Origin of the sequence: Pseudarthrobacter defluvii (assembly GCF_030323865.1) — a bacterium.
In the GTDB taxonomy this organism is placed as follows: domain Bacteria; phylum Actinomycetota; class Actinomycetes; order Actinomycetales; family Micrococcaceae; genus Arthrobacter; species Arthrobacter sedimenti.
In genome coordinates this window covers 1473032-1585967 of sequence record NZ_CP066362.1, presented here as the reverse complement: position 1 = coordinate 1585967, position 112936 = coordinate 1473032, and the positions used below count along the sequence as shown (strand labels likewise).

105 protein-coding genes and 3 rRNA genes (2 of these 108 cut by a window edge) are annotated in these 112936 nt (G+C 66.5%); 20 read left to right on the top strand and 88 right to left on the bottom strand.

Features of this window, described 5'->3' with window-relative positions; translation table 11 throughout:
- The 10 genes from JCQ34_RS07305 to JCQ34_RS07260 all read right to left on the bottom strand — a co-directional run.
- Positions 1 to 268, bottom strand: the start of a protein-coding gene (locus tag JCQ34_RS07305; RefSeq protein ID WP_286403264.1) for a TlyA family RNA methyltransferase. 548 nt of this gene lie to the left of the window's left edge; the window shows 268 of its 816 coding nt (coding positions 1–268); it begins with the start codon at positions 266 to 268; its stop codon lies off the left edge, out of view.
- Positions 268 to 531 carry a hypothetical protein gene (locus JCQ34_RS07300; RefSeq protein WP_286403262.1) on the bottom strand — a complete coding sequence of 88 codons (264 nt, stop codon included), beginning with the start codon at positions 529 to 531 and terminating at the stop codon, positions 268 to 270. The genes JCQ34_RS07305 and JCQ34_RS07300 overlap by 1 nt, the downstream gene beginning before the upstream one ends.
- A 9-nt stretch (positions 532 to 540) precedes the next feature.
- On the bottom strand, positions 541 to 1530 hold the full coding sequence (locus JCQ34_RS07295) for an HAD-IIA family hydrolase (RefSeq protein ID WP_286403261.1): 990 nt from the start codon (positions 1528 to 1530) through the stop codon (positions 541 to 543).
- A gap of 6 nt (positions 1531 to 1536) precedes the next feature.
- On the bottom strand, positions 1537 to 3468 hold the full coding sequence (locus JCQ34_RS07290) for a hypothetical protein (protein WP_286403259.1): 1932 nt from the start codon (positions 3466 to 3468) through the stop codon (positions 1537 to 1539).
- 487 nt (positions 3469 to 3955) lie between these two features.
- A 5S ribosomal RNA gene (rrf, locus tag JCQ34_RS07285) occupies positions 3956 to 4072 on the bottom strand.
- A 184-nt stretch (positions 4073 to 4256) separates the two neighbouring features.
- A 23S ribosomal RNA gene (locus JCQ34_RS07280) occupies positions 4257 to 7383 on the bottom strand.
- 509 nt (positions 7384 to 7892) lie between these two features.
- Positions 7893 to 9417 (bottom strand): 16S ribosomal RNA (locus JCQ34_RS07275).
- The 16S, 23S and 5S rRNA genes sit together here, the layout of an rRNA operon.
- Before the next feature lie 496 nt (positions 9418 to 9913).
- The gene (gene tyrS / locus JCQ34_RS07270; protein ID WP_286403258.1) at positions 9914 to 11227 is read right to left on the bottom strand and encodes a tyrosine--tRNA ligase; all 1314 of its coding nucleotides are present in this window, start codon (positions 11225 to 11227) and stop codon (positions 9914 to 9916) included.
- A 34-nt stretch (positions 11228 to 11261) separates the two neighbouring features.
- The gene (locus tag JCQ34_RS07265; RefSeq protein WP_286403256.1) at positions 11262 to 13490 is read right to left on the bottom strand and encodes a HelD family protein; all 2229 of its coding nucleotides are present in this window, start codon (positions 13488 to 13490) and stop codon (positions 11262 to 11264) included.
- A 51-nt stretch (positions 13491 to 13541) separates the two neighbouring features.
- Entirely contained in the window at positions 13542 to 14231 is a 690-nt protein-coding gene (locus tag JCQ34_RS07260; protein ID WP_286403254.1) for a DNA-3-methyladenine glycosylase, read from the bottom strand.
- Between the two features lie 128 nt (positions 14232 to 14359).
- Between JCQ34_RS07260 and JCQ34_RS07255 the strand changes: the two genes are divergently transcribed.
- The gene (locus JCQ34_RS07255) at positions 14360 to 15853 is read left to right on the top strand and encodes an AlkA N-terminal domain-containing protein (RefSeq protein ID WP_286403253.1); all 1494 of its coding nucleotides are present in this window, start codon (positions 14360 to 14362) and stop codon (positions 15851 to 15853) included.
- The gene (locus JCQ34_RS07250) at positions 15850 to 16344 is read left to right on the top strand and encodes a methylated-DNA--[protein]-cysteine S-methyltransferase (protein WP_286403251.1); all 495 of its coding nucleotides are present in this window, start codon (positions 15850 to 15852) and stop codon (positions 16342 to 16344) included. The genes JCQ34_RS07255 and JCQ34_RS07250 overlap by 4 nt, the downstream gene beginning before the upstream one ends.
- Positions 16345 to 16422: 78 nt before the next feature.
- Here the strand turns inward: JCQ34_RS07250 and JCQ34_RS07245 are convergent, their stop codons facing one another.
- The 10 genes from JCQ34_RS07245 to argC all read right to left on the bottom strand — a co-directional run bounded on the left by JCQ34_RS07245 (position 16423) and on the right by argC (position 26629).
- Complete coding sequence (locus tag JCQ34_RS07245) at positions 16423 to 17160, bottom strand: maleylpyruvate isomerase family mycothiol-dependent enzyme (protein ID WP_286403250.1); 738 nt, start codon at positions 17158 to 17160, stop codon at positions 16423 to 16425.
- 21 nt (positions 17161 to 17181) lie between these two features.
- On the bottom strand, positions 17182 to 17730 hold the full coding sequence (locus JCQ34_RS07240) for a pyridoxine/pyridoxamine 5'-phosphate oxidase (protein WP_286403249.1): 549 nt from the start codon (positions 17728 to 17730) through the stop codon (positions 17182 to 17184).
- Between the two features lie 173 nt (positions 17731 to 17903).
- Positions 17904 to 19394 (bottom strand): argininosuccinate lyase, encoded by a 1491-nt coding sequence (argH, locus tag JCQ34_RS07235; RefSeq protein ID WP_434738938.1) that lies wholly within the window; start codon positions 19392 to 19394, stop codon positions 17904 to 17906.
- Positions 19391 to 20596 (bottom strand): argininosuccinate synthase, encoded by a 1206-nt coding sequence (locus JCQ34_RS07230; protein ID WP_018763590.1) that lies wholly within the window; start codon positions 20594 to 20596, stop codon positions 19391 to 19393. The genes argH and JCQ34_RS07230 overlap by 4 nt, the downstream gene beginning before the upstream one ends.
- Positions 20597 to 20641: 45 nt before the next feature.
- The gene (locus JCQ34_RS07225; protein WP_286403245.1) at positions 20642 to 21172 is read right to left on the bottom strand and encodes an arginine repressor; all 531 of its coding nucleotides are present in this window, start codon (positions 21170 to 21172) and stop codon (positions 20642 to 20644) included.
- The gene (gene argF / locus JCQ34_RS07220) at positions 21172 to 22173 is read right to left on the bottom strand and encodes an ornithine carbamoyltransferase (RefSeq protein WP_286403243.1); all 1002 of its coding nucleotides are present in this window, start codon (positions 22171 to 22173) and stop codon (positions 21172 to 21174) included. Before argF ends, JCQ34_RS07225 begins: the two co-directional genes overlap by 1 nt.
- Positions 22170 to 23423 carry an acetylornithine transaminase gene (locus JCQ34_RS07215; RefSeq protein WP_286403241.1) on the bottom strand — a complete coding sequence of 418 codons (1254 nt, stop codon included), beginning with the start codon at positions 23421 to 23423 and terminating at the stop codon, positions 22170 to 22172. The genes argF and JCQ34_RS07215 overlap by 4 nt, the downstream gene beginning before the upstream one ends.
- Positions 23420 to 24379 carry an acetylglutamate kinase gene (gene argB, locus JCQ34_RS07210; protein ID WP_286403240.1) on the bottom strand — a complete coding sequence of 320 codons (960 nt, stop codon included), beginning with the start codon at positions 24377 to 24379 and terminating at the stop codon, positions 23420 to 23422. The genes JCQ34_RS07215 and argB overlap by 4 nt, the downstream gene beginning before the upstream one ends.
- A gap of 55 nt (positions 24380 to 24434) precedes the next feature.
- Positions 24435 to 25601, bottom strand: a complete 1167-nt coding sequence (gene argJ, locus JCQ34_RS07205) for a bifunctional glutamate N-acetyltransferase/amino-acid acetyltransferase ArgJ (protein ID WP_286403239.1) — start codon at positions 25599 to 25601, stop codon at positions 24435 to 24437.
- On the bottom strand, positions 25598 to 26629 hold the full coding sequence (gene argC, locus JCQ34_RS07200) for an N-acetyl-gamma-glutamyl-phosphate reductase (RefSeq protein WP_286403238.1): 1032 nt from the start codon (positions 26627 to 26629) through the stop codon (positions 25598 to 25600). The genes argJ and argC overlap by 4 nt, the downstream gene beginning before the upstream one ends.
- 158 nt (positions 26630 to 26787) lie before the next feature.
- Between argC and JCQ34_RS07195 the strand changes: the two genes are divergently transcribed.
- Positions 26788 to 27753: a quinone oxidoreductase family protein gene (locus JCQ34_RS07195; RefSeq protein ID WP_286403237.1), complete on the top strand. Its 966-nt coding sequence runs from the start codon at positions 26788 to 26790 to the stop codon at positions 27751 to 27753.
- 90 nt (positions 27754 to 27843) lie between these two features.
- Here JCQ34_RS07195 and pheT read toward each other — a convergent pair whose 3' ends face one another.
- Together pheT and pheS are read right to left on the bottom strand one after the other, a co-directional pair.
- Complete coding sequence (pheT, locus tag JCQ34_RS07190) at positions 27844 to 30387, bottom strand: phenylalanine--tRNA ligase subunit beta (RefSeq protein ID WP_286403236.1); 2544 nt, start codon at positions 30385 to 30387, stop codon at positions 27844 to 27846.
- Between the two features lie 2 nt (positions 30388 to 30389).
- Positions 30390 to 31451, bottom strand: coding sequence for a phenylalanine--tRNA ligase subunit alpha (pheS, locus tag JCQ34_RS07185; protein ID WP_286403234.1), 1062 nt, complete (start codon positions 31449 to 31451; stop codon positions 30390 to 30392).
- 199 nt (positions 31452 to 31650) lie between these two features.
- Here pheS and JCQ34_RS07180 point away from each other — a divergent pair, with 199 nt between their 5' ends.
- The 3 genes from JCQ34_RS07180 (at position 31651) to JCQ34_RS07170 (ending at position 33953) form a co-directional block, all read left to right on the top strand.
- Positions 31651 to 32100 (top strand): hypothetical protein, encoded by a 450-nt coding sequence (locus JCQ34_RS07180; RefSeq protein ID WP_286403232.1) that lies wholly within the window; start codon positions 31651 to 31653, stop codon positions 32098 to 32100.
- The gene (locus JCQ34_RS07175) at positions 32100 to 32756 is read left to right on the top strand and encodes an SIMPL domain-containing protein (RefSeq protein WP_286403231.1); all 657 of its coding nucleotides are present in this window, start codon (positions 32100 to 32102) and stop codon (positions 32754 to 32756) included. The genes JCQ34_RS07180 and JCQ34_RS07175 overlap by 1 nt, the downstream gene beginning before the upstream one ends.
- A gap of 78 nt (positions 32757 to 32834) precedes the next feature.
- Positions 32835 to 33953, top strand: a complete 1119-nt coding sequence (locus tag JCQ34_RS07170) for an Rv2578c family radical SAM protein (protein ID WP_286403229.1) — start codon at positions 32835 to 32837, stop codon at positions 33951 to 33953.
- Positions 33954 to 33987: 34 nt separating this feature from the next.
- Here JCQ34_RS07170 and JCQ34_RS07165 read toward each other — a convergent pair whose 3' ends face one another.
- Positions 33988 to 34443, bottom strand: a complete 456-nt coding sequence (locus JCQ34_RS07165; protein ID WP_286403228.1) for a (deoxy)nucleoside triphosphate pyrophosphohydrolase — start codon at positions 34441 to 34443, stop codon at positions 33988 to 33990.
- 168 nt (positions 34444 to 34611) lie between these two features.
- Between JCQ34_RS07165 and JCQ34_RS07160 the strand changes: the two genes are divergently transcribed.
- Together JCQ34_RS07160 and JCQ34_RS07155 are read left to right on the top strand one after the other, a co-directional pair.
- On the top strand, positions 34612 to 35820 hold the full coding sequence (locus tag JCQ34_RS07160) for an MFS transporter (protein WP_286403227.1): 1209 nt from the start codon (positions 34612 to 34614) through the stop codon (positions 35818 to 35820).
- Between the two features lie 151 nt (positions 35821 to 35971).
- The gene (locus JCQ34_RS07155; protein ID WP_159632311.1) at positions 35972 to 36247 is read left to right on the top strand and encodes a GlsB/YeaQ/YmgE family stress response membrane protein; all 276 of its coding nucleotides are present in this window, start codon (positions 35972 to 35974) and stop codon (positions 36245 to 36247) included.
- A 126-nt stretch (positions 36248 to 36373) separates the two neighbouring features.
- Here JCQ34_RS07155 and JCQ34_RS07150 read toward each other — a convergent pair whose 3' ends face one another.
- The 4 genes from JCQ34_RS07150 to infC form a co-directional block, all read right to left on the bottom strand.
- Positions 36374 to 37300 (bottom strand): TrmH family RNA methyltransferase, encoded by a 927-nt coding sequence (locus JCQ34_RS07150; protein WP_286403224.1) that lies wholly within the window; start codon positions 37298 to 37300, stop codon positions 36374 to 36376.
- Between the two features lie 69 nt (positions 37301 to 37369).
- Positions 37370 to 37759, bottom strand: a complete 390-nt coding sequence (gene rplT / locus JCQ34_RS07145; protein WP_018763610.1) for a 50S ribosomal protein L20 — start codon at positions 37757 to 37759, stop codon at positions 37370 to 37372.
- Between the two features lie 122 nt (positions 37760 to 37881).
- The gene (gene rpmI / locus JCQ34_RS07140; protein ID WP_009358635.1) at positions 37882 to 38076 is read right to left on the bottom strand and encodes a 50S ribosomal protein L35; all 195 of its coding nucleotides are present in this window, start codon (positions 38074 to 38076) and stop codon (positions 37882 to 37884) included.
- Positions 38077 to 38194: 118 nt separating this feature from the next.
- The gene (gene infC, locus JCQ34_RS07135; RefSeq protein ID WP_434738937.1) at positions 38195 to 39190 is read right to left on the bottom strand and encodes a translation initiation factor IF-3; all 996 of its coding nucleotides are present in this window, start codon (positions 39188 to 39190) and stop codon (positions 38195 to 38197) included.
- Positions 39191 to 39590: 400 nt separating this feature from the next.
- On the opposite strand from infC, the gene JCQ34_RS07130 reads away from it, so the two are divergent.
- Entirely contained in the window at positions 39591 to 39977 is a 387-nt protein-coding gene (locus tag JCQ34_RS07130; RefSeq protein ID WP_286403221.1) for a DUF1844 domain-containing protein, read from the top strand.
- 147 nt (positions 39978 to 40124) lie between these two features.
- Here the strand turns inward: JCQ34_RS07130 and JCQ34_RS07125 are convergent, their stop codons facing one another.
- From JCQ34_RS07125 to JCQ34_RS07090, 8 genes are all read right to left on the bottom strand, one after another.
- Positions 40125 to 41420 (bottom strand): MFS transporter, encoded by a 1296-nt coding sequence (locus JCQ34_RS07125; protein WP_286403219.1) that lies wholly within the window; start codon positions 41418 to 41420, stop codon positions 40125 to 40127.
- A gap of 58 nt (positions 41421 to 41478) precedes the next feature.
- On the bottom strand, positions 41479 to 42363 hold the full coding sequence (locus JCQ34_RS07120) for an SseB family protein (RefSeq protein ID WP_286403218.1): 885 nt from the start codon (positions 42361 to 42363) through the stop codon (positions 41479 to 41481).
- Positions 42364 to 42382: 19 nt separating this feature from the next.
- Positions 42383 to 43129, bottom strand: coding sequence for a bifunctional 1-(5-phosphoribosyl)-5-((5-phosphoribosylamino)methylideneamino)imidazole-4-carboxamide isomerase/phosphoribosylanthranilate isomerase PriA (priA, locus tag JCQ34_RS07115; RefSeq protein WP_286403216.1), 747 nt, complete (start codon positions 43127 to 43129; stop codon positions 42383 to 42385).
- Between the two features lie 127 nt (positions 43130 to 43256).
- Complete coding sequence (locus tag JCQ34_RS07110; protein ID WP_286403214.1) at positions 43257 to 43415, bottom strand: hypothetical protein; 159 nt, start codon at positions 43413 to 43415, stop codon at positions 43257 to 43259.
- Complete coding sequence (gene hisH, locus JCQ34_RS07105) at positions 43416 to 44180, bottom strand: imidazole glycerol phosphate synthase subunit HisH (RefSeq protein ID WP_286403212.1); 765 nt, start codon at positions 44178 to 44180, stop codon at positions 43416 to 43418. It lies immediately after the preceding gene.
- The gene (hisB, locus tag JCQ34_RS07100) at positions 44177 to 44803 is read right to left on the bottom strand and encodes an imidazoleglycerol-phosphate dehydratase HisB (protein ID WP_286403210.1); all 627 of its coding nucleotides are present in this window, start codon (positions 44801 to 44803) and stop codon (positions 44177 to 44179) included. The genes hisH and hisB overlap by 4 nt, the downstream gene beginning before the upstream one ends.
- Positions 44804 to 44864: 61 nt before the next feature.
- Complete coding sequence (locus tag JCQ34_RS07095; RefSeq protein ID WP_286403208.1) at positions 44865 to 45983, bottom strand: histidinol-phosphate transaminase; 1119 nt, start codon at positions 45981 to 45983, stop codon at positions 44865 to 44867.
- Positions 45984 to 46084: 101 nt separating this feature from the next.
- Positions 46085 to 46435 carry a LysM peptidoglycan-binding domain-containing protein gene (locus tag JCQ34_RS07090; protein ID WP_286403206.1) on the bottom strand — a complete coding sequence of 117 codons (351 nt, stop codon included), beginning with the start codon at positions 46433 to 46435 and terminating at the stop codon, positions 46085 to 46087.
- Positions 46436 to 46794: 359 nt separating this feature from the next.
- Between JCQ34_RS07090 and lexA the strand changes: the two genes are divergently transcribed.
- On the top strand, positions 46795 to 47532 hold the full coding sequence (lexA, locus tag JCQ34_RS07085; RefSeq protein WP_286403204.1) for a transcriptional repressor LexA: 738 nt from the start codon (positions 46795 to 46797) through the stop codon (positions 47530 to 47532).
- Between the two features lie 111 nt (positions 47533 to 47643).
- Here the strand turns inward: lexA and JCQ34_RS07080 are convergent, their stop codons facing one another.
- Together JCQ34_RS07080 and hflX are read right to left on the bottom strand one after the other, a co-directional pair.
- Positions 47644 to 49704, bottom strand: coding sequence for an ATP-dependent DNA helicase (locus tag JCQ34_RS07080; RefSeq protein WP_286403202.1), 2061 nt, complete (start codon positions 49702 to 49704; stop codon positions 47644 to 47646).
- On the bottom strand, positions 49697 to 51277 hold the full coding sequence (hflX, locus tag JCQ34_RS07075; RefSeq protein ID WP_286403200.1) for a GTPase HflX: 1581 nt from the start codon (positions 51275 to 51277) through the stop codon (positions 49697 to 49699). Before hflX ends, JCQ34_RS07080 begins: the two co-directional genes overlap by 8 nt.
- A 430-nt stretch (positions 51278 to 51707) precedes the next feature.
- On the opposite strand from hflX, the gene JCQ34_RS07070 reads away from it, so the two are divergent.
- Positions 51708 to 52331: a class I SAM-dependent methyltransferase gene (locus tag JCQ34_RS07070; protein ID WP_286403198.1), complete on the top strand. Its 624-nt coding sequence runs from the start codon at positions 51708 to 51710 to the stop codon at positions 52329 to 52331.
- Here the strand turns inward: JCQ34_RS07070 and dapF are convergent.
- From dapF to JCQ34_RS07040, 6 genes are all read right to left on the bottom strand, one after another.
- Positions 52303 to 53247 carry a diaminopimelate epimerase gene (gene dapF, locus JCQ34_RS07065; protein ID WP_286403196.1) on the bottom strand — a complete coding sequence of 315 codons (945 nt, stop codon included), beginning with the start codon at positions 53245 to 53247 and terminating at the stop codon, positions 52303 to 52305. The two genes, JCQ34_RS07070 and dapF, sit on opposite strands and share 29 nt — an antisense overlap.
- Before the next feature lie 99 nt (positions 53248 to 53346).
- A complete protein-coding gene (gene miaA, locus JCQ34_RS07060; RefSeq protein ID WP_286403195.1) occupies positions 53347 to 54243 on the bottom strand; it encodes a tRNA (adenosine(37)-N6)-dimethylallyltransferase MiaA in 897 nt (298 codons plus the stop codon).
- Between the two features lie 3 nt (positions 54244 to 54246).
- Positions 54247 to 55806 (bottom strand): tRNA (N6-isopentenyl adenosine(37)-C2)-methylthiotransferase MiaB, encoded by a 1560-nt coding sequence (gene miaB, locus JCQ34_RS07055; protein WP_434738936.1) that lies wholly within the window; start codon positions 55804 to 55806, stop codon positions 54247 to 54249.
- A 3-nt stretch (positions 55807 to 55809) separates the two neighbouring features.
- Positions 55810 to 56310: a regulatory protein RecX gene (locus JCQ34_RS07050; RefSeq protein WP_286404357.1), complete on the bottom strand. Its 501-nt coding sequence runs from the start codon at positions 56308 to 56310 to the stop codon at positions 55810 to 55812.
- Between the two features lie 120 nt (positions 56311 to 56430).
- Complete coding sequence (gene recA / locus JCQ34_RS07045; protein WP_142135479.1) at positions 56431 to 57486, bottom strand: recombinase RecA; 1056 nt, start codon at positions 57484 to 57486, stop codon at positions 56431 to 56433.
- A 198-nt stretch (positions 57487 to 57684) separates the two neighbouring features.
- A complete protein-coding gene (locus JCQ34_RS07040) occupies positions 57685 to 57909 on the bottom strand; it encodes a DUF3046 domain-containing protein (protein WP_286403191.1) in 225 nt (74 codons plus the stop codon).
- A 41-nt stretch (positions 57910 to 57950) separates the two neighbouring features.
- Here JCQ34_RS07040 and JCQ34_RS07035 point away from each other — a divergent pair, with 41 nt between their 5' ends.
- Positions 57951 to 58481, top strand: coding sequence for a MarR family winged helix-turn-helix transcriptional regulator (locus tag JCQ34_RS07035; RefSeq protein ID WP_286403189.1), 531 nt, complete (start codon positions 57951 to 57953; stop codon positions 58479 to 58481).
- Positions 58482 to 58592: 111 nt separating this feature from the next.
- On the opposite strand, the gene JCQ34_RS07030 is transcribed toward JCQ34_RS07035, so the two are convergent.
- From JCQ34_RS07030 to JCQ34_RS07000, 7 genes are all read right to left on the bottom strand, one after another.
- Positions 58593 to 59033 (bottom strand): helix-turn-helix domain-containing protein, encoded by a 441-nt coding sequence (locus JCQ34_RS07030; protein ID WP_142134528.1) that lies wholly within the window; start codon positions 59031 to 59033, stop codon positions 58593 to 58595.
- Between the two features lie 167 nt (positions 59034 to 59200).
- The gene (locus JCQ34_RS07025) at positions 59201 to 59680 is read right to left on the bottom strand and encodes a CinA family protein (protein ID WP_286403187.1); all 480 of its coding nucleotides are present in this window, start codon (positions 59678 to 59680) and stop codon (positions 59201 to 59203) included.
- Positions 59677 to 60321, bottom strand: a complete 645-nt coding sequence (pgsA, locus tag JCQ34_RS07020; protein WP_286403185.1) for a CDP-diacylglycerol--glycerol-3-phosphate 3-phosphatidyltransferase — start codon at positions 60319 to 60321, stop codon at positions 59677 to 59679. Before pgsA ends, JCQ34_RS07025 begins: the two co-directional genes overlap by 4 nt.
- A 17-nt stretch (positions 60322 to 60338) precedes the next feature.
- Positions 60339 to 63215 (bottom strand): FtsK/SpoIIIE family DNA translocase, encoded by a 2877-nt coding sequence (locus tag JCQ34_RS07015; protein WP_286403184.1) that lies wholly within the window; start codon positions 63213 to 63215, stop codon positions 60339 to 60341.
- Positions 63216 to 63355: 140 nt separating this feature from the next.
- Positions 63356 to 65047, bottom strand: coding sequence for a ribonuclease J (locus tag JCQ34_RS07010; RefSeq protein WP_286403183.1), 1692 nt, complete (start codon positions 65045 to 65047; stop codon positions 63356 to 63358).
- Between the two features lie 40 nt (positions 65048 to 65087).
- Positions 65088 to 65996, bottom strand: a complete 909-nt coding sequence (gene dapA, locus JCQ34_RS07005; protein WP_286403182.1) for a 4-hydroxy-tetrahydrodipicolinate synthase — start codon at positions 65994 to 65996, stop codon at positions 65088 to 65090.
- A gap of 58 nt (positions 65997 to 66054) precedes the next feature.
- On the bottom strand, positions 66055 to 66348 hold the full coding sequence (locus JCQ34_RS07000) for a hypothetical protein (RefSeq protein WP_286403180.1): 294 nt from the start codon (positions 66346 to 66348) through the stop codon (positions 66055 to 66057).
- Positions 66349 to 66645: 297 nt separating this feature from the next.
- Here JCQ34_RS07000 and JCQ34_RS06995 point away from each other — a divergent pair, with 297 nt between their 5' ends.
- Positions 66646 to 67881, top strand: a complete 1236-nt coding sequence (locus JCQ34_RS06995) for a heparan-alpha-glucosaminide N-acetyltransferase domain-containing protein (protein WP_286403178.1) — start codon at positions 66646 to 66648, stop codon at positions 67879 to 67881.
- Between the two features lie 162 nt (positions 67882 to 68043).
- On the opposite strand, the gene JCQ34_RS06990 is transcribed toward JCQ34_RS06995, so the two are convergent.
- The 8 genes from JCQ34_RS06990 to JCQ34_RS06955 all read right to left on the bottom strand — a co-directional run bounded on the left by JCQ34_RS06990 (position 68044) and on the right by JCQ34_RS06955 (position 74898).
- Positions 68044 to 69012: a TM2 domain-containing protein gene (locus JCQ34_RS06990; protein ID WP_286403176.1), complete on the bottom strand. Its 969-nt coding sequence runs from the start codon at positions 69010 to 69012 to the stop codon at positions 68044 to 68046.
- Between the two features lie 298 nt (positions 69013 to 69310).
- A complete protein-coding gene (locus tag JCQ34_RS06985) occupies positions 69311 to 69784 on the bottom strand; it encodes a hypothetical protein (protein ID WP_142134541.1) in 474 nt (157 codons plus the stop codon).
- A gap of 3 nt (positions 69785 to 69787) precedes the next feature.
- Complete coding sequence (gene dapB / locus JCQ34_RS06980; protein WP_286403172.1) at positions 69788 to 70558, bottom strand: 4-hydroxy-tetrahydrodipicolinate reductase; 771 nt, start codon at positions 70556 to 70558, stop codon at positions 69788 to 69790.
- An 82-nt stretch (positions 70559 to 70640) separates the two neighbouring features.
- Entirely contained in the window at positions 70641 to 71105 is a 465-nt protein-coding gene (locus tag JCQ34_RS06975) for a molybdenum cofactor biosynthesis protein MoaE (protein ID WP_286403170.1), read from the bottom strand.
- Positions 71095 to 71619: a MogA/MoaB family molybdenum cofactor biosynthesis protein gene (locus tag JCQ34_RS06970; protein WP_286403168.1), complete on the bottom strand. Its 525-nt coding sequence runs from the start codon at positions 71617 to 71619 to the stop codon at positions 71095 to 71097. Before JCQ34_RS06970 ends, JCQ34_RS06975 begins: the two co-directional genes overlap by 11 nt.
- Positions 71616 to 72107, bottom strand: a complete 492-nt coding sequence (gene moaC / locus JCQ34_RS06965; RefSeq protein WP_286403166.1) for a cyclic pyranopterin monophosphate synthase MoaC — start codon at positions 72105 to 72107, stop codon at positions 71616 to 71618. The genes JCQ34_RS06970 and moaC overlap by 4 nt, the downstream gene beginning before the upstream one ends.
- Complete coding sequence (locus JCQ34_RS06960) at positions 72095 to 73354, bottom strand: molybdopterin molybdotransferase MoeA (RefSeq protein ID WP_286403164.1); 1260 nt, start codon at positions 73352 to 73354, stop codon at positions 72095 to 72097. The genes moaC and JCQ34_RS06960 overlap by 13 nt, the downstream gene beginning before the upstream one ends.
- A 23-nt stretch (positions 73355 to 73377) precedes the next feature.
- Positions 73378 to 74898, bottom strand: a complete 1521-nt coding sequence (locus JCQ34_RS06955; RefSeq protein ID WP_286404355.1) for a molybdopterin-dependent oxidoreductase — start codon at positions 74896 to 74898, stop codon at positions 73378 to 73380.
- A 227-nt stretch (positions 74899 to 75125) separates the two neighbouring features.
- On the opposite strand from JCQ34_RS06955, the gene moaA reads away from it, so the two are divergent.
- Together moaA and JCQ34_RS06945 are read left to right on the top strand one after the other, a co-directional pair.
- Positions 75126 to 76244 (top strand): GTP 3',8-cyclase MoaA, encoded by a 1119-nt coding sequence (moaA, locus tag JCQ34_RS06950; RefSeq protein WP_286403162.1) that lies wholly within the window; start codon positions 75126 to 75128, stop codon positions 76242 to 76244.
- A 5-nt stretch (positions 76245 to 76249) separates the two neighbouring features.
- The gene (locus JCQ34_RS06945; RefSeq protein WP_286403161.1) at positions 76250 to 76516 is read left to right on the top strand and encodes a MoaD/ThiS family protein; all 267 of its coding nucleotides are present in this window, start codon (positions 76250 to 76252) and stop codon (positions 76514 to 76516) included.
- 30 nt (positions 76517 to 76546) lie between these two features.
- Here the strand turns inward: JCQ34_RS06945 and JCQ34_RS06940 are convergent, their stop codons facing one another.
- The 18 genes from JCQ34_RS06940 to truB all read right to left on the bottom strand — a co-directional run bounded on the left by JCQ34_RS06940 (position 76547) and on the right by truB (position 94803).
- Complete coding sequence (locus JCQ34_RS06940) at positions 76547 to 77452, bottom strand: alpha/beta hydrolase (RefSeq protein ID WP_286403159.1); 906 nt, start codon at positions 77450 to 77452, stop codon at positions 76547 to 76549.
- Positions 77449 to 78108: a TetR/AcrR family transcriptional regulator gene (locus tag JCQ34_RS06935; protein WP_286403157.1), complete on the bottom strand. Its 660-nt coding sequence runs from the start codon at positions 78106 to 78108 to the stop codon at positions 77449 to 77451. Before JCQ34_RS06935 ends, JCQ34_RS06940 begins: the two co-directional genes overlap by 4 nt.
- A complete protein-coding gene (locus JCQ34_RS06930) occupies positions 78105 to 79718 on the bottom strand; it encodes a class I adenylate-forming enzyme family protein (RefSeq protein WP_286403155.1) in 1614 nt (537 codons plus the stop codon). Before JCQ34_RS06930 ends, JCQ34_RS06935 begins: the two co-directional genes overlap by 4 nt.
- Positions 79715 to 80944, bottom strand: a complete 1230-nt coding sequence (locus tag JCQ34_RS06925) for a branched-chain amino acid ABC transporter permease (RefSeq protein ID WP_286403153.1) — start codon at positions 80942 to 80944, stop codon at positions 79715 to 79717. Before JCQ34_RS06925 ends, JCQ34_RS06930 begins: the two co-directional genes overlap by 4 nt.
- On the bottom strand, positions 80941 to 81816 hold the full coding sequence (locus JCQ34_RS06920; RefSeq protein WP_286403152.1) for a branched-chain amino acid ABC transporter permease: 876 nt from the start codon (positions 81814 to 81816) through the stop codon (positions 80941 to 80943). Before JCQ34_RS06920 ends, JCQ34_RS06925 begins: the two co-directional genes overlap by 4 nt.
- On the bottom strand, positions 81813 to 82586 hold the full coding sequence (locus tag JCQ34_RS06915) for an ABC transporter ATP-binding protein (RefSeq protein ID WP_286403150.1): 774 nt from the start codon (positions 82584 to 82586) through the stop codon (positions 81813 to 81815). Before JCQ34_RS06915 ends, JCQ34_RS06920 begins: the two co-directional genes overlap by 4 nt.
- A complete protein-coding gene (locus JCQ34_RS06910) occupies positions 82583 to 83347 on the bottom strand; it encodes an ABC transporter ATP-binding protein (protein WP_286403148.1) in 765 nt (254 codons plus the stop codon). The genes JCQ34_RS06915 and JCQ34_RS06910 overlap by 4 nt, the downstream gene beginning before the upstream one ends.
- Positions 83348 to 83354: 7 nt before the next feature.
- Positions 83355 to 84548, bottom strand: coding sequence for a substrate-binding domain-containing protein (locus JCQ34_RS06905; protein ID WP_286403146.1), 1194 nt, complete (start codon positions 84546 to 84548; stop codon positions 83355 to 83357).
- Positions 84549 to 84733: 185 nt separating this feature from the next.
- The gene (locus tag JCQ34_RS06900) at positions 84734 to 85216 is read right to left on the bottom strand and encodes a DUF1579 domain-containing protein (protein WP_286403144.1); all 483 of its coding nucleotides are present in this window, start codon (positions 85214 to 85216) and stop codon (positions 84734 to 84736) included.
- 128 nt (positions 85217 to 85344) lie between these two features.
- A complete protein-coding gene (locus tag JCQ34_RS06895; protein ID WP_286403142.1) occupies positions 85345 to 86688 on the bottom strand; it encodes a M16 family metallopeptidase in 1344 nt (447 codons plus the stop codon).
- Positions 86689 to 86800: 112 nt separating this feature from the next.
- Entirely contained in the window at positions 86801 to 89059 is a 2259-nt protein-coding gene (locus JCQ34_RS06890; RefSeq protein ID WP_286404351.1) for a polyribonucleotide nucleotidyltransferase, read from the bottom strand.
- A 243-nt stretch (positions 89060 to 89302) separates the two neighbouring features.
- Positions 89303 to 89572 carry a 30S ribosomal protein S15 gene (gene rpsO, locus JCQ34_RS06885; RefSeq protein ID WP_043452786.1) on the bottom strand — a complete coding sequence of 90 codons (270 nt, stop codon included), beginning with the start codon at positions 89570 to 89572 and terminating at the stop codon, positions 89303 to 89305.
- Positions 89573 to 89786: 214 nt separating this feature from the next.
- Positions 89787 to 91046: a kynureninase gene (locus JCQ34_RS06880; protein ID WP_286403138.1), complete on the bottom strand. Its 1260-nt coding sequence runs from the start codon at positions 91044 to 91046 to the stop codon at positions 89787 to 89789.
- Positions 91043 to 91897, bottom strand: coding sequence for a tryptophan 2,3-dioxygenase (kynA, locus tag JCQ34_RS06875; RefSeq protein ID WP_286403137.1), 855 nt, complete (start codon positions 91895 to 91897; stop codon positions 91043 to 91045). Before kynA ends, JCQ34_RS06880 begins: the two co-directional genes overlap by 4 nt.
- Before the next feature lie 44 nt (positions 91898 to 91941).
- Positions 91942 to 92925, bottom strand: a complete 984-nt coding sequence (locus tag JCQ34_RS06870; protein WP_286403135.1) for a bifunctional riboflavin kinase/FAD synthetase — start codon at positions 92923 to 92925, stop codon at positions 91942 to 91944.
- A gap of 99 nt (positions 92926 to 93024) precedes the next feature.
- Complete coding sequence (locus JCQ34_RS06865; RefSeq protein ID WP_286403133.1) at positions 93025 to 93492, bottom strand: hypothetical protein; 468 nt, start codon at positions 93490 to 93492, stop codon at positions 93025 to 93027.
- A gap of 19 nt (positions 93493 to 93511) precedes the next feature.
- A complete protein-coding gene (locus JCQ34_RS06860) occupies positions 93512 to 93865 on the bottom strand; it encodes a hypothetical protein (RefSeq protein WP_286403131.1) in 354 nt (117 codons plus the stop codon).
- Between the two features lie 2 nt (positions 93866 to 93867).
- Positions 93868 to 94803 carry a tRNA pseudouridine(55) synthase TruB gene (gene truB, locus JCQ34_RS06855; protein WP_286403130.1) on the bottom strand — a complete coding sequence of 312 codons (936 nt, stop codon included), beginning with the start codon at positions 94801 to 94803 and terminating at the stop codon, positions 93868 to 93870.
- Between the two features lie 67 nt (positions 94804 to 94870).
- Between truB and JCQ34_RS06850 the strand changes: the two genes are divergently transcribed.
- The gene (locus JCQ34_RS06850; RefSeq protein ID WP_286403129.1) at positions 94871 to 96028 is read left to right on the top strand and encodes a pyridoxal phosphate-dependent aminotransferase; all 1158 of its coding nucleotides are present in this window, start codon (positions 94871 to 94873) and stop codon (positions 96026 to 96028) included.
- Positions 96029 to 96067: 39 nt separating this feature from the next.
- Here the strand turns inward: JCQ34_RS06850 and trxA are convergent, their stop codons facing one another.
- Together trxA and JCQ34_RS06840 are read right to left on the bottom strand one after the other, a co-directional pair.
- Positions 96068 to 96505, bottom strand: coding sequence for a thioredoxin (trxA, locus tag JCQ34_RS06845; protein WP_286403127.1), 438 nt, complete (start codon positions 96503 to 96505; stop codon positions 96068 to 96070).
- A 2-nt stretch (positions 96506 to 96507) separates the two neighbouring features.
- The gene (locus JCQ34_RS06840) at positions 96508 to 97029 is read right to left on the bottom strand and encodes a nucleoside deaminase (protein WP_286403125.1); all 522 of its coding nucleotides are present in this window, start codon (positions 97027 to 97029) and stop codon (positions 96508 to 96510) included.
- 175 nt (positions 97030 to 97204) lie between these two features.
- Between JCQ34_RS06840 and JCQ34_RS06835 the strand changes: the two genes are divergently transcribed.
- Positions 97205 to 98332: a ScyD/ScyE family protein gene (locus JCQ34_RS06835; protein WP_286403123.1), complete on the top strand. Its 1128-nt coding sequence runs from the start codon at positions 97205 to 97207 to the stop codon at positions 98330 to 98332.
- Positions 98333 to 98417: 85 nt separating this feature from the next.
- Here JCQ34_RS06835 and rbfA read toward each other — a convergent pair whose 3' ends face one another.
- The 5 genes from rbfA to rimP form a co-directional block, all read right to left on the bottom strand.
- The gene (gene rbfA / locus JCQ34_RS06830; protein ID WP_286403121.1) at positions 98418 to 98927 is read right to left on the bottom strand and encodes a 30S ribosome-binding factor RbfA; all 510 of its coding nucleotides are present in this window, start codon (positions 98925 to 98927) and stop codon (positions 98418 to 98420) included.
- 299 nt (positions 98928 to 99226) lie between these two features.
- Positions 99227 to 102148, bottom strand: coding sequence for a translation initiation factor IF-2 (infB, locus tag JCQ34_RS06825; RefSeq protein WP_286403119.1), 2922 nt, complete (start codon positions 102146 to 102148; stop codon positions 99227 to 99229).
- Positions 102149 to 102300: 152 nt separating this feature from the next.
- The gene (locus tag JCQ34_RS06820; RefSeq protein WP_286403117.1) at positions 102301 to 102648 is read right to left on the bottom strand and encodes a YlxR family protein; all 348 of its coding nucleotides are present in this window, start codon (positions 102646 to 102648) and stop codon (positions 102301 to 102303) included.
- 180 nt (positions 102649 to 102828) lie between these two features.
- Positions 102829 to 103809, bottom strand: coding sequence for a transcription termination factor NusA (gene nusA, locus JCQ34_RS06815; RefSeq protein WP_142134579.1), 981 nt, complete (start codon positions 103807 to 103809; stop codon positions 102829 to 102831).
- The gene (gene rimP, locus JCQ34_RS06810; protein WP_286403114.1) at positions 103809 to 104420 is read right to left on the bottom strand and encodes a ribosome maturation factor RimP; all 612 of its coding nucleotides are present in this window, start codon (positions 104418 to 104420) and stop codon (positions 103809 to 103811) included. Before rimP ends, nusA begins: the two co-directional genes overlap by 1 nt.
- A gap of 139 nt (positions 104421 to 104559) precedes the next feature.
- On the opposite strand from rimP, the gene JCQ34_RS06805 reads away from it, so the two are divergent.
- From JCQ34_RS06805 to JCQ34_RS06795, 3 genes are all read left to right on the top strand, one after another.
- A complete protein-coding gene (locus JCQ34_RS06805; RefSeq protein WP_286403112.1) occupies positions 104560 to 105642 on the top strand; it encodes a DUF4439 domain-containing protein in 1083 nt (360 codons plus the stop codon).
- 87 nt (positions 105643 to 105729) lie between these two features.
- Positions 105730 to 106497 (top strand): VIT1/CCC1 transporter family protein, encoded by a 768-nt coding sequence (locus tag JCQ34_RS06800; protein ID WP_286403110.1) that lies wholly within the window; start codon positions 105730 to 105732, stop codon positions 106495 to 106497.
- Between the two features lie 37 nt (positions 106498 to 106534).
- Positions 106535 to 107527 carry an aminoglycoside phosphotransferase family protein gene (locus JCQ34_RS06795; RefSeq protein ID WP_286404349.1) on the top strand — a complete coding sequence of 331 codons (993 nt, stop codon included), beginning with the start codon at positions 106535 to 106537 and terminating at the stop codon, positions 107525 to 107527.
- Positions 107528 to 107554: 27 nt separating this feature from the next.
- Here the strand turns inward: JCQ34_RS06795 and JCQ34_RS06790 are convergent, their stop codons facing one another.
- The 5 genes from JCQ34_RS06790 to JCQ34_RS06770 form a co-directional block, all read right to left on the bottom strand.
- Positions 107555 to 108946 (bottom strand): pyridoxal phosphate-dependent decarboxylase family protein, encoded by a 1392-nt coding sequence (locus JCQ34_RS06790; protein ID WP_286403108.1) that lies wholly within the window; start codon positions 108944 to 108946, stop codon positions 107555 to 107557.
- Between the two features lie 55 nt (positions 108947 to 109001).
- On the bottom strand, positions 109002 to 109796 hold the full coding sequence (locus JCQ34_RS06785) for a sulfite exporter TauE/SafE family protein (protein ID WP_286403107.1): 795 nt from the start codon (positions 109794 to 109796) through the stop codon (positions 109002 to 109004).
- Positions 109793 to 111604 carry a proline--tRNA ligase gene (locus JCQ34_RS06780; RefSeq protein WP_286403105.1) on the bottom strand — a complete coding sequence of 604 codons (1812 nt, stop codon included), beginning with the start codon at positions 111602 to 111604 and terminating at the stop codon, positions 109793 to 109795. The genes JCQ34_RS06785 and JCQ34_RS06780 overlap by 4 nt, the downstream gene beginning before the upstream one ends.
- Positions 111605 to 112019: 415 nt before the next feature.
- On the bottom strand, positions 112020 to 112763 hold the full coding sequence (locus JCQ34_RS06775; protein ID WP_286403103.1) for a hypothetical protein: 744 nt from the start codon (positions 112761 to 112763) through the stop codon (positions 112020 to 112022).
- Between the two features lie 59 nt (positions 112764 to 112822).
- Positions 112823 to 112936, bottom strand: partial view of a GNAT family N-acetyltransferase gene (locus JCQ34_RS06770; protein ID WP_286404347.1) — the 3' end only. The gene runs 777 nt beyond the window's last position; the window shows 114 of its 891 coding nt (coding positions 778–891); its start codon lies off the right edge, out of view — the gene reads right to left on this strand; the stop codon is at positions 112823 to 112825.

Here is a 112936-nt window from a genome sequence, read left to right as displayed (position 1 = left end):
CACCCGCGTCGAGGCACCTTTTGCCCTGCGGCAACACCTCGGGGAAGGCATCGAGGGCACCGGCCAGCTTGTGGGCGGCCCGGCTGGCGTAGGTGTCCTGGTCATCAAGTTCAACGGCGAGGTCCCGGCTTTCGTCAACCTGCAGGGAGGCTTTGACGAGGACCTGGCCTCCCGAGCTGACCTTGCCTTCGGCGATCAGAGAGGCTGCATGCGTTCGCGACCTCGCCAGGCCGCGGGCCACCAGGGCCTGGTCGAGGCGGACCGGCATCAGGCTGCCCCGCCGGCACGGTCGGCCGCCGCCCTGACCTGGTCGATGGGATCGCTGTTCAGGGCCGCCAGCAGTTCGTCGTGGAGTCCGTTGTATACAGCTTCGTGATCTGCCGCAGGGAGGCCGGGTATGTCGGAAAGCCTGGCCACGGCCCGCGCCACCTGCGGATCGCTGATCTCCTGCCCGCTGTCCCGGGAGGCCGCCTGCGGCCACTCCGGGGTGGGCTGGGCTGTCGAGTCGTCCGGTTCGGTCAGCTCAGTCATTGAACCAGTCTAGTGATTGAGCCACACCAGCTTGGGTGCCTGCGGGGTTGCGGCGTCCGGCGTCTCCGCCCACCAGGCGGCGCACGCCGCCCGCCAGGAGTTCAAGTCGTCCTGGCTGCCGATGATGCCCACCGCTCCGTTGGCCACCCGTGCCGTCGCGTCCCCGCACGCGTACGTGCCGTCGTCGTGCGTCACGTCCGGGTAGGGGCGGTGCAGGTCCGCCAGGTTCCCGATGACGTAGTTGGGCCGTTCAGCGGAACGGGCCGCAAGGATCGTCTCTCGCGTGTCGACGCCGGTCAGCACCGCCACGGTGGCGAAGCCGGCGTTGTTGCCGCCCAGGATGTCCGTGTCCAGCCGGTCCCCCACCACCAGGGGGCGCTCGGCCCCAAGGCGTTTGGCAGCGGAGTGGAACAGCGGAGCCTCCGGTTTACCCGCGACTCTGGGCTGCTGCGCGGTAGCGGCGGCAACGGCTGCAACCAGCGTGCCGTTCCCCGGGGCGATCCCGCGCGCCTGCGGAATCGTCATGTCCGTGTTGGTGGCCACCCAGAGGGCGCCGGCGTTCACCACATAGGTGGCTTCCGCCAGCTCCTTCCAGCCAATGCCGGGGCTGAAGCCCTGCACCACCGCCACCGGTTCCTCGTCCTGGCTGCCCACCGGCACCAGACCGGCCAGCTCGATTTCCCGGGCCAGCGCCGGGCTGCCCGTGATGAGGATCCGTGACCCGGGTGCCAGCAGCGAAGCAAGCAGGTCCGCCGCTGCCTGTGAGGAGCTGACCACCTGGTTGTCCTCGGCGGGTGCACCGAGTTCACGCAGGTGGGCTGCCACCTCTGCCGGCGAACGGGAGGCGTTGTTCGTCACATAGCCCAAACCGATGCCCAGCCCGGCGAGCTGCTTCAGCGATTCCACTGCGCCGGGGATGGCGTGCGGCCCTGCGTACACCACGCCATCCAGGTCGGCCAGCAGGGCATCGAAGCGGGAAACCAGGGAAACGTCAGCCATGGGTGGTCAGTCCCGCCGTTCTTCATTCGCAAAGGTGTCGGCGCTGTCATGGTGTTCCACGGGGCCTTCGTCTTCCGCGGCGTCCTCGTTGCCGGGCTCGTCCGCGGATGCGGAGTCGAGCTCAATCTCGTCGTGTTCCACCGAGTCCTGATCAGACTCGGCGTCGTCAGAGACGAAGTAGTCAGCGTCCTGGTCGTCGATGCTGCTGTCCTGGACAGCCTTCGCTTCGGAGGCGCGGCTGCTCTCCGGGGTGGAGGAGTCCGGGCCCGTCGCCGAAGCCTCGGGAGCAGCCCCGGTGCCTGCGGCCTGCGACGCGCGCTCCAGCATCCTGCGGCGCTCAGCCTCCTGGCGGGCTTCTTCTTCCTCATCCCAGCCGAGGTCGATGATCTCGGGCTCCTCATCCATACCTTGGCCCAGGGCATTTTCCGCCACCACGGCCTGCCGGCTCCACTTATGCGACTCTTCATCGCGCCCGACCGCGGCAAGTGCGTCGGCGTAGGCGCGGAAGAGACGCGGGCTGTAGGAGAACGCACGGTTGATGTCCAGCTGCGGAATCTCAAGTTCCGCCACTGCGGCATCCAGTTGACCGAGGTCGGTGCGGGCGCCGGCGGCAACAATGGCCAGTTCAACCTTGCCCGGGGCGTCCAGATCCTGGGCTTCCTCGGAACGGGCAACGTCAAGGGCCCGGTCCGGCCGGCCCAGGCCACGCTCGCAGTCGGCCATCACGGGCAGGTGCACGTTGGAGCCGCTGATGCGCCGGAAGGTGCGGAACTCACGCAGTGCTTCGCCGTAGTGGCCTGCGGCGTAGGCAGTCAGCCCGACGGCTTCACGGACGGCCGCGAGCCTTCCGCCGCGGCGGCTGGCGGCAAGGGCGTGCTGGAAGGCCAGCTCGGGCTCGTCGTCAATCAGGCGGCCGGCCATGACCAGGTGGCGGGCCACCCATTCCGCGCTCTTGGACTCGAGCGTCTTGATCTGGTGCTGCGTGGCGCGGTCGAGCTCCTTGCCCGTGACGTCCTCGTCGATTTCGGGTGAGCGTTCCCGGTCCGGCCGGTTGGCGCTGCGAAGATCGGCAGCGTTGGGTACGCGTGCCGGGCGCTCTTCCTGGCGGTCGCGGCCGAAGCCGCGGGGGCCGGAGCCGCGGCCGGACTCAGCACGGGCGTCGCCGCGGTCAAAGCTGCGGGGCGCACGATCCGGCCGGTCGCCAAACGGCTTGCGGTTTTCGCCGCCGAAACCGCGGCGCTCACCCTCACCATCACGACGCGGCCGGTCACCGAACGGCTTACGGTCACGGTAGGGCTTACGATCGCGATCACCGGTCCCGCCGCCGAAACCACGCCGGTCACCTTCACCATCGCGACGCGGCCGGTCACCAAACGGCTTACGGTCACGGTCACCGTAGGGCTTACGATCGCGATCACCGGTCCCGCCGCCGAAACCACGCCGGTCACCTTCACCATCGCGACGCGGCCGGTCACCAAACGGCTTACGGTCACGGTCACCGAACTGACGGCGCTCACCCTCACCATCACGACGGGGACGATCACCAAACGGCTTACGGTCACGATCACCGGCACCACCGCCGAAACCACGCCGGTCACCCTCGCCATCACGACGCGGCCGATCACCAAACGGCTTACGGTCACGGTCACCAAACTGACGGCGCTCACCCTCACCATCACGACGGGGACGATCACCAAACGGCTTACGGTCACGATCACCGGCACCACCGCCGAAACCACGCCGGTCACCTTCACCATCCCGACGCGGCCGATCACCGTAGGACTTACGCTCCCCGCCACCGGTAGCTCCACCGCGGGAGAAGTTGTTGCCGTCACGGTCGGACCGCGACCTGAAGCCGCGGGGCTCACCGCCGGAGTTGTTGTTGCCGCGGAACGCGCCGCGGTCGTTGCCGCGGTTGCCACCGTTGTGCTCGGCCATATGGATTCCTCCTGTTGTGAGCCGACCACTGGCGCAACTGCAGCCGCTCGTTTCGTTTCCTACGCAACCCGAAATCAAGCGCTTCGAAGTCCGTACATCTTCATCAATTCTAGTGGAGCCGCAAAATTCCCCGGAACGGTAGGAGCCCTGGCAGCGGTATCGTGGCCATCTTCACACAACGAGGGATGCCCGCTCACGTCTGGCAGCCTCTCCCTCAACGCCCGCTCACGTCTGGCAGCTCCTCCCCGAACGCGCGCTCACACGGGATCGGGGCGGCCCATGTGCCTGTCCTCGGTGCGGAGCGGGGGTTCCTGTCCTGGGTGTCAGAGGTGAGCTGGGGTTGCTCGTTTACCTGTCAAAACTGAGCGGGGGTTCCTGTCCTGGGTGTCAGAGGTGAGCGGGGGTTTTCGGGGTGGGCCAGGTGGTTTGTTTGTTTAAATGTGGGAGGCCCCGAACCGTGTGGTTCGGGGCCTCGACCTAATAGTTGTTCCGGCGGTGACCTACTCTCCCACACCCTCCCGGGTGCAGTACCATCGGCGCTGTGGGTCTTAGCTTCCGGGTTCGGAATGGGACCGGGCGTTTCCCCCACGCTATGACCGCCGTAACCCTTTCACCCGCTCCCCCGCGGTAACGCTGCGGGGGTGGGAAGATTAGTGGTTACAACATCCCTGCCCGTGAGGGCAGGTAGTGGTGTTATTCAATTGTTGGTTCCGCCAATAAGCCCGGTGTTTGGGGGTTGTTGGTTGGGAACCACATAGTGGACGCAAGCAGAATATGTATGTTTCTGTGTGGTGTAAGTTGTTGGCCTATTAGTACCGGTCAGCTTCACGAGTCGTTAGTCCTCGCTTCCACATCCGGCCTATCAACCCAGTGGTCTGGCTGGGGGCCTCTCACACATAAATGTGTATGGAAATCTCATCTTGAAGCGAGCTTCCCGCTTAGATGCTTTCAGCGGTTATCCCATCCGAACGTAGCTAATCAGCGGTGCACTTGGCAGTACAACTGACACACCAGAGGTTCGTCCGTCCCGGTCCTCTCGTACTAAGGACAGCCCTTCTCAAATTTCCTGCGCGCGCAGCGGATAGGGACCGAACTGTCTCACGACGTTCTAAACCCAGCTCGCGTACCGCTTTAATGGGCGAACAGCCCAACCCTTGGGACCTACTCCAGCCCCAGGATGCGACGAGCCGACATCGAGGTGCCAAACCATGCCGTCGATATGGACTCTTGGGCAAGATCAGCCTGTTATCCCCGAGGTACCTTTTATCCGTTGAGCGACGGCCATTCCACAATGTACCGCCGGATCACTAGTCCCGACTTTCGTCCCTGCTCGAGATGTCTCTCTCACAGTCAAGCTCCCTTGTGCACTTACACTCGACACCTGATTGCCAACCAGGCTGAGGGAACCTTTGGGCGCCTCCGTTACTTTTTAGGAGGCAACCGCCCCAGTTAAACTACCCATCAGGCACTGTCCCTGACCCGGATTACGGGCCGAAGTTAGATGTCCAAAGTGACCAGAGTGGTATTTCAACGATGACTCCACCCGAACTGGCGTCCGGGCTTCAACGTCTCCCACCTATCCTACACAAGCCACTCCGAACACCAATACCAAACTATAGTAAAGGTCTCGGGGTCTTTCCGTCCTGCTGCGCGTAACGAGCATCTTTACTCGTACTGCAATTTCGCCGAGTTTATGGTTGAGACAGCGGGGAAGTCGTTACTCCATTCGTGCAGGTCGGAACTTACCCGACAAGGAATTTCGCTACCTTAGGATGGTTATAGTTACCACCGCCGTTTACTGGGGCTTAAATTCTCAGCTTCGCCTTGCGGCTAACCGGTCCTCTTAACCTTCCAGCACCGGGCAGGAGTCAGTCCGTATACATCGTCTTGCGACTTCGCACGGACCTGTGTTTTTAGTAAACAGTCGCTTCCCCCTGGTCTCTGCGGCCCCGATCCCCTCCCACCAGCAAGTGGTGTTCAAGGTTGGGGCCCCCCTTCTCCCGAAGTTACGGGGGCATTTTGCCGAGTTCCTTAACCATAATTCTCTCGATCGCCTTGGTATTCTCTACCTGATCACCTGTGTCGGTTTGGGGTACGGGCGGCTAAAACCTCGCGTCGATGCTTTTCTCGGCAGCATAGGATCACCAAATCCCCCCATACGGGGGTCCCATCAGATCTCAGGCACATGAACGGCGGATTTGCCTACCATTCGCCCTACATCCTTAGACCGGGACAACCATCGCCCGGCTCGGCTACCTTCCTGCGTCACACCTGTTAATACGCTTGCCTCCCGGGATCAGGTCCTGCGCTCCACCAAAACCCTCACACCACAAGGGTGATCGGGCAGGTTTCGGGCAGTTAGTATCCCCCGCTCAGCATGGGCGGTTTTTCGCCGGTACGGGAATATCAACCCGTTGTCCATCGACTACGCCTGTCGGCCTCGCCTTAGGTCCCGACTTACCCAGGGCAGATTAGCTTGACCCTGGAACCCTTGATCATTCGGCGGACGGGTTTCTCACCCGTCTTTCGCTACTCATGCCTGCATTCTCACTCGTGTAGGCTCCACCACTGGTTTACACCGCAGCTTCACCGCCCACACGACGCTCCCCTACCCATCCACACTCCTGAACCACGAAGGCTAGGACAATATGTGAATGCCACAACTTCGGCGGTGTACTTGAGCCCCGCTACATTGTCGGCGCGGAATCACTTGACCAGTGAGCTATTACGCACTCTTTTAAGGGTGGCTGCTTCTAAGCCAACCTCCTGGTTGTCTGGGCAACTCCACATCCTTTCCCACTTAGCACACGCTTAGGGGCCTTAGTTGGTGGTCTGGGCTGTTTCCCTCTCGACTATGAAGCTTATCCCCCACAGTCTCACTGCTGCGCTCTCACTTACCGGCATTCGGAGTTTGGCTGACGTCAGTAACCTTGTAGGGCCCATTAGCCATCCAGTAGCTCTACCTCCAGCAAGAAACACGCAACGCTGCACCTAAATGCATTTCGGGGAGAACCAGCTATCACGAAGTTTGATTGGCCTTTCACCCCTACCCACAGCTCATCCCCTCCATTTTCAACTGAAGTGGGTTCGGTCCTCCACGACGTCTTACCGTCGCTTCAACCTGGCCATGGGTAGATCACTTCGCTTCGGGTCTAGATCACGCCACTCACACGCCCTATTCAGACTCGCTTTCGCTACGGCTGCCCCACACGGGTTAACCTCGCGACGTAACACTAACTCGCAGGCTCATTCTTCAAAAGGCACGCCGTCACAACTACAAGGCTGCTCCGACGGATTGTAAGCACACGGTTTCAGGTACTGTTTCACTCCCCTCCCGGGGTACTTTTCACCTTTCCCTCACGGTACTGGTCCGCTATCGGTCATTAGGGAGTATTTAGGCTTATCAGGTGGTCCTGACAGATTCGCACGGGATTTCTCGGGCCCCGTACTACTTGGGATACTCTCACAGGCGGTACAAACACATTACGGTTACGGGACTAACACCCTCTCTGGCCGGCCTTTCAAAACCGTTCACCTATGCGCGCACATCACACCCCACCAGCCCGGCAGAACTGGTATGGAAAGTCCCACAACCCCGACCATGCAACGCCCGCCGGCTATCACACATGGAACGGTTTAGCCTGATCCGCGTTCGCTCGCCACTACTAACGGAATCACTATTGTTTTCTCTTCCTGCGGGTACTGAGATGTTTCACTTCCCCGCGTTCCCCCCACGCACCCTATGTGTTCAGGTACGGGTCACCAAGTCACTCGCGCGCTTGGCGGGGTTTCCCCATTCGGACACCCTGGGATCACAGTCCGGTTATCGACTCCCCCAGGCTTATCGCAGATTCCTACGTCCTTCTTCGGCTCCTAATGCCAAGGCATCCACCGTGTGCTCTTAAAAACTTGACCACAAAGATCAAAAACAAGCTCACTCGAGAGAACCACAGAAACTGTCCCGCGCACCCAAAAGCACACGAACCAGATCCAGGTTCTAATATCTTGGAAATTGCTTCTTATACAAGATGCTCGCGTCCACTATGTAGTTCTCAAACAACAACCCCACACCACACACCCCACACACAAACACGTGCGCGGAACGTCATGGCAGGGAAACCAGAAACAAACAAACCCACCCAGCAACCCCCACAAAGGAGAGCCACCACATGGTCCTGTTGTCTCAGGACCCAACAGTGTGCCAAACACTAAACCATCCCCACCCCGCACCCCACCGTTCCAGAACCACCACCCGAAGGCAGGGTTCGTACTAGAGAAAGAGCGCAGGAGGAAACAGCCGCTATTTGTTGATATTCCACCCATGAGCACCCGCCACGAAACGAACGTCCGTGCAACGGGCTTGCTTCCTGACAACCCCCACCACCAGACATACATCCAGGGCAGTTGTTGTAGGTGCTCCTTAGAAAGGAGGTGATCCAGCCGCACCTTCCGGTACGGCTACCTTGTTACGACTTAGTCCCAATCGCCAGTCCCACCTTCGACAGCTCCCTCCCACAAGGGGTTAGGCCACCGGCTTCGGGTGTTACCAACTTTCGTGACTTGACGGGCGGTGTGTACAAGGCCCGGGAACGTATTCACCGCAGCGTTGCTGATCTGCGATTACTAGCGACTCCGACTTCATGGGGTCGAGTTGCAGACCCCAATCCGAACTGAGACCGGCTTTTTGGGATTAGCTCCACCTCACAGTATCGCAACCCTTTGTACCGGCCATTGTAGCATGCGTGAAGCCCAAGACATAAGGGGCATGATGATTTGACGTCGTCCCCACCTTCCTCCGAGTTGACCCCGGCAGTCTCCCATGAGTCCCCGGCACTACCCGCTGGCAACATGGAACGAGGGTTGCGCTCGTTGCGGGACTTAACCCAACATCTCACGACACGAGCTGACGACAACCATGCACCACCTGTAAACCAACCCCAAAGGGGAAGAACTGTTTCCAGCCCGGTCTGGTTCATGTCAAGCCTTGGTAAGGTTCTTCGCGTTGCATCGAATTAATCCGCATGCTCCGCCGCTTGTGCGGGCCCCCGTCAATTCCTTTGAGTTTTAGCCTTGCGGCCGTACTCCCCAGGCGGGGCACTTAATGCGTTAGCTACGGCGCGGAAAACGTGGAATGTCCCCCACACCTAGTGCCCAACGTTTACGGCATGGACTACCAGGGTATCTAATCCTGTTCGCTCCCCATGCTTTCGCTCCTCAGCGTCAGTTAATGCCCAGAGACCTGCCTTCGCCATCGGTGTTCCTCCTGATATCTGCGCATTTCACCGCTACACCAGGAATTCCAGTCTCCCCTACATCACTCTAGTCTGCCCGTACCCACCGCAGATCCGGAGTTGAGCCCCGGACTTTCACGGCAGACGCGACAAACCGCCTACGAGCTCTTTACGCCCAATAATTCCGGATAACGCTTGCGCCCTACGTATTACCGCGGCTGCTGGCACGTAGTTAGCCGGCGCTTCTTCTGCAGGTACCGTCACCTTACGGCTTCTTCCCTACTGAAAGAGGTTTACAACCCGAAGGCCGTCATCCCTCACGCGGCGTCGCTGCATCAGGCTTGCGCCCATTGTGCAATATTCCCCACTGCTGCCTCCCGTAGGAGTCTGGGCCGTGTCTCAGTCCCAGTGTGGCCGGTCACCCTCTCAGGCCGGCTACCCGTCGTCGCCTTGGTAGGCCATTACCCCACCAACAAGCTGATAGGCCGCGAGTCCATCCAAAACCACAAAAGCTTTCCACCAACCACCATGCGATAGTCAGTCATATCCGGTATTAGACCCAGTTTCCCAGGCTTATCCCAGAGTCAAGGGCAGGTTACTCACGTGTTACTCACCCGTTCGCCACTAATCCACCAGCAAGCTGGCATCATCGTTCGACTTGCATGTGTTAAGCACGCCGCCAGCGTTCATCCTGAGCCAGGATCAAACTCTCCGTTGAAAACAAACAGACACAACCAAAACCACCGGAAATAACGACAATCATTGGCTGCACAAAATTTGAAACCAGCTAAAAACACCAAACCAATACCACAGGGGCGGCACGATTCGGCAAATTCAACCAATTACATACATAATCGGTATCAACAAACTTGGCACACTATTGAGTTCTCAAACAACAGACACATTTCGAATACTCGCGGAAACAATTCAAAGAATTTTTATTCCGCATTTCTTCGCTGCGATGTTTTTATCTTATTTCATTCATATTCACTTTTGCAAATCCGGTGATTTTCCCGGAATTCACTCGGTGGAATGAATCCGCCCAGCAGAATAAGAAGCAATTTCTCCAAGTCCGCGTGCTCCGCGGCAAGAATTGCTTCTCATTAATTGGGGGTTTGTCACCACTCAGTGGCGGCGACTCAGAAAACAATACACGCCCCCCAGCAGCCGTGCAAATCGGCTGCCGAAGGGCGTGCATACACGTCGGGAAGGTGCTAGGGAACCAGCACCTCAACAGTGGCCAGGTTCTTCTTGCCCCGGCGCAGCAACAGGTACTGGCCGTGCAGAAGTTCGGACTCCGAAATCACTGCTTCAGGATCGGATACCTTCTCGTTGTTCACGTAGGCGCCGCCCTCCCCCACAGTTCGGCGTGCAGCAGACTTGCTCTCGGAAAGTCCGGACGCGACCAACAGGTCCACGATCCCCATTTCATCCACCTGCACGGTGGCGGTAGGAAGTTCGGAAGTGGCGGCCTGGAGGGTTGCCTTGTCCAGCGCGCCCAGGTCCCCGTTGCCAAACAAGGCTGCCGAGGCGGCAATCACCTTCTCGGTGGCTTCCACGCCGTGCACCAGCGAGGTCACCTCGAAAGCGAGCTTCCGCTGTCCTTCGCGGGCGAAGGGGCGCTCCGCCACGGACACTGCGATCTCTTCAATCTCGGCCCGCGTCAGGAAGGTGAACACCTTGAGCCGGTCCACCACATCGGCATCAGCCGTATTGAGCCAGAACTGGTAAAAGGCGTACGGGCTGCACATGCCGGCATCGAGCCAGATGGCATTGCCCTCGCTCTTGCCGAACTTGGTTCCGTCCGAGTTGGTGATCAGCGGCGTTCCCAGTGCGTGGACACTCTTGCCCTCCACCTTCCGGATCAGTTCCGTACCGCTGGTCAGGTTGCCCCACTGGTCCGAACCGCCGGTCTGCAGCACGCAGCCATAGTCACGGTAGAGCTGCAGGTAGTCCATGCCCTGCAGGATCTGGTAGCTGAACTCCGTGTAGCTGATGCCCTCGTCCGAGTTCAGGCGGGATGCCACAGCGTCCTTGCGCAGCATGGTTCCCACGCGGAAGTGCTTGCCCACTTCGCGCAGGAAGTCGATGGCGCTCAAGGGCGCCGTCCAGTCCAGGTTGTTCACCATCCTGGCAGCGTTGTCCCCCTCGAAGCTGAGGAAGCGCTGCACCTGGGCCTGGAGGTAGCCGACCCATTCCGCCACCGTGTCCTTGGTGTTCAAGGTGCGTTCCGCCGTCGGACGCGGATCCCCGATCATGCCGGTCGAGCCGCCCACCAGTCCCAGTGGCTTGTGGCCTGCCAGCTGGAGCCGCCGCATGACCAGCAACTGGACCAGGTTGCCCAGGTGCAGGCTCGGCGCGGTGGGGTCGAAGCCGCAATAGTAGGTGACCGGCCCATTGGCGAGGAGCTTTTCCAGCTCCGCTTCGTCGGTGGAGACATGGACCAGCCCACGCCACTTCAGTTCCTGCCAAACGTTGGCAAAAGTGGGGTCGTTGCGCTGCGGTTCGAGGTTGTTCAGTTCTGGCACGCTTCCTAAGTTAGCAGTAACGCCGAAGGCCCTGTCAGCCGGCAATCCCTGCAGGTACCGGCTGGGCCGCAATCAACCGCAACCGCTGTGTTGCGCGGGTCATGGCCACGTAAAGATCCCCCACCTTGCCGTGCTCGTGGTTGAGCATCACTGACGGTTCCAGGACCACCACGCCGTCGAACTCCAGGCCCTTCGCCTCACGGGGGCTGATGACCACGATGTCCTGCTCGTAGCTGCCCGCCCCGCTGCCGATCCGGCGCCCGTACACGGCACGGAGGGCTGAGGTGGCCTGGGGCAGGAGGTCACCGTCGGCAATCACGGCGAGCAGGCCGCCGTCGAGCGCTTCAAGCTCCTCCGGAAGCACCTCGACCAGCCGGTCCACCACGGCACCCGCGGAGACTTCGTCGATGATGGGCTCCCAGCGGCCCTCCCGGACGGCCTTCGGGGCGGAAACCACCAGCCCGGCAGCATTGGCCATGCGGACAGCTGCCTCAGCGATCTGCGAGGGCGTGCGGTAGTTGACCGTCAGCTCCTCCAGCTGCCACCGGTCACCGAACATGGGAGCCAGCGCGCCCTGCCAGGAGTTGGCACCGGCAACGGAGCTGGTCTGGGCAATGTCACCGACGATGGTGAAGGACTTCAGCGGGCACCGGCGCACCAAAAGCCGCCACTGCATGGGCGAGAGCTCCTGGGCCTCATCCACCACAATGTGCCCGAAGGCCCAGGTGCGGTCGCTGGTTGCCCGCTCGGCGGCTGTCTGCCGTGCTTCCTGCTCCCGGTTCTGCTCGGCCAGCTCTTCCGCGGACATGAGCGGGTCCACCCCCGCGGCCTCCATGTTCACCAGGGTCTGCTTGGCGTTGGCCAGGTCCCGGGCACGGTCGTGCTCCTGCTGCGCCAGCCCGCGCCCTGCCGCAGGGTCCAGCTCGCCGAGCAGTTCGGCGGCCTCGTCCAATAGCGGGACATCGGACTCGGTCCAGGGGGCACCGGCCGGGCGCTGCAGCAGCGCGCGCTCGGCAGGGGTGAGGTTCGGGGTGCAGAACTCCAGAATTTCCGGCTTGCTGAAGAGATCCGAGATGAGTTTCTCCGGCGTCATGGGCATCCAGCAGAGGTTCAGCGCGATCCGCACGTCCCGGGCGGTCCGGACGTCCTCGGCAAGGTACGAGCGGTCCGCGTTATTGCCGATGTTCCCGGCTTCCACGAGCTCGGTCATCTGCTCCGTCAGTTCGCGCAGCAGGATCTTCACGAACGTCACGCGTGCCTCGTTGTACGGCTTACCGGTGGCGCGCGCACGTTCCCGGGCGCGACGGACCTGCCGCGGCGTCAGCGTGAGCTTGCGCCCGTCCACCTCCAGGATCCGGTTCTGCGGCGGTACCCGCATGCGGTTGGACACGGCATTGGCCACGATGGCGGCCATGTCCAGGCGCCCCTTGATGGCGGCAACGTCCGCGTTTGTTTCGGGAACCGCGTTGATGCCGGGCATCAGGCGGCCCAGGCTCGCCATGACTACGCCGGTCTCGCCGAGCGAAGGCAGCACCCGTTCGATGTACTTCATGAACGACGACGACGGGCCAACCAGCAGCACGCCTGCACTTTTGAGCCGGTCGCGGTGGGTGTAGAGCAGGTAGGCGGCGCGGTGCAGGGCCACGGCGGTTTTGCCCGTGCCCGGCCCGCCCTGGACCACCACGGCGCCGGAGATGGAGGACCGGATGATGCGGTCCTGCTCGGACTGGATGGTGCTGACGATGTCCGACATGCGGCCCGTCCGCTTGGAGTTCAGGGCCGCCAGCAGGGCCCCTTCGCCCTGGAGGGTATCGGCGTCCGTGAGCATGGAGGCGTCCAGCACATCGTCCTCGATGGCCTTGACGTCGCGTCCCTGCAGGATCAGGTGCCGGCGGCGCCGCACGCCCTGCCGGTCAAAGGCCGTGGCCTGGTAGAAGTGCCCGGCCTCGGGGGCGCGCCAGTCCACCATGAGCCGCTGCAGGTCCTCTGTGGTGAGGCCAATGCGGCCGATGTACTGCGCCTCCCCGGAGTCCAAATCCAGTCGGCCGAAGACCAGCCGGTCATCCACCGCATCCAGCTGCGCCAGGCGGTCCTCATACAGTGCGGCGAACGCGTCACGTTCCGAAACGTTCTGCATGGTGCCCACGGCTCCGGCACGACGGACCTGCGCCAGTTGGCGGCGCTTTTCCTCCCGGAGTTCCTCCAGCCGGGCGTACAGGCCGGCTACATACTCCCGTTCGTGGGCCAATTCGGCGTCGAGCATTAACGTTCCCCTATCGCGAAAGACAGACCGTCCATTCTACTACCATTTCGATTAACGCTTGTGAAACGTTGCGCCGGGCGGCGCATCTGCCATTCGCTTCAGGTTCCGGGGCTTCGCCGCCTTGTACTGGGAGACGGTGGGATCTCCGGTGAGCCAGAACCGCCACGCGTATTCGTCGGATCCGCCGGCGCCTGCCACGCCCACCCGCGGACCCGAACTCACGGGGCCTCGGGGGCCGGACGGAAGCTCCAGGCCGAAAGGCGGAGCCAGCGCATCCCGGCCGCTGTCCGCCGTCGTCAATCCCAGCGCCTTGGCGAGACGCGCCGGGCCGCTGGCGAGGTCGGCGGGACTTTTCGACGTCGGGCGGCGAAGCCGCGCCAGCTCCACCCCGTCCACGATTTCCCCCGCCCGGAGCAGCAGGGCGGAGGCCACGCCTGCGGGACCGCAGACAATGTTGGTGCAGTGGTGCATCCCGTAGGTGAAGTAAACGTAGAGGTGCCCGGCGGGACCGAACATGGGGGCGTTGCGGGGCGTCGGACCACGGTAGGTGTGTGAGCCGGGATCGGGGTGCAGGGAGTCTTCGGGGCCCATGTAGGCCTCCACCTCCGTGAGCCGGATGGACACGGCGCCGTCGCGGGACTCATGGGTCAGCACAGCGCCCAGCAGCTGCGGGGCGAGCTCGCGGGCGTCGGCGGACAGGAAGTTCCGCAGCCCTTCCGCGCCCAAAGTGCTTTCATCCATTTCTTGACCTTACCCAGTTGCTACGGATTTCATCCCCGTTGAAGCGCGGCCCGGCGGACTTTTGCCCCCTCCACGGCCATGTCCGATTTCCGCTAGTAGCACTGGGCGCCGACTGGCAGGATGGAGGAATGGACTTCTGGCAGCGCTACCGGGCAATCGATGCGCGCGACCCCCGCTTCGACGGCCAGTTCTTCACCGCCGTCCGCAGCACCGGGATCTACTGCCGCCCCTCCTGCCCCGCCCGGACTCCCAAGGCCGCCAATGTGACGTTCTATGAAACGTCCGCAGCGGCCCACGAGGCAGGGTACCGGGCGTGCAAGCGCTGCCTGCCGGAGGCGGTGCCGGGCACCCCGGCCTGGAATGTGCGGCAGGATGTTGCGGGCCGGGCGATGCGGCTGATCAACGACGGCGTGATCAACCGGGACGGGGTGGCAGGCCTTGCCGCCCGACTGGGTTATTCGCCCCGGCAGCTTAACCGGATCCTGGCCCAGGAACTGGGCGCCGGGCCCCTGTCCCTGGCCCGGGCGGCGAGGGCCCAGACGGCACGCACCCTGCTGGTGTCCACCTCCATGAAGCTCGCCGACGTGGCGTTTGCGGCGGGCTTCAGCAGCGTCCGGCAGTTCAACGAAACCATCGCCGAAGTGTTCGCGATGACGCCCACCGCCTTGCGTCAAACGTCCCGGCACCCGGCAACCGCCGGAGGCACGACCGCCCTGACCCTGGGCCTGCCCTTCCGGCCGCCCTTCGACCCGGGCATCTTCTCCTTCCTGGCGGTCCGAGCCATCCCCGGAATCGAGGAGGGGACGCCCACCTCCTACGCCCGGACCCTGCGGCTCCCCCATGGTGACGCCAGGTTCCGGGTGGAGTACGACGGCGGCGCCCGGGGACGGCCGCTGACGCTCACCGTCGGCGCGGTGGACCTGCGCGACCTTCCTGCACTGCTCAGCCGCGTGCGCCGGCTTTTCGACCTCGACGCGGACCCGGAAGCGATCGACGGCGCCCTTGCCGCAGACCCGCGGCTGGCCACCTCCGTCGCCCAGGCACCGGGGATGCGGATGCCCGGAGCGCTGGATCCCCAGGAACTGCTGGTCCGGGCCATGGTGGGCCAGCAGATTACGGTAGCGGCAGCCCGGACCGCGTTGACCCAGTTGTCGGCTGCCGGGAGTCCCACCGCCGCACCCGGCGAAGGCCTGGACCGGCTGTTCCCTACCCCTGCGCAGATCGCGGCGGCCGGACATCTGTTGCGCGGTCCGCGGCGCAGGATCGAGTCGCTGGTGCACGCCGCGACAGCGATGGCTGACGGACGCCTTGAGTTCGGGTACGGGGACGACGTGGCCGGCCTCCGCGCGAAACTGCTGCCCTTGCCCGGGGTGGGGCCGTGGACCGTGGGGTACGTGGCAATGCGCGTCCTGGGCGCCCCGGACATCTTCCTTGCCAATGACGCCGCGGTCCGGAACGGGATCCGCGCCCTCCATAATGGGAACAGCGCCAACGGGAACAGCGTCCTGAGCCCTGACTTCCGCGAGTCCAGCCCCTGGCGTTCCTACGCCACCATGCACCTTTGGCGTGCTGCCGCCCGGCCCGCCCTGACAACCAACGCTCCTGCGAAAGGGATGCCATGAAAGCCCAACTGCTGCAGCTGTCCACGCCGGACGGACCGTTCACCGTCCTTGCCCGGGACGGCGTGGTCCTTGCCTCGGGCTGGACTCCCGGCCTTGCCGAGCTGACAGGGCAGGTTCATCCCGCCCTCCGCCCCGACACCGTGGAGGAGGTGACGGACCTCGGAGACATCTCAGCCGCCGTCGAGGCCTTTTACGACGGCGAGCCCGCCCCTGCCATGGCCGTCCCCGTCCTTCAGCAGTCGGGCCCGTTCCGCGCCCACGCGTGGGACGTCCTGCGCCAGGTCAAACCTGGTTCACCGGTCACGTACACCGAGTACGCAGCCCTGGCCGGCAACCCGCGGGCCGTCCGCGCCGCCGCCAGCGCGTGCGCGTTCAACGCCGCCGCACTGTTCGTTCCCTGCCACCGCGTGATCCGGACGGACGGCTCGCTGGGCGGCTTCCGCTGGGGCCTGCGCGTCAAGGAAAGCCTGCTGGCCCGGGAAGCCGCCTGACCGCTCCCCGGGTTGCTCCATCACTTATGGTTCCTAAAACCCCGGTTTAGGGACCATAAGTGATGGAGCAACGGTGTGCTATTTGGGGTCCGGCATTGCCGACGGCCACGGGAGCAGGCTGGGAAGGTCCGTACTGTCGCCGGCGGCAGTGGCGCGCAGGCTGTCCAGGGACGGCGTCCGTCCGGCCAGCCAGGCGGCGATGTCGGTGACCATGCCGCTGACGACGACGGTGCTGCCGCCGGCACCGAGTGCCAGCGGCGGAAGTGCCACGGGCTGAAGGACCAACCGCTTGTCGGCCGGCACGCGGGCGGCCAGGAAATCGAACAGGTGGGAGCAGAATTCCTTGTTCCAGGTTTCGGGGCCCGTTCCGGTGTCCAGGTCCGCGGTGTGGATGACCAGTTCCCGCCAGAGCGCCAGGCCGGCGTCGAAAATCACGCCGTCGCGGAAGGCGATACGGGTCTGCCACTCATCCCCGCTCAGGGCGTCGAAGCCGGTGAGCGCCCGTTGCATGGCCGCGGCCACGTCGTCCCGGTGCTCCTGAAGGCTGTGCCCGGCGGCGAGTTCGATCGCCCGGTTGCGGCCGTCCACGCCGCCGTCGTAAAGCTCCACGGTTTCACCGCGCCGGCCGTATTCCACTTGGCGGGCCAACGCACTGCAGATACCGGCGATGTGGGCCAGGAGGTGGCCGCGGCTCCAGCCGGGAAGGGTGGACGGTGCGCGTTCGCCGCCGTCGGGGATTCGGTCCATGGCCGCGGTCAGCGCCGAGGCGGCCTTGTGCAGCTCAGCCAGGAGGCCGGCAGGAGAAGGAGAGGTCATGCGGCCAGCCTAGCGGAGCGCTTAGCCGAGCGGCCGTCCGTCTGCGCTGACACGGTGGCGGACGTGTCGGCGGTCGTTGCTGGCCTGCCAGAACTCGATTTCGGCCGGCTGGAGGGCGTAGAGCTGCCAGTCCGGGTTGTCGCTGCCATCGGCCCGGGGCCGCTCGTGCCAATCGACGGAGGATGACTCCGCGGACAGCTCCGTCACCGCCCCCACCACACGGACCTGCCGGCCCAGTCCGGGCCAGTAGAAGTTCATCGCGGCGCGAGGTGACTCCGCCAGTTCCCGGCCCTTCCGGGAGGTGCGGGACGTGGCGAAGTGCCAGCCGTCGTCGTCAATGTTTTTCAGGATCAGCATCCGGGAGGACGGCTGCGCCCCGCCGTCGGACGCGGCGCCCACCGTGGCAAGACTGAAAGCGTGCGGCTGCCGCTCCCCCGCGTCCAGCGCCTCGTCCAGCCACTGCTTGAAGAGCAGCGCCGGGTCCTGCGGGGCGTTCTCCGGGTCGAAACCGGGCAGGTCGGACGGAAAGTCGGGCAGGGTGCGAAGAAACTTGCGGAAGGTTTCGCTCATGGCCCCAGCCTAGCCGCGGGTCAACGCCCCTCAACCCCCAACGCCCGCTCACGTTTTGCAGCTTAACCGGCGACGCCCGCTCAGGTTCTGCAGGTTAAAGAGCAAGGCCCGCTCACTTTCCTAAGGAAAGTGAGCGGGCGTCGGCCCAAAACATGCAGGAAGTGAGCGGGCGTTTAGCCTGCGTACTCGCGCACGCCGGCAAGCTCTGCCTCCAGCGCCGACAGCTGGCGTTCGACGGCGGCCGGCGCCGTTCCGCCCTGGGAGTTACGGCTGTTGAGCGACCCCTCGGTGGAAAGGACCGTGCGGACCTCCGGCGTGAGGTGCTCCGAGATGGCCGCGTACTCTTCATCCGTCAGGTCCCACAGCTCCACGCCGCGGGACTCGGCCTGCTTGACGGCGGCGCCGGACAGCTCGTGCGCCTCGCGGAACGGGACACCCTGGCGGACCAGCCATTCGGCGATGTCGGTGGCCAGCGCAAAGCCCTGGGGTGCCAGGGACTCCATCCGCTCCGTGTTGAACTTCAGCGTGGCGATCATGCCGGACACGGCCGGGAGCAACAGCTCCAGGGTGTCTGCGGCGTCGAAGACCGGCTCCTTGTCCTCCTGCAGGTCGCGGTTGTACGCCAGCGGCAGACCCTTGAGCGTGGCCAGCAGGCCGGTCAGGTTGCCGATGAGGCGTCCCGCCTTGCCGCGGGCCAGTTCCGCCACGTCCGGGTTCTTCTTCTGCGGCATGATCGACGACCCCGTGGAGTAGGAGTCATGCAGCGTGACAAAGGAGAACTCCTTGGTGGCCCAGAAGATGACTTCCTCGGAGATCCGCGACAGGTCAACGCCGATCATCGAGCAGACCCACGCGAACTCGGCGAAGACGTCGCGCGAAGCGGTGCCGTCGATCGAGTTGTGTACGGCGGAGAAGAACCCGAGGTCGGCAGCCACCGCCTCCGGATCCAGACCCAGCGATGAGCCGGCCAACGCGCCTGAACCGTAGGGTGAAACGCCGGCGCGTTTGTCCCAGTCCTGGAGCCGCTGCACGTCGCGCAGCAGGGCCCAGGCGTGGGCCAGGAGGTGGTGGCTGAGCAGGACGGGCTGGGCATGTTGCAGGTGGGTGCGGCCCGGCATGGCCACACCGTGGTGCGCCCTGGCCTGCTCCACGAGCGCGTCCACCGTAGCCAGCACGCCGCGGGCGATGATCCGGGCGTGGTCGCGCAGGAACATCCGGCCCAGGGTGGCCACCTGGTCGTTGCGGGACCGGCCCGCGCGGAGCTTGCCGCCCAACTGGGCACCGGCACGCTCAATCAGGCCGCGTTCCAGGGAACCGTGCACGTCCTCATCCGACTCAGCGGGCAAGTAGGCACCGGATGCCACGTCCCCGTCCAGCTGCGTCAGGGCCGCGAGCATGCCTTCCAGCTCGGCGTCGTCCAACAGACCGGCCTTGTGGAGCACGCGGGCGTGCGCCTTGGAGCCGGCGATGTCGTACCGCGCCAGCCGCCAGTCGAAATGGGTGGACTTGCTCAGCGCCGCGAGGGCGTCCGCGGGGCCACCGGCAAACCGGCCGCCCCACAGCGCACCTGCGTTCGTCGCCTCAGTCTTCGTCCCCGGGCGCACCCCAGCCTCGCTTCGCTCGGCCGGGGCCCCCTGCGCCCGTGGGCCCTGCTGCTGACTCACTTCCCTGCGACGCGAATGTCGCGGCCGGAGGCAACCTTGGCGGACATGCCCCACAGCTCGATGAAGCCCTTGGCCTGGGACTGGTCGAAGGTGTCGCCGGTGTCGTAGGTGGCCAGCGAGAAGTCGTAGAGCGAGGTGTCGGAGCGGCGGCCGTTGACGATGGCCTGGCCACCGTGCAGGGTCATGCGGATATCGCCGGAGACGTACTTCTGGGTGTCCTCGATGAAGGCGTCCAGGGAGCGCTTTAGCGGGGAGAACCACTGGCCGTCGTAGACCAGCTCTGCCCAGCGCTGGCCAACGGTGGCCTTGAAGCGGGCCTGCTCGCGCTCAATAGTGATGTCCTCGAGGTGCTTGTGCGCGGTGATCAGAGCCATGGCGCCCGGGGCTTCGTAGATTTCGCGGGACTTGATGCCCACCAAACGGTCCTCGACGACGTCGATGCGGCCCACACCCTGTGCACCGGCGCGGCGGTTGAGTTCCTTGATGGCCTGCAGCGGGGTGACCTTGACGCCGTCGATCGCCACGGGCACGCCTGCCTCGAAGGAGATGGTGACCTCATCCGGTGCCGGCGGGAACTCCGGGGTGGCGGTGTAGTCGTAGATGTCCTTGGTGGGGGCGTTCCAGATGTCCTCAAGGTAGCCGGTTTCCACGGCGCGGCCCCAGACGTTCTGGTCGATGGAGTACGGGTTCTTCTTGGTGGTCTCGATGGGCAGTCCCTTTTCCTCGGCGAAGGCGATGGCCTTGTCGCGGGTCAGGGCGAGGTCGCGGACCGGTGCGATGCACTTCAGGTCCGGGCCCAGGGTCTGGATGCCCACTTCGAAGCGGACCTGGTCGTTGCCCTTGCCGGTGCAGCCGTGGGCCACGGTGGTGGCGCCGAATTCGCGGGCGGCCTTCACCAGGTGCTTGACGATCACCGGGCGGGAGATGGCGGAGACCAGCGGGTAGTGGCCCTGGTAGAGGGCGTTGGCCTTCAGGGTGGGCACGCAGTATTCGTTGGCGAACTCGTCCGATGCGTCGGCCACGTAGGCCTCCACGGCACCGCAGCCCAGGGCGCGCTGGCGGATGGTTTCCAGCGATTCGCCGCCCTGTCCGACGTCGACCGCCACAGCGATGACCTCGGCACCGGTGGCTTCACCGATCCAGCCGATGGCGACAGACGTGTCAAGGCCGCCGGAGTAGGCCAGCACAATGCGTTCAGTCACTTTTGATGCTCCTTGTTGGGGTTGGTTGGTTCTTTGTCTTCAAGCTTATTGCCCGGCTTCCTCGGCCAGTTGCAGGAAGCGGGCGGCGAGGTCCTGGCCCCCCAGCGGATCGCGGGAGACCAGCAGGACGGTATCGTCGCCGGCAATGGTGCCCAGGATGGACGGCATCACCGAGTGGTCGATGGCCAGGGCCAGAAAGTTGGCGGCTCCCGGCGGCGTCCGGAGGACGGCGATGTTGGCCGATGCCTCTGCGGTGACCAGCAGTTCGCTGCACAGCCGGGCCAGCCGGGCGTCCAGGATTTCCTGAGTCACGCCGCTCTTGGCGCCGCGTTCGCCGCCTTCGCCGGGGACCGCGTACACCAGCACGCCTTCCTTGCCGCGCACCCGGACGGCCCCGAGTTCCACGAGGTCGCGGGACAGCGTGGCCTGGGTGACCTGTACGCCGTCGTCCGCCAGCAATGCCGCCAGTTCCGCCTGGGAACGCACGGACTGCCCGGTGAGGATGGCGGTGATGCGCGCCTGCCTGGCGGTCTTGGTGGCCGGGCTGGTGCCCGGGGAGGACGGTTGGGCGGACACTAGAACGTGCTTTCTCCGGTGCCTTCGACCGGAGAAAGGCCGTCGACGAACGCCAGGCCCGAACGGTGCATCAGCCAGGCCATCAGGGCCTTCTGGGCGTGGAGGCGGTTTTCCGCCTCGTCCCACACGATGGACTGCGGGCCGTCGATGACGTCGGCCGAGATTTCGTAGCCGCGGTAGGCGGGCAGGCAGTGAAGCACGACGGCGTCATCCGCGGCGAGTGCCATGGCGTCCGAGTCCACGGAGTAGTCCCGGAACAGCTGCATCCGGGCTTCCTTTTCGGCCTCCTGGCCCATGGACACCCAGGTGTCGGTGGCCACCACGTCTGCCCCCTGCAGCGCTTCCTTGGCATCGGTGGTGATGAGCACGGAGCCGCCGGTTTCCGCCGCACGCTCCCGGGCTGCCGCGACGATGTCCTCCGCCGGCAGGTAGCCCGCCGGCCCGGCGATGCGGACGTGCATCCCGGCCGTGACGCCGGCCAGCAGGTAGGAGTTGGCCATGTTGTTGGCGGCGTCGCCGAGGTAGCTCATGGTCAGCCCCGTGAGTTCGCCCTTGTGTTCCTTCACTGCCAGCAGGTCCGCCAGGAGCTGGCATGGGTGGTAGTCGTCGCAGAGGGCGTTGATGACCGGAACCTTTGAGTTCTCCGCCATGGCCACCAGGCCGGCGTGCGCACCGGTGCGCCACACGATGGTGGAAACCATCCGTTCCAGCACCTTTGCCGTGTCCTCTACGGATTCCTTGTGCCCGATCTGTGCTTCGCCGGGGTTGATGATCAGGGCATTGCCGCCCATGTCGGCGATGCCGGTGGCGAAGGAGACGCGGGTCCGGGTGGAGGTCTTGTCGAAGATCACGGCCACGGTCTTTCGGCCGCTGCCTTCCGCGGCATACGGCTGGACGCTGTAGGGGGCGGCCTTCATGCGGGCGGCCAGCTCCAGGACTTCCGCCTGTTCGGCCGGGGAAAGGTCGGTGTCCTTGAGGAAGTGCCGGGTTGCGGTTGTCACTGGGCGTCCTTAGCTGCTTGGAGGATTGCCGGGAAAGCGGCGAGGAAGGTGTCTGCCTGCGCCGTGGTGAGGATCAGTGGCGGGGCCAGGCGGATGGTGCGCGGGCCGGGGCTGTTGACGATGAACCCGGCATCGAGGGCGGCCTGCACCACCGCCGGTGCCACGTCGGCGTCCAGGTCGAAGCCGATCAGGAGCCCTTCGCCACGGACCTCGGTGACGCCCGGGATGGCCGCCAGTGCGGAGCGCAGGTGCTCCCCCACCGCCGCGGCGTTGGCCAGCACGTTCTGGCTTTCCAGGGCGTGGAGGGTGGCCAGGGCCGCCGCGGTGGCTACCGGGTTTCCGCCAAAGGTGGTGCCGTGCTGGCCGGCGGACAACAGCGACGACGTTGCCTCACCGAACGTGATCAGGGCACCGATGGGGAATCCACCGCCCAGCCCCTTGGCCAGGGTGACGGCATCGGGGACAATCCCGGCATCCTCGCTGGCCAGCCACTTGCCGGTCCGGCCGATGCCGGTCTGGACCTCATCCAGGATCAGCAGGGCACCGGCTTTGCTGGTGGCTTCGCGCGCGGCCTTGAGGTAGCCGGGGGGCAGCGGCCGGACACCGGCCTCGCCCTGTATGGGCTCCAGGAAGACCGCGGCCACGGTGTCGTCTACCGCCGCCTCCAGCGCGGCGATGTCGCCGAACGGAATGTGCACCACACCGCCGGGAAGCGGCTCGAAGGGTGCCCGGTAGGCCTCCTTCGCCGTGAGCGCCAGGGCTCCCATGGTCCGGCCATGGAACGCGCCCTCAAGGGCAATAATCTTCGTGCGTTTCGTGTCCGCGTTGCCCGTGTTGCGGCGGGCCAGCTTGAAGGCGGCCTCGTTCGCTTCGGTGCCGGAGTTGCTGAAGAACACCTTGGAACCGGCGGGGGCGTGGGCAAGTTCCAGGAGCTTCTCGGCCAGCGCCACCTGGGTGGGGCTGGTGAAGAAGTTTGAGACGTGGCCCAGGGTGGCCAGCTGGCTGGCGATGACCGAGGTCACGAAGGGGTGGGCGTGGCCCAGGGCGTTCACGGCGATGCCGCCCAGCAGGTCCAGGTACTCCTTGCCGTCGGCGTCCCACACCAGGCAGCCGGCCCCGCGGACCAGGACGCGCTGGGGCGTGCCAAATACGTTCATGAGCGAAGAGGAGTAGCGGGACAGCCACTCGGAGCCGGCGTGGCCCGTGGTCTCCACCAGCTCGGTCACTGATGCCTTCTCGATCGTGTTCATCCGTTGATCTCCTCGTCCGGGACTACCTGGGTGCCGATGCCCGCCGTCGTAAATGTTTCAAGAAGCATGGAGTGGGCCAGGCGGCCGTCCACGATGTGTGCCCGTTCCACTCCCTCGTCGACGGCCTTCAGGCACGCGGCCATCTTGGGGATCATGCCTGACTCAAGCCTCGGCAGCATCTTCCGCAGTTCCGACGCGGTGAGGGACGAAATCAGGGAGGATTTGTCCGGCCAGTTGGCGTAGAGTCCTTCCACATCGGTCAGGATCACCAGCTTGGAGGCGCCCAGCGCCGAGGCGACGGCGGCCGCCGCGGTGTCCGCGTTGACGTTCAGGACTTGGCCGGTGGGCTGGAACCGCGCGGTTCCCACCACGCCCTCCCCGCCGTCGACGATTTCCGGGGCGACGGTGGAGATGACGGGGATGCGTCCGGCGTCGAGGATGTCCACGATGCCGGCGGGGTCGACGCCCACCACCTCGCCCACCAGGCCAAGGTCCACCTCTTCCCCGTCCACTACGGTGCCGGTGCGGACGGCGCGGAGCAGGCCGCCGTCTTCGCCGGACATGCCCACGGCGTAGGGGCCGTGGGAGTTGATCAGGCCCACCAGTTCGCGGCCCACCTGGCCGGTGAGGACCATGCGGACCACCTCCATGGCCTCTGGAGTGGTGACGCGCAGGCCGCCCTTGAACTCGGATTCGATGCCCAGCCGGCCCAGCATGGAGTTGATCTGCGGGCCGCCGCCGTGGACCACCACGGGGTGGATGCCCACATGATGGAGGAAGACGATGTCCTCGGCGAAGGCGCGCCGGAGTTCGTCGTTAACCATGGCGTTGCCGCCGTATTTGACCACCATGATGCTGCCGGCGAACCGCTGGATCCAGGGCAGGGCCTCGATCAGGGTCTCAGCCTTGTCCTGCGCGGCGGACATGCTGGTGGTTTCACGCGTCTGGGTGTTCATGGTGTCACTTTCCACAGCAGTTGGGGCCCGGCGGGTTTTGCCCCGGGCGGTGCTCCTAGCTGGAGTAGGCGCTGTTTTCGTGGACGTAGTCGTGGGTGAGGTCGTTCGTCCAGATGGTGGCCTCGGCGTCGCCTGCCTGCAGGTCGATCTCCACCAGGACCTCGCGGGGCTCCAGGTCCACCAGGCTGCGGTCATCGCCGATGCTGCCGTTGCGGCAGATCTGGACGCCGTTCATGGCCACGTTGAGCTTGTCCGGCTCAAAGGCAGCATCCGTGGTGCCCACGGCCGAGAGCACACGGCCCCAGTTGGGGTCCTTGCCGAAGATGGCTGCCTTGAACAGGTTGGAGCGGGCAACCGAACGGCTGACCGTTTCGGCGTCTGCTTCGCTGGCTGCGTTGAAGGTGCGGATGGCGATGTCGTGGCTGGCGCCTTCGGCGTCCGCGATCAGTTTCCGGGCCAGCTCCGCGCAGACCTGGGTGAGGCCGGTACCGAAGTCCTCGGCCGAGGGCACGGCGCCGGACGCTCCTGAGGCGAGCAGGACAACGGTGTCGTTGGTGGACATGCAGCCGTCCGAGTCGGCGCGGTCAAAGGTGACGCGGGTGGCGTCGCGGAGGACGACGTCGAGCATTTCCGGCTGCACCACGGCATCCGTAGTGAGCACCACCAGCATCGTCGCCAGCCCGGGGGCCAGCATGCCGGCGCCCTTGGCAATCCCGCCGATGCTGAATTCCTGGCCGTCGGCGTCAGTGCCGATGAAAAGCGCGGACTTGGGCACGCTGTCAGTGGTCATGATGGCGGTGCCGGCAGCCGGGCCGCCTTCCGTGCTGAGCTCAGCAGCGGCAGCTTCAACGCCCGGCAGGATCTTGTCCATGGGCAGCTGCTCGCCGATCAGGCCGGTGGAGCAGACGAACACATCGGTGGCAGAGATCCCCAGGACCTCGGCGACTTTTTCGGCCGTGCTGTGGGTGTTCTGGAAACCGGTGGGGCCGGTGCAGGCATTGGCTCCGCCGGAGTTCAGGATGACGGCGTCCACGCGGCCATCTGAGACAACCTGGCGGGACCAGTGCACGGGGGCCGCTGCCACCCTGTTGCTGGTGAAGACGGCGGCAGCAGCCTTGGACGGCCCGTCATTGACGACCAAAGCGAGATCCGGCTTGCCGGAGGCCTTGAGGCCGGCGGTGACGCCGGCTGCCCGGAATCCCTGGGGTGCGGTGATGGTCACGGGGCTACTCCCTGCAGGTTGAGGCCGGCGGTTTCCGGCAGGCCGAGTGCGATGTTCATGGACTGCACGGCGCCGCCGGCAGTGCCCTTGGTCAGGTTGTCAATCACGCAGGTGACGACGACACGCCCTGCGTGGGGGTCGAATGCCACCTGCATGGCCGCGTGGTTGGAGCCCTGCACGGACTTGGTGGCGGGCCACTGGCCTTCCGGAAGCACGTGGACGAACGGCTCGTCCTCATACGCTTCGATCCAGGCCAGGCGCAGCTGCGCGGCGGTGGTGCCGGCCTTGACCTTGGCCGTGGCGGTGGTCAGGATGCCGCGGCTCATGGGGGCCAGCGTGGGCGTGAAGGAAACGGTGACCTTCTCCCCTGCCGCATTCGACAGGCCCTGCTCGATTTCCGGGGTGTGCCGGTGGCCGCCACCCACGCCGTAGGGGCTCATCGAGCCCATGACCTCGGACCCGATCAGGTTGACCTTGGCGGCCTTGCCCGCGCCCGAGGTGCCGGAGGCGGAAACGATCACGACGTCGTCGGGCTCCAGCAGGTGGGCAGCGAACCCGGGGGTCAGCGCCAGCAGGGCCGACGTCGGGTAGCACCCGGGAACGGCAATGCGCTTGGCGCCCTTCAAGGCCTCGCGCTGGCCGGGCAGTTCCGGAAGCCCGTAGGGCCAGGTGCCGGCGTGCGCGGAGCCGTAAAACTTTTCCCACGCCGCAGGGTCCTCGAGGCGGTGATCGGCGCCGGCGTCGATCACCACTGTGCCCTCCGGCAGCTGGGCGGCGATTTCAGCGGATGCACCATGCGGCAGCGCGAGGAAGACGACGTCATGGCCGGAAAGGTTTGCCACCGTGGTGTCTTCAAGGATGCGGCTGGCGAGACCATGCAGGTGCGGCTGCAGTTCACCCAGGCGGGAACCGGCGTTGCTGTGGGCTGTGATGGCACCGATGGTCACACCCGGATGCCCGGCCAGGAGTCGGAGGACCTCTCCCCCGGCGTAGCCGCTGGCTCCGGAAACCGCAACAGAAATAGTCATGCTCCGACTATACAGCAATAGTTATGCATTGGTACCGATAATTATGCATAGGCATTGGCTGCAAGAGGCGTGCCGTACTTGTCCTCCCGGACACCCCTGTCCCTAGGATGGTTTCGGCAGCCGGGTCCGGAAACGCCGGGACCCGCGAAAGGAGAGCCATGACGCACGCAATCGTCGCACGGCAGGCAGGCGGTCCGGAAGTCCTTGACTACGTTGAAGTTGAACCTCCCACTCCAGGTCCCGGACAATTGCTGATCCACGTCGGGGCGGCGGGCGTCAACTTCATCGACACCTACAAGCGCAGCGGCATCTACAAGGTGCCCTACCCCTTCATCCCCGGTTCGGAGGCCGCGGGCACGGTGGAAGCAGTAGGCGACGGTGTGACCGGTTTCGCCGTGGGTGATCGGGTAGCTACCGCGGAAGGCGTCAGCTGCTACGCGGACTACGCGCTGGTGGATGAGGATGCCGCACTGCCGGTCCCCAAGGGCCTGGACGTATTCACTGCCGCAGCGCTCCCCCTGCAGGGTGTCACAGCGCATTACCTGATGAATTCGACGTTCAAGGTGGAGCCGGGGCACAAGGTCCTGCTGCATGCCGGGGCCGGCGGCGTGGGGCTGCTGCTGATCCAGCTGCTCAAGGCGCGCGGGGCGGAAGTCATCACCACGGTCTCCACCGACGAAAAGGAACAGCTTGCGCTCGACGCCGGCGCGGACCACGTGCTGCGCTACGGCGACTTCTCCGGGCGGGTCAGGGACATCACCAGCGGGACCGGCGTGGACGTCGTTTATGACGGCGTGGGCAAGGATACTTTCGACGGTTCGCTGGCGTCATTGCGGGTCCGCGGAATGCTGGTGCTGTTCGGTGCCGCCTCGGGCCCCGTTCCACCCGTTGACCCGCAACGCCTCAATGCCGGCGGTTCCCTTTTCCTGACGCGCCCCACCATGGGCCATTACCTGCGGGATGCGGCGGAGCGGCGCTGGCGCTCGGACGAAATTTTTGCCGCCGCCGCGGACGGCAGCCTGAAGGTCCGCATCGGCGCCCGCTATCCGTTGAGCCAGGCCGGGCAGGCGCACCGCGACCTCGAGGGCCGCAAGACAACCGGCAAGGTCCTCCTGGTGCCCTGACATATGGTCGTCGGCCAAAACACGCCGCCAGCAGAAAGTCCCCGCAACCCATGAGGATTGCGGGGACTTTCGGATTTGTTGGGGCTGCCGTTAGCGCTGGACAGCTCCGAAGCGCTCGGCCGCGAGGGCCACGGCGCTTTCGCGGGCTGCCGAGGCTTCATCGGCGGTCAGGGTGCGGTCAGCGGCACGGAAACGGAGTCCGAAGGCCAGCGACTTCCTGCCTTCCTCGATGCCCTTGCCTGCATAGACGTCGAACAGCGCCACGTCCTCCAGCAGCTCACCGGCCCCTTCGCGGAGTGCGGCGAGAACCTCGTCTGCCGGCACGTCGGCCGGAACCACCAGGGCCACATCCTGGGTTGCCACGGGGAACGTGGAGATATGGCGGGCCACGATCACGTCCGGAGCCGCCTCAAACAGGGCGTCGGCGTTGATTTCCAGTGCAACGGAACGGGCCGGCATGTCCGAGGCTGCCAGCAGCTTGGGATGCAGTTCGCCCGCGTACCCCACGGTTTCCCCCGTCCGCAGTGCAAGCCTGGCGGTGCGGCCGGGATGGAATGCCTGGTGGCTGCCCTGGCTGACCACAAGGTCCACGCCGAGGACATCGCCGGCAAGGCGGGCAACGTCCAGCGCATCGGCCCAGTCCCACGCCCGGGGGGTGTGGGACGCGGCTGCCGGGGAATCGTGGCCGGTGAGGACCGCGGCGAGGTGGAACGGCTGCTCCGGGACGCCGTCGAACAGGTCGTCCAGCACCTCGTCGGAGGGCTTGATTCCCAGCGGCGGGATGGAGGCTGTGCCCACGCTTTCACCGGGCAGGAACACCAGGCCGGATTCGAAGAGGGCCAGGTCACGGAAGCCGCGCGAGTGGTTCCGCTTGGCCACCTCGATCAACCCGGGCAGGATGGAGGTGCGCAGGTAGCCGTGCTCCTCGCTGATGGGGTTGGCGAGCTTGACGGCGCTCCGCTCCGCACCCTGCTCCGCCACCCCGAAGGTGTCATTGGCGGCCTTGGACACGAACGGGTACGCCAGGACCTCGGTAAGCCCGAAGTCCGCCAGGGCCTGGATCAGGCGCCGGCGCTGCTGCTGGACCCTGGTGAGGCCGCGGCCGGGAGGGGCCACCGGAAGCGTGGCGGGGATCTTGTCGTAACCCACCAGCCGGGCGATCTCCTCGGTCAGGTCTTCCTTGGTCTCCAGGTCGCTGCGCCAACTGGGCGGCGTAACGGTCCAGCCGCCGTCGTTCTTCACCACTGCAGCACCCAGGTCCTCAAGGGAGGTGACGATCTGGTCCTCGGTGAAGTCGATGCCGATCCGCGCGGCGGCGAAGCCTGCGGGCAGCTCGATGGTGACGGTTTCGGGAGCGGTGCCGACGTCGGTGCCGGTCTCATCTGCCGTGCCGCCGGCCAGTTCCACCAGGAGGTCCACCACGCGCTGGGCGGCGATGCCGGCCACTTGCCAGTCCACGCCGCGCTCGAAGCGCTTGGAAGCCTCGGACGGCAGCTTGTGCCGGCGCCGCGAGCGCCCGATGGACACCTCGTCGAAGTGCGCCGACTCCACCAGGACGTTCGACGTCGAATCGCTCACCTCAGTCGCCGCGCCGCCCATGACGCCGGCGATCCCGATGGCGCCGGAGTCGTCGGTGATCAGCAGGTCCTCGGCATCAAGGGTGCGTTCCTTGCCGTCCAACGTGGTGATCTTCTCGCCGGCGGAAGCGCGCCGCACCACGATGTCCCCGGACAGCTTGTCCAAGTCGTAGCAGTGGGTGGGCTGGCCCAGCTCGAGCATGACGTAGTTGGAAATGTCCACCGGCAGCGAGATGGAACGGATGCCGGCCAGCCGGAGCCGGGACACCATCCACTGGGGCGTCGGCTTCGTTGCATCCACTCCACGAACGGTGCGTGCTACGAAGCGGTCGCAGCCGGGCTTGCCGTAGATGGGGGCATCGTCATTGAGCTTGATGCCGTAGCCGCCGGAAAGCTCGGCCGGGGCCTGCACCCTGGATGCGGGATCCGTGAAGGAGGTTCCGGTGGCGTGCGCGTATTCGCGGGCCACGCCGCGGATGGAGAAGGCGTAGCCGCGGTCCGGGGTGACGTTGATTTCCGCCGCCTGGTCGTAGAGGCCCAGCAGCTCCATGGCGTCGGTGCCCACTTCCGGGTCAAGCCCGATGCGGGACAGCACCAGGATGCCGTCGTGGTCCTCGCCGATCCCCAGTTCGCGGACGGAGGCGATCATGCCGGCGGAGAGGTGGCCATAGGTCTTGCGGGCGGAGATGTGGAAGTCGCCGGGCAGCACGGCACCCGGGAGGGTGACCACCACCTTGTCTCCTTCCACGAAGTTGTGGGCGCCACAGATGATGCCCTGCACACCGGAGGGGTCGATGCCGTCCCCCGTGAGGGTCTGTTCCTTGCCTTCGGGGACAACGCGGACCTGGCACCAGTTGATGGTCTTGCCGTTGCTCTGCGGTTCCTTGACCAGGCTCAGGACCTGGCCCACCACTATGGGGCCGCGCAGGGTTTCCGTGGGGCGGTGGACCGCCTCCTCCTCGAAGCCGACCTTGACCAGCTCTGCCATGACGTCTTCGGCCGTTGCTTCGGCCGGTACTGCCGCGAATTCACGCAGCCAGGAAAGTGGGATACGCACTGTTAAATCTCCATCCCGAAGTGCTCGCTGAACCGTACATCGCCTTCGATCATGTCGCGCATGTCCCCCACCTCATTGCGGAACATGAGGGCACGCTCGATGCCCATGCCGAAGGCAAAACCTGAATAGACCTCCGGATCGATGCCGGCGGCGCGCAGGACGTTGGGGTTGACCATGCCGCAGCCGCCCCACTCGATCCAGCGGGGTCCGCCCTTGGCGCCGGGGTGGAAGATGTCCAGCTCGGCGGAGGGCTCGGTGAACGGGAAGTAGTTGGGCCGCAGCCGTACCTTCGCCTCGTCGCCGAACATCTGCCGGGTGAAATGCTCCAGGGTTCCGAGCAGGTCGGCCATCGTCAGGCCCTTGTCGATGGCCAGGCCTTCGAACTGGTGGAACACCGGCGTGTGCGTGGCATCGAGCTCATCGGTGCGGAACACCTTGCCCGGGCACAGCACGTAGATGGGCACCTCGCGCTCCAGCATGGACCGCACCTGCACCGGGGAAGTGTGGGTGCGCATGACCAGGTGCGCCTCCGGAGGTTCCACGAAGAAGGTGTCCTGCATTTCGCGGGCAGGGTGGTCCGGCTTGAAGTTCAGGGCATCGAAGTTGAACCACTCCGACTCCACCTCCGGGCCCTCGGCGATTTCCCAGCCCATGCCCACGAAGATGTCCGCCACGCGGTCCTGCAGCGTGGAGAGCGGGTGGCGGGCACCGGCACGGCGGCGGCGCGGAGCGGCCGTGACATCCACGGTTTCCTCCACCAGGATCCGGGCGTCGTTCTCAGCCTCCAGCACTTCGGCGCGCTCGGCGAGCGCCTTGTTGACCTTCCCGCGGGAGGCACCCATCAGCTTTCCGGCGAGCGCCTTCTGGTCCTTGGGCAACCGGCCGATCTCACGGTTGGCAAGGCTGAGCGGGGACTTCTCGCCACTGTGGGCAAGGCGCACCGCCTTCAGCTCGTCAAGGGTGGCCGCACCGGCAATGGCGGTGATGGCCTGGTCTACAGCGGCGTTGATGGCGGCCTCATCCGTGGGGTTCGGAATGGCGGCGCCCGGCAAAGTTTCAGTCATCTACTGTTCTTAGCTACGAGTCGTGGCTGCCGGCGGGCGGGGCAGCCGCGCGCGGTTTCCCGCCCGGCGTGTCCGTCGCTGGCAGGTCATGGATGAATGCTGAACGTCAGTGGCATTCAATGACCAGGTCAGGGCTCGCCGGCAGGACCGGCGGCCACTGCCCTCCAGTCTAGTAGAACCCTCCGGCTACCATGGCCTCATGACTTTGCGGCAGCGCAGGGGTTCCCTTGAGGGCCCGACGACGGCCCAGCGGCTCAGGCGGGCAGCCAACCTCCTTAACGGAAGCACCCTGGCCGGGCTCGCCGTCGCCCTCGCCGCCCGGACGCGCATCAGCCGCGGCCCCCGGGGCCTGGTCATCGCCGCGGGTTACCGCTGGCGGGTGCCCTTTGCGCACGCCTACACCCTGGGCAATGTGGTGCTGTGCCGCAGCACAGCCGAGGAGCTGGCGTCCCGGCCGGCGCTCCTGGGACATGAGGAACGGCACTGCAGCCAGTACGCGTGGTGCCTGGGGCTGCCGTTTATCCCGTTGTACCTCGCAGCCGCCGGCTGGTCCGTGCTGCGCACGGGAAATCCGGGGACGGCGAACATCTTTGAACGGCAGGCGGGGCTGGCCGCGGGCGGTTACCCCCTTACGGGGAGGCGGATGTAATGGTTGAGGACCCCCATGTGCAGGTTGGAGCAGGCACGGTCACCGTGACGGGAACGGGCTCCGCGGAGGCGGCCCCGGATCTGATGCTGGTTTCAGTAGGCGTGGAGTGCCGGGCAGGGTCGGTGCAGGAAGCGTATGCGGCAGCGGGCGGGGCCCTGGCTGCTGTGGGATCCGCGCTCCGCGGCCGCGGCGTTGCCCCGGCCGATCTCCGGACCGCTGGGCTGAGCGTCCGGGCCGACCTCGCCTGGCGGGACGGGGAAGGACAAAAACTCGTGGGCTACGTGGCAGCCGGCAGTCTTCTGGTGAGGTTGAAGGATCTCAGCAGCGCATCGGGCACGGTTTCGGAAGCCGTCCGCGCGGCCGGGGACGCTGCCCGGCTCAACAGCCTGCAGCTGGTCCTGTCCGATGATTCCGCCATCCGGGCACAGGCACGGGATGCCGCGTGGGAGGACGCGTTCCACACTGCCGGGCAGTACGCCGCCCTGGCCTCGGCCACCCTGGGGCGGGTGTTGTCCGTGACGGACCAGCGCCCGGCTTCAGGCCCCGTACCGCTTGCCGGGCTGCAGCGGACATCCGCCACCGAGTCCCTGGCGGTGGAGCCCGGGGAAAACCGGGTGGACGCGGCCGTGACCGTCACGTGGGAACTGCAGCGCTGACACTCTTTCAGCAGGGATGGGGCCGACGGGAGGTGTTGCGGCCTTGACTTACATTCGAACATGTTTTCGAATGGAGGCATGAGATGGGAAGCGCAAGCACTGGTGCCCACACCCAACCCCGCAGGCGCGGCCGCTCCCGCCTTGCTTCCGCTGGCGGGCCTGGTCCGCTCCGTCACCACGCCTGAGTTCGCCGGCATCACATTCCACGAGGTCACTGCCAAAACGGTGCTCAACAGGGTGCCGGCGGGGTCGAAGATGCCGTTCGAATGGACCGTCAATCCCTATCGCGGCTGCAGCCACGCCTGCGTCTACTGCTTTGCCCGCAAGACGCACACGTACCTGGATTTCGACGCCGGCATGGACTTCGACAGCCAGGTAGTGGTGAAGGTGAACGCGGCGGAGGTCCTGCGCAAGGAACTGAACAAGGCTTCCTGGACCCGCCAGCAGGTGGCGCTGGGCACCAACACCGACCCCTACCAGCGGGCCGAGGGCCGGTACCGCCTCATGCCGGGAATCATTAACGCCCTGGCGGAGTCCGGCACTCCCCTGTCCATCCTCACCAAGGGAACCCTGCTGGCGAGGGACATCCCGCTGCTCAAGAGCGCCGCCACGCAGGTCCCCGTAGGGCTCGGCATTTCGCTGGCCATGACCAACGAAGCCCTGTCCGAGGCGATCGAACCCGGGACGCCCGGACCCAGGGCCCGGCTCCGGCTGGTGTCCCGGCTCCGCGAAGCGGGACTGCCCTGCGGGGTGATGGCCATGCCCATCCTGCCGTGGTTGTCCGACAGCGACGAAGCACTCGATTCGCTGTTCGGCTCGTTGGCGGCGGCGGGCGCAACCGGCGTCACCGCGGGTGCCCTGTACCTGAAGCCCGGCACCAGGGAGTGGTTCATGAAGTGGATCGCGGCCAACCACCCCGAACTGGCCGGCCGCTACCGGCGGCTGTACGGCACCGGCTCCTACGCGTCCAAGGAATACCGGACGTGGCTCGCCGGCAGGGTCCGATACTTCAAGGCACGCCACGGTTTTTCGCATTCATCAGGCTTCAGCCACCGGGACCTGGACAAGCCGGACCTGGACGACCCGCGCGTGGAAGAGGCGCAGTACCCCGCAGGCAGCATCCCCGTCGCCGTTCCGGGTGGCTCCCCTGCTGATTCAGCAGCCTCCGGGCCCGGAGTGCAGGACTCACTGTTCTGAATTTCTTGGGGGTCTGGGGGTCAGTCGCAGGAGTTCAATCCTTTGCCAGGGGCTCCTGCACCGGCACCGCCACAGAGTCCAGGAGGGCACTGACAATCGGATAATCCGCCGGAATCCACGGCAGGCCAAGGACGGCTTGCCGGTTCCGCAGGTCCACCCACCGCAGTTCGTCATGCTCTTCGAGGGGCATCGCCTCGCCCCTGGTCACTTCGGCGAACCAGACCCGCATGCTGGCGCGCTCATTGAGGGGCCAGCCCTGGGGTTCCTCCGCGGGCAGCTCCGAACCCAGGCGGACATCGATACCCAGTTCCTCGGCAAGTTCGCGCACCAGCGCTGTTTCGGGTTCCTCGCCGGGTTCCACCTTGCCTCCTGGAAACTCCCACAGCCCGGCCAGGTGCTCCGGGGCGCTCCTCCGCGCCACCAGCATTGCCGCCGGCTGGGCCAGGTTGTCCACCACGGCTCCGCCCACTACCTGTATCAGTCCAGTCACCGGCCCATTCTATGGGCCACAATGGGAAGGTCCGGAACAGCATCCGGCAGTCCACCGACGCCACAGGAATAGCTCCTGCCCGCCCGGGGTTTGCCACATTGTCCGGATCTTCCTGCCCCATTGCCGTGGCACCGTCCATTCCATGTTCCACCTTCGAAAAGCAGGCATATGAGCAGCGTTCTTTCCCCGTCCACGGCAGCCGGCACCAAGGCCCCCAATATCGGCATGGCCATCTTTGCCCTGGCCATGGGCGGTGTGGGCATTGGTGTCACCGAGTTCACCATGATGGGCCTGCTGAAGGAAGTGGAACAGGGACTGGGGATCAGCACGCCCGAGGCCGGCCACCTGATCTCCGCCTACGCGCTGGGAGTGGTAGTCGGCGCTCCCCTGCTGGCCGCCGTCGGAGCCAAGCTCCCCCGCAAGAAACTGGCGCTCGGCCTCCTGCTGCTCTTCACGGTGGCCAATCTGAGTTCTTTCATCGCCCCTGACTACGGGTCGATGCTCCTATCCCGCTTTGCCGCCGGCCTCCCGCACGGGGCCTTCTTCGGAGTTGCTGCCGTCATCGCCGCCTCCCTGGTCCCTGCCACCCGGCGCGGCTGGGCCATCTCGATGGTCATGGCCGGGCTCAGCGTCTCCAACGTGGTGGGCGTACCGTTTGCCACGTGGCTGGGCCAGACCTTCGGCTGGCGGCTCCTGTTTGTCCTGGTGGGTGCCATCGGACTGCTGGCGTTGGCCATGGTGTGGAAGTTCGTCCCCTTCCAGGCCACCCATCCCGATGCGAGCATCCGGCGTGAGCTTGGCGCCCTCAAGCGGCTGCAGGTGTGGCTGGCCCTCCTGGTGGGCATCGTGGGTTTCGGCGGCTTCTTCGCCACCTACACCTACATCGCGCACACCATGACCGCCGTGGCCGGCATCCCGTCCGCACTGATCCCCCTGGTGGTGGCGCTGTATGGGCTGGGCATGGTGGCCGGGAACATCGTAGGCGGCCGGCTGGCCGACAAGTCCGTCATGGGCACCCTGTACCGGGTCCTTCCGGCTGTTGCCGTAGCCCTGGTGGTCTACGCCGTGGCAGCGCACTGGCCGTGGAGCGCCATGGTCATGGTGTTCGTGGTGGGTGCCTCTGGATCCATGCTGATTCCGGCGCTGCAGACCCGGCTGCTGGACGCCTCGCCGGATGCACCGTCACTGGCATCCTCGCTGAACCATGCCGCGCTGAACGTCGCCAATGCGTTGGGAGCGTTTCTCGGCGGTCTGGTCATTGCCCTGGGATGGGGCTTCACCGCCCCGGCGCTTGTCGGCGCCGTCCTGGCGCTCCTCGGTTTCGGCGTTGCCCTCTTCAGCGGCCTGATGGAACGCAAACGGCCGCTGGCTGCCTGAGTTGCGCGGGCCAGCCCTCTTTTGAGTGGCCTGCCGACAGGGGGCCTAACGATGCTGCAACGCCGCCCCTGGGGCTACTGACTTTAGGGGGTGCTTATGTTAGCTTGAGCCTCATCGGGACTATTAATCCCGGTCACAATGAGGAGGAGACATGGGTTTTCTTGCTTGGATTATTTTGGGCCTGATTGTTGGGGCCATCGTTAAAGCCGTAATGCCCGGACGGGTTGGCGGCGGCTGGGTGACCAGCCTCATCCTGGGTGTCGTCGGAGCCATTGTTGGCGGCTGGATTGGCAGCCTCCTGTTCAACAAGGGCGATCTTGCCTTCTTCGACCTCGGCACCTGGATTCTCGCTATCGTCGGCGGCCTGGTTGTCGCCGGCATCTACGGAGCAGTCACCGGACGTGGAAAAGCCAGCCGCGCACCCTGATCGCTTTGTCAATCAATAAACCCACGGGCCCCGGAATTCCGGGGCCTTTCTTTGTGCGCCGGCCCGCCGCCGTCGTCCGTGCTTGTGTCCAGACCTGCCTTTGTGCCCGCTCCTGCCCCGGGCGTCCTATCCGGCGCTTCCGGTCCCCGCCGCGGCTTCCACCCTGCGCTGGGACCGGGCGCTGGCGTACAGGCAGACGGTGGCTGCGGTCCCAAGGTTGAGGCTTTCGGCGGCGCCATAGACGGGGACGGCCACCCGGTGGTCCGCGAGTCCCAATTCCTCCTCGGAGAGGCCCTGCGCCTCGTTCCCAAAAAACCAGGCGGTAGCCCCAGCGAGATCGTAGACGGATTCCGGGCCGGTGCCGGTGAGCCTGCGGCGGGCGCTCTCGTCCTGCAGGACGTCCAGGTCCAGCTGGCCATAACCGTCCGCCGCGAGGACGCCGATGCCCCGGGCCTTGCATTCCGCCGCCAGTTCCGCAGGGTCCGCGGCCAGGACCACCGGAAGGTGGAACAGTGAGCCCGCGGTGGACCGGACCGCCTTGGGGTTATAGATGTCGACGCTAGAGGCTGTGAAGACCACCGCGTCTGCACCGGCGGAGTCGGCCGCCCGCAATACAGTTCCAGCGTTGCCCGGGTCCCTGACCTGGCACAGGACCGCAATCAAACGGGGGCCGGCATCCAGCACCTCCGCCAGGGAAACGTCCACGAAACGGCAAACGGCGACGATCCCCTGCGGATTGACGGTGTCCGCCATGGCGGCCAGGACGTCATCGGTGGCCAACCTGGCATTGGTGCCGTGGGCCAGCTCTTCAAACTCGGGAAAACGGTCAAGGCAACTTTCGCTGGCAAAAACTTCCGTGACCACTCCGGGAGCGCCAGCTGCAAGGCGCTGCTGGTGGAGCTTGAGGGCCTCCCGGACAGCCTGCGGACCTTCAGCAAGGAACTGGCCGCGCTTTAAACGGGCCGGGCGCCCTGCAAGTTTCGCCACGTCCCTGACCCGATCGGCTCGGGGGTTGGACAGTGGAAGATCTTGCGGGCGCCCGGTTTCGTTCATACAAGAACTGTAGTAGCTGCTGCCACCTGTTCCTGAATGGGCCCCTCAGGCGAGGGGCGGCAGCAATGGCTAGGCTGCGGCAACCTTCTTGGCGGAGGTGTCTGCCGGCAGGGAGTCCTTGGCAACCTGGACCAGTGCGGCGAAGGCGTTGGCGTCGGAGACGGCAAGCTCGGCCAGCATACGGCGGTCAACCTCGACCTCCGCGGCCTTCAGGCCCTGGATGAGGCGGTTGTAGGTGAGGCCGTTGGCGCGGGAAGCAGCGTTGATGCGCTGGATCCACAGGCGGCGGAAGTCGCCCTTCTTCTTCTTGCGGTCGCCGTAGCTGTACACAAACGAGTGCAGCAGCTGCTCTTTGGCCTTGCGGTACAGGCGCGAACGCTGTCCGCGGTAACCCTTTGCCCGTTCAAGGACAACCCGGCGCTTCTTGTGGGCGTTAACCGCCCTCTTCACACGTGCCACGTGCGTACTCCTTCGAAAATCTGATCCCAAGCATCTGTTGCCGGTAATCCGGCGGCGGCCTGAGAAGGCTGTTTGGCAGGTGACCGGCCACCAGGGGGCGGCCCGTCAGTAAAACTTGGGAACTAGATGCCGAGCATCTTCCGGATGACCTTGGCGTCGCCCTTGAAGACGATCTTGTCGCCGGCGAGGCGACGGGTCAGGCGGGAGGACTTGTGCTCCAGGTAGTGGCGGCGGTTGGCCTGCTGGCGGCGCAGCTTGCCGCTGCCGGTCAGCTTGAAGCGCTTCTTAGCACCACTGTGGGTCTTCATCTTCGGCATGGGAACCGATCTCCTTACGTTTCTGCAGGCCCGGGGGCCGCAGTTCTATCGCGCAGCCGCCCCTGCGGGCAGCATGCTGGTTGCTGACTGCCGGAGGGCGTACCCCGGCAGCTGTGAACTAGTTGGTCTTCTTGCCGGCCGGCTTCGGCACTGCCTTGGGGGCAGGGCGGGCAGCAGGCTTGGGCGCGGCAGGCCTGGCCACCGGCTTCGGCGGGGCAGGCACGGCAGCCGGCTTGGGCGCCGTCGGTGCTGCAGCTTCCGGCTTGGCAGCCGCAGGCTTGGGCGCCGGAGCGGACTTCGGCGCAGCCGCCTTGGGAGCCTCCTGCTTCGGAGCGGCAACCTTGGGGGCTTCCTGCTTGGGCGCCGCAGCCTTGGGGGCCTCCTGTTTGGGGGCTTCCTGCTTCGGAGCCTCGGCCTTAGGGGCCTCCTGCTTTGCAGCGTCGGCCTCGGGGGCTTCCTGCTTCGGCGCGGCAGCCTCGGGCTCGGTGGACACGGTGAAGCCTTCCGGCAGGAGGTCCGCCAATGACTGCGTCATGGGGGCCTGGTCCTGGCCGGAGGTGTCGACGCGTCCGGAAGCCTTGGCTTCGTTCTGTGCCTTGGCCTCGGCGCGCTGTGTGGCGCGCCGTGCTTCAGCCTTGGCCTCAGCCTTGTTCTTCAGCGGGCCAACCACCATGACCATGTTGCGTCCGTCGATGCGGGGGCTGGACTCCACCACGCCAACTTCGGCCACGTCGTCCGCGAAACGCTGGAGCAGGCGGATGCCCATCTCCGGACGCTGCTGCTCACGGCCACGGAACTGGATCATGGCCTTGACCTTGTCCCCGGCACCGAGGAAGCGAAGGGCGTGCCCGCGCTTGGTCTCGTAGTCGTGGGTGTCGATCTTCAGGCGGAAGCGGATTTCCTTCAGAACGGTGTTCGTCTGGTTCTTCCGGGCCTCACGTGCCTTGACCGCGGCCTCGTACTTGTACTTGCCGAAGTCCATCAGCTTGCACACCGGAGGCTTCGCCTGAGGTGCAACTTCAACGAGATCAAGGTCGGATTCGGCAGCCAGGCGCAGGGCATCCTCAATACGGACGATTCCTACCTGTTCACCTGCAGGTCCGACCAGCCGCACCTCGGGGACGCGGATACGCTCATTGATTCTTGGCTCGCTAATGTTAAAGCTCCTGTGTTTGTTGTTGTTTCCGGCAAATAGAGAAGGCCCCCAATTGCCGGAGCAATCGAAGGCCTCAAAGAGGTTGGCTCAGCAACCCCGCGAAGGGCTGCACGTGCACAGTCCCGGAAAATACCGGCCCATGCCCAACCAGGTACCCGGCAACCTTGCGCCCCTGCAGGTTCCAAAGGAACGGGCGGGACAGCGGCTGACGCGGGTGGGAGAGAACTCCGCTTGCAAACTGGAAGCCATTCTACAGAAAAAATTCCCGTCAACGCCGCGAAGCGCTGTTGGGAACCTGGTCGTTTGGGACAATCTCTGAAATAACGACATCCAGTCGGTCTGTGTCAAGCTTACCAGTATGAGCACCTCAGACAGTAATTCGTACGTCTTCGAGCCCGGCGAAGCAGGCGCAGACGTTTCACAACAGATCCGCGACATCTCCGAAGTTCCCTCCATCGAGGTCATCACCACGGCCGCCGTGCACCTGATGAGCGCGGCCGCGGTAAAGCTTGGCCTGGCCGCGGAAGACAACGCAGCCGAGCTGAAGGACCTGGACGAGGCCCGGAAACTGATCACGGCACTGGCCGGCCTGGTCACCGCCGCCGCCCCTGAGATCGGTTCCCAGCACGCCGGTCCCTTGCGCGACGGCCTGCGTTCCCTCCAGCTGGCCTTCCGTGAAGAGTCACTGATTCCGGACGCTCCGGGGAAGGGCCCGGGCGAAAAGTACACCGGGGCAGTGAACTAAGGAAGAACTCCCCCAAGCAACGTCCGACGGCGGGACGGCCTTTTGAAGGTCGTCCCGCCGTCGTTTTTAACATCATCCATTGCTCCGTAACTGCCGTTTAGCGGGGCCATAAGGACAACTACGCAGCAATCGATGGATGGGCAGGGCTTAGGCAGCAGCCCGGCGGCGGCGCTGCTGGAGCACCAGACCCACGAGGCAAAGCACTACGCCGGCGGCGCCGACGGACACGAAGCCGCCGGAGGGGCCCATCACGTCGATGAACACACCGGCCAGCGGGGAACCCAGGGCAACGCCGGCGGTGAGGGCCGATCCGTACCACCCCATCGCCTCCCCGCGCCGCTCCTCGGACACGAGATCCGCGACTTTTTCGGAGGCTGCCGAAAGCACGGGGGCGCACAGCAGGCCCGGCAGGACGGAGACGAAGGCCAGCGTCCAGGTGTCGTGGGCGAGGGCCATGGGCAGGGTCAGGGCAGCCATGCCCAGCAGCAGGAAGATCGGCGGGATGGGCCGGTGCATGGCGCCGTAAATCAAGCCGCCCACCACCGAAGCGGCACACCAGAAGACGAAGACGATGCCGATTTCGCTTTGGTGTCCGCCGACCTGCAGGGCTGCGACGATGCCGACGTCGGTTCCGCTGAGGACCATGCCGGCGCCGGCGGCCACGGCGAAGAGTGCGGCGACCGTGGCGGTGAACCACGAAAAGCCACCTGCCAGTTTCCCCCTCAGGCCCTGCGCGGCGCTGGTGGCGGCCCCGGCGGGTGCCAGTTCCGCGGCGGCTTCCTGCACATGGGCCGGAGCCGTGGAGACGACGGCGGCTTCCGCGGCATGCTGCTCATCCTCCGCGCATTCGACCGTCAGGCCCTCGCTGCGCGTGGGTGGGTTAAACCACATGAGGAACAGCCCGGAGAGGGAGGTGGCCACGCCCACCACCGTCAGGCCGGCAACGGTGAAGCCGCTGGTGGCTACGACGGCACCGGCGGCCGGTCCGATCATGAACACCACTTCCGTGGTGATGGCGTCGAGGGCGAACGCGGTCCGGCGCTGGTCGCCCTCGGCCAGCACACCCAGGGACTGCCGGACAACGCTGAAGATGGGAAGCGTGAGGAGGCCGCCCACGAAGACCAGCGGAAGGAGCCACTGGTAGGACACGTGCGGCACCACGGACCAGATCACCGTTTCGGAGACCACCGACGGGATGAGCGCGGTCCGAAGGCCCACTGTGTCCACGCGCCGCCCGCGCCACGGCGCACCAAGCGCGATGCCGATGGTCATGACAGCCGCGGCCGCACCCGCCGCAGCATAGCCCTGGCCCAGGGTGAGGACGATGTGCAGGGTGAGCAGAACGCCGGCGGCCGAGTGCGGGATCCGGGCAACCATGCCCACCAGCAGCAGCCGGCGGATGGGCCGGACGGCGAGCAACTCCCGGTAGAGAGCGAAATTCACGAAAGCGGTCCTTCAGGATGCGCCGCAGGCTGGCGGGGATCACCCATCCGGCTGGCGGCTAGTCGGGAGCGCGCCTCAGTTTGATTTCAAGGGAATCGACGCGCTCCCCAAACAATACATTCCGGGACCACTCCGCCTGCAGGCCGGCTACCAGTTGCTGGACACCGGCGGCGTCCAGGCCGTCCTCGAGGTACAGCACCACCTGCAGTTCCGGCCCGGCACCGCCACCGGGGACTACTGATCCGTCGGCGGCCCTGGCGGCCACTCCCCTGCCGGGCAGGAGTTCGAGCCGGCGGATGGCGGCGAAGCCTGACGCCGCGCGGCCCATTTCAGCGGCCAGTTCGTCGTCATTGTAGGAGGGGATCCAGCCATGCTGCTGGGCGAGGGCCCACACGCCGGGCCTGCGGACCACGAACGTCACATCGGCGCCCGGGTCCAGGACCAGAAGTTCGGCTCCTTCGGCCACTGCCGAAAGCGCCGCCCGGGCGGCGTAGACGGCTACCGGCCTGGCCTCGGGATGCCATGCCGACAGCGCAGCGGCCGAGGTGAACGCCGGCAGCGCGGTCCTCCCGTCGGCTGCCTTCAGTGTCACCAGGGCCATGTCCGCCTGCTTGTCGGCGTGCAGCCCGTGGGCGGTTTCTTCCTCCTCGGCCAGCTGCGCCACGATCGGGATGAAGACCCGCGCAGTTGCCATCGAGGCAACCACCGCCTCTTCACCGCCCCGTCCCTCACGGAGGGACGCAACCGCGGCGACATACCCGGCGTCGGCCGTGCCGTCGTCGTCCTCGAAATTATGGATCTTGGCGTCGCCGCCGGCGAGGCTCCGCCCTGCCCACGGCTGGCCCGCGGAGTCCGTGGCACCACCGGCACCGGCCAGCGCTGCTGCAATATGTCCGGGCAGCTGGCGGGCTGCGGGGGGTTGCGGTTCCTCGACGTTGGACATGGGTTTAATGCGCCCGGCCCTAGCGCCGGCCGGCGACATCGAGGGCTTCAGGCAGCGTGAAGGCTCCGGAGTACAGGGCTTTGCCCACAATGGCGCCTTCCACGCCCAACGGGACCAGCGAGCGGAGGACCTTGAGGTCGTCCAGGCTGGAAATTCCGCCCGACGCCACCACCGGCTTGCCTGTCTTCTCCACCATCTGGCGCAGGAGTTCAACGTTCGGTCCCTGCAGCGTGCCGTCCTTGGTTACGTCGGTCACCACGTAGCGGGCGCAGCCGGCCTCTTCCAGGCGGCCCAGGACGTCCCACAGGTCTCCGCCCTCCTTGGTCCATCCGCGGCCGGCAAGGGTGGTGCCACGGACGTCGAGTCCGACGGCGATTTTGTCGCCGAAGCGGTCGATGGCCCGGGCGGTCCACTCGGGATTCTCCAGGGCTGCGGTGCCCAGGTTGACCCGGGCAACTCCCAGGTCAAGCGCCGCTTCGAGGGTCTCATCGTCGCGGAGCCCGCCGGAGAGCTCCACCTTGATGTCCAGCCGGCCCACCACCTCGCGGAGCAGGTCCGCGTTGGATCCCCGCCCGAAAGCGGCGTCCAGGTCCACCAGGTGCACCCACTCGGCGCCCTGCTGCTGCCAGTTCAAAGCTGCTTCGAGCGGGGTGCCGTAGCTGGTCTCGCTGCCGGCCTCGCCCTGGACCAGCCGCACGGCCTGGCCGTTAACGACGTCGACGGCGGGCAGCAGTTCAAGTACCGGCAGGTCATGTGCGGTGGTCATACTCATCCTCGGTGTTGGTCCTGGGGCTCAGGGCGATTGGCTGGAATTAAGGCGGTGTCGGGGCGTGCCGTTGCGAATGTGCCGGGCGGGCTGCCCACAGCCAACCTGGCCACCGTCCGGTGGCGGGTCACCCGGCCGGCAGCGTGAGCAGGTAGGCGGCGAGCAGCGACATGGCCGCCAGGACATAGAAGGCTACCTGGGTCCACAGTGGCTTGCGCTGCTGACGGAAGGAGATGCCGCCGCCAATCAGGATGCCGGCGAGCCCCGTCAGCAGTACGGACCACATCTAGGCGCCACTGCCGGTGTCGGTTGATGCGCCGGGTCCGGGGTCGCCGCCGGCCGGCTTGCGCAGCCCTTCCACCCAGTTGCGCAGGAGACGCGCGCCGGCGTCTCCTGATTTTTCAGGGTGGAACTGGGTGGCGCAGAGGGGGCCATTTTCCACGGCCGCAATGAACGGGGCGCCGTGCTCGGACCAGGTAACCATCGGCGGAGCCATCCGCGGCTGGATGACGTCGAAGTTCCATTCCTGCACGCCGTACGAGTGCACGAAGTAGAAGCGCTCGTTTTCGACGCCGGCAAAGAGTTTGGAACCTTCAGGAACCTTGACGGTGTTCCAGCCCATGTGCGGGACAACTTCCGCGGGAAGGGCTTCCACCTTTCCGGGCCATTCCCCGATGCCTTCGGCTTCGGTGCCATGCTCCACGCCGGCCTCGAACAGGACCTGGAGGCCCACGCAAATGCCCAGCACGGGGCGGCCACCGGCAACGCGCCTGCCGATGAGCCGGATGCCGTCCACGGCCTTGAGTTCGCGCATCACGGTCTCGAAAGCGCCGACGCCGGGCACCACCAGTCCGTCCGCGTTCAGGACGTCCTCCGGCTTGGAGCTCAGGATCACCTCCGCGCCGGCACGTTCCAGTGCGCGCACGGCTGACCGCACGTTCCCGGAACCGTAGTCCAGCACGGTGACGGTCGGCTTACCCTCGGGTGAAGGCAGCTTGCGTGATGCGGAGGGGTCGATGATGGCCCCGTCTTTGAGAACCTGGCCGCTCACAGCGCGCCCTTGGTGGACGGGATGCCCTCAACGCGGGGATCCGGTTCGACGGCGGCGCGCAGGGCACGGGCGAAGGCTTTGAACTGTGCCTCGACGATGTGGTGCGGGTCCCGGCCGGCCAACACGTTCATGTGCAGGCAGATGCCGGCGTGCAGCGTGATGGCTTCGAAGACGTGGCGGGTCAGGGAGCCAGTGAAGTGGCCGCCGATCAGGTGGTACTCCTGGCCCGCCGGCTCGCCGCCGTGGACCAGGTAAGGGCGCCCGGATACATCGACCACTGCGTTGGCAAGCGCTTCGTCCAGCGGCACGGTGGCCTCGCCAAAACGGCGGATTCCCGCTTTGTTGCCCAGGGCAGTGCGCAGGACCTCGCCGAAGGTAATGGCAACGTCCTCCACGGTGTGGTGGACGTCGATGTGCGTGTCACCGGTGGCCTTGACCGTCATGTCGATCAGGGAGTGCTTGCACAGGGCGGTCAGCATGTGGTCGTAGAACGGCACTGAGGTATCGATGTCCGACACCCCGGTTCCGTCGAGGTTGATCTCCACGAGTACGGAGGACTCGCTGGTGGCACGCTCCATGCGGGCGGTCCGGGCCGCGGCCGTATTCGATCCGATTGGACTCATGGTGAAGGGATCCTTAGTGGGAGAAGAAGTGGTTCAAGGCGTCCAGCGCCGCACTACAAGTCTAGGCGGGAAGCGCGGCGTGGCCCGCAAGGATGCGTTCCAGGGACGTGAGGAAGGCTGTGGTCTCCGCCTCAGTGCCTGCGGTGACCCGAAGATGACCGGGAATTCCGACGTCGCGGATCAGGACACCGGCGTCCAGCAGTTCCTGCCAGACCTGGTGGGGGTTTTCCAGGCCGCCGAAGAACACGTAGTTGGAGTCGGAGGCCGCGGGCGTCAGGCCCATCCGGGTCAGTTCCGCCACGATCCGGTCCCGCTGGGCCTTGATGTCCTGGACATCCGCCATCAGCGCCTCGCGGTGTTCGAGGGCGGCAAGCGCGGTGGCCTGCGTGATGGCTGAGAGGTGGTAGGGCAGGCGCACCAGCCGCAGGGCGTCGGTGACTTCCGGCGCGGCAGCCATGTAGCCAAGGCGGGCGCCTGCCAGGGCGAACGCCTTGCTCATGGTGCGGGACACGATGAGCCGCTCCCGGCCGGGAAGCAGGGTCAGCGCGCTGGGCGTGCCGTCGTGCGCGAACTCATGGTAGGCCTCGTCCACGATGACAATGGCCTGGCTGTCCTCCCCGGCCTCGTAGACAGCCTCCACGACATCCAGGCCGAGCCCGGTCCCGGTGGGATTGTTGGGCGAGCAGAGGAACACGATGTTCGGTTGCAGTTCCTTGACCTGGCGCGCGGCTGACTCTGCGCTCAGGTCGTATCCTTCGGCGCGCTCTCCGGTGATGTACTGCGTGTCGGTCCCGCTGGCCAGCAGGGGGTACATGGAGTACGTGGGAGGGAAGCCCAAGGCTGTGCGTCCGGGGCCGCCGAAGGCCTGGAGGATCTGCTGCAGGACCTCGTTGGAGCCGTTGGCTGCCCATAGGTTGGTCTCGTCGAGGCCATGCCCGAGGTACTCCGCCAGGGCTTTCCGAAGTTCGGTGAACTCCCGGTCCGGGTAGCGGTTCAGGCCTGCGGCCGCTTCAGTTACGGCGGCGCTGATGGCTGCCCGCACGTCGGCGGGGACACCATGGGTGTTTTCATTGACGTTCAGAAGGATGGGGACGTCCAGTTGGGGCGCCCCGTAAGGGGTGAGCCCGCGAAGGTTGCTGCGAAGGGGAAGCCGGTTCAGACGCTCTAGCTGGTCGTTCACCTGAACAGTTTAGTTGCCGCGGCAACGACCGGAAAATGTGACGGGTCTTGTTCGCCCTCGGCGTGTGCCTCGACAGCCTGGCGCCGGGCGGAGAGCGAGCTTCAGTGTGTTGGGACGAACAGCTGCTGCCCCGGCAGGACGGATCCGGCGCTGAGGTTGTTGAGCTGAACGATATCCGCGACCACGTCGCGGGCATCGCGGTCCGGATCAACCGCACCGGCGATGGTCCACAGCGACTGGCCCGGCTGCACCGTTACGGTGACCGTGGGTGTCACCGCCAGGTCCGCCGCGGAGTCGGAGGCCTTGGCCGGCGAGTTGAAGAACCCCGACAGCGACAGCAGGAGAACCGCGAGGAGTACCAGCGGAACTCCGATCAGGACGATCCGTCCCCGCCGGGTGAGCCGAAGGGGCGCGGGTGAAGCTGAAACCTGGTGACGAGATGAAGCTGACATGAACTGAGCCCTCCTGGACCTGCCGTGCTGCCCGGGTGTCCACCCGCGGCTGCCCCGACCATTCAGACCGCGGTCCGGAACTTCCTCCGGCCACGTTTTCGAATAGGGCATGCGCTGGTTAGAACACATGTTCGACCTTTGCTTGTTAAGTTTTAGCACTTATCAACGAACAATGTCGAGACTCGCTAGAACAAATGTTTGAAAAAGCAATGCGGCTGGCCTAGCTTTGAAACCAAAGAACAACCACCCCTGAAGTTGAACAGCAGGGTCTGACAATGACAGTGGGAGTCCTTCCGGCGGTGCATGCAGACCAGCACCGGGGTGGAAGATCCGGCGGCAAGCGAAAGGCATTGGCGAATATGGCAGCAGCAGCCGCCGGGGGCAGGACCGCCCCGCAAAGCAAGAGGACTGCCAAGGGCCTGACCCCCCGGCAAAAGAAGATTCTCGAAACCATCCAGCGCTCGGTCAATGAGAACGGGTATCCGCCCTCCATGCGCGAAATCGGCGATACCGTGGGGCTGGCAAGCCTGTCCAGCGTGACGCACCAGCTCTCCCAGCTGGAGAAACTGGGTTACCTGCGCCGCGATCCCAAACGGCCGCGCGCCATGGAAGTGCTGATGCCCCTCACGCTGGACGGCGGTTCCGGCAAGGCAGCAGGCAACTCTCCTGCACCGCAGCCAGCCGGTGCGGGTGCATCGGTCACCGAACTGCCCACCGCGCTCGATACCGCAATGGTTCCGCTTGTGGGCCGGATTGCTGCCGGCGGTCCCATCCTGGCCGAACAGCTGGTCGAGGATGTCATGCCGCTCCCCCGCCAGCTCGTGGGCCAGGGCGAACTCTTCATGCTGCGGGTGGCCGGCGATTCCATGGTGGACGCCGCCATTTGCGACGGCGACTGGGTGGTGGTCCGGCGCCAGGCCGACGCCGCCAACGGGGATATCGTTGCTGCGCTGCTCGACGACGAAGCAACGGTCAAAACTTTCCGCCAGCGCGACGGCCACACCTGGCTGCTCCCCCAGAACACACAGTACGAACCCATCCTGGGCGACCACGCCACCATCATGGGCAAAGTCGTCTCGGTCCTGCGTTCGCTCTAGCGCGTTGCCCCCGGCGCGTACTGGCCGGCCCAAACCCACATCCGAAAAGTGCCTTAATCTGCCCCAGGTCCGCCCCTGTTTTACCGCGGCGGGCCTGGGGCACTTCCGGGTCTATCGGAGCGCGTCCGCGCCCAGCCTGGTGAGGGCTGCCAGCGCCTTGCTGCGGTCAGTGGTGGCCCAGAACGGAGGCAGGGCGCCCCGCAGGAATCCGGCGTAGCGCTCGGTAGCCAGCCGCGAGTCGAGTACGGCCACCACACCTTTGTCTCCCGTTGACCTGATCAGCCGCCCGGCACCCTGGGCCAGCCGGATCGCGGCGTGGGTGGCTGAAACGGACATGAAACCATTGCCGCCCGCCTGCGCCACGGCACGCGACCGCGCCGTCATCAGCGGATCGTCGGGTCGCGGGAACGGGATCCGGTCAATCACCACCAGCCGGCAGGAACCGCCCGGGACGTCGACTCCCTGCCACAGGGACATGGTTCCGAAAAGGCAGGTGTCCGGTTCATCGGCGAACTGCTTAACCAGGGCAGTCATGGTCGATTCCCCTTGGCAGAGGACGGTCATGTCCAGCTTGGGCCGGAGGGCGTCGGCAGCTTCCTCGGCCGCGCGGCGTGAGGAGAACAGGCACAGGGCTCCCCCGCCGGACGCCTTGATCAGTGCTTCCAGTTCCTCCAGCGCCTCCGGGGACACGCCGCGGCCGGGCTTGGGCAGGTGTCCGGCGACGTAGAGGATGCCCTGCTTGGGGTAGTCGAAGGGTGAGCCGACGTCCACGCCGGTCCAGCTGGGAGCGCCGTCGCCGAGAAGGCCCAGCCCTCCTGCAGCGGGTTCGAAAGCGGAACCGATGGCCAAGGTGGCGGAAGTCAGCACCACCGTATGGTCGGCAAAGAGCCCTTCCCGCAGCCGCCCGGCGACGGACAGCGGGGCAATGTTGATCAGCACCGGTGCATTCTCATCCGGCTGCGAGTAGCCCTGGCCGGGGTCGAAGGTGCTGGCGCGGGAGAACCACACCACTTCCCGGTTCTCCCGGGCGGCTACCAGACGCTCGCATAGTTCCAGGATGAGCATGAGGCGGGACCTGGCCAGCTGCCGGCCGCCGTCGGCCGTGGTGTTGCTGTCCCCCTTGGAATCGGACAGTGCAGCCCGGCAGGCCTCACGCAGCTGGTCCACACAGTCCAGCTGTTCATCGTTCAGGCCATTGGGAAGCAAGCCATTCGGTGCGCCGGCGAGGGCCAGCTCAAGGTTGGCGGCGGCGGCGTTGAGGGCATCAACGGTGATGGCGGTGTGTTTCCGTGCACCGGCAGCGGCGGCGTGCACCATCGCGACGGACAGTTGCCCCGACACGGCTCCGGTGACCCGGTCCTGGAGTTCGTGCGCTTCGTCCACCACCACGACGTCGTATTCAGGCAGGACGGCAAGTCCTTCGAAGGCGCTGACGGCGAGCATGGCGTGGTTGGTCACCACGACGTCCGCTTCGGCAGCGTCCTGCCGGGCGAGTTCGCTGAAGCACTCTGCAGCCATGGGGCATTTCTGGGCGCCCAGGCACTCCATGGACGTTACGGAGACCTGCCGCCAGGCGCGGTCGGTCACGCCCGGGAGCAATTCGTCCCGGTCCCCTGTAGCCGTTTTCTCCGCCCACTCGCGGAGCCGGACCACTTCCTTCCCAAGCTGCGAGGAGGGTCCGCCCACGGACGCAGCAAAGTGCGGCACGCTGGTGTCCTCGCCAAGCGAGAAGAGCTGCCCTTCGGAGGGCTCCTCGGAGGGAAAACCGCCTTCGAGCTTGTGGCGGCAGACGTAGTTGGAACGGCCTTTGACCAAGGCGACCTTGACCGGACGTTCCAGTGCCGGGGTGATGTTCTTCAGGAGCCGGGGCAGGTCCCTGCCCACGATCTGGGTCTGCAGGGCAAGCGTGGCCGTGGAGACCAGCGCAGGCTTGTTGCTTTCCAGGGCATGGGCGATCAGCGGCACGAGGTAGGCAAGCGATTTGCCGGTGCCGGTGCCCGCCTGGACCAGCAGGTGGTTGCCCGTTTCGATGGCGCGGGCCACCTGCAGGGCCATTTCGTGCTGTCCAGTGCGGCTTTGTCCACCCATGCCTGCGACGGCCCGGTCGAGCAGTTCGATGACGAACTGCTCGCCGGCCGTCTGCGCGGCTTCGTCCGCCGCGGTGTCAGTCATTGACGGTGAAGGGTTCCAGTTCGGACGCCAGGCCCTCCCGGACCATGACGGCAGCCCTGGTGCCGGCCTCCACGTGGTCCATGCTGAGGATCTCGGCGTCGGACTCGTGAAGCTTGCTGATCAGGTCGCCGCGGTCGTACGGGATGAGCAGCTGCATCTTCACCGACGGCCGGGGAATGGATTCGCTGATGACTTTCAGCAGTTCCGGGATCCCTTCGCCCGTGCGGGCTGAGACCACCACATGGCGCGGTTCGCGCTGCCTCAGCCGCTCCACCACGAAGGGGTCGGCGGCGTCAGCCTTGTTCAGCACGATGATCTCCGGCACCTTCCGGGCGTCGACTTCGCTGAAGACCTTCCGGACGGCAGCAATCTGGCCTTCCGGATCGGGGTGCGAGACGTCCACCACGTGCAGGATCAGGTCCGCGTCCGCCACTTCCTCGAGCGTGGAGCGGAAAGCCTCCACCAGCTGGGTTGGCAGCGAACGGACGAATCCCACGGTATCGGCCAGGGTGTAGCCCAGGCCGTCGGCGGTTTCCGCCTTGCGGACCGTGGGATCCAGCGTGGCAAACAGCGCGTTCTCCACGAGGACCCCGGCGTCGGTGAGGCGGTTGAGCAGGGAGGACTTGCCGGCGTTGGTGTATCCGGCGATGGCCACGGAGGGCACTTCATTACGACGGCGGTTGGCCCGCTTGGTTTCGCGCGCGGGCTTCATCGCGGCGATTTCACGCCGCAGCTTGGCCATGCGGGTACGGATGCGGCGCCGGTCCAGTTCGATCTTGGTTTCACCGGGGCCACGGGAGCCCATGCCGGCGGCGGCGCCACCGACCTGGCCACCGGCCTGGCGGGACATCGACTCACCCCAGCCGCGCAGGCGCGGAAGCAGGTATTCCAGCTGGGCGAGTTCCACCTGCGCCTTGCCCTCGCGGCTCTTGGCGTGCTGGGCGAAGATATCCAGGATCAGGGCAGTCCGGTCGATGACCTTGACCTTGACGATGTCTTCAAGAGCACGCCGCTGCGAAGGTGCCAGTTCGGCGTCCACCACCACGGTATCCGCTCCCGTGGACATCACGATGTCCTTGAGTTCCTGTGCCTTGCCCGAGCCCAGGAAGGTTCCGGGGTCCGGCTTGTCGCGGCGCTGCACCAGCCCGTCGAGGACTTCCGAACCCGCGGTCTCGGCGAGGGCGGCCAGCTCACGCAGCGAGTTTTCGGCGTCGGCAAGGGTTCCCTCGGACCAGAGACCGGCAAGGACCACCCGCTCAAGGCGCAGCTGGCGGTATTCGACTTCGGTGACGTCTTCCAGTTCGGTGGACAGGCCGGCCCTGCGGCGCAGCGCGCGACGTTCCTCAAGGTCCTGCTGGTCGCCGTCGTACGTTGAATGTTCTTCGTCGAGGCGGGAAATAGCCTGGGCCCTGCCAAGCACCGCTTTTCCATCACCGCTGCCCTCACCCCGGGGCGTGCTGACATTCTTGGCCGGTACGTCCTTGGCGAGGATCCGGTCGATAACAGCCTGGATTTCCTGCGGACTCATGTCCTGGGCGGCTGGATCGGAACCGGTGTTGGGCTGGCTGGTCATGGTCTCCTTTGAAGATTCGGCAATTCCAGAATAGTGCTGATTGGGTGGAAGTTGGAAAGTATTCGCGCTGGGCTGACGGCCTGCGGTCATGGTTCTCCTGATGGTCTGCGCCGGCTGCGATGCCGGGCTGGGAATGCCGCCTTAAAACGGCGGCACGGCGGGAAAGGGCCGGAGAATGGCGGGACGTGCAGCAGGAGGCTGACGTTCGAGTGTTGTCCGGCGGCCGGGCAGACTGGGTGGTCTGGCCGGTGCGCAAGCGGAAGGCGTGGAACCTGCGTCGCTGCGGGACGGACTGTCGCAAGAGGACAGGCTGCGGGACGGGCGTGGCCCGTGCCGGCTACTCGAAGATCAGGAACATGCGTTCCAGCGTAGCAGAGGGGCTGCAGCGCGGTTTCCCTTTACGCTGCAAGGGGAACTACTCTGGCGAGTTATGGAGTCAGCACACTATTTCAGCACGTCCCCCGCCGGCCCCTTCACCCGTAAGCCACTCAAGGTGGAGTTGGCGGGCAAGCCGCGCAGCCTCCACACCTCCACCGGCATCTTCAGTCCGGATGGGATCGACAAAGGCACTGCCGTGCTTCTGGCCGAGGTTCCTGATCCGAACCCCCAAGGCAACCTCCTGGACATCGGCTGCGGCTGGGGTCCCGTTGCGCTGACCATGGCCCTGCTGGCCCCCGGGTCCAAGGTCTACGCCGTGGACGTCAATGAACGCTGTATCGCCCTGACCAACGAAAACGCCGCCGCGCTGGGACTGTCCAACGTCGTTGCCAGCACGCCCCAGGAGGTGGACCCGGGCGTACGCTTCGACACCATCTGGTCCAACCCGCCGATCCGGATCGGCAAGGACGAGCTGCACGCCCTGCTCAAGCTCTGGCTGCCGCGCCTGGCCGACGGCGGGACGGCATGGCTGGTGGTGCAGAAGAACCTGGGTTCGGATTCGCTTCAGCGCTGGCTGGCTGCGGAACTGGATGATTCGTTCACCGTGACCCGGGAGTCAACGTCCAAGTCCTTCCGGATCCTGAAGGTTACGAGAGCGTCCCGCTCGCCACAATGACGGCGGGGCCGCTGAGTTCGACATGCTCGTGGCCGCCGGGACCGGCGAAGAACTTCACGCCCACCACGCCCCCGGGAACGTGGACCCGCCAGGCATCCGGGGCTTCCGCTCCGGCCCAGTGCCGGATGGCGACGGCGGCAGCACAGGCTCCCGTTCCGCAGGACTGCGTCTCCCCCACCCCGCGCTCATGCACCCTCATGGTCACCGAACCTACGCCGTCATGGACCAGCGGCTCCGCGGGAACCACGAACTCCACGTTGGTCCCGTTCGCCGGCACGGGGTCCACCTTGGGCGCGGTGAAGAGCCGGGTGCCGGCCAGTTCGGAAAGTTCGGCGAGGGCCACCACTGTGTGCGGATTCCCCATGCTCACGGAGAGCGCAGGCCGGGCAACTTCCAGCCCGTCGGCGGTGACCAGTGAATCCATGGCCTTGGCACTTGCCTCGCCGGGGAAAATGAACTCCCACGGCCCCATGTCCACCGCATAGCCGTCGCCGGTGCGGACCACGGTCTTCACCCCGCCGCGCGTGCCAATGGTGAGCGAGCCGCCGTCGGGCAGGTCGATCAGGCCCTGGGTGCGCAGGAAGTGGACGAACACCCGCACCCCGTTGCCGCACATTTCGGACAATGAGCCGTCCGCGTTGCGGTAGTCCATGAACCATTCGGCGTTCGGGGCACCGGCCAGCAGTTCACGGCCTTCGGGCAGGAACCGGGAAGGCACGGCCCTGATCAGGCCATCCCCCCCGATGCCGCGGTGGCGGTCGCAGAGCGCAGCGGCCTGGTCCGCACCAATGGCGTGCGTGCCGTCGGGATCGGCTACCAGGACGAAGTCGTTGCCGGTGCCGTGCCCCTTGGAAAAGCGGAGCCCGCTCAGTGTGCGCAGGGCGGGTCCGGTGGTTTCTGCGGGGGTTGCATTCATGGTCCCAAGCGTAGCGGCGGACCCGTCCGGCGCTGAAACCAAGGTCCTGAAACCGCAGTTGGCGGGACGCACTTCAGTCCGCGGGCCGCCATGTCTTTCCTATCTGCCCAGCTCCGCTGCCTTGCCCACGAGCTCCGGATCCTGCCAGTCCAGCCACATGATGCGGGGATCGGCGCGGAACCAGGTCAGCTGCCGCCGGGCGAACTGCCGGGTGGCCACGATGGTTTCCTCCGCGGCATCCTCGACGGTGGAGGTGCCATCAATGACCCGCAGGAACTGCGAGTAGCCCAGTGCGCGGGAGGCGGTCTTGCCCTGCCGCAGGCCCAAAGCGTCGAGCCGCCGGACCTCCTCGGGCAGGCCGGCGGCCACCATGCGGTGAACCCGTGCTGCCAGGCGCTCACGAAGTACCTCCCGGTCTACGCCAAGGCCAACCTGGATGGCAGGCTGGCAGTACTCCCGGCGGGGCATGAAGGAACTGAAAGGCCGCCCGGTGAGTTCATGTACCTCCAGCGCGCGGATGATCCGCCGGGCGTCGGAGACCCTTTCCGCGGAGACTGGATCCACGCTCTTCAGCCGGGCCAGGAGCTCCTGGGTGCCGACCTCGGCGTGCTCTGCCTCCAGGCGGGCGCGCACGGCGGGGTCGGTGCCCGGGAACTCCAGGACGTCGAGGGCGGCGCGCACGTACAGCCCCGAGCCCCCGGCCAGAATGGCGCGCTTGCCGCGGGCGTGGATGTCCGCGATGGCCGCCCGGGCCTGTTGCTGGAAGTCGGAGACGCTGGCCTCCTGGGTCACGTCCAGGATGTCCAGGAGATGGTGCGGAACGCCTCTGCGCTCAGCCGGCGTGATCTTGGCCGTGCCGATGTCCATGCCGCGGTAGAACTGCATGGCGTCGGCGTTGATAACCTCGCCGTCCAGTTCCAGGGCAAGGCTGACGGCAAGGTCGGACTTGCCGGAGCCGGTGGGACCGACGACGGCGATGACGGGCGGGGCAGCCACCTGTCAGCGGGTGCGCAGCGGCAGCGAGGGCATGCCGAGGGCGACGCCCTTTTGTCCTGGCGCGGAACCGGGAGCGGGCGCTCCGCAGGAGTCTGCCTGCGACCTGTCCCAGGCGTCCCCTGCCCGTGACCGGCGCAGGCTGTAGTCCTCGAGCGTTGGATCGGACACCAGGTGGAAGGCGGCGGCCTCGGTGATGGTGACGGTGACCAAGTCCCCCGGTCGGGGGGTGGGTGCGCCCTCGGGAACCGAGAAGTGCACCAGCCGCTGGTCCTGGGAGCGGCCGGACAACCTGTGGGTCTCCTCCGATTTCCGGCCGGACTGCGCGGTGACCATGACCTCGAGCCTCCGGCCCAGCTGCTTCCGGTTCTCCTCCGCGGCGATGCGGTCCTGCAGGGCGGTGAGCCGTTCAAAGCGCTCCTGGACCACGGCCTTGGGCAGCTGGTCGGGGAGCTCGGCGGCGGGGGTTCCGGGGCGTTTTGAATACTGGAACGTAAAGGCCGTTGCGAACCGCGACTTTTCCACAATGTCCAGCGTCGCCTGGAAGTCCTCTTCAGTTTCGCCGGGGAACCCCACGATGATGTCCGTGGAGATGGCGGCGTGCGGGATCCTCTCCCGGACCTTGTCCAGGATGCCCAGGAACTTCGTGGACCGGTAGGAGCGCTTCATGGCTTTGAGGATGCGGTCCGAGCCGGACTGCAGCGGCATGTGCAACTGCGGCATGACGTTGTGCGTCTCAGCCATGGCGTCGATGACGTCGTCGGTGAAGGCCGCCGGGTGCGGGCTGGTGAAGCGGACCCGTTCAAGGCCCTCGATCTCACCGCAGGCGCGCAGCAGCTTGGAGAAGGCCTGGCGGTCGCCGAACTCCACACCGTAGGAGTTGACGTTCTGGCCGAGCAGGGTCACCTCGATGGCGCCGTCGTCCACCAGCGCCTGGATTTCAGCGAGGATGTCCCCGGGGCGCCGGTCTTTTTCCTTCCCGCGGAGCGCCGGCACGATGCAGAAGGTGCAGGTGTTGTTGCAACCCACGGAGATGGACACCCAGCCGGAGTAGACCGAGTCCCGCTTGGTTGGCAGTGTGGACGGGAAGACGTCCAGGGATTCGAGGATCTCCAGCTGGGCCTCGTTGTTGTGCCGCGCCCGGTCCAGGAGGGCCGGCAGGGCGCCGACGTTATGGGTGCCAAAAACCGCGTCCACCCATGGCGCCTTTTTCAGGATGGTTTCGCGGTCCTTCTGGGCAAGGCATCCGCCCACGGCGATCTGCATGCCCGGGTTGGCTGCCTTGACCGGGGCAAGAATGCCGAGGTTCCCATAGAGCTTGTTGTCGGCGTTTTCCCGAACCGCGCACGTGTTGAACACCACGACGTCGGCATGGTCGCCTTCCGCCGGGACGTAGCCGGCGTCCTCGAGCATGCCCGCCATCCGCTCCGAATCATGGACGTTCATCTGGCAGCCGAAGGTGCGGACCTGGTAGGTGCGCGGCGGCAGGGCACCGGATTGCGGAACAGCCCCGGCTTCGACGGAAGGGGTGGCGTCGGATTGGGGGGAAGGAATGGTCAAACTCACCCGTTAAGGGTACCGGCTTTGGACCGGACCATGGGCAGGCCCCTGCCGGGCATCGAGGACCTCGTTGACGATCCGGAACGCCTGGGACGGCTGGTAGCCCTTTCTGGCCAACATCGAGGCCAGCCGCCGGACAGCCTTGTCCCGTTCCCCCGGACCGGACACGTCCGTCCCGGGCCGGAGCTTGCGCTCCACCAGGGCGCGGGCCGCGGCTTCCTCGTCATCGTCGGTCAGTTGCTCCAGGGCCGAGGCCGCCGTTTCCTGATCGATGCCTTTTTCCGCGAGCTCACGCCGCAGCGCGCCCTTGCCCAGTTTGCGGGACTGGGCACGGCTCCGAACCCACATGTCGGCAAATTCGGCATCGTTGATCAGCCGCACTTCCTGGAACTTGTCCAGCACCGCTTCGGCAACATGCTCGGGGATGTTCCGTTCTGCCAACTTCCGGGCGAGCTGCAGCCTGCTCTTGGGCGCTGCAGTCAGCTGCCGGTACACGATGGCCTGTGCCACAGAGAAGGGGTCCGGTTCGGCGTCTACGGACTGGGGGTCCTCAGGGACATCGAAGTCGTCCGGCGGCCCAGGGAAGGGGCCGCCGGACGTGGACCGCCGTGAGCGTGATCCAGCCAAGGGCTAGAACCCGTCGACGGCTTTCAGCTTGGGTGCATCCTTGGAGTCATCTTCGGCGGGCTTGACCCCGACACCAAGCTTTTCCTTGATGAGGCGTTCCAGCTCGGCAGCGAGTTCAGGATTGTCGCGCAGGAACCGGCGCGAGTTCTCCATGCCCTGCCCCAGCTGGTCGCCATCGTAGGTGAACCAGGAGCCGGACTTCTTGATGATGCCGTGCTCCACGCCCATGTCAATGATGCCGCCCTCGCGGGAAATGCCCTGGCCGTAGATGATGTCGAACTCGGCAACCTTAAACGGCGGGGCCATCTTGTTCTTGACGATCTTGGCCTTGGTCCGGTTGCCCACGGAATCGGCGCCCTCCTTGAGGGTCTGAATCCTGCGGACGTCGATGCGGACCGAAGCGTAGAACTTCAGTGCCTTACCACCGGTGGTGGTTTCGGGCGAACCGAAGAAGACGCCGATCTTCTCACGCAGCTGGTTGATGAAGATGGCGGTGGTCTTGGTCTGGCTCAGGCGGCCGGTGATCTTACGCAGGGCCTGGCTCATGAGGCGTGCCTGGAGGCCTACGTGGCTGTCGCCCATGTCGCCTTCGATTTCGGCACGCGGCACCAGGGCGGCAACGGAGTCGATGACGATGACGTCCAGCGAGCCGGAGCCCACCAGCATGTCCATGATTTCCAGGGCCTGTTCACCGGTGTCCGGCTGCGAGACGAGGAGGGCGTCCGTGTCCACCCCAAGCTTGGCGGCGTAATCGGGATCCAGGGCGTGCTCGGCGTCGATGAATGCCGCGATGCCGCCGGCGCGCTGCGCGTTGGCCACGGCGTGCAGGGCGACAGTGGTCTTACCCGAGGATTCAGGCCCGTAGATTTCGATAACGCGGCCGCGCGGCAGGCCGCCAATGCCCAGGGCGACGTCCAGCGCGATGGAGCCGGTGGGAATGACTTCGATGGGGGCACGGACTTCGTCGCCCAGGCGCATGACCGAGCCCTTGCCGAACTGCTTGTCAATCTGGGCAAGCGCTGCTTCCAGCGCTTTTGCACGATCCGGGGCTGCCGCCATGGTTGACACCTCTAATGCTTTCTCGATGGTGGCCTACGCGGCCGATGTATTGGTCATCTCTGACGCTAAGGGGACCCACTGACATTCCGGCCGGAGGACGACGGCTATGTGGATAAACCCAATAGAAAAAGCATAGCGTTATCCGAACAGGTATTCGAAGAGTGCGATTCCTCCGGCGTGTCCGGCGGAAGGGGCGGGCTAGTCCCGCCGCGGCGCGATATCCCGTCCCAGCCGCCGTTCCGCCGGTACGTCCTGGACATCGCAGACGGCAAGCCAAACCTTCCGGGGCTCCACGCCGGCAGCGAGGGCCTGGTCGGCGGTACGGCCACCTACGCCGGCAAGGACCAGGCTGCTGCTCAGCATGCGGGAGTAGCCCGCGCCGAACTCGTCATCCATGAGACGCCAGTACTCGCTGATTCGCATCGGTAAATCCTCTCATGATTGTGGACCATAGAATTATTGCCATGAGCACCTCCCCCGATGTCCCGCCGCGACACGACGCTGGCCAAGAAGCCGCCGACTCCGCGCTGCAGAATGTCGAACACCAGATCAGCCTGTTTTGGCGGCGGGCCCGGGCCATTTCAAACCAACTTTCACGCGAAGTCCACCCCGACATGGAGCCTGCCGCGTACGGGCTGTTGACGGTAATCCGCCGGGAGGGACCCATCCGGCTCACCGAGCTTGCCATGACCATCGGGGTGGGCAAGCCGTCAGTCAGCCGGCAGATCGCGTTCCTGGAAAGCCTGGGACTGGTATCCAAGGAGGCTGATCCACTGGACCGGCGGGCGCAGTCCATCCGCCTGACACCCAAGGGTGAGGAGAAGATGCACCAGGTCCAGGACGCGCGGCGCCAGGTCTTCCAGGAACGGCTGCGCGAGTGGCCGGTGGAAGACCTGCAGGAACTCGGCCGCTACATGGCCAAGCTGAACTCCACGTATGAGCGTGACGGCTTTCCCGGGGAAGCCGCAGGCGCAGCATCGGCCCAGGACCAATAGCCCAACCGGACAAGCATGCGGGGACCGGCACGAAAAGATACAGCAGGAAGCCCCCGGCCAGGCCGGGGGCTTCCTGCTGTTCGTCGGGCCCGCTGCGGGCGCCGGCTGCCTTTAGCGGGCGCCGGAGAGAAGGCCCGTGGAGAGTTCGTCGTCCAGTTCAGTGTTGAGGTCACGGCCGTAACGCTGGGAGAATTCCTGCGGAACGGTGTCCGGAACGGCGACACCTTCGGCTACTGCCACGCGGTCGCTGACCTCGCGGAGCATGCTTGACAGCGGAACATCCAGTGCCGAGCAAATCGAGGACAGGAGCTCTGACGATGCTTCCTTCTGGCCGCGCTCCACTTCGCTGAGGTATCCCAGGGAGACGCGGGCGCTGTGCGAAACTTCACGGAGCGTACGCCCCTGACGCTGGCGGACATCGCGCAGGACATCACCAATTTCGTGACGAAGTACTACCATCTTGCGCTCCTTCTGTTCGCTCTTAGCCTGTTCGGCGAGGCCCACATCCTTCCAGCGGACAACGCCGTTTACGGATACGGGCTGCTTTACCATCTGTATCGCCTTGCTCCCTCATTGGTCAGGTCCGCCGCCTGGCGGACCGTCGTGGTCATTTCATCCTAGGCGCCTCCGCTCTCCGGAAGCGACACAATGTAATAACTAATCGGTACCGGCTTTTGTTCCCGCCAACTTTACGCGCGGTAACTTAGGCGGCAACAGCCTCAGGCGGACAGCGCCTCCCCGAGCCTTTCCAGGGCGGCAGCGCAGGCTGCGGCGCGGATGTCCGGCCGGCTGCCGGTGAAGGAATACTCGAAGGCGGCGGTTCCGGCGGCGGTTGAGATCCCGATGTAGACCCGCCCCACGGGCTTGCCGTCGTGGGCATCGGGACCTGCCACCCCGGTGGTGGAAAGTCCGACGTCGGCGCCGAGCTCAGCGCGCGCACCGGCTGCCATGGCCCGGGCGACGTCCGGGTCGACCGACCCGACGCGGGCCAGAAGATCGGCGGGGACGTGCAGCACCCTGTCCTTCACGGAGTTCTGGTAGGCCACCACCCCGCCCTGCAGCATTCCTGACGCTCCGGGCGTGTCGGCGAGAACCGCTGACACCATGCCCGCTGTCAGGGATTCGGCGGTGGCAACGGTCTGCCCGGACTCAAGCGCCTGGCGGACCGCCTGCGCTGCCAGCTGGTGAAGATTGCTCATGCCTGCTCCTGCCCCTGCACGGTCCCGGCCTGGCGCTTGCCCTTCGCACGGAGGCGCAGGGCCTCAACAACATACTCGACGCCGGTCCACAGCGTGATGGCCACGGCCGCCATCATGACCGCGAACGCCACCCAGGACATCCACGGTGCGAACGACCCGAACGGCAGGAGGTACAGGAAGATCGCCGCCGTCTGCACCACGGTTTTGAGCTTGCCTCCGCGGGAGGCAGGGATGACGCCGTACCGGATCACGAAGAAGCGCAGCGCCGTAATGCCCCACTCCCGGACCAGGATCACAAGGGTGGCCCACCAGGGCAGCTCCCCCAGCAGGGACAGCATCACCAGCGCGGAACCGATGAGGAGCTTGTCAGCGATGGGGTCGGCAATCTTGCCGAAGTCGGTGACGAGGTTCCGGCTCCTGGCGATGTCGCCGTCGAGCTTGTCCGTGTAGATGGCGACGGCGAACGCCGCCACCGCTGCCCAGCGCCACGGTCCGGATTCGCTGTGCAGCCCGGGCGCGTCCGCTACGAGGAACCACACGAAGAACGGGACCAGCGCGATGCGGATCATGGTCAGGACATTGGGGAGGTTCCAGACCCCGGCACGGCCCTGGCCGGCGGCGGTTGCATCGGTGCTAGTCACGTTTCTAGGCTACCGGCCTAACGCCCGGTGAGGGACCATGCGTCTTCGGACCCGTCGTCGTCATCGCCGTAGCCGCCGGGCACGGAATCGGAGCCGTCGTAGTATTCGACGCTCTGTTTCCTGTTGTCCAGGTCAGCAGCCACCAGGTCCTCGGCGTAACCGCCCTGGGCAATGTTGGCGTTGGCGTTGTCGCTGAGGGCGGCGGTCTGCGAGTCCGGCGCTGCAGGAGCTTCCTGGCCCTTCATGGCGGCGAGGACTGCGGCGAGGTCGTCCGGCTTGACCAGCACGTCGCGCGCCTTGGAACCCTCCGAGGGTCCCACCACTCCCCTGGATTCAAGCAGGTCCATGAGGCGGCCGGCCTTCGCGAATCCGACGCGGAGCTTGCGCTGCAGCATGGAGGTGGACCCAAACTGCGTGGTGACCACCAGTTCGGTGGCCTGCAGCAGCACTTCGAGGTCGTCCCCGATGTCGTCGTCGATCTGCTTCTTTTCCGCTTCAGGGGCAACGTCGTCGCGGTAGACGGCCTGCAGCTGTCCCTTGACGTGCTCCACCACCTTGTGGATCTCCGACTCCGTGACCCAGGCGCCCTGGACACGCATCGCCTTGGAGGCACCCATGGGCAGGAAGAGCGCGTCACCCTGGCCGATGAGCTTTTCGGCACCGGGCTGGTCCAGGACCACGCGGGAGTCCGTGACGGAGGACGTGGCAAAGGCCATGCGCGAGGGGACGTTGGCCTTGATGAGGCCGGTGACCACGTCCACAGAGGGGCGCTGGGTGGCCAGCACCAGGTGGATGCCGGCGGCACGCGCGAGCTGGGTTATGCGGACGATCGAGTCTTCGACGTCGCGCGGGGCGACCATCATGAGGTCGGCGAGTTCGTCGACGATCACCAGCAGGTACGGGTAGGGCCGGATGACGCGCTTGGAGTCCACCGGCGGCTGGACCTTGCCGGCCCGGACGGCCTTGTTGAAATCATCGATGTGCTTGAAGCCGTAGTTGGCGAGGTCGTCGTAGCGGGCGTCCATCTCACGGACCACCCACTGCAGGGCTTCGGCGGCCTTCTTGGGGTTGGTGATGATGGGCGTGATCAGGTGCGGGACACCCTCGTAGGCGGTCAGTTCCACGCGCTTGGGGTCCACCATGACCATGCGGACCTCGTCGGGAGTGGCGCGCATCAGGATGGACGTGATCATCGAGTTCACGAACGAGGACTTACCGGCACCGGTGGCGCCGGCCACCAGGAGGTGCGGCATCTTGGCCAGGTTGGCTACCACGTAGCCGCCTTCCACGTCCTTGCCCACGCCCATCACCATCGGGTGGTCGGTGCGTCGTGCGTTCTGGCTGCGGAGGACGTCGCCCAGGGAGACGGTTTCGCGGTCGGTGTTGGGGATTTCGATGCCGATGGCGGACTTGCCGGGGATGGGGCTGAGGATGCGGACATCGCTGGAGGCAACGGCGTAGGAGATGTTCTTGGACAGGGCGGTGACGCGCTCCACCTTGGTGCCGGGCGAGAGTTCGATCTCGTACCGGGTGACGGTGGGGCCGCGGCTGAAGCCGGTGACGGTGGCGTCGACGTTGAACTGCTGCAGGGTATCGGTCAGGGCAGCGACGACGGCGTCGTTGGCTTCGGTGCGCTCCTTGGGGATGGACCCGGGGGTCAGGAAGTCCGAGGCCGGAAGGGTGTAGGTGACGTCGCCCGCGAGCGAGAGCTGCTCGGTGCGTTGCGGGATCGGGACGGGCGGCGGCGCGGGCGCAACAGGGTTGGAAGGCACGGTGGGCGCGGCGGCAGGCTTGCCGACGGCAGCGGGAATGACCAGCGGGATGGCCTCGGTGGCGTTTTCGGCCGGCGCCCCGGCGCCCAGGCCCTGGGCTGCCTTGATCTTCTCGACGGCGATTTCCGCCTGGGTGGGCCGCCGCACGCCGGGCGCAGGCCGGGCAGGTTCGCCCTCGTCGTCGTCAATGACTGCGTGTTCAAAGGCTTCGTCGCCCACGTAGCCCTCAAGGCCGGCGTCGGGCTCCTCATCCTTGCCGAAAAGCTTGCGCTTCTTTTTCTTCGGGGCGGCAGGCCGCGTCCGTTCCAGGTAGCTGCGGTCGTGCGTGTCGCCGGGGCTTTCCTGGTCCATCAGGTCGATGCCCATGAGGTGTTCGTAGGCTCCCCGAAGGCGCCGTGGAATGGCCGTGAACGGTGTGGCGGTGAGGATCAGCAGCGAAATGAAAGCCAGCAGCCCATAGAGGAGCACGGGGACGGCCGGGTGGATGGCGGCCAGCGGCGCGGCAGCCAGGAAGCCAAGCATGCCGCCGGCTTTGCGCAGGCCGTCGAAGCCGTCCGCGACCGTTGGCTGGCCGCCCAGGATGTGCGCCAGGCCGCAGCCGGCGAACGCCATGATCAGGAAGCCGATGCCCACCCGGTTGTTGCCCCGGCCGTCGGAGGGCTGGCGGAACAGCCGGAACGCGCACACGAAAAGCATGAGCGGAAGCAGCAGGGAGATCCAGCCGAACGTACCGTTGACCACGGCGTAGACGGCGTCCGGGAACCAGCCTGTCAGGCCCCACCAAGCGAAGGTGGCAATGAAGATGCCCAGTGCCAGATTGAACAGGGCGGCGCCGTCGCGGCGCTCGTCGGCAGGGAGATCACTGACGTCATGGCCGATGCGGCGCACTCCCCCGCCCACCAGATGCCCCACGCCCAGCCAGGCTCCACCCACCACGCGCAGCAGCCAGGGCTGGTGGTGTTCGACGGCGGGAAGCTGGCGGGTACGGGCGGTGCTGGAGGAGCCGCCGCGTCCTGCCTTGCTGGCGGTGGAGCCGGTTCCGCGGCCTGTGGAGCTCCCGGATTTGCTGCCGGAGCTGCCCCTGCCGGTACCTTTGGGCGCGGAAGTAGTACGTGTGGCCATAGTAGCCACGCTACCGGAAGCATGCTGTGATTCCGGGGATATCGGGGCCGGGCAGGTGCCCGGCCCCATTGGTTAAACCGCTCCGGCCCGCACTCCTGCTGCCAGCGGGAGTGCGGGCCGGAGCCAGTGTGCGGGTGTTGTCAGGCTTCGAGCACCACGGGGATGATCATGGGCTTGCGGCGGAGCTTCCGGTTGACCCACGTTCCGACAACCCGGCGGACAACCTGCTGGAGCTGGTGGCTGGTGTGGTCGGCGTGGTTCTGGACTGCTTCCTCCAGGGCCGCGTTGATCTTGGGGATGATGTCGTCGAAAACCGAGTCGTCCTCAGCCACGCCGCGGGCGTGGATCTCCGGACCGGATACCACCTTGCCGGTGGCGCGGTGGATGACCGTGATGATGGAGATGAAGCCTTCGTCACCGAGGATGCGGCGGTCCTTGAGGTCGGCGTCGGTGATCTCGCCCACGCTGGAGCCGTCCACGTAGACGAAGCCAACCTCCACCTGGCCGACAATGTCTGCCTGATGGTCGCGAAGGTCGATGACGCTGCCGTTGTCCGCGAGGATGACGCTGGCCTCCGGCACGCCGGACTCGATGGCGATCTTGCCGTTGGCGAGCAGGTGGCGGGTTTCGCCGTGCACGGGCATGGCGTTGAGCGGTTCCAGGATGTTGTAGCAGTACAGCAGCTCGCCGGCGGCAGCGTGGCCGGAGACGTGGACCTTGGCGTTGCCCTTGTGGATCACATCGGCGCCGAGCTTGAGCAGGCCATTGATGATCCGGAACACGGCGTTCTCGTTGCCCGGGATGAGGCTGGAGGCCAGGATGACGGTATCGCCGTCGCCCACCACCACCCGGTGGTCGCCGTTTGCCATGCGGGACAGGGCGGCCATCGGCTCACCCTGCGAACCGGTGGACATGAGCACCACGCGGTTGTCGGGAAGGTTGTCGATGTTCTTGATGTCGACAATCAAACCTGCGGGAACGTCCAGGTAGCCCAGTTTTTCGGCGATGGCCATATTGCGGACCATGGACCGGCCCACGAAGGCCACCTTGCGGTTGTGCTTGGCTGCCGCGTCCAGCACCTGCTGCACGCGGTGGACGTGGGAGGAGAAGGACGCCACGATGATGCGCTTGGTGGCCTGGCCGAACAGCCGCTCCAGCGTGGGGCCGATTTCCTTCTCGGCCGTGGTGAATCCGGGGACGTCGGCGTTGGTGGAATCGGACATGAAGAGGTCCACGCCCTCTTCGCCGAGCTTGGCGAAGTGCCGGAGGTCGGTAATGCGCCCGTCCAGCGGCAGCTGGTCCATCTTGAAGTCGCCGGTGTGCAGGACGGTGCCGCCCGCAGTGCGGATGAACACGGCCAGGGCGTCCGGGATGGAGTGGTTCACGGCCACGAACTCGCATTCGAAGGGCCCGAACTTTTCCACCTGGCCTTCTTCGACGGTCAGCGTGTAGGGCCGGATGCGGTGTTCCTGCAGCTTGGCCTCGATGAGTGCGAGGGTCAGCTGCGATCCCACCAGCGGGATGTCGTTGCGCAGTTTCAGCAGGTACGGCACCGCGCCGATGTGGTCCTCGTGGCCATGCGTGAGGATCACGGCCACGACGTCGTCCAGCCGGTCCTCAATGTAGGAGAAGTCCGGCAGGATCAGGTCAACACCGGGTTGGGTTTCCTCGGGAAAGAGGACGCCGCAGTCCACGATCAGCAGTTTGCCGTCGATTTCGAACACGGCCATGTTCCGGCCGATCTCCCCCAGCCCGCCAAGCGGGACGATCCGCAGCGTGCCCTGGGGCAGGCGCGGAGGGGTGACAAGGCCGGTAAGGGCAGTTTGGGTCATAGTGCACTACTTTCCAGGCGGAAGGGTGCCGGTCTTAGCCTTAGGAGAAGACCAGCCCCGCTTCCGCCAAATCCCCGCGGATGGTTTCGATCTCGGTTTCGTCCGGCTCCACGAGGGGCAAACGGACAATCGAGTTGGGCAGGACTCCCTGCCATTTAAGAATCTGTTTGGCCGCCACGGCCCCCTGGACGCGGGTCATGGTGGCGCGGACCACGGGCTGCAGCTCGAAGTTGATCTTGCGGGCGGTCCCAAGGTCGTTGGCGTTGACGGCGTCAATCATTTCGCGGAAGCGGCGGGTGGCGACGTGCGTGGTGACACCCACCAGCCCGACGGCGCCCAGCGCCATCCAGGGAAGGGTCAGTCCGTCGTCGCCCGAGTAGAACAGGAGGTCGGTTTCCGCCATGACGCGCGTGGCGGCGGTGAGGTCCGCCTTGGCGTCCTTGACGGCGACGATGTTGGGGTGCTGCGCCAGCCGGATCATGGTGTCCGGTTCGATGGCGATGGAGGACCGGCCAGGGATGTCATAAAGCATGACGGGGACGTCCACGGCGGACGCGATGGTCTCGAAGTGGGCACGGACGCCGGCCTGGCTGGGCTTGTTGTAGTAAGGGGTCACCAGGAGGAGGCCGTCGACGCCGAGGGCTGCCGCCTGCTGGGAAAGGTGCACCGAGTGCGCGGTGTCGTTGGTGCCCGTACCGGCGATGATCGCAGCGCGGCCGCCGACGGCATCCTTCACGGCGCGGAACATACCGAGGTTCTCTTCGTCCGTCAGGGTGGAGGTTTCACCCGTGGTTCCGGTGACCACCAGCCCGTCACAGCCGTCGTCGACCAGCTTGCTGGCAAGCGCTGCCGCCTGGTCGTAATCCACTGCGCCGTCCTTGGTGAACGGCGTGACCATGGCGGTCAGGAGGGTACCGAGGGCAGGGATGTGCGCGGAAGAGTCAGCCATGGAAAAAACGTTACCCTGTCCCCGGCTGGTTAGGACAATGCCACGGGCGTGACGAACGTCAAATACTCTGGCCGCCGGGCCGTGGCGCGTTTGTTCCGGCATGGCAATAGCGTCCGACGGCGGCCTGCCGGAGGTCCTCAGCCCAGGACGCAAGCCGCTGCGCAGCCCGCACATAGTGGAACAGCTCCGTTGGCGTCAGGGCATCAATGTCGGTCTCCGCCAGCCGCCGGGCCAGCTCGGCCCCTTCCGGCTGGGCAGCAAGGCTGATGCCCTCCCGCTCCCACTGGACATCCTCGGCCGGACGACCCGAGACGAGTTGCCGGAAAAGATAGTCCACCACCCCGGGGCTCATTGCCTTCAGCGGGCCATCCCCGGCTGCGGCGTCGTCAGACGACGGACCGGCCGGCCGGAAACCTGCCGGTAATTCCCCTGACCGACAGTTCCCGGACTGCAACTGTCCCGTGCGCAGATTCCCCGGCTGGCTGGATCCCCGCGGGGCAGGGGCTCCGGATGATGGCGTCTTCATGCAGCCATGCTATTCGAACATATATTCGAATACAAGGGGGTCCCGTACCGCCGCGACCCCTTCACCGCTTGGGGGTCACCTGCTTGACAGCAAGGCCGCCAGTGCATGTGAGACGATCTGGTCATGACGTCCCGAACCCCGGCCACCCGGTCCCGGAAGACCCCAGGCCGGCCACAACCGGGGCGCCTTCGGGGCATCGACGCCGCCCGCGGCCTGGCGCTGCTGGGCATGATGGCCACGCACCTGCTGCCGACATTCGAATCGAATGCCAACCTCACCCCAACCTGGATCGGCCTGACATTCTCCGGGCGGGCCGCGGCACTCTTCGCCGTCCTGGCCGGCGTGGGGCTTGCCCTCTCCACCGGCAGGGACAAGCCCCTGGAGGGCGCCGAACTGTCCGGTGCCCGGCGAGGAGTGGCGCTGCGCGCCCTGGTGATAGCCGCCGTCGGACTCACCCTGGGCGGTCTGGAAGTGAACGTGGCCATCATCCTGGTCCACTACGCCGTGCTGTTCCTGTGCATCCTGCCGTTCCTGGGACTCGGCGTAAAGCGCCTGTGTGCGTGGGCTGCAGGCTGGATCCTGGTATCACCGGTGCTGGCTTACCTGCTGCGGCCCTGGCTCCTTGCCCCCGAGCCGCCCCTGAAGCTGGGCCACAACCCAAACTGGGAGGACCTGGGAACCCCTTCGAGGCTGCTCGCGGACGTGTTCTTCACCGGGTATTACCCGGTGGTGCAGTGGCTGTCCTACCTGCTGGTGGGCCTGGCCATCGGCCGTCTGGTCCTCACCAAGGCGCTGGTTCCCGTCCTGCTGCTGGTGGGCGGAACCGTGGTGGCCGTGGCCGCCAAGACCCTGGGCACAGCCGCCATGGAGGACTGGGGCGGCCGGGCGGCACTGGAGAAGGTCCTCGACTCGCCGGGCTATCCGCTGGGCAGCGTGCTGCAGGTCAACCTGGCGGGACTGCCGCAGGAGGGCTCGTGGTGGTGGCTGGCATCCGCCGCACCACACTCCGGCACCCCGCTTGACCTCCTGCACACCTCGGCCGTGGCGGCGGCCGCCATCGGGGCCTGCCTGCTCCTGGGACGGCTCGCAGAATGGGTGGACCTGGACCTGCTGCTGCCGCTGCGGGGAGCCGGCGCCATGACGCTGACCCTGTATACCGTGCACGTGTGGGTGGTCTCCGGCTTCTACCTCAAACCCCTGCCCGCGGGCTGGACCGAAGACGGCATGTACTTTGCCCATGCAGCGGCCGCCATCGTCATTGGCATGGTGTTTGCCGTGCTGGGGTGGCGCGGTCCGCTGGAATGGGTCGGCCACGCGGCGAGCCGCGTGGGCCGGGGCGGCCTCAAAGCCCTGCAGTGAACGGCAGCCATCAAAGGACGGGCGGCCAGCCAGAGACGAGCGGCCATCCAAAGACCGGCTTCCACCTGACGATCCGTTTGTCGGTTAACGGAAAGGAACCCGCGGCCCACCACAAGATGGGGCCGCGGGTTCCTTTTTGAACACCTGCCGGGAGTTGGCTGCTTACTGGGCGGTCAGGTTGAAGGTGGCCGCCTTGTCGCCATAGTCATCAAAGACCACTACCTGGACCGGACCCTTTTTCACGTCGAACGCAATAATCCCCTTGCGGGCATCGCCGGCACCTACCTCATCGGTGGGCAGCGGTCCCAGCTTCTCGTCCAGGTACACCATCTCGCCCTCCTTGCCGTCGGCATCAAGGACGCTGAAGTTGGAGGGGCTGGAGAAGCTGCTGCCGGTTTGCGTCTCCCAGGAAACCTCTACGGCAAAGAAGCCACCGTTCTTTGCAGTCATGTAGTCCATGCCGGGAATCTTGTCCGTGTAGATGGAGTCGAGAACGCTGACCTTCACGGTGTTTCCTTCGGACACGGTGGCCACCGTGGAGTTCGCTCCGGCCGCGCTGCCGCCGGTCTGGCTTCCGCCGGAGGGGGCAGGCGCGGCCTGGGACGCCGAAGGAAGTTCAGGTGCCACGGGTACCTTCCGGGCATCGATGGCCGCACCAACCATGGCGATGGACGCGATAGCCAACAGAATCCCGGTAATAATGCTGACCAGCCAGACGACGGCAGTGATGATCCACGCCTTCTTCTTGTTTTCCTGGTAGCCCTCCAGCGGACGGCCGTCCTTGTCCCGCGTGTTTCCGGTCAGGGTCATGATCAGGTCCACAATCGACCAGATGCCCGCACCGCCGGCCGTGAGCAGCTTCGCCACGCCGGTGCCGGTCTTGCCCAGGTAGAAGCGGTCCACACCGAAGGTACCCAGCAGGAGGGAAAGGAGCCACGTGACCATGAAGGACTTCCGCGGCGCATCGGAGTAGGGACCCTGGCCGTAGGGCGCGGACTGGTATTCCCCCTGCGGACCTGCCGGATACTGCCCCTCGAAAGCGGGCTGCGCGCCAAAGGAGGAAGGCGGCGGCGGAATGGGGGGCGCCGACGGTCCGTTCTGCTGCGGGTGGGGGTAATTCGGGTGGCTCATTGATGGTCCTTCTGTGCGGTAACAGGGGTGCGGTGATAAGGGTGCAGTGGTCAGGATGCAGCGTCAGGCCTCCGGCGTCCGGGCACGCGGAACGACGGCGTCTGCGGGAAAGGGGTGGAGCTGCTGGGGCCGCGCCGGCGATATGTTGCCGCACCAGTGGAGCGGACAGTGCCGACGGTAGTGGCCATCCTCATGCTTTCCCCCAAAGCTAAAGAGTGTGTACTAAGTCAACCTACCGTGGACGGTAAAAAGCCGCGATGGGCAGAAATGCCCATCGCGGCGGGAAGCACCCCGGAAGCTAGGACGCGGCGGTGAAAAGCTTCACGGCGTCGCGCATGGATGCCCGGGCACGTTTACGGTCCCCGGCGGCGTCGTAGGCGCAGCTCAACCGGAACCAGGAACGCCAGTCGTCGGGAGCGGCCTCAGCCTCGGCCCGGTACTTTTCGAATTCGGCATCTGCAGCGGCCCGGACGATCCGGCCACCGGGCGTGCGCGGAAGCTCGTCCACCGGCAGGCCGCCTTCGGCCTCCAGGACCTTGGCCATCTGTTCGGTACGGGCCCCGAACATCAGCTCGCGGATCAGGGCCCAGGCGCCAACAATGGGCAGCACCAGGTAGGCGGCGCCGATGGCCTTGGCGGTCAGGTTGGCGTCCGACAAGAGCAGGAGGGAGCGCTGGAAGGACACCACCAGGTAGAACACCAGCAACAGCGTCACCGCTGCCACCCAGATCTTGGTGCGGTTCTTCCGGAAGCCGGCTGCGAGCCCGTTCACGGCCTAGAGTCCCAGGTCCAGGTAACCGTCCAGGCCCACGGTCAGGCCGGGGTGCGCAGCAACGTTGCGGACGCCCAGGAGCACGCCCGGCATGAAGGAGGCACGGTCAAAGGAGTCGTGGCGGAGGGTCAGCTGCTCACCGGGACCGCCCAGCAGCACTTCCTGGTGTGCCACGAGCCCGCGGAGGCGCACGCTGTGCACGCGGACGCCATCCACTTCGCAGCCGCGGGCACCGGGGCGTTCACTGGTGGTGGCATCGGGGCTGGGCGGCAGCTGGGCGGCAGCACGTTCGGCGGCGATCAGCTGTGCAGTGCGGACGGCGGTGCCGGAAGGCGCATCCACCTTGTCCGGGTGGTGCAGTTCGATGATCTCCACCGATTCGAAGTACCTGGACGCCTTCGCGGCGAACGCGGAGGCCAGCACAGAGCCCAGGGCGAAGTTCGGTGCGATGAGGACGCCCGCCTCAGGGTGCTCCGCCAGCAAAGATTCCAGCGCGGACAGGCGGTCCGCGTCCCAGCCGGTGGTGCCCACCACAGCGTGGATTCCGTGCTCGACGGCGAAGCGGACGTTCGCTTCGGTGCTTTCGGGGACCGTGAGGTCCACCAGGTATTGGGCACCTGAGGCGGTCAGCTGCTCCAGTGCGTCACCCCGTCCCAGGGCTGCGACGAGCTTCATGTCGGGAGCGGCGTCGATGGCCTTGACGGCCTCGGCACCCATGCGTCCGTTGGCGCCGAGGACGGCCACCAGCTTGGGAACGGAGTGTTGTTCGGTCATGGCATTAACCCTACCGGCGCCGGTGGTTGGTGCAGGAACCGGGCGGCGTGCGTTACCTCGCAGTCGGGATCAGTGGTGGGGGTCAGCCGCCGGCGCCGACCCATTCCACGGTGCCGTCGGAGAAAAACTGTTCCTTCCAGATGGGCACCTGTTCCTTGATGCGGTCCACGAGTTCGGAGCAGACGGCGAAGGCCTGGCCGCGGTGTGCGGCGGAGACGGCGCACACCAGCGCGGGGTCGCCGATTTCCAGCATGCCGATCCGGTGCGCTGCCCAGATCCGGACAGGCTGTTCAGCCCCGGCGTCCCCTTCAGCGCCCTGTTCGGCTACAAGGCGCGCGACGACGTCGGCCATCACCTGGTGTGCCGTGGGGTGCGCGCTGTAGCTGAGGCGCTGAACGGCCTTGCCGCCGTCGTGGTTCCGCACCACGCCGCTGAAGCTGACCACGGCGCCGGCCGTATCGCTTTCCACCGCGGCAATCGCCTGGTCCACGGAGATGGGATCCGCACTCAGGACTGCCCTAACCACTTCGTATGCTTCAGTGCCCATGTCCGCCTTCCAGCTGGTCGCAAAGGTGCCCGATCAGCGGGTCCAGGACGGTGAGCCCGTCCATGACGCCCTTCGGTGATCCGGGCAGGTTGACGATGAACGTGTGCCCGGCGGCACCGGCGTAGCCACGGCTCAGGGCGGCGAGCGGGGTTTTGGCAGCGCCCGCGCGCCTGATCGCCTCCATGATCCCGGGAATTTCGCGGTCCAGGAGCGGCAGGGTGACGTCCGGCGTGCGGTCGTCGGGGCTAAGCCCGGTGCCGCCGCTGGTGATGATGACGGCGGGGTGCTGGGTTAGGAGCGCCCTGATGGCGGCACCGGCCGGGTCACCGTCGGGGACAACCATGGCCGGGAACACGTCGAAGCCGTGCTCGGCGAGCCAGTCAGTGACCACGGGGCCGGTTTCGTCGTCGTAGATGCCGGCAGCCGCACGGGTGGAGGCGATGACGACGCCGGCCTTCCGCCCCTGCACCTCGCCGTGCACGTGCGGGGCCGCCGCGCTGAAGGGTGAGGTCACAGTGCCCAGTCTCCGCTCTTGCCGCCACTCTTGGCCAGCACCTTGATGTCAGTCAGCACGGCGTGCTTGTCTACGGCCTTGATCATGTCGTAAACGCTCAGGGCGGCCACAGACACCGCGGTCAGGGCCTCCATCTCCACGCCGGTGACACCCCTGGTCTTGACGGTGGCGCCGATGGTGACCGCATCAGCGCCAAGGTCAAGGTCAATCGTGACCTTGGACAGCGGCAGCGGATGGCAGAGCGGGATCAGGTCCGGCGTCCTTTTGGCGGCCATGATGCCGGCCACGCGGGCAACGGCCAGGGCGTCCCCCTTGGGGAGCCCGCCGGTGCCCAGGAGCTGCATCACTTCGGCGGTGGTCCGGACCGTGGCGGTGGCCGTCGCTTCCCGGGTGGTCTCTGCCTTGGCGGAAACATCCACCATCTGGGCGCTGCCGTCCTGGCGCAGGTGCGTCAGCGCGGGAGTCTGTTCTGCATTCACAGCATCCATACTTCCACCTCCTCCCCGGCAGCGAGTTCCGTTACGCCGGCAGGAATGTGGACCAGGACATTCGAGCCCGCGAGCGCGTGCATCAGATGGGAGCTCTCGCCGCCTTCCAGCCGTACCGTCCCGTCCGGCTGGAGGCTCCCCCGCCGGACCTGGTGTTTGGAGCCGGGGGACGTGAGCTGCCGGGCTTGCCCCTCAAGATCAAGGCGGGCGCGCAGGGGCAGCCGGGGCGCCGGCGCCCCCAGCAAGGCCGACAGGGCGGGGCGGAGGAACATCTCGAAGGACACCAGGCAGCTGACCGGATTGCCGGGAAACCCAAGGAAGGGGACGCCGTCGAACGTTCCGATTCCCTGGGGGCCGCCGGGCTGCATGGCGACGTGCAGGAAGTCGACCGGTTGTTCGGCCATGGCCTGCCGCACCACCTCGTAGGCTCCCTTGCTGACGCCGCCGGTGGTGACGATCAGGTCCGTGTCCCGGCCTTCGGTCCGCAGCAGCGCCTGGAGTTCCGCAGGGCTGTCCGTGGAGATCCCGGCTCGGCGGACGCGGAGGCCTGCCTGCGTCATGGCCGCTTCCAGGAGGGTTCCGTTGGAGTCGTAGATCTTGCCCTCCGGAAGCGCCTGCCCGGGTTCCACGACTTCGTCCCCCGTGGTGACGAGCAGGACGGTCACCGCCCGGTACACCTCCACCTCCGCCATGCCAAGGGCGGCGAGCAGTCCCAGCTGCGCCGGCCCCAGGCAGGTTCGGGCGGCGAGCGCCCGCTCCCCCGCCGCAATGTCGCTTCCGGCGGCGCGCACGTATGTTCCGGGGGCCGTGGCAGGCAGCGTCACAACAGTGCCGTCTTGTTCCGGAAGGAAGTGGTCGGGCACCGCTTTTTCAATAGGTACGACGGCGTCAGCCCCCGCCGGGATCATCGCACCTGTCATGATGGGCGCCGCAGCCCCCGGGCCAAGCGGCTGCGGGCTCGACCCGGCGGGAATGGGAGGCATGATGCGCAGCTCAGCGCCGCCGTCGGGGATGTCCGCGGAACGGACAGCATACCCGTCCATCTGGGAGTTGGCGAAGGGGGGAAGATTGAGCGGAGCAAGGATTCCGTGCACCACCGCCCGGCCCAGGGCATCAGGCAGGAGAACAACTTCAGCGCGGGATTCTGCCGCCAGCGGGGCGAGGAGGTCAGTGACTGCGGCCAGATGCGCGGCGACGGAGCGGGCGTTGTGGGCCTTGCCCGCAGGGGCGTGATGCGCAGTGGTCATGGGTACGCCTTTGGTCGCGGCCGTCAGGATTTCACGTCCACTCTAACCGTGTGGAATCCGGTGGCCCCGTCAGGCGCGGGCGGCCGTGATGTTTCATCCTGGGGCCGGCCGTTCATGTCGCTGGCGCGGACCTGGACTTCGTACTGCCCCGGTGAGAGGTCGACCGCCAGCTTCCACTGGTACCAGGTGTCCGCGGAGATGCCGGGCGCCAGCTCAGCTTCCCGCCAGGGCCCCCGGTTGAGCCGCACTTCCACCTTCCCGATGCCGGTGTGCTGGGCCCAGGCGACGCCGGCAAATACAACGGTTCCCGGGCTGACCGGGCGCCCGCTGCGCGGCACGTCGATGCGCGACGACGTCTTGATGGGTCCGCGCTCGGACCAGCCCCGCGGGGTCCAGTACCCGGCGTCGTCGGCAAACCTCGTGACCTTGAGTTCCGTCAGCCACTTGGTTGCCGAGACATAACCGTAAAGGCCGGGGACAACCAACCGGACGGGAAAGCCGTGCTCCAGCGGCAGCGGTTCACCGTTCATGCCGACGGCCAGCAGGGCATCCCGGTTATCCGTCAACACCTCCAAGGGCGTTCCGGCGGTCCAACCGTCGGTGCTGCGCGAGAGCACCATGTCGGATCCCGGCTGCGGTCCTGCCAGTGCCAGCAGGTCCCTGACCGGCCAGCCCAGCCAGCGGGCGTTGCCGATCAGGTCGCCGCCCACGTTGTTGGAGACGCAGGCGATGGTGATGTGGCGTTCGGTCAGGGGTTTGGCCATCAGGTCCGCGAAGGAGAGCTGGACCTCCCGGGCCACCATACCGGTGACTTTGAGCAGCCAGGTATCCGGGTTGACCGCCGGGACGGTGAGGGCTGTGTCGATCCGGTAGAAGTCACGGTTTGGCGTGACCAGCGGCGGCATTCCCGCCACGCCGGACTCCGCGGCCGCCGGGATTGGCGGCGCCGGAGATGCCGGCGTTGGAAGGGTGATGCGGGCCCTGGCTTCGCTGACCGCGTTGGCGGCACCGCGCCAGATGCCCGCCAGCAGCCCTGCAACCCCAGCGGCCGCTGCCGTGCCGGCAAGGGCCTGGAGGAAGCTGCGGCGTGAGCGCGCAGCTGTGGCATCCGGAGTGCTTTCCCCGTCTGGGGTTGAAGCAGTACCCTCCCACGCCGCCAGCCGCCCCACCAGGAGCCGCAACAGCACGACGGCGGCAGCCGCGGCCAGGAGCGGCAGGACAACAGCGACCGGGGTCACCTGGGAACGCGTCAGCACGGCTGCCGCCCCGGCGAGGCCGAAGATGCCCACCAGGACGGCCCCAGTGAACCGCCTCCGGAACTCAAGCACTCCAGCCAGTCCCGCCAGCCCGGCGATGACCAGCGCCATGCCCGTCAGCAGGGCAGCCTTATCGGCCGTACCGAAAAGGGAGATGGCCCAGTCCTTCACACCGGGAGGAACGGCATCGATCACCACTCCGCCGACGGCGAACAACGGGGACAGGGACGGGCTGGCGAATCCTGCCAGCAACTCCCCCGCGGCGACCCCGCCGGCGACGGCCACCATCCCGGCGGCAGCGGCCCAACGCCCCCTTGTGTCCCGCACCCTAGCGCGCGGGACTCCCGGTTGCCGGACGGAACGTTCCGGCCGCCCCTGAAGGCCGCCGCCGTCGTCGTCCGCCCCGTACCTGCGCCCGGAACTCTTCACAACTCCCAGCATAGGTTCGTGGCACCTGGATGACGCCGGGCCTCTGATGGTGTGATGCGCGGCTCAAGGTGGCGTAGCCTGAATTCATGAGTGTCCAGCTAGGCATGCCCCAGCCGCCGGAGGAAGCAGCATCGGCTGTGCCCGGACGCCGCCCCGCGGATGCACCGGCCGGCCTGGCGGACCGGTACGGCCGCCGCGCCACGGACATGAGGCTGTCCCTGACCGACAAATGCAACCTCCGCTGCACCTACTGCATGCCTGCCGAAGGCCTCGAGTGGTTGGCCAAGCAGGCAGTCATGACCGGCGAAGAAATCGTGCGGATCGTCAAGGTGGGCGTAGAACAGCTGGGCGTCCGGGAGCTGCGGCTGACGGGCGGCGAGCCGCTGGTCCGGCACGACTTGGTGGACATCATCGCAGCCCTGCGGCGCAACCACCCCGGCCTTCCGATCTCCATGACCACCAACGGCGTTGGCCTGGCCAGGAAGGCCGCCGCCCTGAAAGACGCCGGGCTGACGCGCATCAACGTGTCGCTGGATTCCCTGCATGAAGAAACGTTCACCAAGCTGACCCGCCGCCCCTTCCTCGACCAGGTCCTGGCCGGTGTGGACGCCGCGTGGGCTGCCGGGCTGGGACCCGTCAAACTGAACGCCGTCCTGATGCGCGGGATCAACGATGCCGAGTCACCGCAACTGCTGGCCTGGGCCCTGGAGCGCGGATACGAACTGCGGTTCATCGAGCAGATGCCCCTTGATGCGGACCACGGCTGGACGCGCCGCAACATGATTACTGCCGCAGAAATCCGCGGGCTGCTGTCCAGGGATTTCGTCCTCAGTCCCGATCCCCGGGAACGCGACGGCGCCCCTGCGGAACGCTTTGAAGTACGACGCCGGGTGGCCGGCACTGCGGATCCGGAGGGTCCCGTTCTGGGAACCGTGGGGATTATCGCCTCCGTCACCGAGCCGTTCTGCTCCGACTGCCGGCGCACCAGGATCACCGCCGAAGGCAAGATCATGAGCTGCCTGTTCTCGCGCGAGGAATACGACCTGCTGGGCCTGCTGCGTGCGGGCGCAGGCGACGCGGAGCTGGCGCAGCGGTGGCAGGACGCAATGTGGATCAAACCAAAGGCCCACGGTATGGACCACGTGGGACTGGACGCCCCGGACTTCGTCCAGCCGGACCGCAGCATGAGTGCCATCGGGGGCTGACTGGAATGCTTGTACGTTACTTTGCTGCCGCACGCGCCGCCGCGGGTTTCGAGGAAGAAAAGTTCAACCTGCCCGACGGCGCTACAGTTGCGGATCTGGTGAAAGCTGTAGCGGCCGTGGAGCGGCCGGAGCCCCCAACGGGAACCCCGCCGCTTCCCCGGATCCTTTCCCGCAGCAGCTTCCTGCTCAATGAGGTGGCCGTGCGGGACCATGCAACCGTGCTGGGTCCCGACGACGTGGTGGACGTGCTGCCGCCCTTCGCGGGGGGCTAGCGGGCCTGGTTCGGCGGTTTTAGCCGCCGCTCACTTTCCGGCCAAGGCAGCGCGGACGCTCCCGGCAACGGCAGCGGCCCCCGTCTGGCCCATGATGATTGTGTAGTGGTTGACGTCCGGCACCTGCGTGAGCCGCAGCGTGGGAAGCTTTGCTGCCCAAGACTCCAAATATCCCGGGGCGTAAAGGGCTGCCGGTTCGTTCAGCAGTCCCCGGGGCGCCCGGAGGACCTCGGCCTCGACGGTAAGGCGGTCCAGTGCAGCCAGCAGCGAAGCGCCGCGGTGCAGGTCCGCCGTATCCTCCGCCATTGCCTCATACCGTGTGGCGGGCCGAAGTTCCGGCTCCTCGCCGGTGAGGTCGTAGTCCACATAGGCATCCACCAGCGGACCCCAGTCCGCGCTGAAGGCCGGGTGCTGCCGCCAGAAGGAGCGGTACACCTCCCGGCTTGGGAAGGTGGCATTGAGCCGCTCGGCGGCTGGACCCAGGACCGAGGAGATGATTTCCTCGTCCGAAAGGCCTGCCGGCACCTGCAGCGGCAGGCCCCCATCCACCAGTATCAGCGAACGGACTCGCTCCGGGAACAGGTCTGCAAGGACCAGCGAGGCGAAGCCGCCCATGGAGTGCCCCACCACGACGACGGGCCCCTCGGCCAGTTCCTCCAGGACGGCGGCCAGGTCCTGCGCGTGCGAGGTCATCCCGTACGGTGCCGGCAGTTGGTTGCTGCGGCCGCGGCCGCGCAGGTCCGGAGCGATGATCCGGACCTCGGGCAGTGCCGCGGCGAGATAGGCCCATGACTTGTGTGACGCCGTGACGCCGTGGACGGCAAGGATAGTGGGAGCGGCAGGATCATCCGGTCCCCAGACGGCGGTGTGGAGTGTTCCGCCGCGCACCGCCACTTCCGCTGTGCGGTACGTTTCCTGGCTGGCTGTCTGGGTCATGGCAATGTCCCTTCCTGGGGCGGGGTGGTTTTAGCAGCGGAGTCAGGCGCAAGGCCACGCTCGATGAACTGCATCATTTCTTCAAAAACTTCTTCGGGAACCTCGGGCCTGGCTCCCTCGACCGGCGGTGCGCCTTCCGCGTCCCACAGGACCCAGCGCATGCCGATCAGTTCACCGATGCCCATAAGGGCCCAGGCTGCGACCGTGGGGTCCATCTCCCTGACCTCGCCGCTGGCCTGCGCCGTCTTCAACCCTTCGATGTAGCCGTTCACGATGCGGGTGTAGTGCAACCGCAAGGCGCCCGGGGAAACGAACTCGGCCTGCCGGATGATCCGGTACAGCGCAGGGTGCTGGGCGGTGAAGCGGAAGAAGGCGCGGAATCCTGCCCGTTCCGCTTCCATCCGGTTGGGGGCGTTCCGTGCCGCGTCGGTCATGGCGTGCCGGACCCTGCGGTTGAGGTCCTCCACCACCTCGTCGAAGATGGCCTGCTTGCCGTCAAAGTACAGGTAGAACGTCCCCAGACCCACGCCGGCGGACTCGGTGATCTTCACAATCGAGGCCTCGTGGTAGCCCACCGAGGCGAACACCGACTCGGCCGCCTCAAGCAGCTTGGCCCGGGTGCGGTTGCCCCTGGCGGTGCGCGGTGCCGTGCTCATGCCTGTCCTCCTGCCGCGGGTGCTGGTCCTGGGGCGGGTGCCGCTCCCGGGGCGGTACGGCGGGACAGGTCCTCGCGCAGCTTGGCCCGCAGGACCTTATTCAGGGCTGTCCGCGGCAGGCCGGCAACCATTTCGATCCGTCCCGGGACCTTGAACCGGGCCAGCTGTGAGCTGCAGTGTTCCAGCAGATCCTGTTCGTCGGTGACCACGCCCGGGCGGAGCACGACGAACGCCAGACCGCTTTCACCCCAGCGGGGGTCCTCCACGCCCACCACCGCGGCCTGTGCCACGGCCGGGTGGCCCAGCAGGACCGCTTCCACTTCGGACGGAGACACATTCTCCCCGCCGGAGATGTAGATGTCCTTGAGCCGGTCCACCACCCGGATGTAGCCCTCGGCGTCCCGTTCCACCAGGTCGCCTGTATGGAGCCAGCCGCCTGCCAGGGCAGCCGCCGTGGCCGCGGGATCCCGGAAGTAGCCGGCGAACACGCCCGGGCCGCCCACCAGCAGTTCGCCGCTGGCCGCGCCCTCGAGGATTTCGCCGGTGGCCGGATCCGCCACTGCCACGGAAACATGGGGATACGGTTTGCCGGAGTAGCCCACCATCCGCTCGGCGTCCTCATTGGGCAGGCAGAGCACGTTGGGGGACGCCTCGGTCAGTCCATACCCCTGGCTCAGGGCCACTCCCCTGCGGTGCCAGATCCGCAGCAGCGGCGCCGGCATGGGGGCCCCGCCCACCACGGCGTGCCGCAGGCTGCCCAGTTCGGCAGTGGCGAAGTCCGGATGTTCGGCAAGCATGAGGTACTGCGTGGGCACCCCCATCAACATCGTGACGCGCCGTTCGGGGATTAACTGCAGGACCCGGCCCGGGTCGAATCCGCGTTCCAGCACCACGGTGGCCCCCACCCACCACGCCAACAGGGGCTGGATGTTCCAGCCGCCCACGTGGAACTGCGGCAGCACGGCCAGGACCACATCGCTGCTGCCCATGTCGAGGGTGCGCGACAGCGAAAGGTTGTTCCAGAAGCAGTTGGCGTGCGTGAGCACTGCGGCTTTGCCGGCCCCCTCGGTTCCGGAGGTGAAGATCATCATCAGGGCATCGTCGTCGTGCACGTCCTGGCGTGCCGAGGGTTCGGGCACCGGTGTTACCCGTGTAGGCGGCGGCACGGATTTCTCCACGCCGCCGGGCCCCAGCGAGGAGCCACGCAGCCGGTGCGGAAGCAGGGCGCAGGCTGCCGCACCGAGTGCTTCCAGGTCGTCTTCCATGAGCAGCAGCTGCGGCTCGGCGAGTTCCAGTTGCAGGGCCAGCTCCCGGGGCGCGAGCCGCCAGGACAGGGGCACCAGCACCAGCCCGGCCTTGGCGCAGGCGAAGAAGGCCACCACGTGGTCCGAGCTATTGCCGGTGAGAGTGGCGATCCGGTCGCCCACCACGTACCCGGCGGCCCGGAACCCCGCGGCGAGGGCAGCGGCCCGGCGCTCCAGTTCCCGGTAGGTCAGGGTGCAGCCGCGGTCGTCAATGGCAATCCGGTGGGGCGTGGCCTGGCTGCGGTCCGTGGTCCATCGGCCCAGGGTGTGCAGCCCGTCGCCGGTGGGTCCGTTGGTGCCGGTCATGCAGCGTCCTCCAAAATCTCGCGGGGTGTTTCGGCGCCGCCGTTCCCCGCCCGCCCGCGGCGCCTGCGGCCCAGCCGTTCGGCGGTACCAGCGAGGCCGCCGGGAAGGAAGAGCACCACGAGGATGAAGAGCGTGCCAAGGATGAACAACGGTTCAGACAACGGTACCCGCAGGATGTCCGGGAGGGACGTGACGGCCTCGGAGTTGGCGAGGGCGGTGAGGCGCTGGTCGAGGATGGTGTAGAAGACGCCGCCGATCACGGCGCCCCAGCGGGACCCGACGCCGCCCAGCACCACCATCACCAGCAGCGTTATGGTCAGGTCCGAGGAGATCGCCCGCGGGATAGCGCCGCTTTGCAGCAGCAGGAAGACCATGCCGATCACGCTGACCAGGATCGCAGAGAGCACAAAGATCAGCAGTTTGACCAGATAGGGCTGCAGGCCAAGGACGCGGACCCGCAGTTCGTTTTCCCGGACGGCGGCGGCCGCGTGCCCGGCCCGCGAGGACTGCACCCAGGTGACGATCACGAACACGGCCACCAGCACGGCCAGCGCCAGCCAGTACAGGTTGCGGGTGTTGACAACCCCGACCAGGAAGTCGGGCAGGTTGTCCGTGCGCAGCGTCAAGCCCTCGTCCCCGCCGGTTTTGCCGTCGGGGTTCCGTCCCACAATCACCGAACCGGCCTGGGCAAAGGCGAGGGTAACCATGGCGAACGGGATGCCGCTGACACGCAGGCTGATGCTGCCCACCACGTGGGCCAGCACAATCACGACCAGCAGGGTGAGCCCCATGGCCGGCAGCAGCGGGATGTCCAGGTTCTGCAGGATGATGGCCAGCCCATAGACGCCGGCGCCAAAGTAGAGCGCATGCCCGAAGGAGAGCAGGCCGGCAACGCCGAGAAGCAGGTGGTAGGTAAGGGCCGCGGCGGCCATCAGCATGCACATGGCCAGCAGTTGCAGGGATCCCGGGGTGTAGCTGGGACCGGGCAGCACGCCGGGCAGCGAGATGTTCAGCAGCGGGAGCAGGACCAGGAGCAGCACGCCGGCCAGCCCGGCAGCCCACGCCGCAAGGCGGCGGCCGGTGATGCCAGGACGGCCGGTGTCCGGGGCGCCGCCCGGCGCTCCCCCTGCCCCGCGCCTGCCGGTCCGGCGTTTCCCCGTCGGGAGGGTGGCGCCGCTGCCGACCGCGGGCCGGCCGGTGCTGTTGGTATCGGTGTCGGTGGTCATGCGGTTCTCCCGAGCAGGCCGGAGGGACGGAACAGCAGCACGAGCGCCAGCGCCAGTACAACGACGAAGTCGCCGGTGCCGCCGAGGTAGAAGTTCGCGAACTGCTGCAGGACGGCGACGGCGACGGCGGCGATGGCCGCGCCGGTCAGCGAGCCGAGCCCACCGATCACCGTGACGATGAAAGCGAAGATCAGCAACGATCCGCCGAGCATCGGTGAAACGTAGCCGAAATAGTGCGAGGCAAGGACGCCGCCGAGTCCCGCCGCCGCCCCGCCGATGGTGAAGACGAGGGTGAAGGCCTTCCGGACGTCGATACCGAGGGCGGTGACCATGGACCGGTTTTCGACGCCGGCGCGAATGATCATGCCGTAGCGGGTCTTCTTCAGGAAGTACACCAGGGCCAGCAGCACCATGACGGCGGCAACGATGCAGACGAAGCGGTCATTGGGAATCCGGGCACCGAGGATGTCTGTCGTGTCCTTGAACCAGGCGGGGCCCTGGATGTAGACCGGGTCGGTGCCCCAGATGCCATCGAAGAGGGCCACCGTGGCGAGCGAGAGGCCCAGGGTGATGAGCACCTGCTCGATGTGGCGCTGGTACAGCCGGCGGATCAGGACGAACTCGGTGAAGGCGGCGAAAGCAGCCCCGGCCGCCGCCCCGATAATGAGGGACAGCAGGAAGATACCCCAGTTGTCGGAGCCCGCGCGGCGGGCAATCTCCCACCCGGTGAAGGCTCCCAGGGTCAGGAACGCCCCGTGCGCGAAATTGAGCACACCCATCAGCCCGTAGATCAGGGACAGCCCGGCGGCAACGAGGAAGTACAGCGCACCCAGGCCAAGGCCGGTGAACAGCAGCAGGATGACGGTGCTCACAGGGCAGCGCCTTTCTCGACCGGGTCCCCGTGGGACGCCGCGTCGGTGGAGACACCGAGATGCCTGTGGATCAGGCCGGCGTCATCAAGGAAGTCGAGGGCACGGCCGGTGTGGACCACGCGTCCGCCGGAGAGCACGACGGCTCCCTCCGCGAGCTGGCGGACCACGTGCAGGTTCTGTTCAACGAGCAGGATCGGCACCGTCTTGGCTGCTTCGGCCAGGGTGTCGGCCACCTCGCCGACGATCTTGGGTGCAAGGCCCTTGGTGGGCTCGTCGACCAGCAGGATTTTATTGGTGTTGAGCAGGGCCCGGGCCAGCGAGACCATCTGCTGCTGTCCGCCGGAAAGGGTGCCGGCCATCTGGCCCGCACGGGCCAGCAGGTCCGGGAAGAGCTCCTCGACCAGCTGCCGGCGCGGGCTGGCGTCCCGTTCGGCGAGCCGGAGGTTCTCCGCCACGGTCAGCCCGGAAAAGACCTCGCGGTCTTCCGGGACGTAGCCGACGCCGCGCTGGATGATCTTGAAGGTGGCTTCCTTTTCGATCCTTTCACCGGCCAGTTCCACGACGCCGGTGCGGTCGATCAGCCCGATAATGGCCTTGATGGTGCTGGTCTTCCCGACGCCGTTGCGGCCCAGCAGTGCCGTGATGCCCGTGGCCGGCACCGTGAAGGACACGTCCTCGACGACCTGCTGCCCGGCGATCCTGGCGCTGAGGCCCTCGACCCTGAGGATGGGAGCGGCCTCGGCGGGGCGGTGTTCGGCTGCGGTGCTCATACTGGTTCTCCGAGATAGGCGCTTTGCACGGTGGGGTCGGCCATGACGGCGTCGGGGCTGTCCAGGGCCAGCAGGCTGCCGTGGTGCATTACGGCCACCCGGTCCACCAGGCCCAGCACGACGTCCATGTGGTGCTCGACCATCATGACGGTGCAGCCGCGGTCCCGGTGCATGCCGCGGATGATGGCGGTGAGGGACGGGACGTCTCCCGACGCCACGCCGGCCATCGGTTCGTCGAGCAGGACGACGGCGGGATCAGTGGCCAGCAGCACGGCGATTTCCACCTTGCGCTTCTCGCCGTGCGAGAGGTCCCCCGCCGCCGTCGTCAGCTTGCCGGTGAGGCCTACCTCGGCGATGGTGCCCTTGGCGATCCGCGAAGCCTCGTCCGAGGCCGAGGGGAAGCGCAGAATGCTGAAGCTGCCACCCAGTTTCGCCTGGGCGGCCAGCCTGACATTCTCCAACACGCTGAGCCGCGGGAACAGGTTGGAGGTCTGGAAGGTCCGTCCCAGCCCTGCCGACGCCCGGCGGTGGATCGGCGCTGCCGTAATCTCCCTGCCGTTCAGCGTGATGCTGCCCGCGGTGGGCCGCAAGACGCCGGAAATCAGGTTGAACAAGGTGGTCTTGCCGGCCCCGTTGGGGCCGATGACGCCGATCATTTCGCCGGCGGCGACCGCGAAGCCCACATCCTGCAGGATGCGTGCACCGCCGATCTGCAGACCGAGGCCGTCCACCGCGAGGGCGGGCAGGGCTGGGGTTGTCATACGGGTCCTACTTCTTTTCCGGCGGGGCGACGGTGTCGCCGGGGACGGCCTTGACCAGTTGCGGGGCCCACGTGTCACCCTTCTGGACCAGCTTTGCCTGGTACATGTCCTGAATCAGGGCGTGGTCCGAGGCGCGGACGGTTTCCTTGCCCTTGGGGCCGTCAAAGCTGAAGCCTTCGAGGGACTTGACCATGGCGTCCGGGTCGGTTCCGCCGCCTTCCTTGATGGCCTGGGCGATCAGCTGGCCCGCGACGAACCCGTCCGGGGTGAAGAGGTCCGCCTTGCCGCCGGCCTTTTCGACGCCGGCAATCATTTTCTTTTCCACCTCGGTACCGGAGGCGCCCGGGAAGTAGTGGCTCAGGAAGCTGATCTTGGAGCTTGCCGGGCCGTAGGCGCCGAAGCTGGACGCGTCGCCCAAGCCGGTGACGACGGGAGCGGCGTCAAACACTCCCTGTTGGCTAAGCGACTGCCACATGGTGCCGGTGGTGGCACCCGCCCAAGCCACGAAAACCATGTCCGGCTTGGCGTCCAGAAGCTGCCGCGCGAAGGGGGTGAGCTCCTGGTTTTCCGGGACGAGCACGGAGCTCACCGTGGCGCCCTTGGCTCCCAGCACGGCCTTGACCGCGGCGACGTTGCCTTGGCCGAAGGCGTTGTCCTGCGCGAACACGACGACCTTCTTGCCGTTGGGGTCGATGAAGGTACCTGCGGTGGCGACGTCCTGCAGGCTCTGGCGGCCGGAACGGAAAGTGTACTTGTTGACGCCCTGGATCGCGTCGGTGGCGGCAGCACCGGAAATGTAGAGGATCTTGTTCTGCTGCGCCTGCTCAGCAAGCTTGACGGCGATGCCGGAGGACGCGGTGCCGCCGATGATCTTGTAGCCCTTGCCGATCATGTCCTTGGCGGCGGTGACCGCCTTGTCGGGGTCGCCTGCGTCGTCGGCGTAGGTCAGGTTGATCTTGGCGCCGTTGATCTCGCCGGTGCCGTTCGTGGCGTAATCGATGCCGGCCTGCAGGCCCTGGTAGTAGGTTTCGCCATAGGCAGCGAGGGCACCGGTCTTTGAGTAGATGATGCCAACGTTGACCGGCGCGGCCGCACTGCCGGAGCCGGACGGAGCACCTGCACCCGCCGTTGGTGCGCAGGCGCTCAGGGCCAGCCCGGACGCCATAACGGCGGCCATCAAAAACTTCTTTGTTTCCTTCACGGGATGCCTTTCGGTGAAGATCCGCGGGTGTGGTGTGGGAGGGAAGAACCCCGTACCTGAAAGGTGATTCAGATTACAGCAAATGTAGAGTCAACCCTCGGTTCTGTCAACGGTAAAAGCGCAGGTGAGTCGGCCGTCAGGCCTCTCGGTGGCAGGGGTGCACCGACCCCGCGGGAAGGTCCCGGCTAATCACGCGGCGCGGAGGGCACCCTTTGGCACACGGTGGTCATCAGGGGGACCAGTTCATTGCGATGACGGCGCCACAGGCCGGCAGAGTGCGTCAGCACGCCATCGCGCGCGTTAAGCACGTGCCTGACGGTGGCGGAGCCCCGGCGGCGCTCCACGGTCAGGGTGCCGTCGCGCCACGTGGCGCGGTCACGGCTTTCGAGCGGCATGCCGGCAGCGGTTGTGTGGTACCAGAAAGTGTTGGCGTGGATGGGGTCGGCGGCGAAGATCCCAACACCCTCGGAGCAGGAACCGTCGGGCTCCGTGTGGCGGTAGGTCATGGCGACCGCGTGGCCGCCGGCGGCCGTGGCGAAGGCGACTTCCACCGCGTCTGTATGTGCCGGGCTCCAGGCGGTGGCTTCCCAGTGCGTGGTGCCGCTCCAGTGGCCCAGGAAGGCTCCCAGCGCTTCCGGTACCGGGCCCGGCGGCAACGGTCGGTCCATGCTTCCTCCGCGCTGCTTCCCGTTTCAGACCACCATCATCACGCCCGCTCCTGCGGCTGTAAAGAAGTCCCTGACGCGGGCGCCGGCCCGCGGTTCGGGTCCTGCGGCCGGGTTACTGGAGCCGGTTCCTACAGCCCGAAGGTTTCCGTCTCCTCGAAGGGTCCCACCACGGTAATGGTCCGAGGCGCGGCAGCGAGTTCGGCGGCCAGTTCCTGGACCTGTTCGGCGGTGACTGCCTTGATCAGGCGCAGGGTCTCGTCGATGTCCTGGTATTCGCCGGAGACCAGCTCGGCCCGGCCAAGCCGGGACATACGGGAGCCGGTGTCCTCCAGGGCCAGGACGATTCCGCCGCCGAGCTGTCCCACTGCCTTGCGGAGTTCATCCTCGGAAATGCCGTGTTCGGCGAGCTTGTCCAGCTCCACGCCGAGCAGGTCCACCACCTGCCGGACCTTGGACGGAGTGCACCCGGCGTACATGCCGAAGTAGCCGGCGTCGGCGTAGGACGATGCAAAGGAGTAGGTGGAGTACACCAGGCCACGCTTCTCGCGGACTTCCTGGAACAGCCGGGAGGACATGCCGCCGCCGAGGACTGCGTTCAGGACGCTCATGACGTAGCGGCGTTCATCGGTGGCGACGATCGTGGGGCATCCCATGATGATGTTTGCCTGCTCCACGGCGCGCTTGACCACGTGCAGCCCGGCTGTCCCGGTGATCAGGGCGCGTTCGGTGGAGCGGCGCTGCACGGGCGCCGCGTCGGACTGCAGCGACCACCCCGCGGACTCGAGGGCATCCACCACAAGTCCGCATACGACGTCGTGGTCCAAACCGCCCGCGGCGGTGATAACCAGCTCCTCCGGCTTGTAATACCTGCGGTAGTGCTCCCACACCGCATCCCGGGCCACCGCCCTGATCGCCGCGGGGGTGCCGCCGATGGGGCGGCCCAGCGGGTGGCTGCCAAGGACCTTGGCCACGAAGTGCTCGTGGGCGACATCGGTGGGGTCATCGCTGTCCATGGCGATTTCTTCCAGGATGACGTCGCGTTCCTGCTCCATCTCGTCAGGGTCCAGCACGGCCCCGGTGATCATGTCCGCAATAACGTCGATGGCCATGGGCAGGTCCGTGTCCAGGACCCGGGCGAAGTAGCAGGTGCTTTCCTTGGCTGTTGCCGCGTTGGATTCCCCGCCCACCTCGTCGAAGGCCGAGGCGATCTCCAGGGCGGTGCGCCGCTTGGTTCCCTTGAAGAGCAGGTGCTCCAGGAAGTGGGTGGACCCGTGCTGGCCTGGGGCCTCGTCGCGGGACCCGACGCCCACCCAGAACCCGATGGTGGCTGACCGCTGGCCCGGCATCGCCTCCGTCAGTACCCGCACGCCTCCTGGCAGCACTGAACGGCGGACCTCGGACCCGCCGTCGGAGCCGTGGACCAGGGTGTCGCCGGCGTGGTTCTGCTCAAGCGGCAGGGGTACAACAGTCATTGATGCCTTTCAGGAGGGGCAGCCGGATCTGGCTGCCATCGTAACAGCGGCGGGACCGGTGGATCATCCACCGGTCCCGCCGATTCATGCTTGTGCCGGAAAGCCCGGGCTGTTAGACGTCAGCGCCTTCAGCGGGCTCCGTGGTGTGGGCGCGCTCGGTGTCGGCCGGAGCTTCTTCCTCGGCAACCACCGGGGCGAGCGAGAGCTTTCCGCGGTCGTCGATCTTGGTGATTTCCACCTGGATCTTCTGGCCAACGGAAACCACGTCCTCCACGTTGTCCACGCGCTTGCCGTTGGCCAGCTTGCGGAGCTCGGAGATGTGAAGGAGGCCGTCCTTGCCCGGGGTCAGCGACACGAAGGCACCGAAGGTGGTGGTCTTGACGACCGTACCCAGGTAGCGCTCGCCGATCTCCGGGACCTGCGGGTTCGCGATGGCGTTGATGGCGGAGCGTGCTGCGTCGGCAGACGGACCGTTCGTGGCGCCAATGTAGACGGTGCCGTCGTCCTCGATGGAGATGTCGGCGCCGGTGTCCTCCTGGATCTGGTTGATCATCTTGCCCTTGGGGCCAATGACCTCGCCGATCTTGTCCACGGGGATCTTCACGGCGATGACGCGCGGCGCGAACTCGGAGAGCTCGTCCGGGGTGTCGATGGCCGAGTTGATGACCTCGAGGATGTGCAGGCGTGCTTCGCGGGCCTGCTTCAGTGCTGCTGCCAGCACGGAGGCGGGGATACCGTCGAGCTTGGTGTCCAGCTGGATGGCTGTGACGAACTCCGAGGTACCGGCAACCTTGAAGTCCATGTCACCGAAGGCGTCTTCGGCGCCGAGGATGTCGGTCAGGGCTGCGTAGCGGGTCTGACCGTCCACCTGGTCGGAAACCAGGCCCATGGCGATGCCGGCGACGGCGGCCTTCAGGGGCACACCGGCGTTCAGCAGGGACAGGGTGGAGGCGCAGACGGAACCCATCGACGTCGAACCGTTGGAACCGAGGGCCTCGGACACCTGGCGGATGGCGTACGGGAATTCCTCGCGGGACGGCAGGACGGGCACGAGTGCACGTTCGGCCAGGGCGCCGTGGCCGATTTCGCGGCGCTTGGGCGAGCCCACGCGGCCGGTTTCACCGGTGGAGTACGGCGGGAAGTTGTAGTTGTGCATGTAGCGCTTGCGCGTCACCGGCGACAGCGAGTCGATCTGCTGTTCCATCTTGAGCATGTTCAGCGTGGTGACACCCATGATCTGGGTCTCGCCGCGCTCGAAGATGGCGGAGCCGTGGACGCGGGGCAGGACCTCGACCTCGGCGGTGAGCTGGCGGATGTCCGTCAGGCCTCGGCCGTCGATGCGGATCTGGTCCTTCAGGATGCGCTGGCGCACCACGTGCTTGGTGACGGAGCGGAAGGCTGCGGACAGTTCCTTCTCGCGGCCTTCGAACTGGCCGGCCAGCGAAGTGAGGACCTCGTCCTTGAGCGCGTCGGAGGCGTTGTCGCGTTCCTGCTTGTCCGCGATCTGGAAGACCGCGGCGAGCTTGTCGGCTGCGGCGGACTCGACAGCGGCGTAAGCGTCGTCCTCGTAATCCAGGAAGACCGGGAACTCGACCGTGGGCTTGGCAGCGCGGGCGGCGAGATCGGCCTGGGCGTCGCAGAGTGCCTTGATGAACGGCTTTGCAGCCTCCAGGCCCTCGGCCACAACCTCTTCGGTGGGGGCGGTGGCGCCCTGTTCCTTGATGAGGTTCCAGGAGTTGTCGGTGGCTTCGGCCTCGACCATCATGATGGCGACATCGTCACCGGCGACGCGGCCGGCAACCACCATGTTGAACACGGAGTTCTCGAGCTGTGAGTGCTTGGGGAAGGCAACCCACTGGGATCCGTTTTCGTCGTTCACCAGGGCAACGCGGACGCCGCCGATGGGGCCCGAGAACGGCAGGCCGGACAGCTGGGTGGACATCGAGGAAGCGTTGATGGCCACGACGTCGTACAGCTCGTCGGGGTTGATGGCCAGGACGGTCACCACGATCTGGACTTCGTTCCGCAGGCCCTTGATGAAGGCGGGGCGCAGCGGGCGGTCCATCAGGCGGCAGGCCAGGATGGCTTCGGTGGACGGGCGGCCTTCGCGGCGGAAGAACGAGCCCGGGATGCGGCCGGCGGCGTACATGCGCTCTTCGACGTCGACGGTCAGCGGGAAGAAGTCGAAGCCCTCACGCGGGTGCTTGCCGGCGGTGGTGGCGGACAGCAGCGCGGTGTCATCGTCGATGTACACCATGGCTGCGCCGGCGGCCTGCTTGGCGAGGCGGCCGGTTTCGAAGCGGATTACACGCTTGCCGAAGCGGCCATTGTCAATGACTGCCTCTGAGAACTGGATTTCGGGACCCTCCAAGAGAGTCACCTCCGTTTCTGTTTCACGGAAGTCCAGCCGCATCAACCCAGCCCAGCATCTGTCTACTGGCCCTGCACCCGGTCATCGATCGAGACCCACGGGCCGGCGGCTTCTGTCAACGAAGCCGTTCCCGGAGATCACTACCGAGGACCGCGAATGCGTGATGCGGTTGATCCTCCTGTTTAGTTTTTCATTTGAAGAAGGCGGCCCGATCCGGAGGGAAAGGGCCGCCCCAAAGCCAGACTAGCGGCGCAGGCCGAGGCGCTCGATGAGCGAACGGTAGCGGGCGATGTCAGTCTTCTTGAGGTAGCTCAGCATGCGCTTGCGGCGACCAACCATTGCCAGCAGACCGCGCTGGGTGTGGTAGTCGTGCTTGTGCTCCTTCATGTGCTCAGTCAGATCCTTGATCCGCTGGGTCAGGACGGCAACCTGGACCTCGGGTGAACCGGTGTCGCCTTCGGCGGTTGCGTATTCCTTGATGATGGACTGCTTTACAGCGGCGTCAAGTGCCACAATAACTCCTTGGGAATGTGCCGTGAGGGCCCAGGTCAGTAACTCACTGCCGGGTCTGCCGCCAGCGTCCTGATCCGGAAAACCGGAGGAGGCGCCAACAACAGGAGCCAGCCGCCACGGACTGCAGCCGGATCCATCGTCCAGTTTACCGGCCCCGGCCTAACCTTGTCGAAACAGTGCGCCCGAAACGGGGCAGCGGTGACAGCGGGGGCGCTCAGCGCTGCAGCCGGTCCCGGATGGCCGCCATGCCCTGCAGGACTTCGGCGAAGCTGGTGCTCAGCGGGGACAGCCCCACCCGGATGCCGTGCGGTGAGCGGAAGTCCGGAATCACGTCCCCGTCCCAAAGCGCCTCGACGGTGGCCTTGGTGAAGTCCGGGTGGTCCACGGTGATGTGGCCCCCGCGCTCCCCCGGTTCCCGGGGCGATGCCAGTTCGGCGCCCAGGGGTGCCAGCCAGGCGTCGAAGACGTCCACCGCGAAGCCGGTCAGCGCCACGGACTTCTCCCGGATGGCGGCCATGGATGCTTCCTCGATGAGGTCCAGGGTGCCCTGCATGGCGATCATGCCGAAGATGGCGGGGGTGCCGCTGAGGAAGCCCCGGATGCCCGCGGCCGGTTCATAGCCCGCCGCCATTTCGAAGGCGTCCTTGCGGCCCATCCAGCCCCAGATCGGCTGGTTCAGCGACGGCAGGTGCCGGGCGTTGACGTAGGCGAACGCCGGCGACCCCGGCCCTCCGTTGAGGTACTTGTACGTGCACCCGGCGGCGAAGTCCACGTCCGCGCCGTCCAGGTCGATCTCCACCGACCCCGCCGAATGGCAAAGGTCCCACACCACCACAGCGCCTGCGTCGTGCACTGCAGCGGTGATGCCCGCCAGGTCGGCGAGGTGGCCGGAGCGGTAGGCGATCTGGCTGAGGAGTACGACGGCGGTGCGCGGCCCGGTGGCCTGGCGCACCTGTTCAACGGTCACCCCGGCGGCGGGATCCGGCTGGATCCAGCGCAGGGTCAGGCCCTCCTCGAGGGCGATGCCCTCCACCAGGTACCGGTCCGTGGGGAAGTTTTCCGTGTCCAGCACCAGCTCGTTGCGGTCCGGGTCCTGCACCGCGGCAAGGGCTGCCCGGATCAGCTTATAGAGCACCACGGTGGTGGAGTCGGCGATGATGGTCTGCCCCGGAGCGGCGCCAAGGACCGCGCGGCCCAGCTGGTCGCCGATGCCATGGGGCAGGGCCAGCCACTTCTCGTCCCAGCCGCGGATGAGCCGGCCTCCCCATTCGTCCCGGATAAAGGCGGCCACATCGTCGGCAGTCCGCTTCAGGGGGCGGCCCAGGGAGTTGCCGTCAAGGTAGGACAACGCAGTTTCCGTGCCGATGAAGAGGTCCCGGTAACGCGCCAGGGCGTCCTTGCCATCCAGTTCTTCGGCCCGCCGGCGGAGGTCCTCGTCGGTCACGCCTGCGCGGTTTTCCTGGTGGATGCTCATTGTCCGATCTCCGTCCTGACAGCGAATAGTTCCGGGAAGAACGTCAGTTCCAGGGCCTTCTGCAGGAAGGTCACACCGCTGGATCCCCCGGTGCCGGTCTTCATGCCGATGGTCCGCTGGACGGTGCGCAGGTGCCGGAACCGCCAGAGCTGGAAGTTGTCCTCCAGGTCCACGAGTTCCTCGCACGCCTCGTAGGCGGCCCAGTTGTCCGCGGCGTTTTCGTAGATGTGCTTGAAGAGCGGGACAAGTTCCGGGGCGAACTCGTGGGCCAGCGTTACATCGCGGTCCATGACGGAACGGGGCACGTCGAACCCCTGCCGGGACAGGTAGGCCAGGAATTCGTCGTAGATGCTGGGGGCGGCCAGCAGCTCCGCCAGCATCCCGTGGGCCTGCGGGTCGGACTCGAAGATGGGCAGCATTTTGCTGTTCTTGTTGCCCAGGACAAACTCCACCGCGCGGTACTGGGCGGACTGGAAACCGGAGGAGTTGCCCAGGAAGCCGCGGAACTGCGAGTACTCGGTTGGTGTGAGGGTGGCCAGGACGGACCACTGCTCGGTGAGGGTCTTCTGGATGTGCTTGACCCGGGCGATGCCCTTGAGCGCCGAGCCCAGGTCGTCCTCCCGGAGCCAGGCGGCGGCGCTGCGCAGTTCGTGCAGGACCAGTTTCAGCCACAGCTCCGTGGTCTGGTGCTGGATGATGAACAGCAGCTCGTCGTGGTGTTCAGGCTGGCTGACCGGCTGCTGGGCGCTGAGCAGCGTGGGAAGCTGCAGGTAGGAGGCGTAGCTCATCCGTGAGCTGAAGTCGCGGACAATCCCCTTATCCAGCTTGCGGGTGTTCTTCTCGACGGACACGCACTGCCTTTCGTTGTTTTCACCCCGGGCAAATGAGGCCGGAGTCAGGGGCCGGCCAGGATCTGGTGGGCCTGGGCCACGTCCAGCCGCATTTGTTCCACCAGGGCCTCAGGGCCACGGTAGGCCACCATGCCGCGGAGGCGCTGCACGAATTCCACGATGACTGTCTGGTCGTACAGATCGAAGTCCTCCACGGCTTCCTCCGGCCTGTCGATCACATGCGCCTCCACCTGGCGGCTGACGCCGTCGAAGGTGGGGTTGGAGCCTACCGAAATTGCCGCCGGCCAGCGCTTGCCCGCCTGGTCCACCAGCCAGCCTGCGTAAATGCCGTCAGCAGGGATCAGGCCCGTGGCATTCGAGGAAAGGTTGGCCGTGGGGAAACCAAGCGCCCTGCCCCGGGCGGCGCCGTGGACCACTTCGCCGCGCATCCGGTGCGGTCGTCCCAGGACGGACGCGGCGGTGGCGACATCGCCCTCCTGCAGCGCCTCACGCACCCAGGTGGAGGAGCAGCGGCGGTCCGTGCCGTCGTCGTCATGCAACGGGTAGCCCTCGGACCCAAACTCGCTGATGACCTGGACGTCGAAGCCGAACTTGTCGCCCAGGGCCTTCATGATCTCAAGGTCGCCGGAGTTATTGCGACCGAAGCGTGCGTCGTGGCCGATGACCACGTGGCTGGCGTGCAGGCAGTCCACCAGGTACTGCTCCACGAACTCCTCGGCCGTGAGGCTGGCAAGGTCCAGCGAGTACTTGACCACCAGGATCGCGTCCAGGCCAAGCTCCCCCAGCGCCTCCAGCTTGTCATCCAGTCCCATGATCAGCTCCGGCGCCGCTTCGGGCCGGTGGATGACTGCCGGGTGGGGGTCGAAGGTGATGGCTACGGCCTTGGCCTGGGAGAGCCTGGCCGAACGGATCAGCTGGGACAGCACCTGCTGGTGGCCGCGGTGAACGCCGTCGAAGTTGCCGAAAGTGACAACAGATGGGCCGAAGTCCGCCGGGACATCGGACGGATCGTTCCAGATGTAGACCATCACCCTCGCCTTAAGCTGCGTGCAAGCATCGACGTTCCGCCGGCCGGGCGGCTGCGGAACTCTTCAAGGTTACCCGGATTCGCTGCGCGGCTTTCGCCGTCACTCCGCAGCCTTGGCAGAAGCTGCCGCAGCCGCGGAGGGGCGGCGGCGGTACAGCCACACCAGGCCAAGGATGGGCAGCAGCAGGGGGATGAAGCCGTAGCCACGGCCGAACAGGGACCAGACAGTCTCATGCGGGAACTGAACCGAGTCCAGGATGCTCAGCGTCCCAACCACCAGGACCCCCGCGAGCTCGACCAGCACGGCGGCAACAGAGATTTTGAACCAGGTGGTCCCTGCCTTGGCCAGCGACACCGTAGCCAGGATGTACACCACGGCAGCGAAGGCGGAGAGCAGGTATGCCAGCGGGGCCTCGGAAAATTTGGTGAGGATCTGGTAGCCGGCACGGGCGGTGGCCGAGATGGCGAAGACTCCGTAGACCGCGATCAGCAGCCGGCCTGGACCGGTGTTGCGGGTGTTGCGGACGGGTGCGTCACCGGTGGCCCCGGGGGCCTGCTGCTCTTTCATGCTTGCTGCTTCTTCCACTTCAGTACCAGATCTGGTTCATTCGGGCAGCCATCACCAGTGCAGTGACACCGACCGCGGCCAGGACAAAGTTGCTCCACCGCGTCCGCTCCAGGATGGCCCAGTAGATAGCCGCGGGCGGCAGGAGCATGGCGGTGGCCATGTAGCCCCAAAATTCCCACGCTTCGCCGGCGATCGGTTCGCCGGCGATGACGCGGACGATCGAACCCACCAGGTAGACCACCAGGGCCACTTCCACGGCCACGACGGACAGGAGGGTGACGTCGTTCGGCGCCTTCTTAAGGATTCCCGCCCCCAGGCAGAGCACCGTGGACACCAGGCCGACGACCAGGATGATCCAAAAATACGCATCCACGCTTATGCCTCCGCAGCCGCGGTGGCGGCCGCCCCGTTGCCGGGCGCGAAGACCAGGACCGGTTTGGCGTAGCTGCCCGCATCGGCGAGGAGCGCCACCAGGCTGCCGTCGGGGGCGAAGCCTGCCGCAGGGTGCTCAGCGGTGGCGGCGCCGGGGGTACCGGGAGCCGTACCGGCAGTGATCCGCCGGCCGAACGAGATTTCTGCGGTTTCCTCGGCGGTGAGTTCGCGGTTGGGCATCAGGGCACGCGCGGCCAGGGACATGTCCAGGACGTTGAGCTCTTCGGCGAGCTGTTCCAGAGTGCGGGCCTGGTCAAGGGTGTAGGGACCCACCTGGGTCCGGCGGAGGGCGGTGAGGTGGCCGCCGACACCAAGGGCATTGCCCAGGTCCCGGGCCAGGGCACGGATGTACGTACCGGAGGAGCACTCCACCGTCACGTCCAGGTCCACGACGCTGGCCGCGGCGTCCCTGCGGATGGCGTGGACGTCGAAGCGGTGGATGGTGACCGGGCGCGCGGCGAGCTTGACGTCCTCGCCGGACCGCACGCGTGCGTAGGCGCGTTCGCCGTTCACCTTGATGGCGCTGACGCTGCTGGGCACCTGCTGCAGCTCCCCCGTTAGCGCCGCGACGCCGTCGTAAATTTCCTGCTCCGTGATGCCGGCGGCGCTGGTGGTGTACGTGACCTCGCCCTCAGCGTCATCCGTCACCGTGGACTGTCCCAGCCGGATGGTGGCGGTGTAGGTCTTGGAGGTGCCCACGATGTAGGTCAGCAGGCGGGTGGCTTTGTTGATGCCGAGCACCAGCACGCCTGTGGCCATGGGATCGAGTGTTCCAGCGTGCCCTACTTTCCGGGTCCCTGCGAGGCGCCGCATCCTGCCAACCACATCATGGCTGGTCCATCCCTGCGGCTTGTCCACTATCACCAGTCCAGAAAGCACGCCTCCCAGTATATCGGCGCAGGTTGGGGGCGCCGTACGGACCACCGGGACAGCTAGGATGACTGGCATGCCCCAGCTTGCCGCCCATGTCCGCGACGTGCCCGTGAACCAGATCCGGGAGATCACCGAGGCCGCATGGCGGACTCCCGGAGCCATCGTGCTGAGCATCGGGGAGCCCGGCTTCCCGCTCCCCCGTCACGTCCTGGACGCGGGTATGGCCTGCCTGGACCGGGACGAGACCAACTACACCCCCAACGCCGGAATCCCGGCCCTGCGCGAGGCGTTCGCCGCCAGGTTCCGGGAGGAACAGGGTGTGGACGTCGGCGCCGAGCGGCTGTATGTGGTGTCCGGCGCCCAGCAGGGCCTGCACTTCGCCATGAGCATGCTGCTCTCCCCCGGTGACGAGATCCTGATCCCCAATCCCGGCTACCCCACTTTCGCCATGACCAGCCGGCTGCTGAACGCCGTTCCAGTGGGCTATCCGCTGCATCCGGAGCACGGCTTCCAACCGCGCGTTGCCGACGTGGAGGCCCTCATCACCAGCCGCACCCGGGTGCTGGTGCTCAACTCGCCCTCCAACCCGCTGGGTGCCGTGCTCAACGGTGAACTGGTGCAGGAGCTGGTGGAGCTGGCCCGCCGGCATGACATCTGGGTCATCTCGGACGAGTGCTACGAGGCGTTCACCTACGACGTCCCGCACGTCAGTCCCGCGAGGTTCGACGGCGGCACGGAGGCTGATGCGCGCGTGTTCACTTCGCTGACACTGTCCAAGACCTACGGGCTGACCGGGCTGCGGATCGGCGCGCTGGTCTGCCCGCCCGGGCTGGAAAAGAAGATGGACAACGTCATGGAATCGATCGTCTCCTGCGTGGCGTCCGCCCCACAGTACGCGGCGCTGGCGGCGCTTACTGGGCCGCAGGACTACGTCCGGCACGCACACCGGCACTACCGCGAGAACCGGGATGCGGCGTCGTCGGTCCTGGCCGCAAAGGGGATCCGCTACCTGCCTGCGCAGGGCGCGTTTTACTTATGGGCCGATATGTCCCACGTCACCGGCGGCGATGTCCGTGCCTGGGTCCGGCGCTTCCTCGCTGACTCCGGCGTGGCGCTGGCTCCGGGAACGGCGTTCGGCTCCATTGGCGAGGGCTGGGTCCGGATCGCGCTGTGCGGACGGCAAGAGGACCTGCTGGAGGGACTGTCCCGGCTGCCGGGCGCCCGGCAGTAGGTCCGCCGGGTCTCAGCTGCAGCCGCCCGGAAGGGTACCTTAGCTGCGGGCGCCGGCGAGGGCCTTGTCCAGCCACGACCGAAGGACCTCTGCAGGCGCCGCACCCGCCTGGCGCGCGGCTACTTTCCCATCAATGAGCACCATCAGCGTGGGAATGGCCTGGACGTCGAACCGCCGCGAGAGCCCCGGGGACTTGTCCACGTCCACCTTCACCAGCTTGATCTTCCCGGGGCATTCCCGCGCCAGCTTGTCCAGGACCGGGCTGACCATCCGGCAGGGTCCGCACCAGGCGGCCCAGAAATCGACCAGCACCGGCACGGCGGATTGCTCCGCCACGGCAGCGAAGTCGTTGTCGCCCGCGGCCACGATCCACGGCAGGTCCGCCTTGCAGTTGCCGCAGCGGGGGTGGCCGGAGGCCTGGGCGGGCACGCGGTTGGTCTTCCCGCAGGAAGGGCAGCTCAGCAGCGTCGTTTCCATGGTCAGTATTCCTTCCTGCTGTCAAAGGCGCGCCAGGTCTGGAAGGGGACGTCCGACGTCGGGATGTCGCCCCGGGTGACCGGCATCAGTTCCGGTGCGGCGCCGCTGAAATAGTCGTAAAAGAGGGCGTCGTCGAAGCCGGCGGCTGCGGCGCCATGGCGGTCCGCGGCGAAATAGACGTGCCCGATTCGAGCCCACAAAGCTGAAGCCAGGCACATGGGGCAGGGCTCGCAGCTGGCGTAGAGAACCGATCCGGTGAGGTCGAAATCAGCTGTGGCGGCCGCGGCGGCGCGGATGGCCACCACCTCCGCATGGGCGGTTGGATCGTTGTCCCGGGTCACCCTGTTGACGCCGGAGTGGACCCGTCCGTCGGGGGTCACCACCACCGCACCAAACGGTCCGCCGCCCTGGCCCACGTTCGCGGTGGCAAGGTCCACTGCCTGTTCGAGGTACCGGGCGCCTTCAAGGTGCTGGGCCCGTTCGAAGTGTTCCAGGGAACTGTTTCCATGCTCTGCGGCGCTCATAGCACGATCCTAGCCACCGGTGACCCTAGGGGGGATGGAAAGGGGGCCAGGAAGGGGGGATACCCCCAACACTACCCGCCGGTAGGGGCCTACTCTTGCGCCGGGGGATACATATTTTGCCTCAGCCGAGGCTTCCATATCCAGCCCGCAAGGGCCCCGCACCCCGGAGTACCCAATGAAGAAAAGACTCGCACTCTTAGCTTGTATCACCGCCTCGGCCGCTGCCATAGCGTCCGCAGGCCCGGCCGCCGCTTCCACCAAGGCGCCGGACTACGAGGTACTTGCAGGCGGCCTGGTCTCGCCGCTGCATGTGGCCGCAGGAACCGGCAAGGCCGTCCTGGTGTCCCAGGATTTTGCCGGGAAACTCACGCGCATCAGCCGTGACGGATCAGCCGAAGACCTGGATACGGCCACGCCCAAGGGCTGGGAAGTAGCCGGTTCCGATACCCGCGGCAGCACAACCTACTTCCTTGAAAGCGTGGGCGCCGGGCAAGGGGACCCCGCCGGGCTGCACGGATACCTGAAGTCGATTGACTCCAAGGGCACCGTGGACACCATCGCTAACTTTGCCGATTACGAGCGGCGCCACAACCCGGATGGCGACCAAAGTTACGGCTTCGGGGATGACGTCAGCGCCCAGTGCCTGGCCAACTGGCCAAACTTCCCGCCTGCCACCTACAAGGGCACCGTGGATTCCCACCCATACGCCCTGGCCGTCAGGGACAACACCGCGTACGTTGCGGACGCCGGCATGAACGCTGTCCTGAAGGTCAACCTGAAGAGTGGCGACATCGATACCGTCGCCGTCCTGCCGCCACGGCCGGCGGTGATTCCGGCGGGTCTGCGGATCCCTACAGATATGCAGGGGAACACGGTGGAGGTGCCGGCCTGCGTGGTGGGGCATGAATATGCCTTCGAACCCGTCCCCACGGACGTCGCGATCGGACCTGACGGCATGCTGTACGTAACGTCACTGCCCGGCGGACCGGAAGGACCCGAATTGGGGGCCCGCGGTGCCATCTTCAAGGTAAATCCGTGGAACGGTGACACCGACGTGTGGGCGGACGACATCCTGAGCCCCACGGGACTTGCTGTGGCCGGCAACGGTGACGTGTACGTTGCGTCGCTGTTCGGCGGCGAGATCCTGACGTTCACCTGCAACGGTGACCGTTCGACGTTCCTGAAGGTGAACATGCCGGCTGACGTCGACATCAAGGGGAACAACCTCTACGCCACGATCGACGTCCTGGGTGACCCGATGCAGCCGCCCGCAGGAAAGGTCATCAAGGCAGACCTGCCGTAGCCGGCGGCGAGGAGCCCCGGGTAAGGACGGGGTGGGTTAAAAGCAGCCAGGGCCCGGGATAAGCTCCCGGGCCCTGGTGTGCGTCTTACTTGTTGCGGTCCTCGTCGAGGTCTTCATCGTCGTTGAGGTCCAGGTCCTCTTCGTCGAAGTCGTCCTCGTCGATGTCCACGTCACCGGACGCATCGGACTTGTACGGGTCGGCGTCCCCGGCGTGGCGGGCGTTGGCAGCAAGGGCTGCCACCTCGGCGTCCCGCTTGCGGGCTTCCCGCAGCAGTTCCTCCAGGTTGGAAGCGTTGACCGGGATCTGGTCGGCGACAAATTCCAGCGTGGGGGTCAGGCGGGCGGTGATGTTCCGGCCCACCTCCTGCCGAAGCACACCCTTGGCCTTCTCAAGCCCCTTGGCAGCATCAGCCTGGACAGCCTGGTCCCCGAAGACGGTGTAGTAAACAGTGGCGTGCTGCAGGTCGTTGGTCACGCGGGCATCGGTGACAGTAACGCCTTCAACCCGCGGATCCTTGATCCTCCGGCCCAGGGCCTCAGCAACAACAACCTTAATCCGCTGCGCCAACTTGGCAGCACGTGCCGGATCAGCCATGAACAACTCCTATGAGAAGAAAAAATTAGGGACGTACGACGGCGACGCAGAGGCTGCCAGCACACGTTTCAGTTTTGTGCCGCACACTAAAGGCGAGCCAACGACGATGCCGAAGAGTCTTGGGGGCCGGCGCTTTGGAGCCGTGAAGGGGGCCCGGGAGTGGCATCGGGCCTGCCGGAGACGGGTGGCTGACGATCGCAGATCGTCAGCCACCCGTCGAAGGGGCGGGGCCCCCTTCACGGTGGAAAAGCGAGGGGCAGGGCCGCCGGAAAAATTCCGACGGCCCCACAACAGACAGACTAGACGCGCGGCTTCTCGCGCATCTCGAAGGTCTCGATGATGTCACCTTCGATGATGTCGTTGTACGACCCGAGGCCGATACCACATTCGAAGTCCGTGCGGACCTCGGTGGCGTCGTCCTTGAAGCGCTTGAGCGACTCAACGGTGAGGTTGTCACCGATGATCTTGCCGTCGCGGCTGACGCGTGCCTTGGCGTTGCGTCGGATGATGCCCGAGCGGACGATCGAGCCGGCGATGTTTCCGAACTTGGAGGAGCGGAAGACTTCGCGGACCTCGGCGGTACCGAGCTGGACTTCTTCGTATTCCGGCTTGAGCATGCCCTTGAGCGCTGCTTCGATGTCATCGATTGCTGCGTAGATGACGGAGTAGAAGCGCATGTCCACGCCTTCGCGGTCTGCCAGTTCGGCAACCCGCTCGGCGGGCTTGACGTTGAAGCCGATGATGACGGCGGAGTCGACCGTTGCCAGGTTGACGTCGTTCTGGGTGATGGCACCCACACCGCGGTGGATGACGCGCAGCTGCACGCCTTCGCCGACGTCGATCTTGAGCAGCGCGTCTTCGAGGGCTTCGACGGCACCGGACACGTCACCCTTGAGGATGAGGTTGAGGGTGTCGATCTTGCCTTCGGCGACGGCCTGGTCGAAGTCTTCCAGGCTGATGCGCTTGCGGCGCTTGGCCAGGGCGGCGTTGCGGTCGGCGGCTTCGCGCTTCTCGGCGATCTGGCGGGCGGTTCGCTCGTCAGCGGTCACGAAGAAGGTGTCACCGGCGCGCGGCACGTTGGACAGGCCCAGCACCTGAACGGGGCGGGACGGGCCTGCCTCGGTCAGCGCGCTGCCGTCGTCGTCGAACATCGCACGGACGCGGCCGTGGGCCGTGCCTGCCACGATGGTGTCGCCGACGCGCAGGGTACCGGACTGCACCAGGACGGTGGCAACCGCACCGCGGCCCTTGTCCAGGTTGGCTTCGATCGCGATGCCACGGGCGTCCTTGTTCGGGTTGGCGCGCATGTCCAGGGCAGCGTCTGCGGTGAGCAGGACGGCCTCGAGCAGCTCGTCGATGTGCAGGTTCTGGCGGGCAGAGACCTCCACGAACATGGTGTCGCCACCGTATTCCTCGGGAACCAGGCCGTACTCGGTCAGCTGGCCGCGGACCTTCTCCGGATTGGCGCCTTCCTTGTCGATCTTGTTCACGGCCACGACGATCGGCACGTTGGCCGCCTGGGCGTGGTTGAGGGCTTCAACGGTCTGCGGCATAACGCCGTCGTCCGCTGCGACCACCAGGATGGCGATGTCGGTGACCTTGGCACCACGGGCACGCATGGCGGTGAACGCCTCGTGTCCCGGGGTGTCGATGAAGGTGATCTTGCGATCGTCGCCTTCGTGGTTGTGCGTGACCTGGTAGGCACCGATGTGCTGGGTGATACCGCCGTGCTCGCCCGCCATGACGTCGGACTTGCGGATGGCATCCAGCAACCGGGTTTTACCGTGGTCAACGTGGCCCATGACGGTGACTACCGGCGGACGTGCCTCGAGTTCCTCGTCGCCTTCGGCTTCGAGTTCGGCTTCAAAGTCGATGTCGAAGCTGGAGAGCAGCTCGCGCTCCTCGTCCTCCGGGGAGACGACCTGGAGCTTGTAGCCCAGTTCCTCGCCGAGCAGGGCGAAGGTGTCCTCGTCCAACGACTGGGTGGCGGTGGCCATTTCACCAAGGTGGAACAGCACGGTGACCAGCGCGGCGGGGTTTGCCTCGATCTTGTCGGCGAAGTCCGTGATGGACGAACCACGGCGAAGCCGGATGACGGTGTTGCCGTCGCCGCGGGGTACGCTCACGCCACCCAGCGACGGGGCACTCATCTGCTCAAGTTCCTGGCGCTTTGCGCGCTTGGACTTGCGCTGCTTGCCACGGCCTGCGCCGCCCTTGCCGAAGGCACCCTGGGTGCCGCCGCGGCCGCGGCCGCCCTTGCCGAAGCCACCGCCGGCGGGAGCACCGCCGCCACCGGGACCACCGGTGCCGGGAGCGCCACCGGGGCGTCCGGGACCGCGGCCGCCACCGGGACGGCCTGCACCTGCGGGTGCGGGACGCTCGGTGCGGTTGGGCATCATGCCGGGAGTAGGACGGGGACCACCGGGGCGGGGTGCGCCCGGACGGGGACCACCGGCGCCTGCTGCGGGGCGGGGACCGCCGGCACCTGCTGCGGGACGCGGCCCACCGGGGCGCGGTCCGCCGGCACCCGCTGCGGGGCGGGGACCACCGGGGCGGTCGCCGTCGGTGCGGCTGCCGCCCGGACGGGGCATGCCCTGGGAGGTGGCAAACGGGTTGTTGCCCGGACGGGGTGCACGGTCACCGTCTCCACCACGGCCGCGGGGCATGCCCTGCGAGGTGGCGAACGGGTTGTTGCCCGGACGGGGACCGCCGGGGCGGGGCCCTGAGCCACCCGGACGGGCGGAGGGAGCCGGGGCGTCAGCCTTGGGCGCCGGACGTGCACCCGGCTTGGCACCGGTGGACGGGGCACCAACGGACGGGGCACTGGAGGCCGGCGCACCGGAAGCCGGAGCCGCGGGGGCCGCAGGCGCGGCGGGGGCTGCCGGGGCTGCTGCCTGTGCAGGAGCAGCAGGAGCGGCCGGAGCCGGTGCCTGGGCCCTGGCAGCCGGAGCCTTGGGCGCAGCCGGGCCGGGAGCCGGTGCTGAGGGGCGTGTTCCTGCCGCGGGAGCGGGTGCCTTGGGCGCAGCGGCTGGCGCTGCGGCCGGAGCCGGCGACTTTGCGGCGGCGTCGGGGAAGGCGTTGCGCAGTTTACGCACAACGGGGGCCTCAATGGTTGAAGAGGCAGAGCGAACGAATTCGCCCAGTTCCTGCAGTTTTGTCACTGCATCTTTGGAAGTTATACCGAGCTCTTTAGCGAGCTCATGTACGCGGACCTTGGCCACATTTCTCCTGTCTCGGTCCGCACCGAGCCAGGCACGAACCGTCTACTTCTTACTGCGGACCCCAGCCGCTGTTGATGCGAAGGGGCCCATTGCAGAGCGCAACAAAGTTGTCATCGTTACGCACTCATCGCTGGGAACTCATCGGGTTTCCATCAGATTTCTGACCCGCTTTCAGGTTGGACGGTTGGTGTTGCAGCCACCGGGGCGGCGTCAACGTTCGGGCCTGACGTGATCCAGCGTTCGACGGCGGTTGCTTCAGTTGCGCCCGGAAGGGCACGTCCGAATGCTCGCCGCTTGACCGCCAGGGCCAGGCACGATGCGCTGGGGTGCAGCCATGCACCCCGGCCAGCCATCCGGCGTCGTTCATCCACCAGGACAGCGGTTGACCCGCTGCCTTCGGCGACGAGCCGGAGCAACTGCGACCGCGGCCCCTTCTTCCGGCATCCGATGCAGGTACGCTCGGGCTGATTCCCGGTGGAAAGCATTTCTGCCACGGTCATCGTCCTGACGTTCTTTCTGCTGGCCGCAGGTTTTACTGCCTCCGCAGTTGCGGAAACGAGCACGCCCAAAGCACACGGCTACCGGCTCTTAGGCGCGGTCTTATCCATTCTAGCCCCTCGGGGCCATTCTGCCCGAAACGGGTGGCTGCCGCGGTGCGCCAGCCACCCCCATCCCGGTAGTTACTTGTCGCGGGCCACCGCGGCGTCGGAGACGATGTCGATGCGCCATCCGGTCAGCTTTGCCGCGAGGCGGGCATTCTGACCCTCCTTGCCGATGGCCAGGGACAGCTGGTAGTCCGGGACCACCACCCGCGCGGAGCGGGTGGCCTCGTCCGTGATGGTGACCGAATTCACCCGCGACGGCGACAACGCACTGGCGATGAAGGTCGCCGGGTTCTCGCTGTAGTCGACAATGTCGATCTTTTCGTCGTTCAGCTCGGTCATGACGGCACGGACGCGGGAACCCATCTCACCGATGCAGGCACCCTTCGCATTGATCCCGGGGGTGTTCGCCTTAACGGCGATCTTGGTGCGGTGGCCGGCCTCGCGGGCCAGCGCCACAATCTCCACGGAGTGGTCGGCGATTTCCGGGACTTCCAGTTCGAAGAGCTTCCGGACCAGGCCCGGGTGTGACCGGGACAGTGTCACAGAGGGGCCCTTGGTGCCGCGGTGTACGTCGATGACAAGGGCGCGCAGGCGGTTTCCGTGAATGTACTTCTCGCCGGGAACCTGCTCGGGCGGCGGAAGCAGGGCCTCGAGCGAGCCGAGGTTGACCTGGATCATGTGCGGGTTGTTGCCCTGCTGGATGGTGCCGGACACCAGCTCGCCTTCGCGGCCCTTGAACTCGCCCAGGACGTTGTCGTCCTCAACGTCGCGGAGCCGCTGCAGGATGATCTGGCGCGCGGTGCTGGCAGCGATGCGGCCGAAGCCTTCGGGGGTGTGCTCGAATTCGCCGATGGGGGCGCCGTCGTCGTCAATCTCCACAGCCCAGATAGTCACGTGGCCGCTCTTGCGGTCCAGCTCGGCACGCGCTTTTTCGAAGGCGCCGGGCGACTTGTGGTAGGCCACCAGGAGCGCCTGCTCGATGGTGGGGATCAGGAGGTCCAGCGGGATTTCACGCTCACGCTCCAAAAGTCTCAGTGCGCTCATGTCAATATCCATCAGGCCTCCTCAGAAGGTCCATTGTGTTCAGGTTCCAGACCGTCCTCCGGGAGGTGGCTGAATTCGATCTCGACTTTTCCGTTGCGGATCCTGTCGAAAGGAAGCTTTACGGGTTCGCCCTGCCGGGGCTTCATGCCCTTCTTGACGGCGATCTCCGGAACGAGGGTGACTCCCCCGTCATCCACGGACTTGATGCGGCCGGTCATGTTGTCGCCCTGGATGACGTTGACCTTGACCATCCGGCCCCGGGCACGGTGCCAGTGCCGCGGTTCGGTCAGGGGACGGCCGACGCCGGGCGAGGACACTTCGAGGTCATAGGGACGGCCGTCGTCGTTGGGATCGTTGTCCAGCACGTCCGAAAGCACCTTGGAGATGTCCGCGATGACGTCCAGGCTGACGCCGCCCGTTTCCTCCTGCGGCAGGTCCACCACGACGTGGACCACGCGGTGGGAGCCGGGGATGATGGCCACGTCCTCGAGGTACAGGCGGTTGGCGTGAACGGCGGGTTCCAGGAGGGCCCGGAGCCGCGCAGCCTCGGGGTTGTGGGCCGGAGCGGTTCCGCGTCCCGTGCCGGTGTGGTCTGGTGAAGCCGTAGCTTCTGCGTTGCTCACGATGCCGGCCGCCTCCCTATAGATGATGTGGTGTTTACTAGCGTAGCTATTTTACCGGCCCAGTGGTGCAACCGGGTGCCCCCTCAGCGTGACACCATGGTCTGTTGTGAAAGACCCCCTCAAGGATCCCCACCCGCGCGTGCGCCCGTTCCGATTTGCCGTCTTTGCCCTTGCGGCTCTGGTGGTCCTGAGCCTTGGTTTCGCCTTGATTCCCGCGGAAAAGCCGGCCCCAGCCGAGCCGCCGTTCACGGAACGGGCCAGGGCGGCGGCGCTCACTGCTGCCATGGACCTGCGTGCTTCCGGGATGGAGCTGGCTTCCGCCGGCGCAGCGGATTCCACCCTCCTGGACCCCGTTGTGACCTTGCTGACCATCCAGGCCAGGGCGTTGAGGGGCCCTGCGCCGGAAACCGCGCCCGCCATGCCGGCAGCCTCTGTCCGGCCGTCTTCCACCGCCGGTCCCGCCGGTGTTGCCGGGCTGGTCCAGGCGCTGGCCGGCAGCGGGACCGCCCGCCTCAAGGACGCAGAAACAGCCGACGGCGGCATGGCGCGCCTCCTCGCGGGCGCCGGCACCGCGCAGCTACTGGCCGCCGGACGCCTGGCCGCCGCCACAGGAGTACCCGCCCCTGAGGGAACGGCCGCCGCAACGGTGGAAAAGACGTCCGGCCCGGCAACCGCGTCCCCGTGCCCGTCGCCTTCCCCGGCTGCCTCCGAGGAGGGCGGGGGCCCGGGTACTGCTGCCGGTGTGCGCCAGGCCCTGGCCGCTGCCATCACCGCGGAGCAGGAGGCTGCCTACGGATACCAGGCGGCACTCCCCCGCCTTGGTCCCGCCGAGGCCGGGCCGGCGTCGGAATTCCTGGCCCGGCACCGGGAACTGGCCGCCGCCGCGGAGGAACGCCTCAGGCTCGCGTGTGGAACTGCCGTACCGCAGCAGCCCGGCTATGTCCTTGATCCGGGCTTCCTGGCCGCACCGCCGGCAGGCCTGGGCAGGCTTGAGGCAGCGACGCTCGCCTCCTACGGCGACCTGGTGGCGCTGTCCCAGGGCCAGGACCGGATGTGGGCACTGTCAGCGCTCCAGGCTGCCGCGGGAAGGGCGCTTCGCTGGGGCGCTGACCCTGGACCCGTTCCGGGCCTCGCCCTGGACGTTGGCCAACTGCCTGCCCTTCCCGCTGGTACTGGACTTCCTGCCGATACCAGCACGGCGCCGTCGTCCCCGGGGTCCTGAACCGCAGTCAGCCTTCCTGGATGTCCGGGCGCAAAGAAGGCCACGCAGAGGGTGGCACTGGGAAGGCAGGGGTGGTTTGCTGAAGGCATGAACGCCGATGATCCAGCCGATGTCCCGGGAACCGGTGCCGCAGGCCCGGAGTTGGGCAGCCACCTTGAGACGGAACCGCACGGCAATGACATTGCCCACCGGCTGAACTGGCTGCGCGCCGGCGTCCTCGGAGCGAATGACGGCATCGTCTCCGTGGCCGCCATCGTGGTGGGCGTCGCAGGCGCCACAGCTGAGCTGGGCCCAATCCTCACGGCTGGGGTGGCCGGGGTGGTGGGCGGTGCGGTGTCGATGGCGTTGGGCGAATATGTCTCGGTCAGCAGCCAAAGCGACAGCCAGCGGGCCCTGATCGAGAAGGAACGCCGCGAACTGGAGGAAGAACCGGAAGCGGAGCTCGCCGAACTGACCGCCATCTACCTGGCCAAGGGGCTGCCCCCCGAGACCGCGGCCAAGGTCGCCCGGGAACTGACCGCCCACGATGTCCTGGCCGCGCACCTGTCCGCCGAGCTCAACATCGCCGAGGAGGACATCGTAAGCCCCTGGCACGCAGCATTCGCCTCCGCCATTGCGTTCACTATCGGCGCGATCCTGCCAATGCTCGCCATTCTGCTGCCTCCGCCCGACCTCCGGGTGCCGCTGACGTTTGCGTCAGTCCTGGTGGCCTTGGCGTTGACGGGCGCCCTGGGGGCATGGATCGGAGGCGGCTCAAAGATGCGGGCGGCTGTGCGCGTGGTGGTGGGTGGCGCGTTGGCGCTGGTGGCGACGTTTGTGATCGGCAACCTGCTGGGCGCCTCGGGTGTTGTCTGACCCCGTGGTGCCGGCGCCGCCCATCCCGCCGGACCTCATGGCGCGTTACATGCGCGACAGAGCGGGACGGACCTGGCTCGACAGTCTTCCGGGGCTGCTGGCTGACCGCCTGGAGCAGTGGCAGCTCGACGTTGACCTGGCGCCCGGCAGCCTGCCCTGGAGCGGACATGGCGGCATCGTAGTGCCGGTGCGGCGGGAAGACGGTTCACCCGCTGCCTTGAAGATTGCTTTCCCCCAAGATGAAGCCAGGGTGGAGCGGCATGCGCTGGCGCTTTGGGGCGGCCATGGCGCTGTTGCATTGCTGGCCTCGGACGCGGAATCATGCGCGATGCTCCTGGAACGCCTCGACGCAGGCCGGTCGCTGGCAGACGTACCGCTGGACGACGGTGCCGTGGTGTGGGGCGGGCTGGTGCGGCAACTGGGGCTGGCCCCGGACCACCGGCCCGAATGGCGGGAGTTCGCCCACATCGCCGCCCGCGCGGAACAGTGGAGCGACGAGCTGCCGGCGGACTGGGACCAGTTGGGCCGCCCGTTCCCCCGCTGGCTGCTGGAGGCAGCCCTGGAGGTATGCCAGACGCGCGGAACCGTGGGCCGCCGGTCAGCGCACGACCTGCTGGTTCACACGGACCTGCATTTCCTGAATGTCCTGGCGCGCCCGGGGATACCGCCCGCAGGTGCAGTACCGACGGCGGCGGGCTACGCGGCCATCGACCCCCAGCCCATGATTGGCGAACCCGAGTTCGCCGTGGCCCCGCTGCTGTGGAACCGCCTTGCGGACCTCCCGGCATCCCAGGCCGGCGCGGCGCTGCTCAGGCGCTGCCACGACTTCAGCTCCGCTGCCGGCCTGGACCCTGACGTGGCCCGGCAGTGGTGCATCGCCAGGGAAGTCGAAAACGCACTGGGGTACGCCGCTCAGGGCCGCAGGGGCGGTTTGGCCCGGTCTCTCTGGGTGTCCAGCACGCTGGCCGGCAAAACACTGGACGGCCTGCCGGATCCCCATGCGCTGCCGGAGCCAGGACACGACGGGTAGGGCTGGCGGCACGGGGCGCGGGAACGGTCAGAAGTTCCGTACTGCGGCCAGTGCTGACCCCACGGCCTCGACGGCGGTGCCCACGTCCTCCCCCGCCGTATGCCAGTTGCTCACCGAAACCCGGAGGATGTCCCGCTCCCGCCAGCGCGAGCCGGACATCCACACTTTCCCGTCCTCAATGATGCGGGCCGTGACCGCGCGGGTGGTGTCGTCGTCGCCGAAAGCCAGGCACACCTGGGTGTAGGCGACGTCGTTGAGCACCTCCACCCCATCCAGGGCGGCCATCCCCTCCGCGATGGCCGCGGCGGCACCCGCCAGGCCGCCGACCTGGGCTGCCACGCCCTCGCGGCCCAGGCTTTTCAGCGCGGCCCACACGGGTACTCCCCGTGCCCGGCGGGAGAGTTCCGGGACCTTCTCGAAGGGATCGCCCGGGCCGTCCGCGTCGTGCACCAGGTAGCTCGCGTGCAGTCCCATCGCTGCGCGCAGCGCCGAGGGGTCGCGGACGATGGCGATGCCGCAGTCGTAGGGCACGTTGAGGGTTTTATGGGCATCGGTGCCCCAGGAGTCTGCCTCTTCATAGCACCGGGTGAGGTGCTGCAGTTCCGGCGCCGCGGCAGCCCACAGGCCGAACGCGCCGTCGATATGTACCCAGGCGCCGTGTTTGCGTGCGACGGCGATGGCCTCGGCAAAGGGGTCGAAGGCGCCTGAGTGCAGGTTGCCTGCCTGGAGGCACACCAGGGCGGGCCCGGTGCCGCCGGCAAGCGCGGCGTCCAGGGCGGCGGGGAGCAGGCGGCCCTGCCCGTCGGCGTCGACTTCCGTTGGTTTTCCGAGGCCCAGGTAGCGCAGGCCCAGGTCTACGGTGTCGTGCCGTTCCCGTCCCACGAAGCACCGGATCCGGGGCGCGCCGAAGAGCCCGTCGCGGTCCAAGTCCCAGCCGGCGTCCGCGAGCAGCCGCCAGCGGGCGGCAGCCATTCCGGTGAAGTTAGCCATGGTGGCGCCGGTGACGAATCCGACGTCGGCGGTGGAGGGCAGGCCCAGCAGGTCCAGCAGCCAATGCCCGGCGGCTTCCTCAATGGCAGCGGTGGCCGGGGTGGCGTAGCGCAGGCCGGCGTTCTGGTCCCAGGCGCTGACCAGCCAGTCCGAAGCCAGCGCCGCGGGCAGGGTGCCGCCGATCACCCAGCCGAAGAACCGGCCAGAGGGCATGGCCATGAGGCCGGGCTCTGCCTGGGTGGCCAGGAAGTCGATGACGCCGGCCGCAGGCATTCCTGCTTCAGGCAGCGGCCCGCCGAAGACTGCGGCGAGCTCTGAGGCGTTCCGGCCGGGTCCAACGCGGCGGTGTGGAAGGCTGTCCAGCCAGGCCTGCGAATACCCTGCGGCGGCTGCCAGTGCCGCGGCAAACCCGTCATCGCCGTGTGCCATACCTGCATGCTACGCCGGGCTGGTCCACGCGACGAGGACCAGTTTCCCGGACTGCTCAGGAGAAGTTTTCCTGCCACACGTCGTAGCCGAGCTTGACGATCAGGGCCGCCACGACCACCAGGAAGACAACCCGGACGAATTTGCTGCCCTGCTTCACGGCAGTGCGGGCGCCGAGGTAGCCGCCGGCCATGTTGGCTCCCCCGAGCAGCAGACCGATCCCCCACAGGATGGACCCGTGCGGCAGGAAGAACAACAGGGCGCCGGCGTTGGTGGCCATGTTGACGATCTTCGCCTTGGCGCTTGCTTCCAGGAACGCATAGCCCATGGCGGACACCAGGGCGATGACCAGGAAGGAGCCCGTCCCCGGACCGATAAGCCCGTCATAGAAGCCGATCACAGCACCGATGAGGCAAGCTACGACGTAGTGCTTATGGCCTTCATGGCGCAGCGCCGTCAGCTCGCCCACGCTGGGCCTCAATGCCGTGAAAAGCGCGACGGCGACCAGGGCCACCACGATGATGGGCTTGAAAACCCCGGCCGGCAGGGTGGCGGCCAGGCTTGCCCCGCCGAAGCTGCCTGCCAGTGCTATCACCGCCATGGGCACCGCGGTCCGAAGGTCCGGCCCCACCCGCCGGTAATACGTGACAGCACTGGTGGCGGTGCCGAAGATGGAGCCCATCTTGTTCGTGGCCAAGGCCTGGACCGGCGCGATCCCGGGAACCAGGAGCAGCGCCGGAAGCTGGATGAGGCCTCCGCCTCCCACCACCGCATCCACCCAGCCAGCTGCGAATCCAGCCACCACGATCAGGATGATGGTGGTGAGCTGAATCGACTCGAAGCCGGAGGTCACTGGTTGCGGACGGCGTTGACCACGTAGTCGACGGCCTTGTCTACCGCCACGTTCTCGGCGGCGCCGCTGCGGCGGTCCTTGATCTCCACCACGCCGTCCACCAGGCCACGGCCCACGGCCAGGATAGTGGGGACACCCACCAGCTCGGCGTCGCCGAACTTCACGCCCGGCGAGACCTTGGGCCGGTCGTCGTAGATGACGGACAGGCCGGCTTCTTCGAGTTCCACCGACAGCTTTTCCGCCGTCTGGAAGATCTCGTCACCGCGGCCCACAGCGACCACATGCACATCGGCGGGAGCCACCGTCCGGGGCCAGACCAGTCCGCGGTCATCGTGATTGGCCTCCGCCAGGGCCGCCACGGCGCGGGTGACTCCGACGCCGTAGGAACCCATGGTGACCACCACCTGCTTGCCGTTCTGGTCCAGCACCTTGAGGTCCAGGGCTTCGGCGTATTTGCGGCCGAGCTGGAAGATATGGCCCATTTCGATGCCACGGGCGGTCTCCAGCGGGCCGGAGCCGTCCGGGGAGGGGTCCCCGGCACGGACTTCGGTGCACTCTATGACGCCGTCCCAGGTGAAGTCGCGGCCAGCCACCAAGCCGAAGACGTGCTTGCCGGCCTCGTTGGCGCCCGTAATCCACGCAGTTCCGCTGACCACCCGCGGGTCCACCAGGTAGAGCAGGTTGGTGGCGCTTTCGGCGCCCAGGAGCGGTTCGTCCAGGGACAGGCCGGGGCCAAGGTAGCCCTTGACGATCAGCGGCTGCTTCTTAAGGTCTTCCTCGCCTGCCTGCTCCAGGCCGATCTCTCCACCGATCGGCAGGAAGGCGCCAATGTTTGCCTCCACCCGCTTGAGGTCCACTGCGCGATCGCCGGGGACGCCGATGACCACGAGCTGCCGCTCACCGGTGGGCAGCGTGACGGCGAGGACCACGTTCTTGAGCGTGTCCGCTGCAGTCCAGGCGCCGCCGTCGGACTCTGCGCGCGGGGCAATCTGGTTTGAAGCGGCAACCAAGGTCTCGATGGTGGGAGTGTCCGGGGTGTCCAAAACCTCGGCGGCGGGGGCGCTGCTGAAGTCGATTTCGTCAGGGACCACCGTGGTGACGGCCTCGACGTTGGCCGCGTAGCCGCCGGCGGACCGGACAAAGGTGTCCTCGCCGATCTCGGTGGGGAAGAGGAATTCCTCGCTCTTGGAACCTCCCATGGCGCCAGCGGTGGCAGCCACGGGCACCACCTCGAGGCCCAGGCGTTCGAAGATCTTCAGGTAGGCGGCGCGGTGAGCTGCGTAGCTGGCATCGAGGCCGGCATCGTCCACGTCGAAGGAGTAGGAATCCTTCATGATGAACTCGCGGCCGCGGAGGAGCCCGGCGCGGGGACGGGCCTCATCGCGGTACTTGTTCTGGATCTGGTACAGGCTCAGCGGCAGGTCCTTGTAGGACGAGTACAGGTCCTTGACCAGGAGCGTGAACATCTCCTCATGCGTGGGGGCCAGCAGGTAGTCGGCGCCCTTGCGGTCCTGCAGCCGGAACAGGCCCTCGCCGTATTCGGTCCAGCGGTTGGTAGCCTCGTAGGGCTCGCGCGGCAGCAGGGCCGGGAAGTGGACTTCCTGGGCGCCAATGGCTGCCATTTCCTCGCGGATGATCTCCTCGACCTTGCGCAGGACGGTCAGTCCCAGCGGAAGCCAGGTGTAGATGCCGGGGGCAGCGCGGCGGATATAGCCGGCGCGGACCAGGAGTTTGTGGCTGGCGACCTCGGCATCGACGGGGTCTTCGCGCAGCGTGCGCAGGAAAAGCTGGGACAGTCGTAGGACCACGGGTGGTATCCGTTTCTGGGGAAGTGCTGGGTCAGCAGGGCCGGACAATTCGTCTGGATACTAATCTACCGGCACGGAACCTGCGGCAATTACGGGCCGCGGAAGCAAGCCGGGCCGACGTGCCCGGCAAGGGCCGGAAACAGTAGAGCCACGCCCGGGAATGCAAAGCCCCTGGCCCCCCAATGAGGCTGGTCATCGCATCCGGGCGTGGCTCAACGCCGTTATCGCCTGAGTACTGGTGAGGACTGGTGAGACCGCCCACCCCACTTCCAGCGCAGCTATAACGAATTTATGTGATCGTGCGCACGTTTGACAAGTGTTTTTATTTTCGGAATTCGTTTACCCGATATATGTCGCCGCGCATTACTTCCGGTGTTGTTTCTTGGCGAATTGTTGTTACGCGACACGGCTGTTGTTACTTAACCAGCGCGGCAGCGGAGTCCAGGAGGGCACCTGCCCGCCGCACGGCGTCGGCCTCGCTCCCGCCGCCCGACGCAACCGAGGTGAGTACCACGCCCTGCTTGACCACCTGGGCAGTGACGGTTGACTGCTTGCGGCCATCGGGCAGGGCGCTGTCGGTCCGGTACGCAACGGTGCCGGGAAGGCTGCCGGCCCCCTCCACCGGTTTTACGGTGACGGCAACCTCCACACCGGAGGCGGTCATGGTCATGGAGGAGCACTTGGCCAGCTGGTCCGGCTGGTCCTTGACCTTGGCGAGGAAACTTTGGTCCAGGCCGGCAATCAGCGATAGTGCTGTGACGGCCCCGGTGCCGGAGTCCGTGCTCATGCCCATCGCCATGGTTGCTCCGTCGACGGAAGGCACCGTGCTTGCCGCGGCGAGTTCCTTGCACTCTGCCGGCTTGACGTCGATGGACGCCATCATCGCCTTGGTTTGTTCCAGCGTGGTGTTGATGTCAGTACTGGGCAGGACGGACAGCCTTCGGTCGGCTGCGTCCCGGACCTGTCCCACGATGGCAGCGAGTTCGTCCGTGGTGTAGGCCTTGGCGGTTGGCGTGGGGGTTGCCGTTGGGGTGGGGGTATGTGTTGCTGGGGCCGCAGACGCGGCAGCTGTGGATTCCCCTGCCTGCGGCGCGGATGTCCCGCCGCACGCAGAAACACTAACGGCAAGAAGGGCGCAGGCCCCGAAAGTTCCAAGCACGGACGTCTTCAATTTTTCCCCCAATATTCAGCACGCGGCAGACAGCCGGCATTTACCGGCTAGAAGAGGACTGTAGCGAACGTCCCCACCTGGCGGAAGCCCACACGCTCGTAGGTGGACCTGGCCCTGGTGTTGAACCCGTTGACGTAGAGGCTGGTCATCGGCGCAATCTG

What these genes read in the sequence shown, in the direction of transcription:
- JCQ34_RS06850 (WP_286403129.1), top strand. Translation starts at nt 94,871, where the DNA reads ATGCCCCAGCTTGCCGCCCATGTCCGCGACGTGCCCGTGAACCAGATC.
- JCQ34_RS06880 (WP_286403138.1), bottom strand. Translation starts at nt 91,046, where the DNA reads ATGAGCATCCACCAGGAAAACCGCGCAGGCGTGACCGACGAGGACCTC.
- JCQ34_RS06940 (WP_286403159.1), bottom strand. Translation starts at nt 77,452, where the DNA reads ATGACCCAGACAGCCAGCCAGGAAACGTACCGCACAGCGGAAGTGGCG.
- JCQ34_RS06930 (WP_286403155.1), bottom strand. Translation starts at nt 79,718, where the DNA reads ATGACCGGCACCAACGGACCCACCGGCGACGGGCTGCACACCCTGGGC.
- JCQ34_RS06960 (WP_286403164.1), bottom strand. Translation starts at nt 73,354, where the DNA reads ATGACCACTGCGCATCACGCCCCTGCGGGCAAGGCCCACAACGCCCGC.
- JCQ34_RS06840 (WP_286403125.1), bottom strand. Translation starts at nt 97,029, where the DNA reads ATGAGCGCCGCAGAGCATGGAAACAGTTCCCTGGAACACTTCGAACGG.
- JCQ34_RS07080 (WP_286403202.1), bottom strand. Translation starts at nt 49,704, where the DNA reads ATGACTGACACCGCGGCGGACGAAGCCGCGCAGACGGCCGGCGAGCAG.
- JCQ34_RS07155 (WP_159632311.1), top strand. Translation starts at nt 35,972, where the DNA reads ATGGGTTTTCTTGCTTGGATTATTTTGGGCCTGATTGTTGGGGCCATC.
- JCQ34_RS07175 (WP_286403231.1), top strand. Translation starts at nt 32,100, where the DNA reads ATGGTTGAGGACCCCCATGTGCAGGTTGGAGCAGGCACGGTCACCGTG.
- priA (WP_286403216.1), bottom strand. Translation starts at nt 43,129, where the DNA reads ATGACCACCGCACATGACCTGCCGGTACTTGAACTGCTGCCCGCCGTC.
- JCQ34_RS06975 (WP_286403170.1), bottom strand. Translation starts at nt 71,105, where the DNA reads ATGGGCACTGAAGCATACGAAGTGGTTAGGGCAGTCCTGAGTGCGGAT.
- lexA (WP_286403204.1), top strand. Translation starts at nt 46,795, where the DNA reads ATGGCAGCAGCAGCCGCCGGGGGCAGGACCGCCCCGCAAAGCAAGAGG.
- moaA (WP_286403162.1), top strand. Translation starts at nt 75,126, where the DNA reads ATGAGTGTCCAGCTAGGCATGCCCCAGCCGCCGGAGGAAGCAGCATCG.
- JCQ34_RS07255 (WP_286403253.1), top strand. Translation starts at nt 14,360, where the DNA reads ATGGACTTCTGGCAGCGCTACCGGGCAATCGATGCGCGCGACCCCCGC.
- dapA (WP_286403182.1), bottom strand. Translation starts at nt 65,996, where the DNA reads ATGGCTGACTCTTCCGCGCACATCCCTGCCCTCGGTACCCTCCTGACC.
- JCQ34_RS07290 (WP_286403259.1), bottom strand. Translation starts at nt 3,468, where the DNA reads ATGGCCGAGCACAACGGTGGCAACCGCGGCAACGACCGCGGCGCGTTC.
- JCQ34_RS06895 (WP_286403142.1), bottom strand. Translation starts at nt 86,688, where the DNA reads ATGACTGTTGTACCCCTGCCGCTTGAGCAGAACCACGCCGGCGACACC.
- JCQ34_RS07170 (WP_286403229.1), top strand. Translation starts at nt 32,835, where the DNA reads ATGAGATGGGAAGCGCAAGCACTGGTGCCCACACCCAACCCCGCAGGC.
- JCQ34_RS06935 (WP_286403157.1), bottom strand. Translation starts at nt 78,108, where the DNA reads ATGAGCACGGCACCGCGCACCGCCAGGGGCAACCGCACCCGGGCCAAG.
- JCQ34_RS07295 (WP_286403261.1), bottom strand. Translation starts at nt 1,530, where the DNA reads ATGGCTGACGTTTCCCTGGTTTCCCGCTTCGATGCCCTGCTGGCCGAC.
- JCQ34_RS06925 (WP_286403153.1), bottom strand. Translation starts at nt 80,944, where the DNA reads ATGACCACCGACACCGATACCAACAGCACCGGCCGGCCCGCGGTCGGC.
- dapB (WP_286403172.1), bottom strand. Translation starts at nt 70,558, where the DNA reads ATGACCGAACAACACTCCGTTCCCAAGCTGGTGGCCGTCCTCGGCGCC.
- JCQ34_RS06790 (WP_286403108.1), bottom strand. Translation starts at nt 108,946, where the DNA reads ATGGCACACGGCGATGACGGGTTTGCCGCGGCACTGGCAGCCGCCGCA.
- JCQ34_RS06800 (WP_286403110.1), top strand. Translation starts at nt 105,730, where the DNA reads ATGAACGCCGATGATCCAGCCGATGTCCCGGGAACCGGTGCCGCAGGC.
- JCQ34_RS06915 (WP_286403150.1), bottom strand. Translation starts at nt 82,586, where the DNA reads ATGAGCACCGCAGCCGAACACCGCCCCGCCGAGGCCGCTCCCATCCTC.
- recA (WP_142135479.1), bottom strand. Translation starts at nt 57,486, where the DNA reads ATGGCGGCAGCCCCGGATCGTGCAAAAGCGCTGGAAGCAGCGCTTGCC.
- JCQ34_RS06955 (WP_286404355.1), bottom strand. Translation starts at nt 74,898, where the DNA reads ATGGTGGCCGTCGCCGGCGGGGTCGCCGCGGGGGAGTTGCTGGCAGGA.
- JCQ34_RS06870 (WP_286403135.1), bottom strand. Translation starts at nt 92,925, where the DNA reads ATGGTCTACATCTGGAACGATCCGTCCGATGTCCCGGCGGACTTCGGC.
- rbfA (WP_286403121.1), bottom strand. Translation starts at nt 98,927, where the DNA reads ATGGCTGATCCGGCACGTGCTGCCAAGTTGGCGCAGCGGATTAAGGTT.
- hflX (WP_286403200.1), bottom strand. Translation starts at nt 51,277, where the DNA reads ATGACCAGCCAGCCCAACACCGGTTCCGATCCAGCCGCCCAGGACATG.
- JCQ34_RS07090 (WP_286403206.1), bottom strand. Translation starts at nt 46,435, where the DNA reads ATGTCAGCTTCATCTCGTCACCAGGTTTCAGCTTCACCCGCGCCCCTT.
- JCQ34_RS06865 (WP_286403133.1), bottom strand. Translation starts at nt 93,492, where the DNA reads ATGAAAGAGCAGCAGGCCCCCGGGGCCACCGGTGACGCACCCGTCCGC.
- JCQ34_RS07150 (WP_286403224.1), bottom strand. Translation starts at nt 37,300, where the DNA reads ATGAACGAAACCGGGCGCCCGCAAGATCTTCCACTGTCCAACCCCCGA.
- JCQ34_RS06945 (WP_286403161.1), top strand. Translation starts at nt 76,250, where the DNA reads ATGCTTGTACGTTACTTTGCTGCCGCACGCGCCGCCGCGGGTTTCGAG.
- JCQ34_RS07110 (WP_286403214.1), bottom strand. Translation starts at nt 43,415, where the DNA reads ATGTGGTCCGTACTGCTGACGGGGCTCGCCGGCATCCTGATTGGCGGC.
- JCQ34_RS07250 (WP_286403251.1), top strand. Translation starts at nt 15,850, where the DNA reads ATGAAAGCCCAACTGCTGCAGCTGTCCACGCCGGACGGACCGTTCACC.
- JCQ34_RS07120 (WP_286403218.1), bottom strand. Translation starts at nt 42,363, where the DNA reads ATGTCCAACGTCGAGGAACCGCAACCCCCCGCAGCCCGCCAGCTGCCC.
- JCQ34_RS06995 (WP_286403178.1), top strand. Translation starts at nt 66,646, where the DNA reads ATGACGTCCCGAACCCCGGCCACCCGGTCCCGGAAGACCCCAGGCCGG.
- JCQ34_RS07160 (WP_286403227.1), top strand. Translation starts at nt 34,612, where the DNA reads ATGAGCAGCGTTCTTTCCCCGTCCACGGCAGCCGGCACCAAGGCCCCC.
- JCQ34_RS07010 (WP_286403183.1), bottom strand. Translation starts at nt 65,047, where the DNA reads ATGACCCAAACTGCCCTTACCGGCCTTGTCACCCCTCCGCGCCTGCCC.
- dapF (WP_286403196.1), bottom strand. Translation starts at nt 53,247, where the DNA reads ATGAATGCAACCCCCGCAGAAACCACCGGACCCGCCCTGCGCACACTG.
- JCQ34_RS07240 (WP_286403249.1), bottom strand. Translation starts at nt 17,730, where the DNA reads ATGAGCGAAACCTTCCGCAAGTTTCTTCGCACCCTGCCCGACTTTCCG.
- JCQ34_RS07015 (WP_286403184.1), bottom strand. Translation starts at nt 63,215, where the DNA reads ATGGCCACACGTACTACTTCCGCGCCCAAAGGTACCGGCAGGGGCAGC.
- JCQ34_RS07070 (WP_286403198.1), top strand. Translation starts at nt 51,708, where the DNA reads ATGGAGTCAGCACACTATTTCAGCACGTCCCCCGCCGGCCCCTTCACC.
- JCQ34_RS07035 (WP_286403189.1), top strand. Translation starts at nt 57,951, where the DNA reads ATGAGCACCTCCCCCGATGTCCCGCCGCGACACGACGCTGGCCAAGAA.
- JCQ34_RS07030 (WP_142134528.1), bottom strand. Translation starts at nt 59,033, where the DNA reads ATGGTAAAGCAGCCCGTATCCGTAAACGGCGTTGTCCGCTGGAAGGAT.
- pheS (WP_286403234.1), bottom strand. Translation starts at nt 31,451, where the DNA reads ATGACTGAAACTTTGCCGGGCGCCGCCATTCCGAACCCCACGGATGAG.
- JCQ34_RS07000 (WP_286403180.1), bottom strand. Translation starts at nt 66,348, where the DNA reads ATGAGCCCCGGGGTGGTGGACTATCTTTTCCGGCAACTCGTCTCGGGT.
- nusA (WP_142134579.1), bottom strand. Translation starts at nt 103,809, where the DNA reads ATGGATATTGACATGAGCGCACTGAGACTTTTGGAGCGTGAGCGTGAA.
- JCQ34_RS07260 (WP_286403254.1), bottom strand. Translation starts at nt 14,231, where the DNA reads ATGGATGAAAGCACTTTGGGCGCGGAAGGGCTGCGGAACTTCCTGTCC.
- JCQ34_RS07215 (WP_286403241.1), bottom strand. Translation starts at nt 23,423, where the DNA reads ATGAACACGATCGAGAAGGCATCAGTGACCGAGCTGGTGGAGACCACG.
- JCQ34_RS06835 (WP_286403123.1), top strand. Translation starts at nt 97,205, where the DNA reads ATGAAGAAAAGACTCGCACTCTTAGCTTGTATCACCGCCTCGGCCGCT.
- hisB (WP_286403210.1), bottom strand. Translation starts at nt 44,803, where the DNA reads ATGAGTCCAATCGGATCGAATACGGCCGCGGCCCGGACCGCCCGCATG.
- JCQ34_RS07195 (WP_286403237.1), top strand. Translation starts at nt 26,788, where the DNA reads ATGACGCACGCAATCGTCGCACGGCAGGCAGGCGGTCCGGAAGTCCTT.
- rpmI (WP_009358635.1), bottom strand. Translation starts at nt 38,076, where the DNA reads ATGCCGAAGATGAAGACCCACAGTGGTGCTAAGAAGCGCTTCAAGCTG.
- JCQ34_RS07245 (WP_286403250.1), bottom strand. Translation starts at nt 17,160, where the DNA reads ATGACCTCTCCTTCTCCTGCCGGCCTCCTGGCTGAGCTGCACAAGGCC.
- JCQ34_RS07180 (WP_286403232.1), top strand. Translation starts at nt 31,651, where the DNA reads ATGACTTTGCGGCAGCGCAGGGGTTCCCTTGAGGGCCCGACGACGGCC.
- argC (WP_286403238.1), bottom strand. Translation starts at nt 26,629, where the DNA reads ATGACTATTTCTGTTGCGGTTTCCGGAGCCAGCGGCTACGCCGGGGGA.
- JCQ34_RS06900 (WP_286403144.1), bottom strand. Translation starts at nt 85,216, where the DNA reads ATGGACCGACCGTTGCCGCCGGGCCCGGTACCGGAAGCGCTGGGAGCC.
- trxA (WP_286403127.1), bottom strand. Translation starts at nt 96,505, where the DNA reads ATGGAAACGACGCTGCTGAGCTGCCCTTCCTGCGGGAAGACCAACCGC.
- JCQ34_RS06820 (WP_286403117.1), bottom strand. Translation starts at nt 102,648, where the DNA reads ATGACCGTGGCAGAAATGCTTTCCACCGGGAATCAGCCCGAGCGTACC.
- moaC (WP_286403166.1), bottom strand. Translation starts at nt 72,107, where the DNA reads ATGGATGCTGTGAATGCAGAACAGACTCCCGCGCTGACGCACCTGCGC.
- JCQ34_RS07040 (WP_286403191.1), bottom strand. Translation starts at nt 57,909, where the DNA reads ATGCGAATCAGCGAGTACTGGCGTCTCATGGATGACGAGTTCGGCGCG.
- JCQ34_RS07300 (WP_286403262.1), bottom strand. Translation starts at nt 531, where the DNA reads ATGACTGAGCTGACCGAACCGGACGACTCGACAGCCCAGCCCACCCCG.
- JCQ34_RS07265 (WP_286403256.1), bottom strand. Translation starts at nt 13,490, where the DNA reads ATGCTCGACGCCGAATTGGCCCACGAACGGGAGTATGTAGCCGGCCTG.
- JCQ34_RS06990 (WP_286403176.1), bottom strand. Translation starts at nt 69,012, where the DNA reads ATGAGCCACCCGAATTACCCCCACCCGCAGCAGAACGGACCGTCGGCG.
- JCQ34_RS06910 (WP_286403148.1), bottom strand. Translation starts at nt 83,347, where the DNA reads ATGACAACCCCAGCCCTGCCCGCCCTCGCGGTGGACGGCCTCGGTCTG.
- JCQ34_RS07025 (WP_286403187.1), bottom strand. Translation starts at nt 59,680, where the DNA reads ATGAGCAATCTTCACCAGCTGGCAGCGCAGGCGGTCCGCCAGGCGCTT.
- JCQ34_RS06795 (WP_286404349.1), top strand. Translation starts at nt 106,535, where the DNA reads ATGGCGCGTTACATGCGCGACAGAGCGGGACGGACCTGGCTCGACAGT.
- JCQ34_RS07130 (WP_286403221.1), top strand. Translation starts at nt 39,591, where the DNA reads ATGAGCACCTCAGACAGTAATTCGTACGTCTTCGAGCCCGGCGAAGCA.
- argB (WP_286403240.1), bottom strand. Translation starts at nt 24,379, where the DNA reads ATGAACACCCAGACGCGTGAAACCACCAGCATGTCCGCCGCGCAGGAC.